Origin of the sequence: Bradyrhizobium sp. LCT2, assembly GCF_009931255.1 — a bacterium.
Classification (GTDB): domain Bacteria; phylum Pseudomonadota; class Alphaproteobacteria; order Rhizobiales; family Xanthobacteraceae; genus Bradyrhizobium; species Bradyrhizobium diazoefficiens.
In genome coordinates, this window is record NZ_CP034432.1 from 2,284,644 (window position 1) to 2,399,986 (window position 115,343).

81 protein-coding genes, 22 pseudogenes and 1 other annotated feature (2 of these 104 cut by a window edge) are annotated in these 115,343 nt (G+C 59.7%); of the genes and pseudogenes, 54 read left to right on the forward strand and 49 right to left on the reverse strand.

Translation table 11 applies throughout. The features are described 5' to 3' along the window. Nucleotides 1-218 (forward strand): annotated as a pseudogene (locus EI171_RS11385) (ISNCY family transposase) (its annotated part extends 619 nt beyond the left edge of the window); the annotation flags it as partial. 169 nt (nucleotides 219-387) lie between these two features. Here EI171_RS11385 and EI171_RS11390 read toward each other — a convergent pair. The 5 genes and pseudogenes from EI171_RS11390 to EI171_RS11410 all read right to left on the reverse strand — a co-directional run. Further along, nucleotides 388-1,956, reverse strand: a complete 1,569-nt coding sequence (locus EI171_RS11390; RefSeq protein WP_371740537.1) for an ISL3 family transposase — start codon at nucleotides 1,954-1,956, stop codon at nucleotides 388-390. 493 nt (nucleotides 1,957-2,449) lie between these two features. Further along, nucleotides 2,450-3,592 (reverse strand): diaminobutyrate--2-oxoglutarate transaminase, encoded by a 1,143-nt coding sequence (locus EI171_RS11395; protein ID WP_246740503.1) that lies wholly within the window; start codon nucleotides 3,590-3,592, stop codon nucleotides 2,450-2,452. Between the two features lie 1,091 nt (nucleotides 3,593-4,683). Then, nucleotides 4,684-5,581 (reverse strand): annotated as a pseudogene (locus EI171_RS11400) (IS3 family transposase); the annotation flags it as partial. Then, nucleotides 5,582-6,948, reverse strand: a pseudogene (locus EI171_RS11405) (IS110 family transposase). It lies immediately after the preceding pseudogene. A 217-nt stretch (nucleotides 6,949-7,165) separates the two neighbouring features. Further along, nucleotides 7,166-7,438: pseudogene (locus EI171_RS11410) on the reverse strand (transposase); the annotation flags it as partial. 186 nt (nucleotides 7,439-7,624) lie between these two features. On the opposite strand from EI171_RS11410, the gene EI171_RS11415 reads away from it, so the two are divergent. The 3 genes and pseudogenes from EI171_RS11415 to bioD all read left to right on the forward strand — a co-directional run. Beyond that, entirely contained in the window at nucleotides 7,625-8,278 is a 654-nt protein-coding gene (locus EI171_RS11415) for a hypothetical protein (protein ID WP_246740504.1), read from the forward strand. A 463-nt stretch (nucleotides 8,279-8,741) separates the two neighbouring features. After that, a complete protein-coding gene (locus tag EI171_RS11420) occupies nucleotides 8,742-8,951 on the forward strand; it encodes a hypothetical protein (RefSeq protein WP_161533368.1) in 210 nt (69 codons plus the stop codon). Nucleotides 8,952-9,361: 410 nt separating this feature from the next. Beyond that, nucleotides 9,362-9,608: pseudogene (gene bioD / locus EI171_RS45535) on the forward strand (ATP-dependent dethiobiotin synthetase BioD); the annotation flags it as partial. Between the two features lie 206 nt (nucleotides 9,609-9,814). On the opposite strand, the gene EI171_RS11430 reads toward bioD, so the two are convergent. The 3 genes from EI171_RS11430 to EI171_RS11440 are packed head-to-tail and all read right to left on the reverse strand — an operon-like array spanning nucleotide 9,815 to nucleotide 12,307. Then, the gene (locus EI171_RS11430) at nucleotides 9,815-10,303 is read right to left on the reverse strand and encodes a Rid family hydrolase (protein WP_161533369.1); all 489 of its coding nucleotides are present in this window, start codon (nucleotides 10,301-10,303) and stop codon (nucleotides 9,815-9,817) included. Between the two features lie 19 nt (nucleotides 10,304-10,322). After that, nucleotides 10,323-10,706, reverse strand: a complete 384-nt coding sequence (locus EI171_RS11435; RefSeq protein WP_246740505.1) for a cytochrome c — start codon at nucleotides 10,704-10,706, stop codon at nucleotides 10,323-10,325. Between the two features lie 23 nt (nucleotides 10,707-10,729). Further along, nucleotides 10,730-12,307, reverse strand: a complete 1,578-nt coding sequence (locus EI171_RS11440; protein WP_161533370.1) for a flavin monoamine oxidase family protein — start codon at nucleotides 12,305-12,307, stop codon at nucleotides 10,730-10,732. 848 nt (nucleotides 12,308-13,155) lie between these two features. Between EI171_RS11440 and EI171_RS45540 the strand changes: the two genes are divergently transcribed. Together EI171_RS45540 and EI171_RS11450 are read left to right on the forward strand one after the other, a co-directional pair. Further along, the gene (locus EI171_RS45540) at nucleotides 13,156-13,326 is read left to right on the forward strand and encodes a hypothetical protein (protein WP_246740506.1); all 171 of its coding nucleotides are present in this window, start codon (nucleotides 13,156-13,158) and stop codon (nucleotides 13,324-13,326) included. A gap of 1,599 nt (nucleotides 13,327-14,925) precedes the next feature. Beyond that, entirely contained in the window at nucleotides 14,926-18,072 is a 3,147-nt protein-coding gene (locus EI171_RS11450) for an amidohydrolase family protein (RefSeq protein ID WP_161533371.1), read from the forward strand. A 226-nt stretch (nucleotides 18,073-18,298) separates the two neighbouring features. Here EI171_RS11450 and EI171_RS11455 read toward each other — a convergent pair. The 4 genes and pseudogenes from EI171_RS11455 to EI171_RS11465 all read right to left on the reverse strand — a co-directional run. Then, nucleotides 18,299-18,951 (reverse strand): annotated as a pseudogene (locus EI171_RS11455) (helix-turn-helix domain-containing protein); the annotation flags it as partial. A 494-nt stretch (nucleotides 18,952-19,445) separates the two neighbouring features. Continuing rightward, nucleotides 19,446-20,033: an FAD-dependent oxidoreductase gene (locus tag EI171_RS45545; RefSeq protein WP_246740507.1), complete on the reverse strand. Its 588-nt coding sequence runs from the start codon at nucleotides 20,031-20,033 to the stop codon at nucleotides 19,446-19,448. Continuing rightward, a complete protein-coding gene (locus tag EI171_RS45550; protein ID WP_246740508.1) occupies nucleotides 20,003-20,344 on the reverse strand; it encodes a hypothetical protein in 342 nt (113 codons plus the stop codon). The genes EI171_RS45545 and EI171_RS45550 overlap by 31 nt, the downstream gene beginning before the upstream one ends. Before the next feature lie 805 nt (nucleotides 20,345-21,149). Beyond that, nucleotides 21,150-21,431, reverse strand: a complete 282-nt coding sequence (locus tag EI171_RS11465; protein ID WP_161533372.1) for a helix-turn-helix domain-containing protein — start codon at nucleotides 21,429-21,431, stop codon at nucleotides 21,150-21,152. Between the two features lie 648 nt (nucleotides 21,432-22,079). Here EI171_RS11465 and EI171_RS11470 point away from each other — a divergent pair. From EI171_RS11470 to EI171_RS11480, 3 genes are all read left to right on the forward strand, one after another. Further along, on the forward strand, nucleotides 22,080-22,352 hold the full coding sequence (locus EI171_RS11470) for a DNA -binding domain-containing protein (protein WP_161533373.1): 273 nt from the start codon (nucleotides 22,080-22,082) through the stop codon (nucleotides 22,350-22,352). A gap of 165 nt (nucleotides 22,353-22,517) precedes the next feature. Then, the gene (locus tag EI171_RS11475) at nucleotides 22,518-22,712 is read left to right on the forward strand and encodes a transcriptional regulator domain-containing protein (RefSeq protein WP_161533374.1); all 195 of its coding nucleotides are present in this window, start codon (nucleotides 22,518-22,520) and stop codon (nucleotides 22,710-22,712) included. A 46-nt stretch (nucleotides 22,713-22,758) separates the two neighbouring features. Next, complete coding sequence (locus tag EI171_RS11480) at nucleotides 22,759-23,367, forward strand: DUF2285 domain-containing protein (RefSeq protein ID WP_161533375.1); 609 nt, start codon at nucleotides 22,759-22,761, stop codon at nucleotides 23,365-23,367. 257 nt (nucleotides 23,368-23,624) lie between these two features. Here EI171_RS11480 and EI171_RS11485 read toward each other — a convergent pair whose 3' ends face one another. From EI171_RS11485 to EI171_RS11495, 3 genes are all read right to left on the reverse strand, one after another. After that, on the reverse strand, nucleotides 23,625-24,560 hold the full coding sequence (locus EI171_RS11485) for a LysR family transcriptional regulator (RefSeq protein WP_161533376.1): 936 nt from the start codon (nucleotides 24,558-24,560) through the stop codon (nucleotides 23,625-23,627). Nucleotides 24,561-24,701: 141 nt separating this feature from the next. Next, nucleotides 24,702-24,983, reverse strand: a complete 282-nt coding sequence (locus EI171_RS11490) for a helix-turn-helix domain-containing protein (protein WP_161533377.1) — start codon at nucleotides 24,981-24,983, stop codon at nucleotides 24,702-24,704. 424 nt (nucleotides 24,984-25,407) lie between these two features. Continuing rightward, on the reverse strand, nucleotides 25,408-26,280 hold the full coding sequence (locus EI171_RS11495) for an isocitrate lyase/phosphoenolpyruvate mutase family protein (RefSeq protein WP_161533378.1): 873 nt from the start codon (nucleotides 26,278-26,280) through the stop codon (nucleotides 25,408-25,410). 1,281 nt (nucleotides 26,281-27,561) lie between these two features. Between EI171_RS11495 and EI171_RS11500 the strand changes: the two genes are divergently transcribed. The 5 genes from EI171_RS11500 (at nucleotide 27,562) to EI171_RS11520 (ending at nucleotide 32,861) form a co-directional block, all read left to right on the forward strand. Next, a complete protein-coding gene (locus tag EI171_RS11500; protein WP_161533379.1) occupies nucleotides 27,562-28,740 on the forward strand; it encodes an ABC transporter ATP-binding protein in 1,179 nt (392 codons plus the stop codon). Further along, nucleotides 28,737-29,702, forward strand: coding sequence for a carbohydrate ABC transporter permease (locus EI171_RS11505; protein WP_161533380.1), 966 nt, complete (start codon nucleotides 28,737-28,739; stop codon nucleotides 29,700-29,702). Before EI171_RS11500 ends, EI171_RS11505 begins: the two co-directional genes overlap by 4 nt. Next, entirely contained in the window at nucleotides 29,699-30,547 is an 849-nt protein-coding gene (locus tag EI171_RS11510; RefSeq protein ID WP_161533381.1) for a carbohydrate ABC transporter permease, read from the forward strand. Before EI171_RS11505 ends, EI171_RS11510 begins: the two co-directional genes overlap by 4 nt. A gap of 69 nt (nucleotides 30,548-30,616) precedes the next feature. Continuing rightward, nucleotides 30,617-31,534, forward strand: a complete 918-nt coding sequence (locus EI171_RS11515; protein ID WP_161533382.1) for a TauD/TfdA family dioxygenase — start codon at nucleotides 30,617-30,619, stop codon at nucleotides 31,532-31,534. A gap of 256 nt (nucleotides 31,535-31,790) precedes the next feature. Next, complete coding sequence (locus EI171_RS11520; RefSeq protein WP_161533383.1) at nucleotides 31,791-32,861, forward strand: hypothetical protein; 1,071 nt, start codon at nucleotides 31,791-31,793, stop codon at nucleotides 32,859-32,861. 353 nt (nucleotides 32,862-33,214) lie between these two features. Here the strand turns inward: EI171_RS11520 and EI171_RS11525 are convergent, their stop codons facing one another. Together EI171_RS11525 and EI171_RS11530 are read right to left on the reverse strand one after the other, a co-directional pair. After that, complete coding sequence (locus tag EI171_RS11525) at nucleotides 33,215-34,468, reverse strand: extracellular solute-binding protein (RefSeq protein WP_161533384.1); 1,254 nt, start codon at nucleotides 34,466-34,468, stop codon at nucleotides 33,215-33,217. Nucleotides 34,469-35,180: 712 nt separating this feature from the next. After that, nucleotides 35,181-35,681, reverse strand: a complete 501-nt coding sequence (locus EI171_RS11530; protein WP_371740505.1) for a carbohydrate porin — start codon at nucleotides 35,679-35,681, stop codon at nucleotides 35,181-35,183. Between the two features lie 81 nt (nucleotides 35,682-35,762). Between EI171_RS11530 and EI171_RS11535 the strand changes: the two genes are divergently transcribed. After that, nucleotides 35,763-36,994, forward strand: a protein-coding gene (locus EI171_RS11535) for an IS3 family transposase (protein WP_246740221.1) whose coding sequence is annotated in 2 segments (ribosomal slippage) — nucleotides 35,763-36,054 and nucleotides 36,054-36,994 — 1,233 coding nt in all. Because the reading frame shifts where the segments join, the coding sequence is not laid out codon by codon here. Further along, nucleotides 36,047-36,163 (forward strand) — a sequence feature (AL1L pseudoknot). Its footprint overlaps the gene before it by 117 nt. Here EI171_RS11535 and EI171_RS11540 read toward each other — a convergent pair. The 3 genes from EI171_RS11540 to EI171_RS11550 all read right to left on the reverse strand — a co-directional run bounded on the left by EI171_RS11540 (nucleotide 36,958) and on the right by EI171_RS11550 (nucleotide 41,171). After that, entirely contained in the window at nucleotides 36,958-38,061 is a 1,104-nt protein-coding gene (locus tag EI171_RS11540; protein ID WP_161533385.1) for a hypothetical protein, read from the reverse strand. The two genes, EI171_RS11535 and EI171_RS11540, sit on opposite strands and share 37 nt — an antisense overlap. 877 nt (nucleotides 38,062-38,938) lie before the next feature. Then, on the reverse strand, nucleotides 38,939-39,772 hold the full coding sequence (locus tag EI171_RS11545; protein WP_161533386.1) for a class I SAM-dependent methyltransferase: 834 nt from the start codon (nucleotides 39,770-39,772) through the stop codon (nucleotides 38,939-38,941). Between the two features lie 484 nt (nucleotides 39,773-40,256). Next, nucleotides 40,257-41,171, reverse strand: coding sequence for a branched-chain amino acid transaminase (locus EI171_RS11550; RefSeq protein WP_161533387.1), 915 nt, complete (start codon nucleotides 41,169-41,171; stop codon nucleotides 40,257-40,259). Between the two features lie 144 nt (nucleotides 41,172-41,315). Here EI171_RS11550 and istA (EI171_RS11555) point away from each other — a divergent pair. The 5 genes and pseudogenes from istA (EI171_RS11555) to EI171_RS46415 form a co-directional block, all read left to right on the forward strand. Continuing rightward, nucleotides 41,316-42,806 (forward strand): annotated as a pseudogene (istA, locus tag EI171_RS11555) (IS21 family transposase); the annotation flags it as partial. A gap of 8 nt (nucleotides 42,807-42,814) precedes the next feature. Further along, nucleotides 42,815-43,678 carry an IS21-like element helper ATPase IstB gene (gene istB, locus EI171_RS11560; protein WP_039183785.1) on the forward strand — a complete coding sequence of 288 codons (864 nt, stop codon included), beginning with the start codon at nucleotides 42,815-42,817 and terminating at the stop codon, nucleotides 43,676-43,678. A gap of 592 nt (nucleotides 43,679-44,270) precedes the next feature. Then, a protein-coding gene (locus EI171_RS11565; RefSeq protein ID WP_161533388.1) for an IS3 family transposase occupies nucleotides 44,271-45,457 on the forward strand; the annotation gives its coding sequence in 2 pieces (ribosomal slippage) (nucleotides 44,271-44,523 and nucleotides 44,523-45,457; 1,188 coding nt in all). Nucleotides 45,458-45,734: 277 nt separating this feature from the next. Further along, nucleotides 45,735-46,130, forward strand: coding sequence for a trehalose-6-phosphate synthase (locus tag EI171_RS46410; RefSeq protein WP_256380419.1), 396 nt, complete (start codon nucleotides 45,735-45,737; stop codon nucleotides 46,128-46,130). Next, a complete protein-coding gene (locus EI171_RS46415; RefSeq protein WP_256380420.1) occupies nucleotides 46,127-46,759 on the forward strand; it encodes a trehalose-6-phosphate synthase in 633 nt (210 codons plus the stop codon). The genes EI171_RS46410 and EI171_RS46415 overlap by 4 nt, the downstream gene beginning before the upstream one ends. Nucleotides 46,760-46,888: 129 nt before the next feature. Here the strand turns inward: EI171_RS46415 and EI171_RS11575 are convergent, their stop codons facing one another. Continuing rightward, the gene (locus tag EI171_RS11575; RefSeq protein ID WP_161533389.1) at nucleotides 46,889-47,365 is read right to left on the reverse strand and encodes an Lrp/AsnC family transcriptional regulator; all 477 of its coding nucleotides are present in this window, start codon (nucleotides 47,363-47,365) and stop codon (nucleotides 46,889-46,891) included. Nucleotides 47,366-47,530: 165 nt separating this feature from the next. Between EI171_RS11575 and EI171_RS11580 the strand changes: the two are divergent. Continuing rightward, nucleotides 47,531-47,677 (forward strand): annotated as a pseudogene (locus EI171_RS11580) (transposase); the annotation flags it as partial. 111 nt (nucleotides 47,678-47,788) lie between these two features. On the opposite strand, the gene EI171_RS11585 reads toward EI171_RS11580, so the two are convergent. The 6 genes and pseudogenes from EI171_RS11585 to EI171_RS11610 form a co-directional block, all read right to left on the reverse strand. After that, nucleotides 47,789-49,393 carry an IS66-like element ISBj7 family transposase gene (locus EI171_RS11585; protein WP_161533277.1) on the reverse strand — a complete coding sequence of 535 codons (1,605 nt, stop codon included), beginning with the start codon at nucleotides 49,391-49,393 and terminating at the stop codon, nucleotides 47,789-47,791. 72 nt (nucleotides 49,394-49,465) lie between these two features. Then, nucleotides 49,466-49,819 (reverse strand): IS66 family insertion sequence element accessory protein TnpB, encoded by a 354-nt coding sequence (tnpB, locus tag EI171_RS11590; protein ID WP_011084591.1) that lies wholly within the window; start codon nucleotides 49,817-49,819, stop codon nucleotides 49,466-49,468. Further along, a complete protein-coding gene (locus tag EI171_RS11595; RefSeq protein WP_161533390.1) occupies nucleotides 49,816-50,187 on the reverse strand; it encodes a transposase in 372 nt (123 codons plus the stop codon). The genes tnpB and EI171_RS11595 overlap by 4 nt, the downstream gene beginning before the upstream one ends. 377 nt (nucleotides 50,188-50,564) lie before the next feature. Beyond that, nucleotides 50,565-51,190: pseudogene (locus tag EI171_RS11600) on the reverse strand (CoA pyrophosphatase). Nucleotides 51,191-53,303: 2,113 nt separating this feature from the next. Next, nucleotides 53,304-53,795 carry a hypothetical protein gene (locus tag EI171_RS11605; protein ID WP_161533391.1) on the reverse strand — a complete coding sequence of 164 codons (492 nt, stop codon included), beginning with the start codon at nucleotides 53,793-53,795 and terminating at the stop codon, nucleotides 53,304-53,306. A gap of 644 nt (nucleotides 53,796-54,439) precedes the next feature. Then, entirely contained in the window at nucleotides 54,440-54,865 is a 426-nt protein-coding gene (locus tag EI171_RS11610; protein ID WP_371740506.1) for an avidin/streptavidin family protein, read from the reverse strand. 610 nt (nucleotides 54,866-55,475) lie between these two features. Between EI171_RS11610 and EI171_RS11615 the strand changes: the two genes are divergently transcribed. From EI171_RS11615 to istB (EI171_RS11635), 6 genes and pseudogenes are all read left to right on the forward strand, one after another. Further along, complete coding sequence (locus tag EI171_RS11615; RefSeq protein WP_161533393.1) at nucleotides 55,476-57,602, forward strand: prolyl oligopeptidase family protein; 2,127 nt, start codon at nucleotides 55,476-55,478, stop codon at nucleotides 57,600-57,602. Between the two features lie 432 nt (nucleotides 57,603-58,034). Then, a pseudogene (locus tag EI171_RS45555) lies at nucleotides 58,035-58,187 on the forward strand (transposase); the annotation flags it as partial. Continuing rightward, entirely contained in the window at nucleotides 58,154-59,224 is a 1,071-nt protein-coding gene (locus EI171_RS11620) for an IS3 family transposase (RefSeq protein ID WP_246740377.1), read from the forward strand. The pseudogene EI171_RS45555 and the gene EI171_RS11620, both read left to right, overlap by 34 nt. A gap of 402 nt (nucleotides 59,225-59,626) precedes the next feature. Continuing rightward, nucleotides 59,627-59,833: a cold-shock protein gene (locus EI171_RS11625; protein ID WP_161533394.1), complete on the forward strand. Its 207-nt coding sequence runs from the start codon at nucleotides 59,627-59,629 to the stop codon at nucleotides 59,831-59,833. A gap of 775 nt (nucleotides 59,834-60,608) precedes the next feature. After that, nucleotides 60,609-62,366 (forward strand): IS21 family transposase, encoded by a 1,758-nt coding sequence (istA, locus tag EI171_RS11630; RefSeq protein WP_161532270.1) that lies wholly within the window; start codon nucleotides 60,609-60,611, stop codon nucleotides 62,364-62,366. A 4-nt stretch (nucleotides 62,367-62,370) separates the two neighbouring features. Beyond that, the gene (istB, locus tag EI171_RS11635; RefSeq protein WP_038952109.1) at nucleotides 62,371-63,138 is read left to right on the forward strand and encodes an IS21-like element IS1631 family helper ATPase IstB; all 768 of its coding nucleotides are present in this window, start codon (nucleotides 62,371-62,373) and stop codon (nucleotides 63,136-63,138) included. A 1,437-nt stretch (nucleotides 63,139-64,575) separates the two neighbouring features. Here the strand turns inward: istB (EI171_RS11635) and EI171_RS11640 are convergent. Next, nucleotides 64,576-65,775 carry an MFS transporter gene (locus EI171_RS11640; RefSeq protein WP_161533395.1) on the reverse strand — a complete coding sequence of 400 codons (1,200 nt, stop codon included), beginning with the start codon at nucleotides 65,773-65,775 and terminating at the stop codon, nucleotides 64,576-64,578. 1,203 nt (nucleotides 65,776-66,978) lie between these two features. On the opposite strand from EI171_RS11640, the pseudogene EI171_RS11645 reads away from it, so the two are divergent. Then, nucleotides 66,979-67,121, forward strand: a pseudogene (locus tag EI171_RS11645) (IS630 family transposase); the annotation flags it as partial. 254 nt (nucleotides 67,122-67,375) lie between these two features. Here EI171_RS11645 and EI171_RS11650 read toward each other — a convergent pair. After that, entirely contained in the window at nucleotides 67,376-68,401 is a 1,026-nt protein-coding gene (locus EI171_RS11650; protein WP_161533396.1) for an IS110 family transposase, read from the reverse strand. A gap of 166 nt (nucleotides 68,402-68,567) precedes the next feature. Between EI171_RS11650 and EI171_RS11655 the strand changes: the two are divergent. The 4 genes and pseudogenes from EI171_RS11655 to EI171_RS45560 form a co-directional block, all read left to right on the forward strand. Next, nucleotides 68,568-68,801: pseudogene (locus EI171_RS11655) on the forward strand (TlpA family protein disulfide reductase); the annotation flags it as partial. Between the two features lie 874 nt (nucleotides 68,802-69,675). Beyond that, nucleotides 69,676-70,341, forward strand: a complete 666-nt coding sequence (locus tag EI171_RS11660) for a reverse transcriptase domain-containing protein (protein ID WP_246740509.1) — start codon at nucleotides 69,676-69,678, stop codon at nucleotides 70,339-70,341. A gap of 250 nt (nucleotides 70,342-70,591) precedes the next feature. Beyond that, nucleotides 70,592-71,938 carry an IS5 family transposase gene (locus tag EI171_RS11665; RefSeq protein ID WP_161533398.1) on the forward strand — a complete coding sequence of 449 codons (1,347 nt, stop codon included), beginning with the start codon at nucleotides 70,592-70,594 and terminating at the stop codon, nucleotides 71,936-71,938. 70 nt (nucleotides 71,939-72,008) lie between these two features. Then, nucleotides 72,009-72,218 (forward strand): hypothetical protein, encoded by a 210-nt coding sequence (locus tag EI171_RS45560; RefSeq protein WP_246740510.1) that lies wholly within the window; start codon nucleotides 72,009-72,011, stop codon nucleotides 72,216-72,218. A gap of 400 nt (nucleotides 72,219-72,618) precedes the next feature. On the opposite strand, the pseudogene EI171_RS11675 reads toward EI171_RS45560, so the two are convergent. After that, a pseudogene (locus tag EI171_RS11675) lies at nucleotides 72,619-72,889 on the reverse strand (IS701 family transposase); the annotation flags it as partial. Continuing rightward, complete coding sequence (locus EI171_RS11680) at nucleotides 72,844-73,434, reverse strand: helix-turn-helix domain-containing protein (protein ID WP_371740507.1); 591 nt, start codon at nucleotides 73,432-73,434, stop codon at nucleotides 72,844-72,846. The gene EI171_RS11680 and the pseudogene EI171_RS11675, both read right to left, overlap by 46 nt. Nucleotides 73,435-73,905: 471 nt before the next feature. On the opposite strand from EI171_RS11680, the gene EI171_RS11685 reads away from it, so the two are divergent. Together EI171_RS11685 and EI171_RS11690 are read left to right on the forward strand one after the other, a co-directional pair. Continuing rightward, entirely contained in the window at nucleotides 73,906-75,582 is a 1,677-nt protein-coding gene (locus tag EI171_RS11685) for an outer membrane beta-barrel protein (protein ID WP_161533399.1), read from the forward strand. Nucleotides 75,583-75,793: 211 nt separating this feature from the next. Then, nucleotides 75,794-76,295: pseudogene (locus EI171_RS11690) on the forward strand (IS66 family transposase zinc-finger binding domain-containing protein); the annotation flags it as partial. Between the two features lie 41 nt (nucleotides 76,296-76,336). On the opposite strand, the gene EI171_RS11695 reads toward EI171_RS11690, so the two are convergent. After that, the gene (locus EI171_RS11695; protein ID WP_246740511.1) at nucleotides 76,337-76,543 is read right to left on the reverse strand and encodes a hypothetical protein; all 207 of its coding nucleotides are present in this window, start codon (nucleotides 76,541-76,543) and stop codon (nucleotides 76,337-76,339) included. Nucleotides 76,544-76,995: 452 nt separating this feature from the next. On the opposite strand from EI171_RS11695, the gene EI171_RS46700 reads away from it, so the two are divergent. Continuing rightward, on the forward strand, nucleotides 76,996-77,289 hold the full coding sequence (locus tag EI171_RS46700) for a transposase (RefSeq protein WP_371740508.1): 294 nt from the start codon (nucleotides 76,996-76,998) through the stop codon (nucleotides 77,287-77,289). A gap of 259 nt (nucleotides 77,290-77,548) precedes the next feature. Here EI171_RS46700 and EI171_RS11705 read toward each other — a convergent pair whose 3' ends face one another. Beyond that, nucleotides 77,549-78,868, reverse strand: coding sequence for a type II toxin-antitoxin system HipA family toxin (locus tag EI171_RS11705; protein ID WP_161533400.1), 1,320 nt, complete (start codon nucleotides 78,866-78,868; stop codon nucleotides 77,549-77,551). Continuing rightward, nucleotides 78,868-79,119 (reverse strand): helix-turn-helix domain-containing protein, encoded by a 252-nt coding sequence (locus EI171_RS11710; RefSeq protein ID WP_161533401.1) that lies wholly within the window; start codon nucleotides 79,117-79,119, stop codon nucleotides 78,868-78,870. Before EI171_RS11710 ends, EI171_RS11705 begins: the two co-directional genes overlap by 1 nt. A gap of 520 nt (nucleotides 79,120-79,639) precedes the next feature. Here EI171_RS11710 and EI171_RS11715 point away from each other — a divergent pair. The 4 genes from EI171_RS11715 to EI171_RS11730 are packed head-to-tail and all read left to right on the forward strand — an operon-like array spanning nucleotide 79,640 to nucleotide 86,400. After that, nucleotides 79,640-81,169, forward strand: a complete 1,530-nt coding sequence (locus tag EI171_RS11715; protein ID WP_246740512.1) for a Wadjet anti-phage system protein JetA family protein — start codon at nucleotides 79,640-79,642, stop codon at nucleotides 81,167-81,169. Next, entirely contained in the window at nucleotides 81,159-81,797 is a 639-nt protein-coding gene (locus tag EI171_RS11720; RefSeq protein ID WP_161533403.1) for a DUF4194 domain-containing protein, read from the forward strand. The genes EI171_RS11715 and EI171_RS11720 overlap by 11 nt, the downstream gene beginning before the upstream one ends. Further along, nucleotides 81,794-85,228 (forward strand): SbcC/MukB-like Walker B domain-containing protein, encoded by a 3,435-nt coding sequence (locus tag EI171_RS11725; RefSeq protein ID WP_161533404.1) that lies wholly within the window; start codon nucleotides 81,794-81,796, stop codon nucleotides 85,226-85,228. Before EI171_RS11720 ends, EI171_RS11725 begins: the two co-directional genes overlap by 4 nt. Before the next feature lie 2 nt (nucleotides 85,229-85,230). After that, a complete protein-coding gene (locus EI171_RS11730; RefSeq protein WP_161533405.1) occupies nucleotides 85,231-86,400 on the forward strand; it encodes a Wadjet anti-phage system protein JetD domain-containing protein in 1,170 nt (389 codons plus the stop codon). 237 nt (nucleotides 86,401-86,637) lie between these two features. On the opposite strand, the gene EI171_RS11735 is transcribed toward EI171_RS11730, so the two are convergent. The 4 genes from EI171_RS11735 to EI171_RS45575 all read right to left on the reverse strand — a co-directional run bounded on the left by EI171_RS11735 (nucleotide 86,638) and on the right by EI171_RS45575 (nucleotide 88,221). Next, complete coding sequence (locus EI171_RS11735; protein WP_161533406.1) at nucleotides 86,638-86,904, reverse strand: hypothetical protein; 267 nt, start codon at nucleotides 86,902-86,904, stop codon at nucleotides 86,638-86,640. A 93-nt stretch (nucleotides 86,905-86,997) separates the two neighbouring features. After that, nucleotides 86,998-87,204, reverse strand: coding sequence for a hypothetical protein (locus EI171_RS45565; RefSeq protein WP_246740513.1), 207 nt, complete (start codon nucleotides 87,202-87,204; stop codon nucleotides 86,998-87,000). Nucleotides 87,205-87,255: 51 nt separating this feature from the next. Further along, a complete protein-coding gene (locus tag EI171_RS45570) occupies nucleotides 87,256-87,945 on the reverse strand; it encodes an MATE family efflux transporter (protein WP_246740514.1) in 690 nt (229 codons plus the stop codon). Nucleotides 87,946-87,993: 48 nt separating this feature from the next. Next, nucleotides 87,994-88,221 (reverse strand): MATE family efflux transporter, encoded by a 228-nt coding sequence (locus tag EI171_RS45575; protein ID WP_246740515.1) that lies wholly within the window; start codon nucleotides 88,219-88,221, stop codon nucleotides 87,994-87,996. An 898-nt stretch (nucleotides 88,222-89,119) separates the two neighbouring features. Between EI171_RS45575 and EI171_RS11745 the strand changes: the two genes are divergently transcribed. After that, nucleotides 89,120-89,419 carry a hypothetical protein gene (locus EI171_RS11745; protein ID WP_246740516.1) on the forward strand — a complete coding sequence of 100 codons (300 nt, stop codon included), beginning with the start codon at nucleotides 89,120-89,122 and terminating at the stop codon, nucleotides 89,417-89,419. A 51-nt stretch (nucleotides 89,420-89,470) separates the two neighbouring features. Here the strand turns inward: EI171_RS11745 and EI171_RS11750 are convergent, their stop codons facing one another. Beyond that, nucleotides 89,471-89,746 (reverse strand): hypothetical protein, encoded by a 276-nt coding sequence (locus tag EI171_RS11750; RefSeq protein ID WP_161533408.1) that lies wholly within the window; start codon nucleotides 89,744-89,746, stop codon nucleotides 89,471-89,473. 206 nt (nucleotides 89,747-89,952) lie between these two features. Between EI171_RS11750 and EI171_RS11755 the strand changes: the two genes are divergently transcribed. Continuing rightward, nucleotides 89,953-91,299, forward strand: a complete 1,347-nt coding sequence (locus EI171_RS11755; RefSeq protein ID WP_161533409.1) for an IS5 family transposase — start codon at nucleotides 89,953-89,955, stop codon at nucleotides 91,297-91,299. 247 nt (nucleotides 91,300-91,546) lie between these two features. Beyond that, nucleotides 91,547-91,804, forward strand: a pseudogene (locus tag EI171_RS11760) (transposase); the annotation flags it as partial. 2 nt (nucleotides 91,805-91,806) lie between these two features. Here EI171_RS11760 and EI171_RS11765 read toward each other — a convergent pair. Beyond that, entirely contained in the window at nucleotides 91,807-93,189 is a 1,383-nt protein-coding gene (locus EI171_RS11765) for an IS110 family transposase (protein WP_161533276.1), read from the reverse strand. A gap of 227 nt (nucleotides 93,190-93,416) precedes the next feature. Here EI171_RS11765 and EI171_RS11770 point away from each other — a divergent pair. The 3 genes and pseudogenes from EI171_RS11770 to EI171_RS11780 form a co-directional block, all read left to right on the forward strand. Next, nucleotides 93,417-94,292 (forward strand): annotated as a pseudogene (locus tag EI171_RS11770) (IS3 family transposase); the annotation flags it as partial. Between the two features lie 714 nt (nucleotides 94,293-95,006). Continuing rightward, the gene (locus EI171_RS11775) at nucleotides 95,007-96,305 is read left to right on the forward strand and encodes a glycoside hydrolase family 28 protein (RefSeq protein ID WP_161533410.1); all 1,299 of its coding nucleotides are present in this window, start codon (nucleotides 95,007-95,009) and stop codon (nucleotides 96,303-96,305) included. A 218-nt stretch (nucleotides 96,306-96,523) separates the two neighbouring features. Further along, nucleotides 96,524-97,564, forward strand: a complete 1,041-nt coding sequence (locus EI171_RS11780) for a pectinesterase family protein (protein WP_161533411.1) — start codon at nucleotides 96,524-96,526, stop codon at nucleotides 97,562-97,564. Nucleotides 97,565-98,324: 760 nt separating this feature from the next. Here the strand turns inward: EI171_RS11780 and EI171_RS11785 are convergent. Beyond that, nucleotides 98,325-100,151 carry an NEL-type E3 ubiquitin ligase domain-containing protein gene (locus EI171_RS11785; protein WP_161533412.1) on the reverse strand — a complete coding sequence of 609 codons (1,827 nt, stop codon included), beginning with the start codon at nucleotides 100,149-100,151 and terminating at the stop codon, nucleotides 98,325-98,327. Between the two features lie 907 nt (nucleotides 100,152-101,058). Here EI171_RS11785 and nopM point away from each other — a divergent pair. Further along, nucleotides 101,059-102,804 carry a T3SS effector NEL-type E3 ubiquitin ligase NopM gene (gene nopM / locus EI171_RS11790; protein WP_202633132.1) on the forward strand — a complete coding sequence of 582 codons (1,746 nt, stop codon included), beginning with the start codon at nucleotides 101,059-101,061 and terminating at the stop codon, nucleotides 102,802-102,804. A 306-nt stretch (nucleotides 102,805-103,110) separates the two neighbouring features. Here the strand turns inward: nopM and EI171_RS11795 are convergent, their stop codons facing one another. Both EI171_RS11795 and EI171_RS46705 read right to left on the reverse strand, forming a co-directional pair. After that, the gene (locus EI171_RS11795; protein WP_202633133.1) at nucleotides 103,111-103,698 is read right to left on the reverse strand and encodes an N-acetyltransferase; all 588 of its coding nucleotides are present in this window, start codon (nucleotides 103,696-103,698) and stop codon (nucleotides 103,111-103,113) included. Between the two features lie 253 nt (nucleotides 103,699-103,951). Further along, a pseudogene (locus EI171_RS46705) lies at nucleotides 103,952-104,069 on the reverse strand (IS6 family transposase); the annotation flags it as partial. On the opposite strand from EI171_RS46705, the pseudogene EI171_RS11800 reads away from it, so the two are divergent. Together EI171_RS11800 and EI171_RS11805 are read left to right on the forward strand one after the other, a co-directional pair. Then, nucleotides 104,065-104,410, forward strand: a pseudogene (locus EI171_RS11800) (DDE-type integrase/transposase/recombinase); the annotation flags it as partial. The pseudogenes EI171_RS46705 and EI171_RS11800 overlap by 5 nt on opposite strands. 223 nt (nucleotides 104,411-104,633) lie before the next feature. After that, nucleotides 104,634-104,891: pseudogene (locus EI171_RS11805) on the forward strand (transposase); the annotation flags it as partial. Between the two features lie 2 nt (nucleotides 104,892-104,893). On the opposite strand, the gene EI171_RS11810 reads toward EI171_RS11805, so the two are convergent. Next, on the reverse strand, nucleotides 104,894-106,276 hold the full coding sequence (locus EI171_RS11810; RefSeq protein WP_161533276.1) for an IS110 family transposase: 1,383 nt from the start codon (nucleotides 106,274-106,276) through the stop codon (nucleotides 104,894-104,896). Nucleotides 106,277-106,503: 227 nt separating this feature from the next. Between EI171_RS11810 and EI171_RS11815 the strand changes: the two are divergent. Next, nucleotides 106,504-107,378: pseudogene (locus tag EI171_RS11815) on the forward strand (IS3 family transposase); the annotation flags it as partial. A 39-nt stretch (nucleotides 107,379-107,417) separates the two neighbouring features. Here EI171_RS11815 and EI171_RS11820 read toward each other — a convergent pair. The 3 genes and pseudogenes from EI171_RS11820 to EI171_RS45585 all read right to left on the reverse strand — a co-directional run. Further along, nucleotides 107,418-108,902: an ISL3 family transposase gene (locus EI171_RS11820; RefSeq protein ID WP_371740538.1), complete on the reverse strand. Its 1,485-nt coding sequence runs from the start codon at nucleotides 108,900-108,902 to the stop codon at nucleotides 107,418-107,420. Nucleotides 108,903-109,157: 255 nt separating this feature from the next. Beyond that, complete coding sequence (locus tag EI171_RS45580) at nucleotides 109,158-109,760, reverse strand: nucleotidyl transferase AbiEii/AbiGii toxin family protein (RefSeq protein ID WP_246740628.1); 603 nt, start codon at nucleotides 109,758-109,760, stop codon at nucleotides 109,158-109,160. Further along, nucleotides 109,758-110,218, reverse strand: a pseudogene (locus EI171_RS45585) (recombinase family protein); the annotation flags it as partial. The gene EI171_RS45580 and the pseudogene EI171_RS45585, both read right to left, overlap by 3 nt. Nucleotides 110,219-110,743: 525 nt before the next feature. Here EI171_RS45585 and EI171_RS11830 point away from each other — a divergent pair. The 3 genes from EI171_RS11830 to EI171_RS45590 all read left to right on the forward strand — a co-directional run bounded on the left by EI171_RS11830 (nucleotide 110,744) and on the right by EI171_RS45590 (nucleotide 111,801). Further along, nucleotides 110,744-111,046, forward strand: a complete 303-nt coding sequence (locus EI171_RS11830) for a hypothetical protein (RefSeq protein WP_028343822.1) — start codon at nucleotides 110,744-110,746, stop codon at nucleotides 111,044-111,046. Next, a complete protein-coding gene (locus tag EI171_RS11835) occupies nucleotides 111,043-111,492 on the forward strand; it encodes a type II toxin-antitoxin system VapC family toxin (RefSeq protein WP_161533414.1) in 450 nt (149 codons plus the stop codon). Before EI171_RS11830 ends, EI171_RS11835 begins: the two co-directional genes overlap by 4 nt. Nucleotides 111,493-111,579: 87 nt before the next feature. Next, the gene (locus tag EI171_RS45590) at nucleotides 111,580-111,801 is read left to right on the forward strand and encodes a hypothetical protein (RefSeq protein ID WP_246740518.1); all 222 of its coding nucleotides are present in this window, start codon (nucleotides 111,580-111,582) and stop codon (nucleotides 111,799-111,801) included. Nucleotides 111,802-111,927: 126 nt separating this feature from the next. On the opposite strand, the gene EI171_RS11845 is transcribed toward EI171_RS45590, so the two are convergent. After that, nucleotides 111,928-113,049: an IS630 family transposase gene (locus EI171_RS11845; protein ID WP_161536976.1), complete on the reverse strand. Its 1,122-nt coding sequence runs from the start codon at nucleotides 113,047-113,049 to the stop codon at nucleotides 111,928-111,930. Between the two features lie 43 nt (nucleotides 113,050-113,092). Between EI171_RS11845 and EI171_RS11850 the strand changes: the two genes are divergently transcribed. Then, a complete protein-coding gene (locus tag EI171_RS11850) occupies nucleotides 113,093-113,350 on the forward strand; it encodes a LexA family transcriptional regulator (protein ID WP_161533226.1) in 258 nt (85 codons plus the stop codon). A 570-nt stretch (nucleotides 113,351-113,920) separates the two neighbouring features. Here EI171_RS11850 and EI171_RS11855 read toward each other — a convergent pair. Further along, nucleotides 113,921-114,707, reverse strand: a pseudogene (locus EI171_RS11855) (phosphocholine cytidylyltransferase family protein). A 232-nt stretch (nucleotides 114,708-114,939) separates the two neighbouring features. Between EI171_RS11855 and EI171_RS11860 the strand changes: the two are divergent. Continuing rightward, on the forward strand, nucleotides 114,940-115,343 hold the 5' end (the start) of the coding sequence (locus tag EI171_RS11860; protein WP_161533415.1) for an IS481 family transposase. It continues 562 nt past the right edge of the window; the window shows 404 of its 966 coding nt (coding positions 1-404); the start codon lies at nucleotides 114,940-114,942; its stop codon lies beyond the right edge, outside the window.

Sequence of the window (115,343 nt, forward strand, 5' to 3'; positions counted from 1 at the left end):
CCCCCACAACTGCAGGAGTAGTTCAAGGCCAAGCCGTGGCGAACCGCAGCCGAGCTCCTGACGAGGTTGCAGCGGAATATCCGGGCGCGTACCCGAACAACCTGTTGCGAACGCTTCAGCGCAGTCTCAAATCCTGGCGGAGCGAGCAGGCAAGCGCGCTGCTGGTTGGATCGGCGTATCACGAGGCGCGGATCGACGCGACACTGGTCGTACGGTGATCGCGGTCGCCTCCGGTATGGGGGAGGCTGGTCGTTGCGCAACCGCGGCCAGCTCCACGAAGGACCTCCCCCGTACCGACCATCCGTCCTCTCGGGAGCAAAATAAATGAGGCAGCGATCGCGTCTTCGGGAGCATTCCTCCATGAGCCAATACGCGTTCTCATCCTGATTAGGTTCTTCCGCATATTTGGTGCAGCAGCTGGGGTTGGATAGGTTGGGCGGTCGTTCTCAGGCAGCCAGAAGGACGCGTCGACGCAATAGCGGATAGCTTGCCCGGCCATACATTTGTCGTTTGATGGCTTTGATCCTGCTGATCTGGCCTTCGACCGGACTGAGGGGTAGTTTTTGCCGCTCGGACCGCGTCGATGTCGCGCGCGATGCCGTTGGCGAAGCTCTTGAGCTCGCTGTTGGCTGCTTGTGCGATCCATTCATCGAGCTCGGCGATGTCGCTGTCCCTGAGAAGAGACACAAACCGCTTCGCTAGCTCTGCTGTCGTGGCGAGTTCCGGAGCTCGCGCAAACAAGTGACCGAGGAACAGCCTGGCGTCAGCATCGATCTGATCCAGATCCCGGCTCAAATACCAAGCACAGCGACGACGCGAGGGAGCTTTCCAGGTTGGGTGCGGTTGTGCTGCTCCTCCGGAGCCTGCATGGGCACGCCTGTCAGCGGCCCATCGCGCGACGGTCACCCGACTTCCAGTATAACCCTGTTGCTGAAGCTCGCGCCAAAGCTGCTGGCCCCCCTGGCTGCCGGAGGCCCACCGCGCTTCGAGCCATGCCGAGAAGGGCGCGAGAAGATGTGAAGGTCTGTGAGGACGCGAATGCTCTGGTTCGCCGCCAGCGGCCAGCCAGCGCTGAACCGTGCGCCTGTCGACGCCGAGCAGTTGGGCGATCCCAGATGTCGGGCAACCTTGCTCGCGTAGGCGACAGATTTCATCCCAGCGTTCGCGTCGTGCAGCCTTTCGATCCGCCCGCAATTGTGCAAGGCCGGGCGGGAGCGTGGAACTGCCAGTCTTCGGTCGTTGCACGGACGCCATGATTTGCACGGCGGCGGCTACGTTGTGACGATGGCGGCCGACAGCGTGGCGCAGGGCCTCACCCAGACTGTTGAGCAGGTGCCAGCGGTCCGCCACCTGCACCGCGTCGGGCGCGCCGCAGCGTGCGCCATCAGCATAAAGGCCCGCACGGTCGCGGGCTACGACCTTGATGCCCGGCCAGCGCTTCAGCCAGCGCGCAACACTGTCGGCATTACGATCGGGAAGCAGGTCAAGCACGCAATTGCGCTCCAGATCGCAGATGATCGTTCCATATCGCTGGCCACGACGCCAAGCCCAATCGTCGATGCCGACGACGGTCGGGGCCACGAAATCCGGCAAGGGAGCCGAGTGAACCATCCGGAGCAAGGTGTCGCCACTGACCGGCATGGCCAGTTTGCGCGACAGGCGCGAGCCGGGTTCTCCGCCGACCGCAAAGCCCATTGCCAGTAGGCTCTCGCCGAGGCGGGTTGTGCGTCTTGCTTTCGGCCGCACCGTTGCCGGTAGTCGCTCGGTGAATATCTGACGCGGGCATTGCGGATTCGCGCATCGAAAGCGTCGCGCCTGAAGCCGGATTTCGACCACTCGACCTTGCCACGGCAGATCGGCTAAGCGTCGCAGGTAATGGCTGTGGACGCGACCCGTCTGGCCGCCGCAACAGGGACAGAGCGAGACCGCTGACTTCGGCCGAGCCACGAGCACCACCCTATCCGTCTGGGGAAGGATCTGGACAATCGAAAGTTCGGGAGAAACCAGCGAGCGGAAGGCGTGGAGCAAGGCGAATCACGGACGTCGACTGCGATTCCGACCTTATGCCCTTATTCGCACTGTTCGTGAATCCTGCACCCTGCACCAAATGTGCGGAAGAACCCCTGATTATCGCGCCGCAACTCGGCCTACCAGAGTGTGCGAGTGTTAGGCCTTCGCTGAGGCTGTTTAGCTTCAAACCGCTCATGTCAGCTCTTAATTAGCTAGCAAGTTGTTCCTTAGGAATGCGATACTATGTCAAACGCAGGTACGATGGCCTAAGCTCGCCGGAACGAGGCGATTGTAGCTGGCGTCTCCGCAAGCTTGTTAGCACCCTTGATACGCGTCTGTTAGGCTGCGGGATTGGTGGTTGAGGGAGTCCCCACTTCAGTCGGCGCATGCTTGTCTCGGACGACGCGGCATGGGAAATTTAGGGTGCGGAGGGTTTCGCTCAGAGAGTGTTTAAAAATATCAAGCCCTTGATTAAGAGCTCAAGGTCGATCGTGAGTGCCGGCAGGAACTTTACAACCTCATCAGTGGGCCCGCATCGTTCGATAATCAATCCTTTCTCGAATGCCTTGCGTGCTGTCCCCTCTGCGATTTCTGCAATTTTGCAGTCAAACCCCATCGCCATGCCCCGTCCTCGAACGGAAAAATTGTCACCATGCTCCGAGGCAATTGCCTCGAGCCGGCTCCGCATAAGTTTGCCTCTGTGCTTGACCCCTTCCGAGAAGATCCGGTCGCGCCAATAGATGTTTATAGCCGCGGTCGCTGATACGAGTGCGAGGTTGTTTCCTCGAAACGTGCCTGTGTGTTCTCCCGGGCGCCATGCGTCGAGACCTTCGCGGATCAACAACATTGACAACGGCAGACCGTAACCACTTAGCGATTTCGACAGCACGACAATATCTGGTGACAAAGCCGCGGATTCGAAACTGAAGAAGTCGCCGGTGCGACCACAGCCCATTTGGACGTCGTCAACAATGAAAAGAGCGCCAAACTCTTTAGCGATGGCTTGGATGGACTGCAGCCACTGCTTGCCAGCTACGTTTATACCGCCTTCTCCCTGCACAGTCTCGACGAGAATGGCAGCTGGACGATCGATGCCACTTCCTTCGTCCGCCAACACCTTTTGAAGATAGTCAGCAGTGTCGACAGTTGGCCCCAAATAGCCGTCGAAGGGCATCAAAGTTGCACCAAGCAAAGAAATGCCGGAGGCTGCCCGATAAAAGCGATTTCCGCTCGCGGCAATCGCTCCTAAGCTCATCCCATGATACCCACGCGTGAATGAAACGACATTTTGACGACCTGTGACTTTGCGCGATAGCTTCAAAGCTGCCTCGATGGCATTTGCACCTGTTGGCCCTGTGAATTGGAAGCGGTATTGCATGGCCCGTTCGCGAAGTATGACAGAGCTGAAAGTCTCCATAAACTCCAGCTTTGCAGGAGTGGCCATGTCAAGCCCGTGAATGACGGCGTCCGACGCTAGATACTCAGTAATGGCAGCTTTGATCTCATGATTGTTGTGGCCGTAGTTCAACGCTCCAGCGCCGGATAAGAAGTCAATGAGCTTTCGACCGCTGTAGGTGAACATGGTCGAGTCACGTGCTGACTGAAAATGGCGGGGAAACAACGTGAGTATGAGCGGACGTTCGATTCGCGAGCTTCGAGGGCCTGCAGCTTGCGTGCCTCGCTCCTGATTGGTTCAAGCATGGGGCCTCCTGGGCATCTGGCAATAAACGTGCGGCTCTGAGAACAAGCGGCCGGGGACATGCCGGCCGGAATGTCCGTGGCGGGACGTTGCAGCATGCGTCGGTCTGCCCCAGAGTGGCTTGTTTCATATACTTCAGAACTGAAAACAGCGAGCCTACCAGTTTTTGTGGTCATGGTTGCTTCGCTGAGCTTCCAGGCTGCGTTCAGTTGCATAGAGCGAGGCCGAAGACGGACTACGCATGCTCGAAGAGACGGCTCCAACTTGGGGATGACGCGTTGTTGGACGAGGTTAGAGACAATATGGAAGCCGAATTCCGCGTCCGCTTTCAAGGCGGATCAGTGGCGAACCGCGAACCTCTGTATCGGCGTGCAGGATCTCCCCTCACTAGAGACTTAGGACAACCTGGAGGAGCTTATGGACGAGGCCTGGTAACCCGGGCGCTCTCATCCGGAATGGCGAGCGAAATCATCTCGGAGTGGCGGGCGACCTACGCCCCAAATGGAAGACATCGATTACCGGAGGAAAAGGAACGTGCTGGACGTGCTCGACAAAGACAAACCTGGTCGGGTTCGGCCCGGCGACATCATGTTGCCGCAAGCGCGGCACCCCAAGCTGTCACCGCTTTCCATGTGGCCAAAAGCAAATTTAGCTCAGTAGTACCACCCTCCGCAGGTCGCTTGCGAACAGCTTGCGGCGATCACTAGCGGTTCAAGGGCAGGTTCGGGCAGGTCGCCTCACCAGCGTGATGCGAACTGAAGTGGCCAAGCAGTGCAGGGAAGCTGACCTGAATGAGCCGCAAAAGTGGACCGGAGCGACACACGTTGTCGCGTGTGGACAAGGGTTCACTTGAAGGAGGTTCGCCACCAATTGACTTCGTGCGACGCTCATACCTAGGTCTCGACAATCATCGGGCAGTCGTCGATGGGGCGATCGAAGCGATATGAGCTGCTGCCGGTTTGATGGACACCCGGTTAAGTTAATCCCACCTTGCGCTCGAACTCAACCGGGCTGAGATAGCCGATGGTCGAGTGCCTGCGGGTCGTGTTGTAAAATCGTTCGATGTAGTCGAACACATCGGCGCGTGCCTCATCTCTGGTTCGATAAATCTTGTTGGCCGTACGCTCGGTCTTGAGCGAGGAGAAGAAGCTCTCCATCGCCGTTGTCCCAGACGTTGCCGGAGCGGCTCATGCTGCAAACGATGCCGTGGTCGGCCATCAGGCGCTGGAACTGCTCGCTGGTGTACTGACTGCCCTGGTCGGAGTGATGCAACAGCGCATCCGGCTTGCCGCGCCGCCAGACGGCCATCAACAATGCGTCCGTCACGAGCTGTGCCGTCATGGCGGCACTCATCGACCAGCCCACCACGCGGCGTGAGAACAGGTCGATCACCGCTGCGGCATAGAGCCAGCCTTCGGCCGTCCAGAGATAGGTGAAGTCGGCGATCCACTTCTGGTTCGGCCGCTCGGCGGCGAACTGCCGGTCAAGGAGGTTCGCCGGTACGGTCTCGAGCTGTCGATCGCCGCTGTCCTTCGGCAAGCGCCGACGTCGCGGCCGCGCCCGCAAGCCTTGCAGGCGCATCAGCCGCTCAATCCGGTGCAGGCCGCAATCCGCCCCGTCGGCGAGCAGGTCACGCCACACCCGGCGTGCGCCATAGGTGCGGTCGCTGGCGGCGAAGCTGGCCTTGACCTTGCCGCCAAGCTCCTCGTCGCTGCGGGATCTGGCGCTGGGAGAGCGGTTCAGCCAGGCATGGAAGCCCGACCGCGACACTCCCAGCGCATCGCATAGCCATGCCACCGGCCAGATCGTCCGGTGCTTCGCGACGAAGGCGAACTTCATGTCGCTTCCTTCGCGAAGTAGGCTGCGGCCTTCCTAAGAAATAGCCACCTCAGCGTCACACCGAACAGCTTGCAAAACGAAGCCCAGCGACTTGGCGCGCCGCTTCAGATTGGCAAGGACGCGGCTGCGATATTGCTCCTCATAGTGGTCTGCACCCGGATCCCTGTAGGTCATGCCATGCCTGAGGGAGTTGTAGAACAGGACCGCAATTTTGCGGGCAGTCGCCGTCACGGCCTTTGCCTTGCCCGCACGGGAGGACAGCCGTCGATAGAATGCTCCGAGCGCCGTATCGCTCCGCCCGATGGTCGTGGCCGCCAGCCGCAACAGCGCCGCTGCTCGACTGGACGATCTCCGCGTACGCGAAGAGAGCACCTTGCCGCCGGAGATTTTGTTCCCCGGCGCCAGGCACAGCCAGGAGGTGAAGTGCTTGGCGGTCGGCCATGCTCTGAGATCCGTGCCGCATTCGCCAATGAGCTTTAACGCAAGTGAGGGGCCCAACCCATGGATCTCGGTCAGATCGACGCCTAGGACGCCGTATAGTGCGGCCCTGACGTCGAACGAAGGTGTGTTGACCTGCTTGGTCTTCACCCGCGGCCTGGATAGCTTGCCGACCGGCTTGGCCCCTCTGTCAGTCAGCGCCGCTATCAAGGATTCCAGCTTGCGGTCGCAGTCGAGCATCTTGGCCTGGTAGGTGTCGTAGAGCTCCAGCGACTGGGTCAGCGCGAAGACATGTTCGTCCCGATCATTGCCCACCAGTGCGGCGCGGATCGTCTCGACGGAGGAATGGCAGCGAACATCGCGATAGGCCGCCAACACGTCGGGATTGCGCTCGCCCGCGACAATAGCTCGGATAATTCGCATCCCGGTCACGCCGGTAATGTCGGAGACAACGTGATGAAGTTGCAAGTTCATCTCCATCAGGGCTTTTTGCATGTGCTGGATGTGGGCGGCTGCGTATTCGACAAGTCGCTCCCGCTGACGCAGATAGGCGCGCAAGGTTGCGATCTCGCCATCTGGGCGGAAGCTCCCGCGTAACAGACCGTAAGAATGGAGCTGGCGTAGCCATGCGGCATCGCTGACATCTGTCTTGCGCCCAGGTACGTTCTTGGCATAACGCGCATTGACCAGAATAACCTCGAACCCGCGCTGCTCAAGAATCTCGTAGGCCGGGATCCAATAGACCCGGTGGATTCCATCGCCACACTGGTCACGCCACATGCCTTGAACCAGTCCGCTAGATCGTGCAGGTCCTGCGTAAATGTGCCGAACGCGCGCACCGGTTTGTCGGTGCAGATCGGATCGACCGCGGCCATGTGCATTTTTGATCCAATGTCGATGGACGCCGCACCAACGTTGACCGAATTTAATTCTGGGCGGTCACCGGTTGTCCTTTTGGGCATAGCAAATCCTCCATCTGATTGTCGGTAGGAGGGTCTGGGCTATGCCAATCGTCATCTTCCTAATCGGGATCGCTGCCGGGGGCGGCGTCACCACTCTCAAGTTCGCATGCACCCATGGACCACGTTTTTTAACGGGGACTGTGCCTCCAATAAGCTGACGGCCGCTACCCTCCAAGCTGCAGGATAGCACCGGTTGTTTCTACCGCGCGCAGGCGGGCAACGGCCCGCGACAGTTTTTTAGGATATCCCGCTCGGCCTTCAGCTTGGCGACCTCACGGCGCAGCCGCTCGATCTCCTGCTGCTCCGGCTTCATCTGCCCGTGGCCGGGAAAGGCTTGCGTCGGGTCGGAGCCCAACTCCTTCACCCATTTGCGGAGAACATTCTCATGAACATCCAGGTCACGGCCGGCTTGCGCCACCGACACCCCACGTTCCCGCACCAGCTTGACCGCCTCGACCTTGAACTCGCGGCTGAACTTCCGTCTTTTCATCGCCACCTCCGGCTTCATGGAACACCTAATCTCGGTGTCCATCAAACCGGCAGCAGCTCAATAGAGGCACAGCGGTCATTGCATCGGTCGTGCGCTCGAACGCAACTCAGTCTCGATCTTCGGCGAGAACTTGAGGAAAGTCTGTCCGCAACGTTCTGTGCGCGGGTGCTAACCTTTTCCAGTGGCATGATCGCCAATCTGGGCGCGATGCTCCTCCTTGCTTCGGGCCAATTAACAGGCGGAAGAAAGCCGGTGATCGTGTTCGATATGTCCGCACATATCTCCCTGGCCTATCACAAACCGGCAGTGGCTGTTGAAGCTCGGTTGGAAACGATCTCGCACAACGACATCGACGCTCTGGAACGCCTATGCCGCGAAAATCCGGTTGTCGCTTACGTATGCGATGGTGTTTACCCCATGGGAGACTATTCGCCAATCCGAGAGTTGCGGCGGCTCCGGGAGCGCTATGGGTTGTTTCTATACATCGACGATACTCGCGCCATGTCGATCTTCGGATGCCGCGGCGAAGGTTTTGCTCGCTCGCGGTATCCGCAAGTTCTTGACGAACGAACGATCATAGCAGCTTCGCTGGCTAGAGGATTTGGTGCGTCGGGCGGAATGTTGATGCTTGGATCGGCCGTCCACGAGGCGCTATTTCGATGCGGTTCCATTCCCCAAGCGTTTTCGACGCTCCCCGATCTGGCGGCAATTGGTGCCGCGCTATTCACCAGTCTGCAGAACTTGGTCAGCTCCAAAACCGATTTGTGCAACGCATCGAGCTCTTTGACCGCCTCCTCGCAACAGCCCAGCAAGGCAATTCACTTCCGATCAGAACAATAGTGATTGGACCGCAAGCCAATGCGGTTGCAATCGCAAGAGCCCTCTTAGAGCGCGGCTTCTATACTTCAGTCGTATCCTTCCCGACGCTCGGGCAAGATATGGCCGGCATTCGTGTGTGTATTTCAGCAGAGCATAAGATTCGTGACTTAGAAAAGCTATGCGACTGCATCTTGGAAACTGTGGCCGAAAGAACCAAGAAGCCTTACCCTCTGCGATGACGTGATGACGATAGACGAATTTGTTGCCTACTCGGGTTGTCAAGCGATGTCCGCAATTAACCCCGCATATTGCCTCAGATGAGAATGTTATCGAAGCGGACCCCCCGTTGTTCCTGGATTCGGCTTGCCGCGAGTCCGAGCAAGCCGCTCGCGAAGCGCGCCCTCCATAGCGCCGTAGCGAGCGAGCGGCTTGCGGCGATTAGGCGAAGGCGCCTGTCGGGACCCGGACCTCGGAGGGTGGGTCGATGCTTAACGTGATCTCTGCGCTGCTGATAAGCTGTCGAGCGGCCTTGGATCGCCAATCCTTCATCAGCCGCTGCAACGTACGCCCGCCGACGCCGCCCGAACTGACCGGGCGCATGCGCTTCTATCCGGGAGAGAAGATCGACCGCGGACAAGTGCGGAACCGCCGCGAGCCTTTCCTCGATGATGGGAATGTAAGGGTCGCGCATTGATGGCCGACGAGGCACAGGCGTGCGCCGCACATAGCGGCGTCGATGAATGCTCCGCTGCTCGCCCGCGCTCCAACCATCGCCGAGCTCTCGGGCAAAATCCACCACATCACTCGGCACCGGCGCGGGGGCGCGGGCGTCAGTCCTGACATTCCAGCCCGCCGATCGACGCGCTTGCCCAGTTCATTTTGGGCATCCCGCATCTGCGCCAGCAATGCGAGCGGATCAAGCGAGCTGTAGATCTCTTGCAGCCTGTATTTGAATGCCTCATCGAGACTCGGATGGACCAACGCTCTTCGTACGGCGTTGCCGGAGGAAGATAGCGCTTGACCACTTTGGCGCCTTCACGGTGCTTCTCCTTCAGCTTAAACGAAGGCTGGAAGAAATTGATGTGCAGCCGTGCCGCCGCAACTGATGTGTTCGAGCGCTGGCGGCTTCCAGTCGTGCTTTGCTCGAGCACAGCGCTTGGCACCATCAATCACTCACTGCTGTCGATAGAGGCTCTCCGAAAGCGAGAGATCCCATACTCGGATGGCCTTCATCGGAGAAAGAAATGCCGAGACTCAGACAGTCATCCGCGAGAAGGGGCGGGTGCGCTGTCTGAGACGATTGCCATGGCTCTCTGACCTCACCGCGGACATGCTGCAGGCAGCCTGGCGCCGGTTGCGAACAGCAGCGGTCCGAGCGCCGCGGCGAGCCGCAGCGATCGAACCATGTTTCGGGCCTCGTGCGACATCGTGCTCTCCCGGAATTCCGCCACCGGATTGGAGATGAATTCAGACAGGCGACACGCGCTTTGGCAAGACGGCGAGCCCTTCAGTTTGCGCGCGCATGCTCCGCAGTTTCGTGCAGTCTATTTGGAGTCCTTATTTGGAATCCTTGGCCGCGATCACCTCGATCTCGACCAGGAAGCCGGGATTGGCGAGCGCTGTGACGCCGAGCACCGAGCGCGCCGGCAGGTTCGGCTGGCTGCCGCCGAAGAACTGGGTGTAGCCCTCCATGAAGGCCTTGAAGTCCATCGGCGCGGACGTGTTGTGCACTAAAAATACCTGCATCTTGACGACGTCGCCCATGCCGAGACCCTGGCCTTCCAGAATGGCCTTGATGCGGTTGAGCACACCGACGGTCTGGGTCTTGATGTCGCCATAGGCCTGCGGGCTCGATGGATCGGCATCCTTGTGGACGACCGGCGGCACTTGGCCGCTGACATAGACCGTCGTGGTGTTGTCGGTGACCGTCACGGCCTGCGCGATCGGGAATGTCGAGTTGGGAATCGGATGCCTGACCACATCCGCGGAGGCAGCGGTCGCCATCGCCGACAGCGCGGCGCCCAGTGCGATACCGATGAATTTCATCGAACTCTCTCCAAAGTGTTTAGCGGCGGGCGTCCTGGACGTCCTTGGGCGTCACCGCGTCCTGATAGGTGTTGCCGAAGTGCGTCCGCAGATAGTTCACAACCGCGGCGACCTGACCATCGGTCATCATGTCGCCGAACGCCGGCATGCCGCGGCGGCCGTTGACGACGAGGTAAATCGGATAGCTGCCGGTTTCGAGATTCTTGTTGCCGGCGAGCGAAGGATAGGTGCCGGCGCCGCTTGCGCCCGTCGCATCCGGCATGTGGCAGCCCTGGCAAACATTGCCGAACAGCTCTTTGCCGGTCATCTCCACGAAACCGTAGCCTGAAGAGAAGGTGCGCTTGGTCACCCCGCTGTCCAGCCCGAGGGCCGCAGTCGCCGACAGCAATGCCATCGCCGCCATAACCGATGTTCCTGTCCGCACCATCATGTCTTCACCACGCGTTCGTGCAATCGGGTAATCGCATCGAGCGCGGACAGGATTGCGCCCTCCTGCCAGGCCGGCAGTTGCGAAGCGTGCTCGCCCGCCAGCGCGATGCGGCCGTCGATCTGGCAGAGATTGCGGTAATGCTGCGCCCGCCCGGCTTCGGTCCATTCACCGGCGCAGCCGAGCGTGAACGGCACCCGATGCCACGCCACCGCGACGCCATTCTCGAACTCGCTTTTGTACTGCGGATGGATCTTGGCGCCGAACTCGACCGCGCTGGCGACCCGTTCGGCCGGCGTCATCGCCGTGAACTCGAAGGAATTGGCGCCCTCGTACAAATGGGCGCCGAGCAGGACGCCGCGGCCGCCGCGGTTGAAACCATAGTTCGGATAACCGATATTCCGGATCGGCAGGTCGGTGTAGCTGATGCCGCCATAGATCGCCTCATCCTCCTCCCAGAACCGCCGCTTGAACTGCAGCCCAACCTTCACCGAGGCGGCGTACGGCAAGGAATCGATCGCATTCTTCATCGGCCCGCTGACGTCGACGGGCAGCTGACTCAGGATCGGCAGCGGGATGGTGCAGATGCACCAGTCGGCGGTCGCCTGCTGCACCGCGGACGGACTGGCGGTGTCGACATAGCTCACGGTGACGCCGGAGCTGTTCTGCTGGAGCTGCGTCACCTTGGCGTTATAGCGGATGAGGTCGCCGACCTCGCGCGCGAACGCCTTGCCGATCATGTCCACGCCGCCGACCGGCTGGAACATGGTGGTCTGGAAATCGTAGTGCGCAAAGCTCTGGACGTAGCGCCACATCCGCGACCGCAGCAGTTCCTGCAGCGAGATCGGGTCGCTCGGCAGCGGATCACCCATCAAGCCGCCGCCGGGATCGCGCGCATAACCGCGAACGTCGGCGGAGCCGAGATTGGCATTGTACCTGTAGTCGCGATCCAGTGCGCCCCACTCGCGCAGCGCTTGCAGCAGAATCTCCTGGTCTTCCTTGCTGACGAGCTCGTCGAGCCGACCCTGCTGGCTGACTTTCGCGAGCAGCTCCGACACTCCGCCCTGGAAGTCCGCCTTGATGCTGCGAAAGCGTTGCGGCTTACCGTTGAATGCACGTGTCGCGTGCAGATAGGCGTTGTGGTTGAGCTGGATGAAGGATTCCAGCGTCACCTTGAGCCGACGGCAGTAATCGAGCAGCGCGCGATGATGATAGGGAATTCGCCACGGCCCGGGATTAAAATAGAGCCCCTGCTCGAACTGGCAGGTCTGCTTGAAGCCGCCGAGCTCGGTAAAGCTGTCACCACCGCGAATCGACCAGTTGCGGCCGCCGGCGCGGTTGTTGAATTCGAGGATCTGGACCTTGTAGCCGGCCTTGTGCAGTTCCAGCGCCGCCGTCATGCCGGCAAGCCCGGCGCCGAGAATCAGGACAGAGGCGCCCTTCACGTCGCCCGTGAGCTTGAGCGGCCCCTTGTAGGCGGACTCCGATGCGAAACCGAGGCTCGTCATCGCACGATACATCGCCGTACTGCCGGCGATGGTCCCGATCAGCGCCAGCAAATCTCGCCGCCTTACCATCGTTCTGCACCCGCGTTCACCCAGCCGCTGACCTCGTTGATGAAGGGAAACGGTTGACGTGAACCAATGTCAAGAAAGGCACACGCTTCCCATCCACCCACACGCGCTTTTGATGCGTCACGCGACCGACGCATCACACCACGCGCTCGCGATGCACGCGCTGACAATCCATCTCGAAGTTGATCCCGACCACCGGTGGCCGGTCGAAATGCCAGTCAAGACATTGCGAAGCGCGCCACGGGCGGCCGAGCTCGCTTTTCGAGCACCGGATAGGCATCGTGCACTGTATAGAGCTGCACCGCAGCGGTATCCCGCCAGGAGGGCGACGAACGCGCTCATCATGTCGTGTTCCTATTGATAGGGTGATCGGGCTTCTCGTCGTCTCGCATCCTATGCTCCAGCAAAAAGCCGCATCGTGTAGCGCGGCGGCGTGTCGAGCCACAATATAACGTCTCTCATGTGAGAAGCCGGGCGACAGCCTACCAAGATTGGTGGGGTTGGATGACGGTGCTGGACAGAAATGGTTTGAAGCCCAGCAATGGTGTACACGAGCAAATTTCGCTGAATCCGCATCGAGCATCTTTACTTGAGATCTTATGGAGTCTAGTTCGTGCGAAGGCTCTGTCAGCTCTCTCAGCGCCAGCAAAGCCCCATTCCCTCGATCCGCCGCAGATCATGTCAAACGACAGCGCGTTGTCACCGATTTCCGATATTTTGGATGCGTACTGGCGGTCCCATCGGTTCTTGCTTCTTGTCGTTGCCACAGCGGTGCTGATCTCCAGCGCGAGCAGCGTCGCAGCCCCCATGTATTTTCGAGTCTCATTGATCGTCTCCCGCCGGGGGAGGGGATGTCGGCGCTTGCCTGGGGAGTCGCCAGCTATGCGGTCCTGCTTGGCATAGCCTTGCAGCGCATGCTGCAGTATCTTTCCTTCATGACAGCCGAGAACCTGGGCTTCATCGCCGCAACTCGCGTTTTCGATCGCATCCTGAGAAAGAGGTCGCGCAGCGCCTCACGATGATGTCCGGGTTGGGCGCCTCAAGGTTGCAGCGGAGTAAGAACCGCGACCAGCCGAATGAACGAGGTCACCTCAACCCCGTCCCAGCGGACATCGCCAGTCCGGCAGACCGGACCAGGAACTTTCGAGCAAATATCAGTCTGGCTGCGGCTGCCCCCACGTATTGCCTCATGGAGGAATGTTCCCGAAGGCGCGATCGTTGCCTCATTTTTCGCTCCCGAGAGGGCGGACGGTCGGTACGGGGGAGTGCGGGTGCGGTCACCGTACGACCTGTGTCGCATCGATCTGCGCCGCATGATCCGCCGATCGCGGGGTGAGAGATCAAAAAAATATCGCGCTCGATCCCTTCCGCCAGTTCGACAATGCGTTCTGAATCATGGCCAATGTTGAGTGCCAATTTCCATGGCTGGCTGCGGTTCGCATGGCCGCCAAATAGGCCATTCTGTTCGCGAGCGATCCAGTTTCCCTGGCGATCCCTACCAATAAAGACCCTGGAAGTCGCAGGGATGCGCGAAGGGGGCATCTAACTTCATTGTTTATCCCAGGAATGTGAAAGTGTAAGCGAATGTGAAAGTGTAAGCGCCGCTCTTCAGTGTAGATCGGGGCTAGTTGTCGTTTTGCGTGTGATCCTGCGGCATGCTAGCCGCGCTCGGTGTGACCTGCCTACAAGTGATTTTCTTGATCGACGATCGGCATGCGGCGTTGGCCCCATTCCAAAGTTTCACTACCCCTTTCGTGAGTGCGACCACTTTCGCGCAGATCAGCCGAAGTCGCCGCGTCTACGCTGACGAATAAAGGGTCTCCTTTACCGGAAGGTATTACCTGCCAACCGGTAGTCGTAACAAGCGCATCGCATATTCTTGCGTCTGGCATCAACTGTTGCGGTCAGTAGTTGACTAACGGACAGTTGTGGGCGCCGCATATGGATATTCTACAGCCAGTCAATCATGACAGTCACAAAGGTGAGCGAGGACAGCGAGTTGCTGTGCCGTTTTACTGCGTGAATCAGGGTTCTGGAGGAGTGCGAACTGCGAGCGCTCACGAGGGTTATCGGCCTAGCGAGACCGGCTGCTGAGGGGCTTTGAAAAAGTCTACCATTCATCCGTCGCTTCTTAGAAAATTACGGTGGCCATGTTCTACTCGACGATGGGTTCCAATATCTGGGCTCACCGCCAACAAATGAAATGCTTATCGGGCGACGCCCGCCAGGATTGTTATTGTCTACTATCTCTTGACGGGATTGAGCCGCTCCTAAGCACTGCAGCGTCGTTGGGAAGCGGACTGGCCCGATATCTGCTTGGCCTTCGCCGCGACAAACGGTGGAGGAGGCCATGCCACTGGAGTACCCGAGTCTCGCCATGTTCATAAGGGAGAGGCGCGCTTTAGTTTTCCGCTCACCTAATCATAAGCATCGCGATGTTCCCCAAGAGCACGAACGATATAGCCGCTTCTTGGATCCGTCGTAGTTGTTTTTTGAGTCACAGAATGTCCTCGGCGTCGAAGCCGCGAGAGAGGTCGCTCCCGCTCGTAATCACTCCGGATGTCGAACGAAATTCATGGCCGGAATAGAACGGCACGCAATCGAAAAGGAATTGTTGGAAAATGACGACAACCTCACGACGCGGTATCAGTCGCCGTAAAGTGCTGTCGATGGGTGGCGGCGCGATACTGGCGCCTTATGACGTTTCCTTGTCTCTTATGTCCCTTTCCAGGGACGAACATTACGCGGCTGTTGCTGAGGGAACCAACATCTCTGCCGCCGTGTCGCCTACTGGGCAGACGGTGGCATTTGATCTGGCCGGGAGCCTTTGGCTTGTGGACATCGGCGGCGGACTTGCGCGACGGATGACTGACGAACTCGGCGATGTCGCGCAACCCCACTGGTCCCCAGACGGGAAAGAGATCGTTTTCCAATGCTATCGGGATGGAAATTTCCATCTCTGGACAATCTGCGCCGATGGCACCCGGTTGAAGCAACTTACGCGCGGTCCCAACGATGATCGCGAGCCAGTCTACTCCCCAGATGGGCAGCGAATCGCGTTCTCGTCGGATCGCGGTTTGGGCTACGGCATCTACGCTTTTGACAGGAATACTGGCGCCGTGGAATCGCTGGTAGATACCGAGGCCGAGGAAACCGAACCGGCCTGGTCGCCGGACGGACGAAAGATCGCATTCGTTACGAACAGATCATCGCTCGATGTTTTGGACGAACTTGGTAACCGGACCACCGTTGCATCTGTTCACAACCCGACAGACCTTTTCGATCCCAAGGAGATTCACGGCCCATCCTGGTCTCCCGACGGCGATCTCACTTACATGATAGTGGACAACGGTACGGTTCAGTTGCATCGGTCTCGAGGCATTGTAGTTCAAGGCGAAGACGTTTTTCCATTTCGCGCATCATGGTTGCCAATCGGCGAGTTCGTATACACGTCCGGCGGGAAGATACGGCGGCGACGCCTGGAAAAGGCGGAGTCTTCCGTTATTGAATTCTCGGCACAGCTTCCAATCGCCAAGCCACGGTACAAGAAAGTGCGCCGGGATTTCGATTCGATCGGACGACGTCCTGTGCTCGGTATCGGCAGCCCGGTCTTGTCGCCGGATGGCCGCAAAATCGCTTTCCGCGCTCTGAACGACATTTGGACGATGACGATTGGGGAGCGGCCGTGCCGCATTTGCCGTGACGGATTCTATAAATCCGACCCGGCGTGGTCGCCTGACGGCCGGTGGCTGTCTTACTCGAGTGACCGTGGTGGCAAGCTGGATATATGGTTGAATGACCTGCGCACCGGCGAGAATCGGCAACTCACGTACTTGCCCGATGCTGCGCTATCCGGATCATGGTCGCGGGACGGCAGATTGATCGCTTTTTTGGATCAGACCGGCACTCTTTATACGATTGAAATCGAGAGCGGGTCTATTCAGAAGGTCTATGGTCCTTTATGGGAGCCGGGCAGACCGAGTTGGGGACCTGATGGGCGGACGATTGCCCTAGCAGCGTTCAAACCTTGCTCCGCTAGCTATCGCGAGGGCCTGAGTGAAATCCTCACCGTCGATCGAATTTCCGGCGAGGTCGAATATCAATCTCCCCTTCCAAATCGATCGCTCAGCACGCGCGGCGATGATGGACCCGTGTGGTCACCTGATGGAACGAAAGTCGCTTTCGTGCTAGCTAGTTTGCTATACGTCGCTCCGGTCGATGGCCGATGCAGGCTGACCAGCGCCCCACGTGCGATCAACGCGGAGGTTACGGACGCTCCGAGTTGGAGCGGCGACTCCAAAACGCTGCTTTATCTATGCAATGGACGTCTGCGGCTGCTTACGGCCGAGGGGGGAGAGCCGCAAACCGTGCCGCTTTCGTTGGATTGGGCGATGGCGAAGCCTTCGGGGCGAACCGTGCTCCGGGTCGGGCGCTTATGGGATGCCCGCAGTCCGGATCTTCGCGAGAACGTCGATATTGTCATCGATTCGAACAGGATCGCGGCCATCGTGCCCCAGAACGGCGGTGCTTATGGCGATGCAAAGATCGTCGAGGCTCCGCAGTCGACAGCCATGCCCGGATTGATGGACATGCATACCCATCGACAAATGCAGGGGTATTCATATGGCGATCGACAAGGCCGAATGTGGCTTTCGCTGGGGATCACGACAACGCGATCGGTCGGTTCGCCCGCATACCACATGGTGGAGGACAGGGAATCCATCGACTCCGGGTCGCGGTTGGGGCCGCGTCATTTTGCGACCGGTGAAGCCATCGACGGCTCTAGGATATTCTATAACTTCATGCGTCCGGTCACGGAGCAGGGACAGTTGGCGCGCGAGTTGCAACGTGCGGAAGCCCTGTCGTATGATCTCGTCAAAACTTATGTCCGATTGGCGCCCGAGGCACAGCGCGACGTGATTGCCTGGGCGCATGCCCGAGGTCTGCACGTCACGTCGCACTACCAGTACCCGGCCGCGGCCTTCGGCGCGGATGGGATGGAGCATCTCGGTGCCACCAGCCGGCTCGGTTACTCACGAACCATGAGCCGATCAGGCGCGGCATATCAAGATTTCCTGGAGGTATTCGTCCAAAGCGGCATGACGTGTACGCCCACCATCTTCACTGCTAACGCGTTGCTGGGCGAGGATCGTTCGTGGCTGGACGACATCCGGATCAAAACCCTCTATCCCACATGGGAGTATGCACGGCTAAAAGAACGCACTAGACTGATGTCTGGTTCGAAACGGCTGGTCACGCTCGCCGAACTCGAACGCAATGTCGTGCAAGTCAGAGAGTTGATGCGCAAGGGTGGCCGCGTAATCACTGGCACAGACGCACCGATCGATTTCCCGGCCATCAGCTTACATCTTAATCTGCGGGCGATGGTTCGCTATGGTGTGACTCCATATCAAGCTATGTTGACGGCTACCCGGTTTCCCGGCGAATTTCTTGGCGAACCGTTGGGAACGATTGCAGAAGGAGCACTTGCCGATGTCGTCCTAGTCGAGGGAAACCCGTTGCTGCGTATCGAGGATGCCGCAAATGTCGACTATGTGGTCAAGAATGGCGAGGTTTTAAGCGTCAAAGATCTACTGGCTCCTTTCGTCGCAACGCAAGTTCATCAGCATGGAAGGAATAAGACATTATCGCCGGTTCGGACCGCTGTGAACGAAAGGCGTTTCTGGTGGCACGGAAAGGAATTTGTTGAGAATAACAGAGTTTACTGCTGCTGTACCGCGACACCGCGGCTGAGTTGCACCGGTTAGAGTCAAATTTTGCGACGGAATCGACAATTCGATGCAGCAGTCGGTTTGGGATCGCCTGAACTCATTGTGCCAGTAAGCACAAGGCCTACCCTTGGAAGTAAGCTTGCCGCGTCTAAAATGATTCCTGGAGTTGCGTTGGCAGCATTGGTCACGATCACCGATCCGGCGCAGCGATCGCATGGGGGCGCGACTCACGGGGCGGTCGCCGTCCACCAGCTTGGGCCAAGAGGATCCGGTTCAGCGGGATGCCCCGCGCATCGAAGAACGGCACCACGCGATCATTCAACAGTTCGGCCGCCGTGATCGGCGTCTTGCGATCATACAGCTTGGCGAACGCCACCTTGCTGTAGGTGTCAATGAAGGTGTGCTGATAGATCCGCCCGACCCCCTTCATGTTGCCGACATAGAAGGTGTCCTGCGCACCGCAATAGCCGGGGCATTCGCTCTCGAACTCGCCGTGCGCCTCCTTCTCGGACTTGGCCTTTTCCAACGCACCGAGCTGGGCCTCGGTCAGCATCAGGCCGTCCTGGGCCATCTTGGCCTCCAGCGCCGTCAGCCGCTTCTTGCCCGCACGCCGAACGGGGAGATCGACAGGCCGCGGCTCCTGAGCTCATTGCTGACCCGCACCTGACCCCAGGCCGGCTGGTCGATCGCCAGCTCAACGACGGCTGCCTCGACCTCCGGCGCGACACGGTTCTTCAGGAGCGGTTTCTTGCGGCTGATCTCAATCAGCGCCAGCTCGCCGCCCTTGTCGTACAGTTCCTTGAACCGGTAGAAGCTGTCGCGGCTATAGCCCATCATCCGGCAAGCCTGGCTGACGTGGCCGAGCTGCTTGGCCAATTCGAGCATTCCGACCTTCGCGCGAAGTTCCTGGGTCATGGTAACGTCTCCTGGGAGACGCTGCGGGCTGCGCGGGAGCGCCCTTTGGGTTAGCGCTCCTGCTCGCTCGCAGCTCCATTCCCTGCCAGTTCAAACCTTGCCGTCAGATTAAGTCGAAACGTCTACACATCGACCATGTGGCAACCGCGGCGCACATTGATATAGAGCTGCTCGCCACTCGTCTCGACAAAGCGATAGCTGGAGGAAAAGTGGCGGCTCTTCAGCGCCGGCCGACTGCCCGAGCACAGCATACGACTGCAGGAGCAGCGTCGCGATGGCTGCGACAGTGATATGCTTGGTGCCCCGAATGTTACCCTCGCCTCATGTCTTGATCACCCGCTCATGGAGCCGCGGGATGGCATCAAGTGAGGAGAGGATTGCGCCCTCCGCCAGGCCGCAGTGCGGACGCATGCTCGCCGGCAAGCAAAATGCGCCCGTCGATCCCACACAGATTGCGATAGTGCTGCTTGCGGGACGCCTCGGACCAGTAGCCGCTACAGCCAAGCGTGAATGGCACCCGGTGCCAGGCGAGATGCCGTTTTCGAACTCCGTCCTGTATTGAGGATGGATAGCCGCGCCAAACTCGACCGCGCGCGCCACGCGCTCATCCGGCGGCATGGCGGTGACTCGAAGGAATTGGCGCCCTCGAACAGATAAGCGCCGAGCGGGATGCCGCGTCCGATCTTGTTGTAGTCGGTGTTGGGATAGCCGATCTCTCGGATCGGCAAATCCGTATAGCTGATGCCGCCATAGATCGCGTCGTCCTCCTCCCAAAATGGGCGCTTGAACTGCAGCCCGACTTTCACCGATGCTGTATAAGGCACGGCATCTATAGCCGCCTTCATCGCGGCGCCTACATTGATGGGCAACTGGCTCAGAATCGACAACGGGATCGTGCACGGGCACCAATCGGCAGTGACCTTTTGCGACTGCGCGGGGTTTTTGGCGTCCACATAGGTCACGGTGACGCCGCTAACGTTCTGCCAAATTTCCGTGACCTTTGCACTATAGCGGATGAGCTCGCCGAGTTCGCGCGCGAAGGCCTTGCCGATCATATCCATGCCGCCGACCGGCTGGAACATTGTCGTTTGCAATTCGCACTTGGCGACATTCCAAAATGGCGCCACAGTTGCGACTTCAGAATGTCCGAGAGCGCTAACGGCCCGCTCGGAAGGGGAGCCGCGGATAGCCCACCCGCCGGGGGGGCATAGCCGCGATATCCGGAGGCAATCAGGCCCTCGTTGTATTTGTAGTTATGATCAAACGCGCCCCAGGATTTCAGTGCAAGCAGCAGGATTTGCTTGTCCTCCACGGAGACGCCCTGATCCAATTCGCCTTGTTTTGCGACTTTCGCAAGCAGTTCAGAAATTTGGCCCTGGAAATCGGCCTTCACTGCGCGGATTCGCTGCGGCGCCCCCCGGAAGGGCGCGAGGCGTGGGGATACGCATTGTGATTGACCTGGATGAAGGGCTCGAGCGCAACGGCCAAGCCGCTTGCAATAATCCAACAGTGCTCGATGATGATAGGGAATCCGCCACTCCCGGATCAAGATGAAGTCCGTCCTCGAAGGCGCAGGTCTGCCTGAAGCCGCCGAGTTCAACATAAGCATCGCCTCCACGAGCGTCCAGTTCCGCCCGCCGGGGCGGTCGTTGAACTCCAGCACGCACCAGAACCTTATAGCCAGCGTTGCGTAGCTCCAGCGCGGCCGTCATGCCAGCGAGACGCGCACCGAGAATGAGTACGGAAGCGCCTTTGGCATAGTACGGCGTCGAACTCGCCGCGGATCAGCTTTTCGATGAACCGACGCACGAGCCCGCAGCCCGGTCTCGAGCGGATCAAAACAGTTGTCGAAAAGATCAACAGCCATCTCGGCTGCAGGCTGCGCAGAATTGGGCTTCGTGGTAGTGCTCGGCATGGCGTGGTCTCCAGTCCGACCCGCTAACGCCGGATGATTCGAGGTTGATCACCCCGGAGACTACGTCACCCTCATTTCCAGCCAACCCGCGACGGAACCTAAGCGCTCATCTCGAAGATGCTCTGGCTGCTTGGAAACAGATCGCGCTGGGCGCTGTTTAAGGGGAGCCGTGCTGATGCGGCATCGGCTGGAGCCGGAGGTCGGAGTCGCCGCCGCAGATTCAAAGCGGGCACGTGAGGCCGCTCCGCCTCTCGTTAGCTACAAACATGGCTCTCTGGAATAGTTACTTCCTATTCCGGCACGGGCGTGCCGGCTTGCGTCCTCTAGACATCGGTTTGGGAGGCGCCGCACCCTTGGCCGGCTCAGCGAACAATTCGGACAAGTGAATACCCAAGGTCGCGGCGATACGGTCCAGGAGATCAATGGTCGGGTTCTCTTTCTTCTGCTCAATGCGGCCCATGTACGAGCGGTCGATTCCGGCATCATAGGCCAATTGCTCTTGCGGAATGCCGCGCTCTACGCGGATCCGGCGCACATTCCAGGCCACAAGCGCACGAGCGTTCATGCGCAAAGGCAGCCATTCCGATGATTATGAAACCACTGGTTATAGCCAGACTATTACGATAAGCTGGCAGCCGGGCAGTTGGCTGTCCGCGCACTATTGCTTCAACGAAGCAGATCACCGCGAGACGCAGATGTCGTGGAGTTTGTCGTCTTTGAATGCCATTGACCCATCACAAGCGAGCTCAAGGCGCGACAGTTCGTTACTGGCGGCAGAGCAAAATGGCCCCAGAAGAACTGCGGCTTTTTCCAGGCGGCGCGACCAAATAGGACAACCGTTCAGCTGGAGCTCCAAAAGTGAACGAATTCTCCTCCACGTGGCTGCCTCCAGGCCGCGGCCTTTCACCACGGCGCGCGGGCAAACGACGGACCTCCTTTCCGTTCCGGGAGGGTGAAGCGACAGAACAGCCTAGCTGCATGGCAAATCTGCGACCAGTCACCGGTATGGACTGCGAGTGGATCCAGCGCCGTGAAAGAGCAAATGGGCAGAATGGAGCCAGCAGGTCATTGTGAGTCATATGCGCTCGCAGCCACGCGTCCGGCCAAAAAGAGGTTGGGACTGCGACGATTCGAGCGGTACCAAAATGGCCCCACGTTAGTTATCGTTGCTCGGATTTCGATAGATTTTTCAGTTTGGTAGGAGTTTCAGGCATTGCCGGCCGATCCGAAGATCGCAGATTTGGCGCCCAGCGCGCACGAGCTCACGTCATATGACAAGGAGCACGCTGTCACCTACATGCGACTTCTCGATGCCGACGCTGACAAGGCCGATTGGCGCGAAATCGCGCGCATTGTGCTCGGGCTTGACACGACCCTTGAACCAGACCGTGCGCGACGCACCTTCGAAAGTCATCTGGCTCGAGCCAAGTGGCTAGCGGGCCACGGCTATCGTGATCTGCTGCGCGGCGGTTGGCCAAAGGAATGAACACGGCCGATCTCAGGATCGGCGGAATTCCTAGCAATCGTAAAACATGATCATTGCATCGATTCAGTGCATGCAAGGTGAGTACACGGCGCGCACGCAACGGTAAAGCGCCACAATCATCGGCTGCAGTTCACCGCGCGTGAAGATCATGCGGGGAAATGGGCGATGGCGGATACTGACTGGAGATCTGAGGAAGCATACAGCGGCCTCAAGAACGCAGAAGCTGACGACCTGGCCTGGGAGTGGCTGCGCCGGGATCGCGACTACCAAGAGGATTATAGGCTTTTATCTCGCCGCGAACGTTCAAGCGCAGCGGCGGGCCAGTTCCGACGAAAGTGGGGGCTCTCGTTTTCCAGCTGATCCGCAAAAGACGTTCGACAAGCAAGCAGTCTTCTGGGCGCCCGAGGTGCTGTCGACCGTACTGGCTGTGCGGGCGGCCAACTGCATCGCGCCCAAAAGCTTCCAGCTCGATTTCGCCAATCTGCCGGGCGACCTTCGTCGCGCAACGGGCGCCAACCGATGGTCACAGACCGATCTTCTGGCAGTTGGAGCTTTGCGGCTGGCGCGCAATCGCGCGACACGTTCAGATGGATGGCATGCGATCGTGCCGCTCGGAGGCGCGAAGCATCGCCTTTGGCTGAGCAAGCTTCCGGCGAGCGGGTCTGCTGTCGCCCTCGATCTGCCGCTCGACACGAACTTCGAGCTTCGCTTGCAGGCCGCACGTCGACTTTGGCTCGCGCTTGAGCATCGGCCGCTCGGAACGCCCCCTCTTGCTTTGCCGGCTTTCAAGCGGCGTCGACTGATCCTCGCGCTGCGCGCACTCGATGGATGGCAGGAAGGAAATAGCTATCGCCAAATCGCGCTCGGCCTGTTTGGAGGCCACCGTATCGCCGAGCGGGGCTGGAAAACAGACGATTTGCGCAGCCGAACCATTCGACTTGTTAAGCTGGGGCGGCGCCTCATGCGCCTTCGCTGCCGCGCATTGCTCCACAGGGCCAGGAATGACAGTTCATGAACTCTTGGGAGATCAATGGCATACTCCCGTTCCGCCAGCCAATTCGTCGGCTGGCGAGATACACGATAGCCGATAGGATGAGATCTTTGCGTCCTGATCTCTCACTGTTTACCGTCTGGATGGCTGCAACAGAGAAAGGCTATCCTCGTAAGGCTTTGACGGCTTTGCTCGGATGGTTTTCTCAAGTTGAGCGCGCTGGACTATCCGTGCAATGCACTGTCTCCCGCTGTTCCGGATTGAAGGGCGCCTGGTAGGCGTCAGGTAACCTGCGCAAGTGCTGCCTTCTTGCAAAGACGAGCCACCCATCGGCAAAAAGAACGTGCGACCTCGGGATGCTCGCTGCGATCCACCGCATAGGCGCGATATTGCATGCCACTTGGAGCGCGTGAGCCGGGTATGATTTGCAAAGCGCCCCCTCGCACCAGATCACTGACGATGATTTCTGGTGCGACAAGAAGGCATTTTCCTGTCATGACTGCCGGCAGAGCAAGATAGTTGTGATCGTACCGCGCGCCCGCTCGTATGTCGTTTGAGGACAGGTTCATTGCCCTCAGCCATGTCGGCAGGATGTCGGGGCGTGATGTAATGTTCAGTATCGGCGTTGAGCGAACGATCGAGAGCTCTCTGCCCGCGACCAGATTTGGCGGCCCCACGCATACCAGTTCCTCATTGTAGATCTCCCAACTGTCGGCGGGTTCGATGACAGAAAGGTCGCGCGTAATCAATATGTCGAAGTCATCCGACGATGTCGGCGGCGAGAGCGAGCTGATGACATCCACGATAACGCCGCCCGCTTCAGCAGAGAACGCTTGCAGATTTGGAATCAGAAGCGAGGATGCAAAAGTCGATAGTGATGTGCGGACGACGATCCGATTGGTGCCCGCGGCCGCCCGCCGCCGCATTCTCTTGGCGGTGAAGCCGACTGTCTCAAGCGGTTCAGAGACTGCGTTTGCGAATAGCCTCCCGAACTCGGTCAAATCACTGCGCCGGCCGCGCCTCTCGATGAGGTCCGCACCCAGATAGTCCCGCAGTACGGACAAATAGCGGCTGACCGAACTCTGCGTTGTTCCCAAGCTGCTGGCGGCACGCGTGACGCTGCCTTCGCGTGCGACAGTCACAAAAGCACGGATGGCATTCAGCGGAACTTCATCGTCTTGAGCCGCCATTGTCTGCTCCGGCGCCAGATTGAACATTCATCACATTATTCGATGTCCATAGCTGAATTGCCGCGAATTAAGCGGTGGCTGCGCACAAAATCCGCGCGTGGGAGCGCATTGGTACTTGGTCAAGTACCGCACAAGACCGGCCGTCAACGGCTCGGTGCTGTAAGGGGGCTAGGTCCTTTTGCGGCGTGCCGGCTTCGGCTTGCGACCTTTAGGTAAAGTAGCGGGTGGCGGGGCACCCTTTGATGGCCGAACAAACAGCTCGGAGACAGCAACTCCGAGCGTCCCGGCAAGGCGATCGAGAAGATCGATTGTCGGGTTCGCCTGTTGGCGCTCAAGCCCGCTCATATAGGAGCGATCAACACCTGCATCGTAGGCCAATTGCTCTTGCGGAATACCGCGCTCGACGCGGATCCGGCGCACATTGTAAGCCACAAGCGCACGAGCTCTCATGCGCGAAGGCAGCCATTTCGATGGTCATCAAACCACTGGCTATAACCTACATAAAAACATCACAAAAATTCGAGGTCTTCGATCGAACTATTCGATGCGTCTCACCGAATCGTTGTTCCCCGACGCTATTGGGGCGGGCCGCATCAGTGCTGGTATGTCGACCGTCTATCAATTTGCGGCCGGCGCAGGTTTTGCGGGCGCTGACCGGATCTCGGTCGTTCCGGTGGCTCGGCAGCCGTTCGATTCCGTTGTCCCAATTTGCGCGAACAGCCTCGAACCAAAAGCAAAGACGCTGACTGAGAGGGGCCGATGGTCCTCCATTCAACGAAATGGAGTTGCAGCCCCGATGAATGAGCTGTCCCAAACCATCGAGATTGCAGCGACAGCCGTTCAGGCGAGGTTAGAGTTGACCTTCAGTCCTGCATCAGCGCAGAAAGCGCGTTTCAGCTGCCTTAATCTCGTCCATTCTCTGGAGTCTGAAGATTTCCTCTACCGCTACAATATCCTTGTGGACGTTCTGGACGCCGCGATCCGCGATGATGCGCCGGAAGGTGTCCCTCAAGGCCGCGCTTGAGGCCCGGATACCGTAATTGCCATAGATCATCATCTGGACGTTGCCCAACTCCTTGACCCGACGGGCATCCAGGTCCGGATAAGCATTTGGCACAATGGCCAGCGGCACTAAACCGGTCCAGGCGCGGGAAAAGCTTTCGATCTCGCCAGGATCCTTCTTCTTTGAATGGATTAGGATCATATCGGCACCAGCCTTCACATAGGCTTGCGCGCGGTCTAGGGCTTCAGCTTCGCCAAGGCCAGCGATGAGCGCTTCGGTTCTCGCGATCACAAGAAATTCCGGATCACGCCTTGTGGCAAGAGCAGCCTCGATCTTGCCCTGGAATTCCTCGACGCGCAGCAGTTGCTGGCGGCCGCCTGCAGCAAGGCTCGTAACCTTGGGAAATGTCTTGTCCTCGATGACAACGGCGCTGGCGCCGGCCCTTTCATACTCGCCAATCGCATGGATGACATTGATCGCATTGCCATAGCCCGTGTCGATGTCGGCCACGATCGGTATCGTTGTGCGCCCGGCGATTGCTCGCAGCATATCCAGATGCTGTGCCATCGAGATCAGGCTCATGTCAGCCAAGCCATAAAGTGCGGAAAGTTCGAAACCGGAGGCCCACAGCCCATCGAAGCCGGCTTCCTCCGCGATGATCGCTGAAAGCGGGCTATGAGCTGCCATAATGTGGACAAGGCCACTTTCAGCCATCCGGGCACGCAGGCATTTGGCAGGGGACATCTAAAGTCTTTCAGGCTAGGGCGCCGCAAGCGGTGATGATCGGATCTCAGGCGCGGGTGAGATCCTTAAGCGAGGAAGCATGGGAAATGCGAATATCGGGCGAAGCCTGGAGCCCGCCGGGCGGAGGGGACCCAAACGCATCGAGAAGATGCATGGCGAACATGGCTGTCAGTCTCTGTCACCCAGCAACACAGGTGCGTTTGCCAATCAATCCGGCGCAGGGGGAAAACGCCTAGAATGCGCCGGGTAAGGGGCACGATGGTCCTTGCGCCTGGCTCAACTTAGCGACCACGAGTTCGCGGCCTTGCGGAAAGGCGCGCGAATTGCCTCAGATGATCCCGGACGCCAGACAGCGCCTCGACAGTGCATATTGCGCGGTCGAGCTCCTGTGGCAAAAAGTTCGACTTCTGGACGAGATTGGTGGCCTTGACCGGAGTCAAAGGTCCTGCGCCATACGGAACGCACCAGCCAGTCGTTGCGTCCGCCTCCGAACCGCCGTTGCCCCGGTGTCGGACTTGGAAAGGTCGCGTTGAACACGACCTGCTTCGCGCCGCAAAAGACCGTGGCCTGATCGATGCTGGAATTGAGCCCGTAATCGCGACCGAAGTCCCGCGGACTGCCAGCTGCCTGCTCCCGACGAGCGCGGCGCATTTCTCAGCTCGTCGCGCATTGCGTAGACGCCGGCCTCGCAGGCAGCAACTGAGGTTTCGAAATCGGATTCGCCCTGACCGAGTGTGATCACGTCCGCGCCTTGTTCGCGTAGCTCGGCGGCTCGCGCCGCCATGGCCTCGGCTTCTAAGGGACGGACAAGCCTTGAGCCGTTCTGCAACGAGAGACAATGGGGGCACCTGAAGTTTGAGCAGGATTGTTGACGCCTTTTACTTGTTGGCAAAGTTGCGAACAAAACCGACATTCGTGTTTGTTGAATGAAATGATCGCAAGTTGCGATGCCTTGCGTCGCATCGCTGAAGACGACGGCGCGTTTCGCGACCGCGCTTCACCAGCAGAGCAAATATGCTTGGCGCTTTGTGTGTTGGGTGCCGCGCAGACGTGTGAATTTTCTTGTCCAATTCGAAACGTTCAACAGGACTCGAAGCGCTTTCCAGCTCACGACGAGGAAATTGCGCGGCGCCGCACTGTTTAGCTCGCAGTACCGCAGTTATCGCATATTGCAGGGTATTCCATCTACTTATTCGATGCCTGTCATCCAGCTGTAGCACGACGGGTCTTGAAGGTCCGCAGCTTGCGCAAAGAGCGTCATGGCAGCGAGGAAGTGATGCGATGGCATCGGTTTTGATCGAAAACATCAGTAAGAACTACGGTAAGACGGCCATCCTGCGCAGCGTCTCACTGTCGATAGCCGATGGTGAATTCCTGACGCTGTTGGGACCGTCGGGCTGTGGTAAGTCGACGCTGCTCCGTATCCTGGCCGGACTTGAGGTGCAGGACGAAGGCTCCGTCTCGATCGGCGAGCGCCTTGTGGACGGAGTTCCGCCAAAGCGGCGGGATATTGCAATGGTGTTCCAGTCCTATGCCCTCTATCCCCATTTGAGCGTCGCGTCGAATATCGCCCTGCCGTTGCGGATGCGTCGGCTCTCTGCCTTACGGAGGCTCCCCCTTCTCGGTCGTCTTCTGCCAAGAACGGCGCAGATCGCCGCGGACATTGGGGTGGAAGTCTCCCGCACGGCTAAGTCCCTCGGGATCGGCCACCTGTTGTCGCGCAAACCGGGGCAACTCTCGGGCGGCCAGCGCCAGCGTGTCGCGGTTGGTCGGGCGATGGTGCGCCATCCAGCTGTTTTCTTAATGGACGAGCCTCTATCCAATCTGGATGCCAAGCTGCGCGTGCACATGCGCGCCGAGATCAAGGAACTGCACCAACGGCTCGGCGTCACCTTCGTCTATGTTACGCATGATCAGGCCGAGGCGATGACCCTTTCGGACCGCGTGGCCGTGATGCTCGATGGTGAGTTGTTGCAGGTTGCTCCACCGCAAAGCATCTACTCCGATCCAGACAATCGCCGCGTCGCAGAATTCATCGGCTCACCCAAGATCAATTTACTTGATGGCGTGATGCGTGAACGCGGCCTAATCGACGTGGCTGGTTCGGCGATCCCGGTCGAAGCCCATGCCCTGGCAGGCACGCCGCTCTCGCTCGGCATTCGTCCGGAGGCTCTTTATGTCGCAGACCACGCCGGCCAGGGGGTGCTGACAGGTTCGGTGCGAATGGTCGAGCACATGGGATCAGATCTCTTTGTACATCTCGATCTTGCCGGCATCGATCAGCCGTTTATCGCAAGGCTGCTGGCCGAGCGGGCGCCGCATATCGCGCCCGGCCAGACCTTGCATGTCGGCGCGAGACCGGATCGCATTCTTCTGTTTACACGGGATGGACGGCGCTTACGGCGTGAACCGGATCCTGTTTGCAGATACGTCGCTCCGCTCCGGGAGGCCGTGAGATGAGCGAGCCTCGTACTTTTTCCGACGCTTATAATTTGTCCTTAACGCGGCGTGGAGCGTCATTTCTTGCGGTCTCACCAGCTCGTCGGCAAGCCTTTGCGGTGGCATTCGCAGGATTCGGGCTGGCTGGCCCGGCGGTTTTCTTTCTGCTGGTGCTGTTCATGCTGCCGGCGGTTGGGGTGTTTTTCATCGCGCTCACCGACTGGCAGCTCGGGGCTGGCTCTTTTTCCTTCGTCGGCCTCGCCAACTACCGCGAGGCGTTCGCGGACGCCACCTTTAGGGCCTCCCTCGCCAACACCACTATCTATGTTCTGATCGTCGTGCCGGGTACGCTGCTTGCCGGCCTTACTGTTGCACTTCTGATCGAAAGCGGAAAATCCTGCCGCTCGTTCTATCGTGCCATCCATTTCCTGCCCTTTATGGCGACGGTCACCACTATGGCCATTGTCTGGGAGGCGCTGCTGCATCCCACGATAGGGCTCGTGAACCAGATGTTCGCCGCCGTGGGCCTTCCGACCGCCAACTGGCTGCGTGATGAAAATACCGTCCTTCCGGTGTTGGCCACTATCGGGATGTGGCAAAATCTCGGCTATGCGATGGTGTTGTTTCTCGCAGGCCTCAAAAGCATCCCGCGAGATCTCTACGATGCAGCCGATGTCGACGGTGCCGACTTATGGATCGACCGCCTCCGCATCGTCACTCTGCCCTTGCTCGGGCCGGTCTCGATGTTCGTTGTCATTGTCGTGGCACTGCGGGCCTTGGAATGCTTCGACGCGGTGAAGGTACTGACGCAGGGCGGCCCTGGAGCTGCCTCCGAAGTACTGCTCTACACGCTCTATCGGGAGAGTTTTGAGTATCTGCGCACCGGATATGGCGCCGCCGTCGCCGTCGTCTTTCTCGCCATGGTCGGAACTCTCACTCTGATCAACGCCCTCGTCATGGATAGGAAGGTGCATTACCAATGAGCGTGGCCACTTCGGTCAAAGGCTTGTCGTCGCTTGCCGGCATGTTTCGCCATGTCGTGTTACTCGTCACAGGAGCGTTGATACTCGTTCCCTTCCTGTGGATGATCTCGCTCTCGGTCAAGGCGCCGGGCGAGATATTCCACGCGTCTTTCTCCTTTTGGCCCGTGCAATTCTACGGCATCGAAAACTATGAAAAAGCGCTGAATGAAGCGCCGCTGCTCCGCTACATGGGCAACGGCCTGATGGTATGCGGTCTGATCCTGGCGCTACAAACTCTCCTCTGCGCTCCTTGCGCCTACGCGCTTGCAAAACTGCGATTTTTCGGTCGCGAACTCGTTTTCGGCATGGTGCTTGCCGGTCTGATCCTCCCGCACCAAGTGCTTTCGCTGCCGCTATTCATCCTCGGGTACAAGCTCGCCATCCTCAACACTTACACCGCGCTGATCCTTCCTTATGTCGTCTCACCCTTCGGCGTCTTCCTGTTCCGGCAGTTTTTCAAGACGATTCCGGATGATGTCGTGCACGCTGCCCGTCTCGACGGTCTCTCTGAACTCGCTATCGTCTGGAAGGTCATGGTGCCAATGGCACTACCGGCTGTCATCGCCTTCGCAATCTTCTCGGTGGTCGGGCACTGGAATGACCTATTCTGGCCACTGATCGCCGTACGTGATCAGTCCCTGATGCCGCCGACGCTGGGTATTCTGGTCTTCAAGAACGAGGAGGCCGGCAGCGACTACGGTCCTCTGATGGCGGCATCCACTCTTGTGGTACTCCCGCTCACCATCGCCTTCCTTGCAGCCCAACGTTGGTTCGTCGAGGGACTGACCGGAGGGGCCGTCAAATAATAGGCGAACCGAGGGGATCAGAATTCTCCTCTTGTCGAATGCACAGGCATTGCCCCGGCAAGCGCTGAAATGGATATGGTTTCAAAAGGAACTCCGATGTTCACAATAACAAAGCTTTCTTCCGCAATCGGCGCGGATGTCGCCAATGTTGATCTCCGCAGATTGGCGGAATCGAAAGACGCCGCCGTTGTCGCTGCGCTTCGCGAAACGCTCGAAACGCACCTTGTGCTTCGCTTTCGTAGCCAGCATCTGTCACCAAGCGAATTCGTCGCGCTTGCGTCTGCCTTCGGCCATACAAAGACGCTAAAGCGCGCCGCAGCCTCAAGTAGCGCGCATTTGCCTGGCCATCCTGAAATCAAGGTCGTCTCGAACGTAGCGAATGATGATGGCCGCCCGATCGGTGACGGTGGTTCCTCTGAGAATTACTGGCACACCGATGGCACCTATCTGCCACGGCCGGTCAAGTTGACGTTCTTGTACGGACGCGAGTCGCCAAAAACAAATCCACCGAAGACCTTTTTCATGAACCTCTCCGATGTCCATGATCGCCTGCCTCACTGCTTGACATCCTATCTGAGCCGACTGAGTTGCATCCATTATTCACAGTATAATTTCGCTGCTGAATATGCCGAGCAAATTGCAGCACTCCCCGAAGGGGCCGATCGTCGGCATATTGGGCCCAGCTTTCCGCTCGTGCGCCTGAATCCCCATAGCGGAAGACCATCCTTGTATCTCCCTCGACAGCGACAATGCCTTATCGAAGGCTTGACGGGCGCAGAGAGTGAGAAGCTCTCTGACCTGCTATGGACATACGTCGAAGCCTATAACGATACATGGGGCGACGTGATAGGTGTCGATGATCTCTTCGTTTTCGATAACAGTTACACGCTTCATAGACGTGAGGCGTTCGACTCTCGAGAACGGCGCGTCCTATGGCACATCACGACGGAGGGCGAACCACCCATTCCGTATGCATTGGCGTCCTAATCTAAGTCGCTAGGGCCAAGTGGCAGCAGAAAGAGTTGCGACAGATTGAAGGTGGGCTGTGCCATCTGACCTGTAGCGATTCATCCATGCCCGCAAGACGAGCCTACCCTCGGTCCGAGAGTGCCGAAAACTGGCGGGCCGTTTCCCGGACCACAAGTCGCACCATCATTGGAGAAGTGGGGTGGTTCCCTGTTCGTCGACAATTTCAGAGCCCGCCCCGAGATCGGCGGCCGCGCTGTTTTCGAACGAGCTGTTTATGAATGGCGGCACGTTTCCTGCTATTGTGTTTTGGCGTCCGCCGACCGGCACCAACCCAACCGTCGTTTTCTTGCCTGGCGGTGGCCATCTGGCCCGGGTCGCATATGGCGACCCGGGCGCGGATCCACGGGACTTCCTCGACTTCTGGCTGCGTGAGGTCGGATGGGGGCTTCTGGCCGTCTCCTATCCCAGTGATCATCCCATCTTTCCCCGGCTTTATCCCGAGATGACCGTGAGCGACTGGGGGGCATCGGTGACCGCGATCACCCTCGGCCTTTTGGCCCCCTGTCCTGCGCCACGGCGAGTCGTCGTGGCCGGCTGGAGCATGGCGGGCCGGGTTGCGCGCTCAGTCTGTCGAGGCCTCGCCCGAGGCGGTTTGCCGCCGATCGGCTTTATTTCGCTCGCTGCGAGCGCTCCGTTTCCCGGCCTGGTGCCCGTCTTCGAGAGGGGCGAGCCCGTGACGGAGGCGGGCTTGTGGGCTCTCTCGGCCAATGAGCCCGGTCTACCAACGCGTCACTCAAATTGGTGTGCTGAACTTGCTGCCCAAGCGGCCGACAATGAGCGCGTGATCATCCCCGAAGAGGTCTATCAACGGGACTATCGTGTAAATACGCCGCTTCTGTTGCGCGGAGAGCCGCAATTTCTGCGATCGCGCAGCGCGGTCGTTTCGGTTACCGAAGTGACGGACGAACTCGGCACTTTCGATTTTGGCTCCCATCCGCTGACGGGTGTAATAGCGCCGACGCGGTCTTCTGATGCGCGTCACGCGCTGACCGATTCACTCACCTGGGGTTTCCTGAACGCACAGCACGTCTTCGAGCGCTACGTTAGCGGATGCCCCGACCTTTCCACTATCGGTCCTCAGCGTTGGGAGCAGTTGCGGTCGCTGATGTTAGATTTGCCACGCCGGCTCACGCGTACTGTATCAGGCGGTCATTTCTTCTTCATAGGTGAGCGCGGCGCCAAAGCAACAGCACATCATCTGACAAATCTCGCCACCGAAATCGTATCCCTGCAGGCTGAAGTCTCGGCCATCTTCTGCAGTCAACCGGCACCAGAAACGAAATAATGACAGCCTTCAGCCGTTTCAAAGCACGCGCTCACTGCATTCATACGCACTTCTGATGATGCCCGCGCCCTCACAAGGTGTCGCTAAAGCTTGTCCGAAAGCACGAGTTGGCCTCCGAAGCTGGTCGGTCGACCAGTCCGATCACACTCCGGCCTGCTAGTTATACAGACGCAATCCAAACATGGTTGGCGATCCTTCGATCGTATTGGGGGGCGGCAGGCGCTCGCCCCTCACACGAAGCCGGTCGCCAAGGTTGCTGGGCGTCAAACAACGACCGCTGCGATGCTGCTGGTACACGCCGTTCACGAGGAAAGATCAGAGAGGCGCTGCGGGAGCGGCGCCTTAGCACGTCATCACTTCTTTAGAATGAGCTTGCGCGCCTCCTTGGCGGCGTCATCGAGCGCCGCCTGCGCCGAGAGTTTGCCGCCTACCACCAGTTGCATCTTGTCCACGATCATCGCCGCGGCCTTCGCGCTGTTCTCGCCCGGAAATGCATACCAAGCCACCAGATTGCTGAGTTGCCGCAGCGGAACGTTGTAGTTCGGCCTTTCCCGATAAAGCGTCTGTAGCTGTGGATCCGACAGGGCGGCCGTGTTGATTGGTGTATAGCCGGTCATCGCCGCCATGATTGCCTGTGCCCGCGGGCTTGCTGCGAACTTGATGTATTTCCACGCTGCTTCCTGCCGAGCGGGCTCCTTGGTTAGCATCATCATTCCGTTGCCGGCGGCCAAGGTCTTGCCGTCGTGAGCCAAAGGGATCGGCGTCATCGTAAGCATGAAATGCCGACCGATTTTCTGTTCGAAATCGGTGAGAAGGCTGCTGGATGTCAAGTAGATACCAATCTTGCCGCCGACAAACGACTGACGGGCGTTGTCACGCGACAAGTCGATCATCCCGGAATCTGCGGCGCGTGCTACGGTTGCCATAGCGGCAAGCCCTTGCCGCTGGTCGAAGGCGATATCGCCCTCGCCCTTGGTCATCATCCTGCCGCCATGCGCAAAAAGCAGTGTTTCAAAGCCCCACGCGCCATTGGCATTATACTCCATGTAGAACCCGCTGACGTTCGGCTCCAGCTTTGAGATCTTCTTTGCCAAATCGAAAACGTCGTCCCAGGTCGTGGGGAGGTTGGCAGGGTCAGCGCCGGCGCGGGCGAGAAGGGCATTATTGTAGAACAGCACTGGCGTCGTCAGCGAATAAGGGACGGCATAAGCCTTGTCACCGGTCGATCCGATGTTTCGAATGGCGTCAGCAACACCCTGCTGAGTCCACTCCGGTTCGGCCGAGATAAAGCGGTCGAGCGGTACGGCAAGGCCACGATCGGCCAGCAGCCGTATATAATTGAGGCCCTGGTGCGAGACGTCAGGCGCGTCGTTAATCAATTGGGCGCGCAAGGTACTTTGCAATAGTTCGTCGTAGCTCTTCGCCGTTTCGAACTTGATTGTGATCTCGGGGTACGCTTTTGTGAATTCAGCCGCGACTGCATTGTACATCGCAGAAAAATTGGCGGGCGAATAGCTCACACGCAGTTCCAGCGCGTAAACCATGCTCGGTCTGGCGATAACAATCGGAACCACCAAGAACAAAGCCACCGCAAGCAGACGTCTCATTGTTAGTCTCCAATCAAAAGAATTCAGCGAGCAAGCGTCTCAACCGGCCGCTCGCCCCGCGGGTATGGTTTTTACAGCATTTGCGCCGATCACCAGTCAAACCAAGGAGCAGGCGTCAGGCTGGAGCTTTTCCGATCGGTCGGTCGTCAACGACGCGTTGTGCCATTGTCTCCACATCTCGTCACAGCGATAAATTCCTCGACCTCTCGGTCGCGCTAGCCTGCTAAGGACTTCAAGAGGTGGATGGCGACATGCAGATGACAAGCATCGAAAAATTATATGAGAAACGCGCAACATGTAATCATCGCGTGCTCTGGGTGGCTTGATGATCACCGAATTGCGATTGTCGGCCGAAACAACGGCAAATGATCTCCGCGGCCGAACGCGGCGGGCAAATCGAACACTGGATACGTCTGCGCTAAGTAAGATCAGGTGTGCATTGCGAGAGGGGGCCAAGCCGCGGCTAGGCAGGTTGAGCGTCCGGCTAGAAGTGCAGGAGTTCAGCTCCTCCGAAGTAATAAGTCGCAAATACCCACTGGCCGGCGAGCCGCTCGTTGGGGCTCTGTAAGCATGGATCGGGGTGTGGACCAAACTAATCAAACTGCGAGGGGACGCCATTGGCGTCGCCCACGCGTGCACTGAGCATAAGTTAAGACGCATCATTTGCGTGTCGGCTCGCCCGGTTTCTCCCGGGGCTCTACGATTTCAGCTACTAGAAGAATATCGATGTAGACGCTGAGAAATTTAGGGCATGGCCGATTTGGGGCGTGTATGTGATGCTTGTCGGGTGATCGATATATGTCAGCCCCAAGCTCGCGTATATTCCCGGGCCAAGATGCGCAGTATATGTTCCGGAGATTGCTTTCGCGTCCCGATGAACGAGATTTCCTTTGGCCGCCGCAGCATCGACTGCAAATCTGCTCCACACCGTGTCGGTAGCAACAAGCGAGATTTGATCACTGGGCCGACTATCAAAGAGTCCCTTCGCGTAAAGCCGGACCTCATAATACTGGCTAACCTTGTTGAGGTCAGGCGGAGCTCCCATAACCGAGAATCCACCATAGATGCCACGAGATGCGGCGTCATGGACATGGCTCTGCCAGAGTTGCCTGTCGGCAGCGACGTAATAAAGGCTATTCTCGTCAGCTCTCGATTGGGTTGGAGATGCCAAGTTCGTGTAGTGGCTGTTGTTGAAGCCAACACCCGCCCGCAACCACGTCTCGGGTAAACCGGGAGCCGCGCTGTGAACCGCCCCGGGTTTGCCGGAGGCTCCAACTCCTGAGAGGATGGAGCCATGACGAGCAAGACGACGAACAAGTTTTCACCCGAGGTCCGGACCCGAGCGGTTCGGATGGTTCTGGATCACGCCGGCGAGCACCCGTCGCGCTGGGCGGCAGTTACGTCAATCGCGGCCAAGATCGGCTGCACGCCGCAGACGCTGCATGACTGGGTCAAGAAGGCCGAGGTCGGTAGCGGGCAGCGGGCCGGCGTTCCGACCGACACGGCCGAGAAGCTGAAGGCGCTCGAACGGGAGAACCGCGAGCTTCGGCAGGCCAACGAGATCCTGCGCAAGGCAAGCGCCTATTTTGCGATGGCGGAGCTCGACCGCCGGTTCAAGCCATGATCGCCTTCATCGACGATCATCGTGGGGCGCATGGGGTCGAGCCGATCTGCAAGGTCTTGCCGATCGCCCCCTCGACCTACCACGCCCATGTGACCAAGCGGCGCGATCCCGCCAAGCTGTCGGTGCGCGCCAGGCAGGACGCCGCGCTGAAGATCGAGGTGCGGCGCGTCTTCGATCAAAACTTCTCCGTCTACGGCGTGCGCAAGGTCTGGCGCCAGCTCAAGCGCGAAGGCTTCGATGTTGCCCGTTGCACGGTGTCGCGACTGATGCGTGACATGGGTTTGCAAGGGGTCATCCGCGGCAAATCCGTCAAGACTACGATCAGCGACAAGGCCGCGCCATGCCCGCTGGATCACGTCAACCGCCAGTTCAAGGCGCCAAGGCCGAACGTTCTCTGGCTCTCCGACTTCACCTATGTCGCGACCTGGACCGGCTTTGTCTACGTCGCCTTTGTGATCGACGCCTATGCCCGCAGGATCGTGGGCTGGCGAGCCTCGCGCACGGCGCATGCAGGCTTCGTGCTCGATGCGCTGGAGCAGGCACTGCATGATCGACGGCCGGTCCATCGTGGCGGGCTCGTGCACCACAGCGACAGGGGCAGCCAATATGTATCCATTAAGTACACCGAGCGCCTGGCTGAAGCTGGTGTCGAGCCTTCTGTCGGCAGCGTCGGAGATTCCTATGACAACGCTCTCGCCGAAACCATCAACGGTCTCTACAAGGCTGAGGTGATCCATCGGCGCGGGCCATGGCGCAGCTTCGAGGCCGTCGAGTTCGCGACCCTAGAATGGGTGGATTGGTTCAACAACCGACGGCTCCTGGAGCCCATCGGCAACATCCCGCCGGCCGAAGCCGAACAACGCTACTACGCCATGCTGGAACAACCCGCCATGGTGGCATAACTTAAACCAAATGGCCTCCGGCAAACCCGGGGCGGTTCACTGTTGCGATAACCGCTCTCGTCAAGCAACAGCAGGCCCGCGTTCGCTGTACTCCAGTTTAAGCCCGTTGAATTTGCAGTTATATGCGCAAACACCCCGTCTGGACTGGTAGAGCGTTGGAACGACACTTTGTTGTACAGTCGGTCATCGAAATGGTAGGTCAGGTTGAGAGTCGGTGTCGGCGCGGGCGCGAAGTTCATCCCTCCTTGATACAGCACATTCGATGAGGGTCCGAAGACGTTTGCTCCTGGATTTCCTCCGACCACCGTGCCGGCTAACTCATACGAGTTCATGAGGTAGCCGACTTTGAGCTCGAGCTTCCGATCAAAAAAGGTTTGGTAGTAGGCGATGGTATTGATCCCCCATCTATCTGGGCCCCCGGGCTGCCAGGTCCAAGCTTGCTGCTCGGTTCCAACAATGATCTGACCGTCGGGGATTCCATACCGGCTGAGATCATAGGTCACCATCATGTAATTGAGGGTATAGAAAGTCGGATTCTGTCCGCTATATAGTTGGTTGGCGATGGTGCTCTTGGCTGCATTCGGCAGAAGGTTGCTAACGTAGGTATTTTGCGTCCAAGCAATGTATCCGATCCCAATCTCTGCGAGCGCGGATCTTATGCCTCCTTTGTCCTGAACCAAGGTATCGGCTGGGCCAGGTAAGTTGACCTCCAATCCCTTTATGCGGAGGTTTTCGAACTTTGCGAATGGGCCGGGCTGGGGGGTGATAGCTTTGGCTGGGCGAGCGTCAGCACGCGCTGTTCGTTTTTCACCAGTATCACTCCCAAGTTGGACCATCTTCTTTTGAACGTTTCTCTTAGCGACCGCGCTCAGAGTGTCGCTTTTCTGATTGGACATATTAGTCGTTTGTGCCAGCGCCCTTCCGGGAATCAGACTTGCTGCCAGGATACATGCAACTGCTAGCTCCGCTTTTCTAATGGATCGAAAGCGGAACGCATGTCCTGATGCCGAGTATGACGGTCTTGTCTGATCATTTTGTACATCGTTACTGTTCATCTTAATGCGCATAGAATCCCCCAGACGCGGTTAGAGCCGTTGCGCGCTGTGTTTGGCATCGTGACCGCAACTGGAGGATGACAGGCATAGGATAATTCGATGTGATCACCTGTAAGATGCGATGACGCTAACTGTTTGGGATACGATTGCGAGGCGACTGCGCAGCAAGATCACTCTACGGGCAGGCGGACCGTCCAAGTTATCGGGATCTGAGTGTGGTCAAGTGGAAGACGCCCGGATTGGAAGGCTGTCCGGGGCGGTCATCGCCTTTTGGATTATCCGACGGTGCAGTTGAAGCGTGGTGCGTTATGACCTCGGCCGGAATGATCCAGATTTGATCAGGCGCATATTCGGACTTCTGCTCAGTGCCAGCCGGTTGTGGCGACAATCGAGACGGCTCCCAAGCAATCGGACAAGTTCCGACTTGCTCCGGTGTCGGATCCACGTCTGCCTCGAGCCGAGAGCGTACCCTTCCATTTTCTGCGCGAAGAAGACTCGGTTGCGTTGAATCGGCCAGTCATCATCGGGGCCACGCTCTAGGAGCAACCGTTGTCCGCATGTTGGCATCCCGCGAAGAAGAGATTGATGCCAGGCAAGCTCATAGCCGGCTTGGTCGACTGCCAGCTGGTCCTGACCGGGCGCCGAACACAATCGTGAGACGCCTCCGTCTCTGCGCGCGATCTAGACGGGGTCGCAGACAGCCTAGGCCCATTCCAGCGCCAGTAGCGCGAGCCAGACCCAGCCTTTGCAAGGATCGGTCGACGAGCATCTGCACCGATCGCGCGCAGCTGCTGCGGCTCACTCAACAGTCCGGCACGGCCGGCATCGAGCCTGGATGGGAGCCAAACGTCGATCACCCGGCGGCTTTTGGCAGTTCGGATAAAGCAAGTTAGCGATTCCCCAGCGGTTGCTCCTCAGGTGGGGCTCTGCTCAAAACGAGATCGGTCAGCCAGTCAACATTGACATAACCTGACGCATCCTGGTGCCGGTCTAGAAGGCCATCGAGCTCCTTGGCGATTGTTACGGCGCCAGACCTAGCGATCGCCGTCTTTATATGTCCTGATTGACAGTAGCCGCGAAACTGCTGTGCGGTCATCGTCTGGCGCCATTCGAGCTTGTAGCGCTCCACAGCGCCCCAATCGTGCCTCGAACGGAGTTCCGCCTCGAAATCAGCCTTCCCATAACCGCCCCAAAAATCAGAGTAGTGGTCTCGGCGAAATCCAGGGATGTGGCGCTCTTGCAGGCTGGCGAAATCATCGAGAAATGCGCTTTCCTCGTGCCGATGCTTATTCTGTAGGAGCAGCAATGTTCCGGAAGGCTTCAGCACCCGTGCAGCCTCTTGGTAGAATACGGGCCGATCGAACCAGTTAGCCGCGGTTGCTGCCGTCACAAGTTCACATGAATGATCTGAGAGCGGTAGCATCTCAGCAAATCCGGCGAGGACGTCGAGGCCACGAAACGTCGCGGACCGCTCCTTCGCAACGGCGGCCATATCGCTGTTTGGCTCAATGCAGGTTAGGCGCTCAATGCTCGGAACTGACGCCATTAGCTGTCTGCTGAAAATCCCCGTTCCCGCGCCGATGTCTGCGGCTGACCGCAGTGGCGCAAGTGGCGAATGATAGTCCGTGAGGATTTCAAAGACCGCGTGAGGATATCTCGGCCTATACTCGTCGTAGTCCAGAGCGGCGCCGTTATAGAGCTGCCAAGTCACCCGTTCATTCATAACGGTCCTCGAGCGGAGAAGTTAAACAAACGAGAGCGGCATCCGTCACGCCGATAGAAGCCGAGCGAGTAGCTTCGAATCCAACTGATGGCGGGATCGTTCCCGCACGTTCAGGGCGACGAAGACAGTAAAGGTACCCCGAATGCGGACGAATTCATCAAATCTGCGATCAATCACGCCGTCTATCCTATCAAGTAGCGCTCAAGACGCAGACTACAAATACCAGTAGGTGACCAGCATAATAGCGAGAGGGGAGGGGCGCACACATCCCGGTTGTCGCTGTGGTGCAAATAGCGCCGCCCGCGGTTGGTGGCGCGGTCCTTTACCGAGGTTAGCGACCGCCAGCAGCGTCCGCGGCGCGTTAAGCAATTAGATTCGGCACTTCGGCAGTTCCGGGTTGGACAACCGCAATAATCCGCCGATGATGACATCAATGACTACGGCTAGGGACTAAGTTGAGGTCCTCCCGTTCGCATCAATGTCTTCAAAAGACAGGAGTTCGCCATGCCCCGTGTGCGGTATTCGTTCCGGTGGCGATTGCAAGGTAGATTTCGATGAGTTGCCGTGTGATCGCTCCTGGTTGACCACTCCCTACGGCCATGCGGTCGATCGACGTCACCGGAGTGATTTCGGCGCCGGTACCGCAGTAAAACACCTCTTGGGCAAGGATAAGTTCCGTCCGGTCGACATCGCGCTCGACGGTATCTACCCCGAGATACTCTCGTGCTAACTGAATAACAGTCTGGCGTGTGATCGATTCCAGTATATCGCTGGTTCCGCTTGGCGTTATCAACTGACCATCGCGAACCATGAAAATACACATTGCTGGCGCCTCCGCCAGTTTTCCTCTCGAATTAAGGAGAAAAGCGATATCGTATCCATCGAGTTGGGCCTGCATCATGGCCAATCGTGCATTGTGATAGTTTGCATTGCATTTGATGCGTGCGGGCATGACGTTGTCCGGCATGCGCATCCAGGAACTGATCTGAGCAGAAGCGCCTTCGACGGATTGTCTAGTGGCCCCGCGGGGCAAGGCCGTAATCGCAGTTCCTACAGGTCCTTTTGCTACCAACTCGCCAAGCCCATCAATGAAAGCCATCATCCGAATATGCACCGTCGTGCGAAATGCATTTGCACGGCAGAGATGAATGAGTGCCTCGATCAGCTTATCGCTGGAGATCGGCTGATCGAACCTCATTGCCTTTTGCGAGAAGGCATATCGCTCGAGGTGCTCCGCAAGACGAAAGAGATACAATTGCTGGACGTTTTCGTTCCAATAGCCGCGTATTCCTTCGAAAACACCAATGCCGTACTTCGCCAGGGGCGAGAATACATGCACCCTGGCGTCATCCCATCTGACAATTCGGCCGTTGAGATAGGCAAATTCTGGCGCCAACATCTATGCTTACACCCTATTCTGAGTTGTCATTGTCATTCGGCCTGCAATATTGACCCCCTAAGCCGGGGGATCGGCGTCCAAAATTGACCCCCTATAGGTTGGTCTGTTGCGCTGCCTGCTTTGGAATGAAGCAGGTGGTCGAGGATGCTGATCGTGGAGACGATTGCGCGGATTCGGCGCGAGCACTTCATCAAGGGCAAGACGATCAAGGAGATTGCCCGTGACCTGAAGGTGTCGCGGAACACGGTCCGGAAGGTGCTGAGGTCAGGAGAGACCTCCTTCGAGTACGAGCGGCAAGTGCAGCCGCGGCCAAAGCTGGGACGATGGGCAGTAGAGCTCGACGGACTGCTGGCGGCGAACGCGGCCAAACCGGCTCGTGAACAGCTGACGTTAATCCGGATCTTCGAAGAGCTGCGCAGCCGTGGCTATGACGGCGGCTACGATGCGGTGCGGCGTTACGCCAGGCGGTGGAGCAAGGAACGCGGGCAATCGACCGCGGCTGCTTATGTCCCGCTAAGCTTTGCCCCAGGCGAAGCCTACCAGTTCGACTGGAGCCACGAGGTGGTCTTGCTGAGCGGCACCACGGTGATGGTGAAGGCCGCCCATGTCCGGCTCTGTCACAGCCGCATGCTGTTCGTGCGGGCCTATCCGCGGGAGACGCAGGAGATGGTGTTCGACGCCCACGACCGGGCGTTCGCCCTGTTCAAAGGCACCTGCACCCGCGGCATCTACGACAACATGAAGACCGCCGTAGAGACGATCTTCGTCGGTAAAGGGCGTCTCTACAATCGCCGCTTCCTGCAGATGTGCAGCCACTATCTGGTCGATCCGGTCGCCTGCACGCCAGCGTCGGGCTGGGAGAAGGGGCAGGTCGAGAACCAGGTCGGGCTGGTCAGGGAACGCTTCTTCACGCCGCGGCTGCGGTTCAAAAACCTCGACGAGTTAAACGCCTGGCTGCTCGACAAATGCATCGCCTACGCCAAGGTTCATCGCCATCCGGAGCTGGTCGATCAGACGATCTGGGAAGTGTTCGAAGCCGAACGCCCCAAACTCGTTCCCTATGCCGGCCGCTTCGACGGCTTCCATGCGGTGACGGCATCGGTCTCGAAGACCTGCCTGGTGCGCTTCGACAACAACAAGTACTCGGTCGCAGCCAGCGCAGTCGGGCGACCGGTCGAGGTTCAAGCCTATGCCGATCGCATCGTGATCCGTCAGGATGGACGCATCGTTGCCGAGCACCCGCGATCCTTTGGCCGCGGCGATACCGTCTACGACCCCTGGCATTATGTGCCGGTGCTCGCCCGCAAACCCGGCGCCTTGCGCAACGGTGCTCCCTTCAAAGACTGGGTGCTGCCAGCCGCGATCGAGCGGATCCGGCGCAAGCTTGCCAGCACCGACGACGGCAATCGACAGATGGTCGACATCCTCAACGCGGTGCTGACTGACGGTCTGCCCGCGGTGGAAGCGGCCTGTGCCGAAGCGCTCAGTCACAGCGTCCATTCGGCCGATGTCGTTCTCAATATCCTGGCCCGTCAACGTGAACCCGCCCCACCGGCCAACATCATGACGCCGGCCGCACTGACGCTCCGTCATGCACCGATCGCCGATTGTGCCCGCTACGACAACCTCCGGAGGACCATCTGATGGAACGAACCCAAATCTTCGACCTCATGGGCGAACTCAAGCTCTACGGCATGAAGGCTGCCTTCGACGAGATCATGGCAACTGCCGTCAAGCGCCAGCACGAACCTCAGCGCATTGTCGGCGACCTGCTCAACGCCGAGATCAACGAGAAGCAAGCCAGGTCGATCAAATACCAGCTCACCATTGCCAAGCTTCCGCTTGCCAAGGACATCGCCGACTTCCAGTTCGACGGCACGCCGATCAATCAGACACTCGTCAATGATCTTGCTGGCGGCGGCTTCATCGCCCAACAACGCAACGTCGTGCTGGTTGGCGGCACCGGCACAGGCAAAACCCACCTGGCCATTGCCATCGCCAGAAGCTGCATCCGATCCGGTGCCCGCGGCCGCTTCTTCAACGTAGTCGACCTCGTCAATCGCCTCGAGACCGAGACCCGCAACGGACGGCAAGGACGGCTCGCCGAGCATCTGACCCGGATGGACTTCATTGTGCTGGATGAACTCGGCTATTTGCCCTTCGCCCAGTCCGGTGGCCAGCTTCTCTTCCACCTCGTCAGCCGGCTCTATGAGCGCGCCTCCGTCATCGTGACCACCAATCTCGCCTTCGGCGAATGGCCGAGCGTGTTCGGCGACGCCAAAATGACCACCGCGCTGCTCGATCGGTTGACCCATCACTGTGACATCGTCGAGACCGGCAATGACAGCTGGCGCTTCAAAAGCCGCGACGACGATCACGCCACCCGCGCTCGTCTCGTCTCCGCTATCCCGGCCAGCTCCAACGAGCCGAGCGCTACCGTCAAACCGCGGCGCACGAAGGGGTCAAAATTGGACGCCGATGAGGGGTCAAATTTACAGGCCGATTGACACAGGAAACCATCGAGGGTGAAAAATACGAGGAAATCTTCCGTGACAAAGGCCCAACTTGGATGGGTTTTGATCAAAGTAGGGATGAGGGGCCTTGCCGTCGGCATTCTGCGGCGCGGCAGGGAGCGAAGCCGCAAAGCCGGCCTATCGGATGAGATCCGGGCCTTCGTTTTCGACAAAGATGTGAACCAAAGCGGAGCCGAAACGCGATCGAGCCTTTTGTGCGTCGCCGCCTAAGACGACAACGCTCTGCGTGCACTCATCAAGTCGATGAAGCCAAACGTGGTCTTGCCTTAATCCGACATCTCGTCGCCTCATCCGCCACGACCGCCTCGAAGTCCTGGATGGATGCAGCAATCCGACCATTTTGCTCGACCGGTCAGCTTCTCGAAAGCTAGACCTGCCATCCTGACGTGGTGGAGACATCTCGGGGCTGATCTGCGACTGCATCGAACGGAAACATCGTCAAACGGAGTTACGTGATGGTTCGAATCCATGACACGCTCGACACCGCAACGTTGGATTCCAGTGACCTGCCACTGAGTATTTCCTCCAGAAGGAGTTAGAGTCCGGCCTGAAGAAGGACGGACAGATGAAGCGAGCAAGGTTCACGGAAGAGCAGATTATCGCGCTGCTGAAGGAGCATGAGGCCGGGGCGAAGACGGCCGATCTGGCTCGCAGGCACGGGATCTCTGAAGCGACGATCTACAATTGGAAGGCCAAATTCGGCGGCATGGATGTCTCCGAGGCCAAGCGGCTGAGGGCCCTGGAGGAGGAGAACGGGAAGCTGAAGAAGCTTCTTGCCGAGCAGATGCTCGATGCAGCCGCCCTTCGCGAGCTCCTTTCAAAAAAATGGTAGGGCCCGCCGCCAAGCGCGCTGCTGTCGCGCATCTGCAGGCCGTCATGAGCCTGTCGGAACGGCGGGCCTGCTCGATCGTGGGCGCGGATCGGAAGATGGTCCGTTACCGCTCTAGCCGTCCGCCGGACGTTGCTCTACGCGGCCGGCTGCGTGACCTCGCCAACGAGCGGCGACGTTTTGGCTACCGCCGGCTGTTCGTCCTGCTGCGGCGGGAGGGAGAGGCCTCGGGGATCAACCGGATCTACCGGCTTTATCGGGAAGAAGGGCTCACCGTCCGCAAGCGGCGGGCTCGCCGCAAGGCCGTGGGGACCCGTGCCCCGATCCTGGTCGAGGCGAGGCCCAATGCGCGCTGGTCGCTGGATTTCGTCCACGACCAGTTCGCCAACGGTCGGCGCTTCCGCATCCTCAACATCGTCGACGACGTCACCAAGGAATGCCTGGGCGCCATTCCGGACACATCGATCTCGGGGCGGCGCGTGGCCCGCGAACTGACGGCGATCGTCGAGCGGCGCGGCAAGCCAGGAATGATCGTGTCCGACCATGGCACCGAGTTCACCTGCAACGCCATGCTCGCCTGGTGCAAGGACGCAGCCATCGACTGGCACTTCATCGCACCAGGAAAGCCGATGCAGAACGGCTTTGTCGAGAGCTTCAACGGCCGGATGCGCGACGAACTGCTCAACGAGACCTTGTTCTTCGAACTCGACGATGCTCGCGCCAAGATCGCCAACTGGGTTGCCGACTACAATCTCCAGCGGCCTCACTCGTCGCTGAAATACCTGACCCCCGCGGCCTATGCCGCCCACCTCACCGCAACGGACGACCGGCTGCGCAACCCCGACCAGCTCCGCCGATCGTCCGTTGCTCCACCCGCGCCACTTGGCGTACAAAACCCCGAGACTCTAACAGCCACCGGATGAAAACTCAGTGGCAGGTCACCAGCAGCACATCAGGCGCGACCCAGCAAGATGAAACCATAGGCCATGCGGCCTTTGACCAGCACCTGGACGAGAGACCGCAAGAGCAACAAGCTAGTGCAGGTCCTTCCGATCCTAGTGTATCGGACGAGGTGGAGGATCGCCTTGATGCCGTCAACCAGCAATCCGATTTGAAGCTTGTCGTCATTTCGAACCGCGTTGCACCCTTCGACCCCAATAAACCCAGACCGGCGGGCTCGCCGCGGCCCTCGAGCCGGTGGTGGAACGTTCCGGCGCGGTTTGGATAGGCTCTTCGGAGACCCGCGGCGACGGGATCGATCGGCCCCTGCCACTGGTGCCGACTGGTGCAGGCCACGTCGCCAGGCTCGATCTGCCGGTCGCGGACAATCCTGGCTACTTTCGGGGTTATTCGAATTCAACGCTGTGGCCAGCATTGCACTCCCTGCCGGACCGGATGTCGGTCTCGGACGAGGATTATGGCAGCTATCGAAGGATCAACGACTTCATCGCGCGCGCGGCTTTCGACGTACGAGATCGGGACGCATTCTGGGTGCATGATTATCATCTACTCCCGCTTGGGGCCGATCTGCATGACCTGGGCATTGAGCGGCCAACCGGCTTTTCCTCCATACGCCGTGGCCCACACCCGACATGATAGAGTGCGTACCCAACCATCGCGAACTGATGAAATCGATGCTGAAGTACGATCTCCTCGGCTTTCAGACGAACCGGGATCTGAACAATTTCCTGGCCTGCCTTCGAACCCATTTCGCGCTGGAGGGCAAGGATGGCATTGTGACCACAGAACGTGGCCAGACGCGACTTCAAAAGTTCCCAATCGGTATCGATCCCGAGCAGTTCGCAGAGTATCTTGCGCAAGACCTCTCTCCCGCAGAGCAAGAAAAAGTCTCGTCACTATTGCAAAACTTCCAAGGCGCCAAGTTTGCCATCGGCGTAGACCGGCTCGACTACACGAAAGGCATCGATAAACGGGTCGAAGCGTTCAATCAGCTTTTAACGAAGGAGCCGCAGAGCATCTCGCTGTTGCAAATCGACCCGTCCTCACGCGCCGACGTCGAAGAGTACCAAAAATATAGAGACGACGTGCAGACCGCTATCAACCAGGTCAATACCGAGCATGGCACAGACGAGTGGAGCCCGATCCACTACAAGAACGATTCGTTCAGCCAGGCTGCGCTCGCACGTCTCTACCGCGCTGCGCATGTCGGCGTCGTGACACCGGAACGGGAACAATGCAGCCAACGCGTCGTTCCGTACCCGTAAACGGCGCTTCGGTAGTGTCTTCTTGGTAGTGTCTCAGACGTGTTCAGAGTGATGAGCCTGCGCGTCATTAAGCGCTTGCGCAGAAGGGTAAACGCATCGATCCGCGGTGTGAAAAACCTTAATCCGTAGTCAGTCCTCCGAAGGAGTCTCGACTGGTACGGCAAAGCCCGCTTTTATACGATCCAACACGACCATCGTCTTGAAGCCTTTTATGTCAGGGTTCACATAGAAAAATTTCCGGGTGAACTCCTCATAATCCTCCATGGTGCGGGCGGTAACGTAAAGGACAAAGTCCGCATCGCCGGTGACGTAGAAGCCGTTGACGACTTCAACTGACGATCTAACGGCCTTCTTGAATTTGTCGATTATATCGGCACGTTCCCGCTCCAGACTTACAAGCACAAGCATTTGAATAGGTCTGCCTACCGCCTTCGGCGAAACTATCGAGATATCGGCCTCGATGATGCGTTCAGAACGGAGCCTCTTTAGTCGCCGCTGACACGCTGTGGCAGAAAGCCCGACCAGCTCGCCGACTGCTTCGGACGTGAGACGGTTGTCTTTTTGCACGATCTCGAGGATGCGGGCATCTATCCGATCGTACTGCATAACCGGAACCCACCTGAGGTGAATTTAACCGCGAAATGGCCTCGCGGCGCAGGAATTCGTCCAAGACTATCCCAGATTCAGGGTAAGCGGCGTGTCTCCCGCACCTTGTTGCTGTTGAGCAGACCGGCAATATGCGTTCCGTCTTGAAGAGGACGGTTTGCATATATGATCGGGCGTGTTGTCGACGCATCGGAACTACGGGTTCGGCGGCGCTGGAGCGGCGAGGTCAAGGGACGGATCGTCGCGGAATCCTTTGTTCCCGGCGCGATCGTCTCGGACGTCGCGCGGCGCCACGGTCTATCGCCGCAGCATTTGTCGACCTGGCGCAAGGCCGTGCGCGACGGGTTGTTGACGTTGTCGGAACACACGGAGCCGGCGGCGACGAGGCCGGCTGGAGCGGTCGCGATCCAGGAAGCGAGTTCATCAAGCGGCGAGGCTTTTAGCTTGCTCGGCGCTCCACGCCCAGGGCATGAGTTCGTCCAGACGCGAGGCCGGCCAGAGGTTGACGAGTCTGGTGAGGACGTCGGTCAGATAGGCCTGCGGCTCCACGCCGCAGAGCTTGCAGGTCTCAATCAGCGAAGCGATGCAGGCCCAGTTCTCCGCGCCCTCATCATGCCCCGCGAACAGTGCGTTCTTGCGGTTGAGGATAAGAGGACGGATGCTTCGCTCGACAATATTTGTGTCGAGCTCGATGCGGCCGTCGTCAAGGAAGCGCATCAGGCCAACCCAGTGGTTCAAGGCGTAACGGATGTGCTCGGCGATTGTCGCTTTGCCCGAGACGCGGGTGAGTTGCTGCTCGAACCAGGCCTTGAGCGCCAGCACCAGCGGCTTGCTGCGCTCCTGGCGGATGGCACGACGCTCATCGGCGCTGCGGCCCCTGATCGTCTTCTCGATCGCATAGAGAGCGGCAATACGCTCGAGCGCTTCGCTCGCGATCGGAGCAGGACCGTCCTGGACAACGTCGAAGAAGCGCCGCCGCAGATGAGCCCAGCAGAAGGCGAGCGTGATCGCCGCGTCAGGCGCGGTGTCGGCAATGGTCTTGTAGACGGTGTAGCCGTCGCATTGCACGATGCCGCGATAACCGTCGAGCAGCTTGAGCGCGTGGACGGCGCCGCGACCAGGCGCATAAGTGTAGGCCACTGCCGGCGGATCGGCCCCGCCCCACGGCCGATCGTCGCGCGCGATCGCCCAGAAGAAGCCTTTCTTGGTGCGGCCGCGGCCGGGATCGAGCACAGGCGCTGTGGTCTCGTCCACCGCGATCTTGTTCGCGGTCAAAATGATCTCGCGCAGCCTGAGCCAGAGCGGACGAAGCTCTGCGCCTGCATAGCCCACCCAGAACGCCAAAACCGAGCGCTTGATGTCGATACCCTGCGCCAGCAGCATCTGAGCCTGCCGATACAGCGGCAGGTGCCAGGCATATTTGGCGACCAGAACATGGGCGACCATCGCCTCGGTCGGCAAGCCGCCCTTGATCAGCCGCTCTGGTGCCGGCGCCTGAACCACGCCATCCGTGCAGGCCCGACAGGCATATTTGGGACGATGGGTGACGATCACGCGGAACTGTGCCGGGACGACGTCGAGCCGCCGTGAGGTCTCCTCACCGATCACATGCAGAGGCGTGTGGCAGCACGGACAGTTGGTATCCTCCGGGGCAATCGTGACGTCGATATGCGGCAGATGGGCCGGAAGCGCACCACGGCTGGCGCGGCGCCGTTCAGCACGCTGGCGTGCGCCTGCCGTGTCCTTCCTGTCCTGGACCGCTTCATCGCCGGCAATGGCCTGCTCGATGTCCTCGATCGCCAGCTGCAACTGCTCAGGGTCGAGCTTCTCCGAGCGGCGACCGAACTGCGCGCGTTGCAGCTGGCGCAAGAGATGCTGAAGGCGATCCATTTGCGACAGCGCCTGATCGCGTTCGACGATCGCCGCGTCGCACTTTGCGATCGCCGCGTCGCGCTCCGCACGTGCCGCCGCAACCAGCGCCTGCAGCGCCTCGATATCGGTCGGAAGTTGATCCGTGGTCTCGCTCACGCCCGGTACTCAAGCTGATTCGCGGGCCCTTGTGGAAGACTGCAGCCGACATGATTCAATTGGTCACAGGGTTCACGACGTTGCGCTCGGCTGACCAATGTCGCGGGCATGCAGGCGCGACCAATCCAGGCCGTCCATCAGCGCGGCGAGCTGTGAGGCAGACAAACGCATCACGCCATCGCTGATCGGCGGCCAGCGGAACGCGCTATGCTCCAGCCGCTTCCACAGCAGCACGAGCCCGGACCCGTCCCAGGCAAAAATCTTCAAACGGTCCGCTCGCTTTGAACGGAAGACGAAAATCGTTCCCGCGAACGGATCATGGTGGAGTTGCTCGCGCACCAGCGCGGCGAGACCATCGGCACCTTTACGAAAGTCGACCGGCCGCGTCGCGACCATGATCTTCACGCCCGCCGAAGCCGCGATCATGTCGTCGCCCTCACGGCCCGCAGCACATCGCGCAGCCAGGCCGGATCGACCCCCGCCGCTGCGCGAACTACCGCATCACCAATCTCGATGCTGATCGTCATCCCGTTCCGCGTTGCCGCTTCCACGCACATCCCAGCGGGGCGAAGCTCCGACACCACCGGAACGAAGAGCGGTGCATCCTCCGCCGGCAAGCTCAGCAGACCGGCACGCGCGGCCTTGCGCCAAGCAAACAGGTGTTGCGGTGAGAGGTCGTGCCGGCGCGCCACCTCGGACACAACTGTGCCCGGCGCATATGACTCCGCCACGATCCGCCCCTTGACCGCGGCGCTCCACCGCCGCCGACGCCCCGCTCCGACCTGGATATCCACCCGGCCCCGTGGCTCTGAAGCGTCAACTATAGGGTCAACCATATATGCGAACCTTACTGTATATGACGGCTCGCATGTTGCCGATCAGCTCACGCCGAACAAGGTGCGGGAGACACACCGCTTACGATTCAGGGATGTTTTCAACAAATGAACGGGAGGCTCTCCGGGAAAGACGAGGGCCATGAGTAGCCACGATGAACGCCGGCGCAACGGAGTAGGTGAGATCAGTCAACTCTTGCGCGACGCTGCGAGCGGCGCCCTCATCGCCCCGGGCGTTCGCCACATTCTCGACGGCTCGGTTGCGGCAAGCTCAAGGGCGCACACTGTGCGCGGCACGATCGGAGAGCCGCCATGCCAAGTGTCAGCGCAAAGTGCCTTTACTCCCAGGCGACGATCGGTTGTTCCAAATCGCTAACGCGGGTTGCGCTCCCAGCCAGAATCTCGCGGAACTGACAGATTAGGGCCGCTGTCGGGCGTAGATCAGGCTCCCCCGATGATGAAAGGGGATCACGCGCCGCTCGCTTTCGGGAATGGTGACGAAGTCGAAGGCGTCCTCACGTTCGATTGTATGAAGCGCAATGTGGAGGACGGAGGCGACCTCATGCGGGTTCGGCGCCATAGCGGCGCTATCAGCAACCCATACGACAACGGGCGTGATCAGATAGCCGGAGCGTGTCGGATAATCGTCGAGCATGCCGAGCACTGCATCACCCGCAAGCCCCAACCCGAGCTCCTCCTCAAGTTCTCGCCGTGCCGCCTCGACCGGCGTCTTGCCTTCGTCGCAGCGTCCGCCGGGCAGAGCTCACTGGCCGCGATGCGAGCGCAATCTTGACGCGCGCAATGTGAGGAGAAAGGCGATGTCGTGGCCCTCGCCAGAGGCGGTCAGCACGATTGCCACCGCTGTACGCGTGAGTCGGTTCGGTCCTGCACTCTGCGGCAGGCGCCTGAAGCTCGCGCACGCCGCCGCGATATTCCGTCTGGTAACATCGTCGAACGATTTCATATTGCACTGCGCTTTCCAATCAAGAGCGCAAATTCGATATCTTTTGTTCTTGCCGAGAGACGGCGAACCGCGTCGTGAGCGCGCTGAAAACAAACGATTTCTCGCATGACCGTCAGGAATAGTGCAGCGAATTTGAATGGTAAGCCTGAGCAGCGGCTGCGACTCTCGCTTCATCGGTGCATCGACGGACCTTTCACACGCAATCACGGTCTTGTCTTGCGTTGCGCTAAGTGACGCGGACCTAGTCCGCAATCGCTGCTCAGCGTAGGACTCCGCGGCGTGCTCATCGCCTTCGACTTTGCGTACCGCTCTCGCAATATACTGAGCCGTCGGGCGACGGCATTTTCGCTTCTCTCGAGTAGAATGGAAATCCGCTTTGCGGTTTCACGATTCGAAGCGAGCTTGAGAAGGCGTTTGTCGTCTTCTTTGCTCCATGGTCGGGATCGGTTCCTGAGCATACTTCAGTCAAATAGCTATCTGTTGAACCAGCTTTGCCAACCGGGGGCAGCGCTCTTAAGGCGAAACTTTCTGGATTACCACGACATCAAACATCCTCACGCCGAACCGTGTGTTTCGTGTGGGATTGCCTTGTACTCGTCGTTGGCGTAGGCGATCGCATCGTGAGCAACGCGTTGGAATCGGCGGATTGCATCGACCCCTTCTGCTATCGGCATGATGCTGAAGCACTCGGTACCGTTGTCCCGAATCTTATGAAGAGGCGATCCCTTTTTAGCTTATAGAAGAAGTCCATAGGCGGATTTCGTGCGTTTCGAGGTGAGATTCTGGCGCCTGTTCCAAGCCAGGAATGTCTCGCAGCCAGGCTTTGTTGGTCTTCCGTGGTATCGTTCGCCCTAAATTGCGCCGTTCGAGATGTTCGTCACCTCCTGCTGTGAGCTGCAGGCCTGGTGGCGATCACCATCCCGAAGCTTTCGCACTCCTCGCAAAGAAGGGCGCCACGTCCCTGTGATGGCCAAGATCACAAGCGGACGGCCCGCAGCAGACCGGGCAAATCGAACAATTCTGGATGGACCCCTCGAGCCTGGCTAGGCTCGCGCTGATGTGATCGACTATCATTCGTTTGCCTTAGCGGTTGGCGGATCCTTTTGTAAACGCGAGCCAGCTAGATTAGCGGTCTCCGACGCGCCAATCCGCGCCGTGAAGGCGCGTCATCTCGCGATGAGCGCGTTTGATAAAGGCGCGCTCGAACCAAAGGCCAGCACCGAATGACGCGGCGAGCGCGAGGATGCAGGCGAAATAAGTATTCAGGAAATCCCAGCTAGCGCTGCCGGCTGTGACTGCGAGGAAAGTTCCTACCATGACAGTATTGCGAATGCTTCTGACCATGTTGGTCCTGTGTAATTAGCAGGCCCAACTTTAGCATTACAGTCAGGGCGATTATCGGCGCAAAGCAGCTGTCTCCTGCCGTCTTTCTGCTCAATCGGCTTTATGGTGAGCGAAGGTCCACTTGCGAACAGGTGGTCAGGTGGCAGGTAGTTGCGCCGACGAGCAGTATGCGCCTCGACCCGTGATAGTTACGCGCGCATGCCGCTTGTCTCGGGACCGACGTAAATTCAGCAGGAGGTGTGACTAGGAACTGTTCTCGGTTGGGACAGGCGCACTCAAAGTAGGGCATTTGCCCCGCTTCGAACGTTTACAGCGGCGCAAGAGCAGAGCGCATGGCGTGATCGTATCCATTTCCATAATTACCGCCATAATGGCTTTAACCGTCTTCAGGGCCATGCCAGCGAAACTCCGAGGCATAGCACGAGTCCGCATGATCATAGCCACGGTCTGCGATGGCGGACGTTAGTTGTTGGTTTCATGCATGGGACGGCTGGCTCTGCGGCACTGCCTGTTCTGGTCTCTCGAGCCCCCGAGCCATCGGACGGATTGCTCTACGTGCTTCCGTTCAGGCGAGCTTCAATGATTGGCCGTCTTGTCTTCAGTGATTGCGGCTCCGTTGGTCGTCAACAAGCCCCCTCAATTGCGTCAACCGCACCTTGCAGTTATCGACCTGCAAGCAGCGTCATGCCGGCGCCTCGCGCAAAGCGCGGACAGAGCTGGCACGCGCAGCGTCGCGAGGATGGCGGGAGGTGATGGGGCAGGAGCTTTTTCAGTCTTGCGTCAGCCCGAAGTCGCTCGCCAGGAACTGATCTTGTGTCCACTGCCTCAGCGCATCATCGTTGAGTGTCGAGTTGATTAGGGCATTCCACTTGTTACCTGCCTCTTTCCATTTCGTTTTCCGGTCCGGAAGGTCCCGCAGTAGCCGGAATGCGCTCGTTGCAATCTTGCTTGCCTCTTTACCTTCAGCAGCCTCGCGGATCACGTCCTTGAACATCTGCTCCGGAAAAATCCAGCCAGCGCTCGTGAAGCGGTCGGCAAACAGGTATTCGAATGAGGCCCGAAACGTGACGGCAGCTAAAGCATCCTCGTGTTCCGTGCCTGCACTACGCACGTCAAACCATTGCAGCAGCCTTCGAACAGCGGCAGCGGGAACAACCTGGCGATCACCGAGGGTCAGAGATACGAACATGTACGCGATGTCCGATTGAAGTTCTTTGTCCAGGGACACATACCAATCTTTGATCGCCTGAATAGGTGACATGAAAATGATCTCGAGAAAAGCCTGGGAGATAGCGGGTGCGCGATGTCGTATTCTTGTTCACGTACTACCACGGCTCTCAATGCAGCTTGATGGTCTCGTGAGATCCGTGCCTGACGCACCGCTCCGTCTTTGCCGTGCTGCATCGATGGTGGTGTCTCCGCAACCCGATCGCGCCTCGTTTGTCGCTGCAAAGCAACGGGCTCTGAACAGAGAAGATGAAGGCGGGAAAGAGGTGGTAAGTCCGACGGATGAAAACATTTCGAGCGGTTGTCCTCGCATCCGAGGGCGAAATCTTCTGACGATAGGTCTAATTTGCGCCACGGAGGACGGCGCCAAGGCACGCGCTGAGGATCTCTCCGAAGACGACCCTGTAGAACTCTGGGATAGCCAGCGCAGAGTAGCGCGCTTCGAATCGAAGTATTAGCCAAGTGTCTGCAACCGTCGCCACGGAATTGCCGAAAGCTATTGCTCGGGAACTGGATCGGTAAGGCGCTGGTCGGCCTGCCGCTCCAGCTGTTCTATGAGGCCGGAGAATAGGCCGAAATCCGGGCGCCGGCGCGGCTCAGCAAGTCGCGCCATTTGGGATGCAAACCTCGCGAGAGCGATTTCAAATCTAAGTAGCTGCATTGCGAGAAGATCGATAACTACCATATACGCGTGAATATATCCGCGCCCTTCAGCCTGCTAAGCTTACCTTTCTTATCAACGTAGAGCAGCGTCCAAGACGTTGGGATCTGAGACCCCTTAATTTTTCCAACCCAGCGGGTAAAGGAATTGCACTGGGAAAAAGTAACAACAAAATACAAGCCGGTCGGGCTAAGGGATCCCGATGCAGGATACGGGATGCCCTGGCACGCAAATCCTTGAGCATGGTTTGTGAAAATCCCTTGTATTGTCCCGCTATTGGCGGACCAAATATACAGTTCCGAACCTCGTTCATTTTTCCAGTATGAGGGAGCAGAAAGCCCTTGGGCCATGGCCTCAGCGGACAACAACAGGGATTGGACGAGCAGCAAAAGTCCCAGAAGTCTCTTCATATCGAAGCCCCAAAAGAGTCGCTTAAAGATCATGTAATTTTGTACAACTTGAGGTGACGTGCGCGGCTCTTATCTCGCATTCGTCAATGGAATCCGGCGCATATCCGCCAAGTCGCGTTGGATTGCGGCGCCTCGCACTCTCTCTTGCCCCCGATGCCGTTACCCGCGCATCAAATCCTACCCGTCAGCCGACGGCATGATGCACATGAGTGCATGGTTGATATGGGCGGCGCGGCGTTCAAGTGGGCAAAAGGCGGTTCAGGAGGTGCGAGATACGGCACAACTTCACCGCACCGTCTAGTGGCGATGAAGTCGGTGCGTAATTGTTCGAGCTTCGTACCACAGGCCTTTCGCGTTGCAGAACCGCATCTCAAAAGCTTCTGCAAGTGGCGTCGACACCAGCGAGCTTTTGGTCGTTCCCCACGCTGTCGGTGTCTGCTTGGCAACCAGTGTCGGGAAGCGGACATGGTGCTGCAGCCGGAGCAGCTGAAACTTGCGGCTCTTTAGCCGGCACGCTGTTTGCAGTGAGTGGTCCACAACATGGCGCAAGCTGCGCTATGTCATACGTTGCGTGCTTTCCGCCGCTGCTGCTTGACGCGCCAGGCGTGCGAGCGTGCCCGGCGATCTCATCGGGAGAAAGTCCATGAATACACCACCACTCTTCTCCGCGGTGTTGCCTTCGACTGCCAGCGCCACGTCCACGGCGCTTTCACAGGAGCGAACGACCTTGGCAACGACGAATGATCCATTCCTCTGGCTCGAGGACATCGAAGGACAAGGCGCATTGGCTTGGGCTCGCGCCGAGAACGAGAAGACGCTCAGGGTGCTACAGTCAGATCCTCGCTATCGGCACTTCTACGAACAGGCGCTCTCCATCCTGCAGGCCAAGGATCGGATCCCATATGTTTCATTGGAGCGGCGCGGTTTGGAGAATTTCTGGCAAGACGAGAACCAGGTGCGCGGCGTCTGGCGGCGCACCACGCTCGAGAGCTATCGTAGCCAAGACCCACAGTGGGAGACCATCCTCGACGTGGACGCCTTGGCCGTCACCGAGAACAGGAATTGGATTTTTCAAGGTGGCAGCTGCCTTCCGCCTGAAGGGCGTCTCTGCCTGATTAGTCTTTCCGATGGCGGCAAGGATGCCGCGTCCATACGAGAGTTCGACTGCGACGCCAAGACCTTCGTTGCGGACGGCTTTTATCTCCCAGAGGACAAGCAGCACGTGAGCTGGGTCGATGGTGACACACTCCTTGTTGCACGGGACTGGGGCGAGGGGACTTTGACACAGGCCGGCTACCCCTTTGTCGTGAAGGAGCTCAAACGCGCTCAGCCGCTCAGTGAGGCTCGCGAGATCTTTCGTGGCGAGCCCACCGACGTTGGGACGCAGCCCTTCGTGCTTCGTGACAGCGAGGGTCATATTCATGCGACCGGCGCGGCCCGCGGGATCAGCTCTTTCGAGTCCGAGTATGTGGTCTTCCGCCCCGATGGGCCCGTCAAGCTCAATCTGCCGAAGAAGGCCGCGATGATCGGAATAGTGGGTGATCGCCTGCTTGTGAAGCTTGATGAAGAATGGACGCCGCCCGGCGATATCAGCTTCGCCGCCGGATCGCTGATTTCTTATGACCTGGCTGAATGGAAACAGGACCCGCGGCGCGCCAAAGCCTCGCTTGTTTTCCAACCAGGGCCCCGCCAGGCCCTGAGCAGGGTAGGCGCCACAAAGAATTTGTTGATCATGACGATCCTCGAGAACGTTCAGAGCAGAGCGTTCGTTTGTAAGTACGATCAGGGAGCTTGGTCGGCGACGCCGATCCCGCTGCCGGAAAATACAAATGTCAGCCTGTCAACCGTCTCCGATGAAGCGGACCAGGCCATGTTCGCTGTCTCGAGCTATCTCAGACCAACGTCAGTCTGGTATTTTGATGCCGAAGGCAAAAACCTCGAGGAATTGAAGAAGACACCTTCTGCCTTCGATGCGTCCAACCATGTCGTGGAGCAGCTCGAAGCCACTTCGCGTGATGGCACGTCAATTCCCTATTTTCTGGTGCGGCCGAAGAACGCAAGGTTTGACGGCACAATCCCGACACTTCTCTATGGCTATGGCGGGTTCCAGATTCCGCTTTTGCCCTCTTATCTGGGACCGGTGGGGCGGCTATGGCTCGAACAGGGCAATGCCTGGGTCGTTGCGAACCTGCGCGGGGGCGGCGAGTTTGGCCCACAATGGCATCAAGCGGCCCAGGCGGCAACGAAGCAGACGACCTGGGATGATTTCATTGCCGTTGCCGAGGACCTGATCCGCCGGAAAATCACAAGTCCGCGCCGGCTAGGCGCGATTGGCGGCAGCCAGGGCGGCCTGCTCGTTGGCGCCGCAATCACCCAACGTCCCGAGCTCTTCAACGCGGCGATCATCCAGGTGCCGCTGTTTGACATGCTTCGATACACCAAACTGGGCGCGGGCGCCTCCTGGATCGGCGAGTACGGTGACCCCGCGATTGCCGAGCAGCGTGCCTGGATCGAAGGCTACTCGCCCTACCAGAAGCTGATGGCGGGCAAGACCTATCCCGCTCCCTTAATTCTTACCTCCACCAAGGACGACCGCGTGCATCCAGCGCACGGCCGCAAGGCTGCCGCGAAGCTCGACGCGCTGGGCCAGCCTTACTTCTATTACGAAAACATCGATGGGGGACACAGCGCCGCGGCCAATCTCATGGAATATGCGCGTCAACTGGCCCTTGAATACACCTATGCATCGAAGCGGCTGTGTTCTGAGTAAATTCTGTGGACGGCTGATCGAAGCAGATAAAATAGAGACCATTGTTATCTCAACGTCTTCACGTTGCTCAGCTGAATTCATCGAACCCAAGGCGAGAGAGCTGACGAGCCGCCGGCGGGCGCGATGAAGCTCGTAAGATGCGCAAGTTAACCGGTTTGAACAGCCTCCACCGGTGGCGAGCGAGTTTCCTGGCTTCCCAAACGCAACATGAGGAGGGGGCGGTATGTTGCAAGATGCGCTTGCCTGAGGATTGTCTCGGCAGACCCCTGTTCGTCCGACATGGCCCGGCGTGCGGCTGACGTCCAAAAGCGTACGGCTAAAGTGCAGCCCTGCGACTGTCTTCGTGCTTGAGTCTCGTAGCTTCAATGTGACCTTGCCCCTCGGGCTTAATCCAGTTTGAAGTTCGTTCTGGCCCAAGACGAGGACCAGAGCATGAAGCGCAAGCGGTTTACGGAAGAACAGATCATCGGGATTTTGAAGGAGCACGAAGCCGGGGTTCCGGTCGCCGATCTCTGCCGCAAGCATGGTGTCAGCGACGCCAGCATCTACAAATGGAAGGCCAGGTTCGGCGGGATGGACGTCTCGGAGGCCAAGCGACTGCGGTCGCTGGAGGACGAGAACACGAAGCTGAAGCGGCTTCTGGCAGACGCCATGTTGGACAATGCGGCGCTGAAGGATCTCCTGGGAAAGAAGTGGTGACGCCCGCGGGGAAGCGGAAAGCTGTCGCTCATCTGGTGGATGCCCATGGGATGAGTGAACGGCGGGCGTGTAAAGCCATCGGCTGCTGCCGCATGACCATGAGATACCGGACGACCCAGGCTGACGATGCCAGCCTTCGCCAGCGCATGAGGGCGATCGCCCAGGAGCGCCGCCGCTTCGGCTATCGGCGGCTGCATGTTCTGCTCAGGCGGGAGGGCTATCTGATCAACCACAAAAAGCTCTTCCGGCTCTATCGGGAAGAGAAGCTGACGGTGCGTCGCCGTGGTGGCCGCAAGCGGGCGATCGGGACCAGGGCGCCAATGCTGGTTCCGATGACGCCGAACGACCGGTGGTCGCTCGACTTTGTGTCGGATCAGCTGACCGACGGCCGCCGCTTCCGCATCCTGACTGTCGTCGATGATTGTACCCGTGAGTGCCTGGCGCTGGTGGCCGACACCTCGCTCTCCGGCGTCCGCGTGGCGCGGGAACTGGACCGGCTGATGATCGAGCGCGGCAAGCCCAGGACGGTGGTCAGCGACAACGGCAGCGAACTCACCAGCAACGCCATCCTGGTGTGGGCCGACCAAAGCCGTGTCGAATGGCACTACATCGCGCCGGGCAAACCCATGCAGAACGCCTTCATCGAGAGCTTCAACGGCCGGCTGCGGGATGAGCTGTTGAACGAGACGTTGTTCACGTCACTGGCACAAGCCCGCGTCACACTTGGATGTTGGCGGGCCGATTACAACGACACACGACCACACTCGCAGCTCGGATGGAGAACCCCGTCCGAGTTCGCGATGACATGCCACCCGCGCCGGGATCTGGCGCTGCGCTATGCCGAAGGCTCCGCGCCAGCCCCCGTCGCTGCCACCGCCCAACCGGGCAAATCCAACGGCACGGGCGAACTCAGGACTGGATAAAACTTGGGGGCAAGGTCAAATGCATGGCAGGGATTGATGATCCTGCTCCAGGCCGCGCGAAGGAGTTCACGGCCGCCCTGTTGTTCAACGTCGATCAATCCCATCCGCTCTAGCTTGGCTCCGGATGAGCGCGGCGTGTTCGAGGCTCTGCAATACTTCTGTAAGATAGCGCGCGACGAGTGAAGCGAAGGTCAAAACGTCATCCAGATCCTGAAGCCTCGAAGCGAAGTGTCGTCGACGTGAGGGCGCTTTCTGTCGTTTGCACAATGCGGCGGTAGCCAGAGCCACCGACAAAAAAAGAGCAGGTGACCAGCGCAGCGACGCCGGGCGACTCTTGCCGCCCATCTTGATTGCCGGGAAACTCTTCGCTAGATCACAAGGGTTCACTAAGGAGATGCCGCCGTGGCAATGGGTATTGTGAAGTGGTTCAATTCGACCAAGGGTTTTGGATTCATCAGGCCTGAGGACGGAGGTCCCGATGTCTTTGTGCACATCAGTGCCGTCGAAAAGGCCGGTTGCATCACCCTCGAAGAGGGGGCCCGGGTAAGTTATCAGCTCAAGGCCGGGCGTTCGGGCAAGATGTCAGCTGAGGATCTCCGGGTTGGCTGATCCGGTTCGCCTCCGGAAACTGATCTCTGCAAGGCGTGTTCTCGCACCTGTCCGGCGATGCCTTGTCAGGCGCGCCGGGCGTTTGACCGTCTCTTCCTGCCATGAGGCTGTCTCGCAAACCGCACAGCCCTCGGAGGCACGGCACGTGTCTTCCAGCTGACGTTTCCTGAAAGTGCTGGCCGGCGACCCCGCCAGGCGGGCTTCCGTTGCGGAAGTCCGACGGGCCGTGGAGATCCTGATGAACAGCGCCATGACTGGGCCGACGCATGAAGCGGCTGCCGCCGCGCGCCGGATCTTAAAATCTTTTCGGCGAAGTGTGTCTTCCCGATGCTCTCGGCTGGGAAATTACAGAAGAGGGGCGGCAATTCCTCTTGCGCTCGAAAAGGCCGTCGCGGATCAAAGAGAGCTGCCTCGATCAATCATAGATCCCTCGTCCGGCGACGTCGCTGCGCAAGCGGTCACGGATGCGGCAAAATCAATTATTCCTCCCGCAGTCGCCCTCAGAGGCCGCGAAGACGGCGCAGGAAAGGCGGACCCAGTCGACGTACAGCATGAAGGGTGTCTTCGATTGTTATCGCACGCCGAGGTGCGCGTCGCTTGACCTTGGTAAGAAAGATATCGTTCTTGCGCAGCATCGATCAAATTTGCGGTTGTTGATGGGTTCGGAACCCCGTGGGTCGGTCAAAATCCCCCGGGTATGGTCACTTGAAACTCCCCCACCTGATGATCGCCGTCAGCGCCGCTGAACAGCAGTAGCCGGTCAGGCAGGACGTTTATGTTCGACCCCTTTAGCCAGCAAGGGGCCGGGGAGTTGAACGTCTTGAAGCGACATCTGCAAAGCACGGTATTTACATTACTTGATCGCAACGCCAGCCAGCGCGAGATCCACAGGCTGACGGGGGTCGATCGCAAGACGATCCGGCGTTACCGGGCGCTGCGGGCTGGTGCGGAGGCAAATTCCCCCGGGGAAGTGACCACCGGCACGGTGAGCGCGGACGACCAAATTCCCCCACCCCGACCACCGGCTTTTGGGGTGTCGGAAGCGACAGCCGCCTGCAGCCTGGCCCGCTCGGCCTGCGAACCGCATCGGGCATGGATCGAAGAACAGGTCCGCCTGAAGCGGAATGCGCAGGCGATTTACCAGGACCTGGTCGATCGATTTGGCTTTCCGTCCAGCTATCAGAGCGTCAAGCGGTTTGTGCGCACGTTGCGACACAGCGATCCCGAGCAGTTTGATCGACTTGAGTTCCTGCCTGGCGAGGAGGCCCAGGTCGACTATGGCGAGGGCGCTCTGACGATTGATCCCAGGAGCGGCCGGTACCGCCGTCCCCGCCTGTTTGTGATGACGCTGCGCTACTCGCGGCGCAGCTTCCGGCGGGTGGTCTGGAAGTCCAGCCAACACGTCTGGGCGCAGCTCCACGAAGAGGCGTTCCGGTATTTTGGCGGGGTCCCCAGCTATGTCGTGCTCGACAATCTGAAGGAAGGCGTCCTCAAGCCGGATTTGTACGAGCCCGAGCTCAACCCGATTTACAGCGCGATGCTGGCTCATTACGCCGTGGTCGCCGATCCCGCGCGGGTGGCCGATCCCAATCGGAAAGGCTGCGTCGAGAGTGCGATTCAACATACCCAGGGCACCGCGCTGGCCGGACGGCGCTTCGAGACACTGGAAGCCCAGAACGAGTTCCTGAGGCACTGGGAGGAGAATTGGGCCTCCAAGCGCATCCACGGCAGCACGCGCCGTCAGGTCGAGGCGATGTTCCAGGAAGAGAAGCCGCACCTGCGGCCGCTGCCTGTCGCTCCCTTCCGCATCTTCACCGAAGTCGTCCGGACTGTCTGCGACGACACCACCGTACGCGTCGACAACAGCTATTACGCCGCGCGGCCCGCGCCGATCGGCAGTCAGGTCGTGGTGCGGATCTACGCCTCCACGATCGAGATCCGTGATCGCCACACCCGTGCGCTGCTGCGTGTTCATTCCCGGATGACGCACCCCGGTTCTGTTGTCCTGCCGACCAGCGAACGGCCGTTCAATCCGTCGCGGCAAACCGCCGTGCTGCTGGCGAGCGCCGAGCGCATCGGGCCGCAGACCAGGGCGCTATGCCAGCAAGTGTTCGACACCGAGGGGCGCCCCGGACAGCGCGCGATGTGGGGCATTGTCGGGCTGGGCCGGAAGTATCCGGCGCGGCTGGTCGAGCAGGCCTGCGCGCACGCCATCGACAACCGCATCTACCGCTACAAGCACGTGCGTGCGACCGTCGAGCGGTTGTTCGAACAGGCGATTGAGCAGGTTGGAGTGACGCCACAGCCGGCATCGCCGCTCACCCAGGATCATCCGCTGATCCGTACCCCCGCGGAATACGGCGACCTCTTCAGCCGCGCTGTGCGGCGCGACGCCGACGATAATGGTCGGCAGGCCGAGGCTCACGACGATCACGCCACGGCAATCCGCGCTCGTGTCGCCTGCGCAACCCCGGCCAGCTCCGGCGCCACGAGCGCTCCCGCTGCACCTTCTCACCTTAAACTGGAGACCTAGCCACATGATGACCATGCCGGAAATTGAGCGTTGCCTACGACAGCTGCGCCTGTCGGGTGTCCGCGACACGCTGCAGACGCGCGTGCTCCAGGCGCAGGGCGCCAACCAGCCCTTCCTCGAGACCTTCTCCCTTATCCTGCAGGATGAACTGGACCGTCGTCAGTCCCGTCTTATCGAGCGGCGATACCAGCAATCCGGGCTCGACGAAAAGCTGACGCTCGCCGAGTTCGACTGGTCCTTCAATCCCAAACTGCCACGTCAGACCTGCTTCCAGCTCCACACCCTGGCGTTCATTGCCGCTGGCGAGAACGCTCTGCTTGTCGGCAAACCTGGCACCGGGAAGTCGCACATCGCCAAGGCGATTGCCTATCAGGCGATCCTGCAAAGCCACAAGGTCCAGTATCTTGAGACCGACGACTTCTTCCACCGCTACGCCCTGAACTCTCCGGCACAACGCGAGGTCCGGCTGCGAACCATCATCGACTGCGATCTCCTCGTGCTGGACGATCTATTCCTCGCACGCGCCATCCCCGACGACGCCGGCACTTTGCTGCAGACCCTGATCCATCAGCGCTACAAACTGCGCCGCAGCGTCATCGTCACCTCCAATCGCGTCGTGCAGGATTGGGGGGCATACCTTGGGGACAACACTATGAGCACGACGATCCTCGATCGCCTTATGCATCATTGCCATCTGCTTGAGTTCGACGGACGCAGCTATCGGCTCAAAGAAGCCGCTGAAGCTCTTGCCCGGGAAACAAACTCAAACTAACAGTCCCTTGTCCTGCCTCGCGGGTGGAGGAATTTGACTGACCACACCCGGAGGAATTTGAAGTGACCCGCGGGGTTCGGAATGATTATCAATTTTTCGGCCGGCGAAAGTGCCTGCGTAATCCATCGCTAGATAACGCTGTGATCCGATGTAGCCCATGTCACTGTGCTGTGCGTGCGAGGCATCATAGGGAAGGGACGTAGCTTGACGGGCCGGCTCTTCATCGCCCCTTGCTGAATGGTTCACGGCAGATCGTTCCGCCGAACGTGTCAAACGCTATCCGGAACTGCCTCCCGCATCGCCTCACTAAAAATGTTACCGGACAACTTCCCTGTCGTGCCTGGGGCGGAGCTGCCGAATCGGCAGGAAAGATCAGCATGCGCGCAAAGCGCGAGATCACATCAGCGCTGGCGGAACGTTACCGGGCGTGCCGCGGCGCCGGACCTACGGTGCTTCCATTCGGGTTGGAGGACGCCGACGGCGGGCAGGCGTTTCATGGTCATCCGGGTCATCAAGCAGTTTTTCCGCAATCACATAGATCGTCGGGAGTGTGATCGACAATCCATTGGAGCCCGGCCCTCCCTGTTGCCCCGCCTGGGATTCTGAATCTCGCCGTGCTCGTGCGCGGAATCGATGGAGGCGCAGGCGGGCAAGGCGTCCGAGGTGGTGATGGCGGCCATGCCAGAAACGGAAAAGAAGGCGCAACTGGTCCGTTTGATCGCCACGACGGACCCGGGCTTGCAGGAGATGGTGGCACTGCGGGCCGAGGAGGGCGTGGCGGCAACGGCGGTGCCGGTGCGACACTCGTATTCGTATCGCTTAAGCGGGGAACTGATACGTTCAGCTACGCTCGCGTCAACAACCAGGGTGGTTCGGGTGGGACTGCCGGTCGAGGTGGAGCGCCGGGCATTCCCGAAGGCGGCGGCTCCGGCGCGCGTCGAAATTTTTAAACGCACAGAGCAGGGCCGCCTAAGCGGCCGGCCGCCGTCCGCTGCGCGGCCAGTTGCGCCACCAGCTTGTCGGGCAGGGCCCTGCCGGGCTCGCCCTCGGACGCCTCCGGCTCGGCCTCTCGTCGCTGGGAAATGGGGCGCCTCATCCTCCTTGCGCATGAACCCGTGCTCCAGCCCTACGCCACCCTCGTAGCCGAGCGACGCGAACGCCCCGCCCGCCGCCATATCTGCCGGGTCGTAGACCGGTTCATCCTCAAGGCGTCCATCTCCGCCTCCAATTGATTGAAGCGAACCTGCATCGCCCTGCAGGCGCCGGGGCCGCCCCTTAGTTGTTTCGTACGCGCGCGGAACGCGTGCGGCTTCGATCCAAATGCTTAGCATGCTGCGGAAATGCCGTTTGAGGCTTCCAATTTCCTTCACAATCTTGTCGCGGGTGTGCGCAACCGTTGTTAACTTTGGGACGATAATAACTCGATCGTTGACGATATCATTTCGGATATGCGGAAGTTGCGGCTTCTTCAGGTTCTGCATCACGCATGAAGGCAACAGCCAGCCCGATGCCGATAAGACCAATTAGGATCGATGCCGCAGCCAGGGACGTGACGCCGCTAGTCTCGACAAGGATGCCGCCGAGAAAAGCCCCAATGGCGATCCCCGCGAAGGTGGTCGAGCTGTTCATTGCCAGCACCAGCTTCGACCTATCTCCGGCCAGACCGAGAAGCCGGTGGTGGATCGGGACCAGATACATGTAGCTCACGTTACCCCAAAAGAAGGCGATGAGCACGGTGAGGGCGCCATGCTGTCCGAACGCAACCAAACCTACGAGCAGGATGAGTTGTGCGCCTACAACCGCGATGAGAACTTTATACGGGCCAAAACGGTCGGTCAGAACGCCGCACGCAGCGTTTCCCGTCACGGCTCCGAAACCGTAGGCAAAGAGTGCGGCTGAGAGCAGCGGCACCCCGGCAAGCAGAGAACCGATGATGAAGACGCTCACATAGGAGTAAACGATGAACTCGGAAACGACGATGAATAGCGTCACGGAAAGGATACCGTAGATGGTCTTGGAGAGGCCTTTCGAGATTGGGCCGTCTCCGCGCTCCGGCGCCTTGGTAGCTATTCCGGACATCATCGGGGCGAAGATTATCAATGCGAGAAGCCCGGCAATGACGACGAAACCGAATGAGAAGCGCCAGCCGATAGCATCTGCGATCCAGCTTGTGGCAGGAACGCCCGCAACCTGTGAAACAGTCATGCCGCCAAAGATGAGAGACAACGCGAACCCTTTGCGGGCTGGCGGCAGGAGCTCCACGGCCAGTGCGGTAGCCGACGGGGTGAACATCGCCGCGCCGTAGGCCGAAATGACGCGGCCTGCAGCTAGGGTTAGGAAGTTCGGAGCGATCGCGCAGATCAGGTTACCGATGATGAAGATCGAAACGGACAGAATCTGAACATTATGGCCGCTCATGGCCTTGAACATCCAGGCATTCAGCGGCGCGAAGACGGCGTAGCAGAGCGCGTAAATCGAGATCAGCCGACCCGCCGCGCCGGTTGAAATCGCAAAATCACGCGAGATTACATCGAGCGCTCCAATGATGACAAACGTGTCCAGGCCGATAGCGAACGCAGCGATCGTCAGAGCAGCAATGACAAGTTTCGTTCGCGCGTCAGGAGGGGATGAGGTCATGACGGTGCTCGTTCATGTTGTAGTGATATGTTCAAGGCAGCACGCCATGCAACTCAGGATAGAGGCTGGCGATGATCGTACCTGAGTAGCGGGGACGTGGGCCGTATAGCAGCCACGTCGTCACCACCTCACCGATTTTCTGCAGATCTCGAGCTTGTGCGATGTTCGAGCGCCGCTCTGCTGTAAGCAACCCCCGCATCATACACGCCTTCAAGGAGTTTTTTCCCGCCAACCGGCTTTGTTGTTTCGAAATTCAGCTTATTCCATGCCTTTGGTCGATATACCCCACCGTCGGCTCGGGGAGTCCCGGCGTCCGGGGCTCCTTCCGTGCGCGGCATATCTTGTGGCAAGCTCTGTGATTTCTGGCTCTTGTGGATGCGGCGTGAGCTGAAGTGCATCAAGGTAGTCCGGATCATGAAGGGTTCTCAAGACTGACACCACCTCGTCTGCGACGTTTTCAGAGGGCGAGACAAATTGGACGCCGGATGAGCCCTCCAATCCGGTCCGGATCTCGTGGAGTCGATCCTCCACTTCCCTTGACGGCTTAATCGTTCCCGCCGCATTGGCGATAAGGCCCCAGGGCTCGATGGCGCCGGAGTCATGTGTACGGTTAGCCAGGCCACGGAGCTTTCCGTCTTCTCCGCTCTCCAGCCGATGTGAAACCCATGCTTTCATAGAAGTGTTGCAGTTACGGCGAGTTCGTCGGTGAGTTGATGGCCAGCTACACATTTCGCTACACGACGAGGCCACGATGCTGCCGCTTATCTGCTGTCTTCCTCATTGAACACGCTACCTCGGATTGCGCGCTTCAGCTATCTTTGCCCTCGCTGACGCGATCTTATCGCTACGGTCGCGTTCGCATCATCGGGGCCATGACTAGCGTTAGCACGTTCTCACACACCAACGCACCGCTCAAAAATGGTGAGAGCATTCTGGCGGACGCCGGCAAGATCTTCTCTTTATTGAGCGCTGCCATACTGAGCACTGCTATGGACGTGGTTGCGGCTCTGGCTGTCTTGTTCAAGACGTCGGTGGTTTCAGGCGCGACAACAGGGACGCCTGCAACCAGGTGCTGCGGGAAAGTCTACATCGTTTCTTCATAAAACCCTTCAAGCGGCATTGGCTGCTTGGAGATGTGATGATACCACTTGTGACCATGATGCTCGTTCGGCACCCGATCCAGGTGTTCAGATGAACTTGCCCGCGCTGTTTGCCGCGCTCGATGTCGCTTCCGCTTTGTCATTGGCAAATGCTACAAGCGCCATCGGGCGGTCGAGTTCTTGAAGTTACTCAAAGAGATCGACGCTCAAATCCCTGAGGGGTTCGCTGTCCATATCGTCATGGACATGTGTGGACGCCCCCGTTGGTGCAAGAAGAATCTTTCGAAGAGTGCGGAGCGTGGTCGGGTGCTGACATGTGTCCGGCCTTTTGTTGCGGCTGTCACATGCCGCTGGCCCGTATGGGAGTTCGCGGAACGGGTCCAATTCAACTTCGCGTGCTCGAGGCGCGTATCCATGATCTGGTTTTCCCATTCCTGTCTCGTGACCGTGCGCCATACTCTCCGGTTGACCTTCTCACACTCACGGTCCCTGCCGCGGAACTACTTCGCCGCAGCCGGAGCCCGATAGGTTCCGCCTCTCGCCATCAATGCCCAGACGATGCGCGCCATCTTGTTAGCGAGGGCGACGATCACCAGCATGGGCGGCTTGAGGGCAAGCATGCGCGCAAGCCAAGAATCCGCTGTCGAGCCTTTGCGCATTGCCCAGCGCACGGCCGCGCTCGCGCCGATGATCAGCAGTCGTCGCAGGGTTCGTTCGCCCATTCGTGACGTCTTGCCGAGCTTCTGCTTGCCTCCGGTGGAGCGCTGCAGCGGGGTAAGCCCCAGCCATGCCGCAAAGTCGCGTCCCCTCTTGAAGGCCTGGGCTGTCGGCGCCAGGGCAACGAGCGCCGTAGCCGTGATCGGCCCAATTCCTGGGATCGTCATTAGCCGCTTCGCTTCGGCATCCTCCTTGGCGCGGCGGGCGAGCTCTCGGTCGAGCAGCGCCACCTTCTCGTTCAGGGATCGCAACAGCTCGACGAGCAGCCGTAGGATCGGTCTAGCCAACTCAGGAATGTCGGTATCATGGCTGATGATCACGGAAACGAGTTTGGCAACATGGGAGGGACCTTGCGCCGCTACCACCCCAAATTCGGTCAGATGGCCGCGGAGCGCATTGATGGTTTGGGTGCGCTGACGCACCAGGAGGTCGCGGGCGCGAAACACAATGGCCGCGGCCTGTTGCTCCTCGCTCTTCACCGCCACGAAACGCATCGTCGGCCGCTGGGCGGCTTCGCAGATTGCTTCCGCATCGGCGGCATCATTCTTCTGCCGCTTTACGAAAGGCTTTACATAGTCTGGCGCAATGAGTCGCACCGCATGCCCTAATCTCCCGATCTCGCGCCCCCAGTAGTGGCTGCTGGCGCAGGCCTCCATGGCGACCGTGCACGTCGGCTGCGCGGCAAGACATTTAAGCACCTGCTCCCGGCGCAGCTTCTTGCGGAAGAGCACCGTTCCTGATCCATCCGCGCCGTGCATCTGGAACACATTCTTCGCCAGATCCAACCCGATTATGCTAACTTCCGACATAGACGCCTCCGTTCAAGTGATAGTCAACGATACCACTTTGGCACAGCGATGCCGTGAGGGGGCGTCCACCCCATCAACTAGCCACCCACAAGACACCCAAGATCAAGCGTGGCTCGCTCGCCGGCCGCACTAATGTCCACTTCACGCCGACTTCCGCGTCATGGATCAATCAGATCGCCGGATCGGGGTCGACTTCACACGCGAAATGGAAAAGCTTTGGTTACATCCCAGCCGTTGTGTCGGGATTCCCACCCCGTTCGTCGTCGACCGTGACGGCCGCATCGCCTTTGTCGGTTTGACGATGCAACTCGATGACGTTCTACCCAAAGTTCTGACCGGCAGCTGGCGCACCAGCGATGAAGCTAAAGCCGCCGAGACACAGCGGATCGCCCGAGACAAGCGCATAAGGGGCGAAACGGCGCGCAAGAGCTGATACCACGCATCGTGATCCCGGTTTGGATCCGCCACTGGTCCGTCCGCGCCACGTTTGTGCTCAACAGGTTTTATCGGGCCAACGGCGGCCGAGCCGTCCCTACCCGCAGCCTTACCGCCAAGTACGGCGGCTTGCGCGACGAGAACGGCTCGGTAACCATGGCTTGATCGACCAGGCGGGCAAGGTCGCAATTGCGTCGCGCCTCACATCCGATCCTTCACGGCCTCGCTCCTGCATTCGCCAGGAGCACTCTTCTCTGAAGAGATTCGAGCTATCAATAATGTGACGAACTTGCGTTCCAGATGACTAGCTAGCACTACTTTGGGTGCGCCGGGAGACCGGCAAGGAATAGATGGTGGAAGTCCATTGCGATGAAGGTGTAGCGAACCACATCGGCCCCGAGCCGTGCGCAGGCGTCCGCGAGGGTGTCGGCGAAGCGTCGGTAGGGGAGCATGCAGGCCAGCCATTGAGCCGCGAAACAGTGTTATCTCGGGAGCCGACGCTGTCCAAAGAGCGGAAGGCAATATGGGCGAGTGCGCAAGCGCGAGCACCCGTCCAACCCGGCGTGGTCGTAGACCCTGGCATGTATGGAAGCTCCTTGTACGGGAACCGGGATATCTCCGGGTCGGCCATCTTCCTTCTCGGAGGAGATGGTCCGCAGCGGGAAGGCGAGGAGCTGTAGCCGCTGATGCACGACACGGAGAAGTCTGACTCTGGCATAGTAGCTGAGAAGCCAACGAACAAAGCCGGATTACTGGCGGCGGAGTGGGCGGAGCCAAGGCCGGGGACCAAGGGAAACGCGGAACAGCAGCGCATGCACCGGACACAGGGCCGTGCTCGCATGACCCAGTCGCTGGACCGCGTACGGACAGCCGCAAGGCTGAGGAAGAAGGACCGGTTCACCGCGCTCTTTCACCACATCAATGTCGATACACTGCGGGCGGCGTTCTTTGCGCTCAGGCGTAAGGCTGCTCCCGGAGTGGATGGCATGACGTGGGAGGACTACGAGAAAGATCTCGAGCCCCGGCTCGCCGATCTGCACAAACGGGTCCAACGAGGAGCGTATCGCCCGCAACCGTCTCGCCGGACGTACATACCAAAGGCAGACGGCAAGCAGCGCCCGTTAGCGATCGCGGCTCTCGAAGACAAAATCGTCCAGGGCGCCACCGTCATCGTGCTCAACGCCATCTACGAAGGAGACTTCTGTGGCTTTTCCTACGGGTTTCGGCCCGGCAGAGGACCACATGATGCGTTGGACGCGCTCTGCACAGCGATCGAGACGCGGCACGTGAACTGGATCATTGACGCCGACATCCAAAACTTCTTTGGCGCAGTCAGTCAACCTTGGCTGGTTCGCTTCTTGGAACATAGGATCGGCGACAAGCGCATCATCCGCCTCATTCAGAAATGGCTGAAGGCGGGTGTTCTCGAAGACGGCGTCGTAGCCGCTGATGACAGGGGAACGGGTCAAGGTTCGGTGATTTCACCGCTTCTCGGCAACATCTAGCTGCACTACGCTCTCGACCTGTGGGTCAAACGCTGGCGACAGCGCGAGGTCTCCGGCGGCATGATCATCGTGCGTTACGCGGGTTGTCCGTGAACAAGCCTCCAAGCACTTGATTGGGAGTCTGTTTTCCGGTTGCGGCGGCATTTGAGATTGCAGGGGATTGAGGCTTCACAGCCCAAAACCCTGCAATTTCGATTTTGGATTTCCCTGCCGCTGCGAACCGTGATTCTGTGCTGCATCGGAGGCACCGATGCGACCAAAGAAGCACAGGACGACAGGCTCGAACGATCTGTTCCGGTCCCGGCTGGACCAGATCATCAACATGCGACACGAGCTGGTTCTGCTCGCCGGCAGGGTCGATTGGGACTGGATCGACGGCGAGATCGCGCCGCTCTACAGCGACAACGGCAGGCCGGGTATCGCGACCCGATTCATGATCGGATTGCTGCTGCTCAAGCACATCTACGGCCTGTCCGATGAAGGGGTGTGCGAGCGCTGGGTCCACGATCCGTACTTCCAGTTCTTCACCGGCGAAGAGTTTTTCCAGCACGTTTTCCCGCATGAGCGCTCAGACCTGAGCCACTGGCGCAAGCGGCTCGGCGACAAGCTGGAGCGGTTGTTGGCCGAGAGCCTTCGGGTGGCGCACGCGAGCGGTGCGTTGCGCAGCCAGGACCTCAAGCGGGTCACGGTCGACACGACCGTCCAACCGAAGGCCATCAGCTTTCCGACCGACGCCAAGCTGCTGCATGCAGCGATCCGCGGGTTGAACCGCCTGGCGAGGAAGCACGGGGTCAGGCTCCGGCAATCCTATATTCGCGTGGCCAAAAGCGCGGCAATGATGGCGGGCCGCTACGCTCATGCCAAACAATTCAACCGGCATCAGCGACAGCTGCGCCTTCTGCGCAGCCGGCTGGGCCGGATCATCCGCGACATTCGCCGCAAGACCGAGGGCCAGCCCGCACTGGAGGAGGCATTCGCCCTGCCGCTGAGCCGAGCCACCCAGATCCGCTCGCAGCAGCAGCGCCAGCGCGGCTTCAAGCTGTATTCCTTCCATGCTCCGGAGGTCGAGTGCATCGGCAAGGGCAAGGCCGCCGCGCCCTATGAGTTCGGCGTGAAGGCATCCATCGTCACCAACAACCAAAGAGCTCCCGGCGGCTTGTTCGTGCTCCACGCCTGCTCGCTGCCGGACAACCCCTACGACGGTCACACCCTTCGCGACGTCATCGAGCGCACCGAGAGCCTCACCGGCTGCCCGATCGAACGGGCCTATGTCGACAAGGGATATCGCGGCCACGACACACAAAATCCCCGCCGCGTCTTCATCTCGGGCCAGAAGCGCGGCGTCTTCGGCGTCATCAAGCGCGAGCTACGCCGCCGTTCCGCCATCGAGCCCATCATCGGACACATGAAGAACGAAGGTCACCTTGGCCGCTGCTATCTCAAAGGCCGCGCCGGAGATGCCGCTAACGTTCTCCTCTCGGCCGTTGGCCACAACCTCCGCCGTGTCCTGGCTTGGCTCAGAGACCTTTTGTCCCTCTTCCTGCTCTCACTCTGGCCAACGCTCAACTGTCCAGTTCAGCCCAATTCGGCTTATTAACGATCGACTACGCGGACGATGTAGTAGTCGGCTTTGAGCGCGAGGATGACGCACGTCGTTTCCTGACGCGATGCGCGCGAGACTGGAGGAGTTCGAGCTGACGCTCCACCCGGCCAAGACCCGCCTGATTGAGTTTGGTCGCCATGCGGCGGCTCAACGCAAGCAGCGCGGACTCGGAAAGCCGGAAACCTTTGCGTTCATGGGGTTCACGTTTATCTGCGGCAAATCACGCCAAGGGCGCTTCCAGCTTCAACGGAAGACCCGTAGCGACCGCTTGTGAACCAAACTCCGCGAAATCAAGGAGGAGCTAAGGCGCCGAATGCACTGGCCGATCCCTGCACAAGGGAAATGGCTGAGGCAGGTCTTGACCGGCCACTTTGCGTACTTTGCTGTCCCGACGAATGGCCGAGCGCTCAATGCGTTTCGGTTCTATCTGACCGATCTCTGGAGGCGGACGCTTCGGCGGCGCAGTCAGCGGACCTGTCTGACCTGGGATCGCATAACGCAGATCACCCATGACTGGCTCCCCAAGGCTCGCATCCTTCATCCATGGCCGAAGCTGCGCTTCGCCGTCAAACACCCGAGGTAGGAGCCCGGTGCCTTAATTGGGCTCGCCGGGATCTGCGCGGGGGGCGCCCAGTGATGGGTGTCCCTACCGCGAACAGAATGCGTTTGCGCTTTCAAGGATTTGCTTTCGGCAATATGGGCACTGCTGAGACGGCGCCCGAAGGATGAGATCGACGATGGCGAAACGTTGAGGCGGAGGCCCGTTGATTCTTTTTTTCGCCCCGCGTATGCGAGGCGATGATGTTGCAGGAAGGCGTAGGCAATCATTGTCATCAGGGCGTGGCGATGAAGACCTTGCCATGATCGCCCTTCGAAGTGATCAAGTCCAAGCTCCTCCTTCAACTGCTGATGCGCCTGCTCACAAATCCACCGTGCCTTAATGGTCTCATCGACGCTGAGGACAATGGCTCGGTTCGGGTAAAGCCAGACAATATCGCGCACCTTATCGACGAATAGCGGATCGCTCGACAGTTTAAATGTCTGGCTGCGGTGCGGCTGCAGGCCGAACGCCGTCCACTTTCGGCGGATCGTGGTGTGAGAAAAGCCAGTTTCCGCAGCCATCGAGCGGATCGACCAGTGCGTCCGTCGCGCGGCGTCGTACGCAATGTCCGCTCGATTACCTCAGCAACCTGATCGTCGTCGATGGTTCGAGGGCGGCCAGGGCGGGCTTCGTCAAGCAGGCCATCACAGCGATCCTTCAAGAATCGGCGGCGCCACTTGCCAACGGTGTGTTCATGGATGCCAAGTTTGGCAGCCACCGACTTGCTTGGCAGACCATCTGCACACCGCAGGATCGCGCGGCAGCGCTCAGATAGCGATCGGGCAACGCGATGACGACGAACCTGCCTCTCCAAGTACGCCCGCTCCTGCGGACTAAGCACCAGCGGCGCGATCGGCCGGCCTCGCACACCCGCATTCGCCACGAGCACTCTCCTCTGTAGAGATTCGAGCTATCAACCAATGTGACGAACTTGCGTTCCTGAGGACTAGTCCCATCAGTAGGACTCGGTGAAATTAAATCAACGGCGACACAGCGCCGTAGTCGGGGAAGCGCAGAGGGCTTCCTGTTGAAATCACACGGGCCGGGTCTGCACGCGCCACCGCGCGTACACATTCAGCGCGCGAGCGGGCCACTCTCGGGCAACGTGGCCCTTGTCGGTATCGAGACCAATGTGAGCAACTTGACGCTAAACGCCGCGACGAAGTGCCTGTATAGCCTGTGAATTCACTTCGGCACGCGACTTGCTCTCTTTGCGGCATCATCACCAATCGCAGTGCGATGGTCTTCGGGACGGACTCGGCGCGCGTCGCTGTCAGTGTCTAGTCCGCTCCGACGGTTTGCTGCGGCGATAACTTAAGGGCGCTCGGTCGTGGGCCGAGACAATACAGGAAAGTGTTGGATGCGATCTGGAGTATTTCTGGTAGGAACCACGACAATTGCGCTCGTCGCAAACGGTGCTGCGAATGCGGCAGACCTTGAGCCAGAAGTGAAACTGCCGCCCGCGGTGTGGAACTGGTCGGGAGGCTATATTGGCGGGCACCTCGGCGGCGGGTACGGCCGAACCTCCTTCAGCAATCCCTACGGTCAGTCAATCTATGGCGATGTCGTCGATACCCCAGTGTTTCTCGCGGGTGGCCAGGTCGGCTACAATTGGCAGAAGAACGGCTGGGTCTTTGGTGTCGAACTCGATGCCAGCGGTGCTGTCTCAGACGGCACGAATACTTGCCTCGCCGCCTCCGGCTTTGTCGTGAGTGCAAACTGCAAGGCAGGTCCCAACGTCTTTGCCACCGGGACCGGCCGCATCGGTTACGCGTTTGGCGCGCTGGGCCACACACTGGCCTATCTCAAGGCTGGCGTAGCCTGGCAAAACAATCGGGGCGACGTCGTCAACAACGATGAAGGCGGCGCGCCACAGGAGAAAACCCATTTCGACTATGGTCGCCTCGGTGGCGTCATCGGGCTGGGCGTCGAGCAAGCGCTTACGCCTGCATGGTCGATCAACGTCGAGTATGACTATCTCCATTTCGGCGGGCCGAGTGTCGCAACGCCTCCGACGGTGCAGAATCCGCCGTTCGCAATTCTTCCGGCGAACATAACCGGCCTCTCCAGCAGCTATCACATCGGAAAGATCGGGTTGAACTACCATTTTGGCGCCGACCCGTGGGCGGTGCAATGGCCCGATGCACCGCTGTACGCAAAAGCCCCCGCCAGCGCGCCGCCGATTGCTTACACGGCCGGTTGGTCGTTCGAAGGCGGATCGCGGCTCTGGCTCAGCCGGGGACGCTTCCAATGGGACCACAGCGCAGTCGGCCTTGATGACCCCAGCATTCTTGGATCGAGGCTCACCTATCACGGACTTGACGGACTTTCCGGGGAGCTATTTGGCCGTCTCGACAGCCCGTGGGGAGTGTTCCTGAAGAGCAACGTTGGGGTTGGTCGCTTCAACAAAGGAAACATGAACGATGAAGACTGGGGCGGCGCCTATAGCAACACGATCCATGGCCAGGCAAACGGGAGGTTCACCTATTACACGGCCGATGCCGGTTACGATTTCCTGCGCGCCGCCAACTACAAGGTCGGGGGATTTATCGGCTGGACCTACTACGAACAGAACTCCGACTCGAGGGGGTGTGTACAGATAGCTCGCCCGCGTCCATGCTTGGCGCCGGACGACGACAGGGTCATTGGCAGCCAGAATACTCAGTGGAATGCAGCTCGGATCGGCCTGAGCGCCGAAACCATGCTCACCGAGCGTTGGCGTTTGAACGCTGACGTCGCTTACCTGCCCTGGACCGATTTCAAGGGGCGTGACAACCATCTCTTGCGCCCTATGACCACCTTCGCTGAGCAACGGGGCAATGGTGGCGGGGGCGTCCAGCTCGAAGGCGTGTTGTCCTACTTCATTACCAAGAACTTCAGCGTCGGCGTCGGTGGCCGCTATTGGGCGATGTGGACCAACAGGCGGAGCGACACGTTGTGCAGCGGCAGCGGCTGCGTTGGTGCACCACCCATGTTTGCGAAGCACAGCATGGAGCGCTGGGGTACGTTCTTTCAGGCGTCCTATAGGTTCGATTGAAAAGATCACACCTATAGCCAAGCTCCAGGCTTTCGACGCCCCCCAAGCTTTGGTAGTGGCCATCCACCTCCGCGCCATCTAGACGCCGGCAATATTGGCATTAGCGAACCTCGTCACGTGAGGACGGCAGCGCAAAGAACTAGCTGCAGTTGCCTTTTTGATTGGCTGCGATCCGACATCGCGCTAACCCAGTAGGCCGTAAGCGTGGCGCAAGCTTGCGAAAGATGCGCAGTTCGGTCGATCGTCGGAAAAGCTGGACGCTGATCAACTACAGCCTGTTTTGGAGGACATCGAAGAGGCCGTCGCGGCTCTCGAAGCAGCCGAGGATCACGCCAATCCAAGAACCTGCGAGAAGCGAACTGCCGAGCGCACAGCCAACCGCGGTCAGCTGCCGGAGTATTTGCCGCACATCGTCGAGGCCCTGATGCCCACTGCAACCTGCCGCCCGTGCTGCGCAGGCGTCCTTTTTGAAAATTGGGAGCGATGAGAGCCAGAGGCTCGACGTCGTACCGGCGCAGTATCGCGTAATCGTCACTCGCCGGCCCAAACTGGCTTGCCGCGCTTGTCATGGCGTCGTCCTCCAGCATGCCGAGCCCGAACACTGCCCACGGAGCGGCTGGTCAGCGCATGTGATCGATGCCAAGTATCATTGGCATTTGCCGCTTTATCGCCAGGCGCAGATGTTGGCGACGCACGGCATCGCCATCGACCGTCAGCCAACCCGGTAGCCTGGCTACGTAGCGGCTCAGGGCGATCACGTCCGCAAGCGTGGCCGGCTTGGAGTGAGCACGTCTGCATACTCCTCGAGAGCCAACCTTCTTTCCTCGCTGATCGCGTCGGCGGCATCAAACTCGGGACCTGCGCCAAGTTTCGCGGATACCGATATCGCGGCGGCGTGCTGCACGGAAAGCTCGCGGTGACGCTCAATTACATCAAAAATCGTATCAAATTCAGTCGCCATGGCGCATTTGCCCCAGGCCAGATTAGATCGGCACCAACCAATCCTGGTAGGTGCTTCCAGTCCTTCTCAGCGATACTGCTTGGTAGCACCCTTGGGAATTGAGCCTCTCGGGGCGCCGCGGTGGTCGGTCTCGCTTTTCCAGGGGCGAAGGCTGGCCACCGAAGTTTGCAGCGCGTGGTAGGGACAAGCGCTTCCGGAGGCGTGAGCGCCGAGTCACCGCCGCCAACTTCACTGGCAGCGCGGGCGCGGTAGGGACAGCGTCGGGTTCTCACTCCCCACGGCGCCGAGTCATGTCCGCGTGCCTCCAAGTCCGCGTGTGCGCCGCAGAGTGGAGCAACCATGATGCCCAAATTTATTGCCTCGTACGATCTAAAAGAGGCCAGGCTAGACCCGCCACGAGCGCTTTCTTACAAATGCGATCGAGTGCGGCTGGTCTCCCGGGAGTCTGGACCATGACGACACTCTATTTGGAGGGTTCGTTTGTCGATCAAACGCAAACGGTCGCAGCACTCAACGCAGCAAGGGGGAGACGAAAAATGAGCTTGGGAAAGATCTGCTGGACCGATCCCAATGCAACGATGGCCACGAATGCCCGCAACCGGCGGCTGGAGCCCTCTTACAAGCAGCATACGGCCGTCGATGACAAGGTCGGCGTCATTCTGGACGTCGCGGTCACAACTGGACAAACGAACGAAGGCGAGATGATCGAGCCGCAATTAATCCCCTCCAGCAAATGCCGGGACTAAACCCCTGGTTTGGAAACGCAGTCGCTGTTGGAGCTTGCATACGGACGGCGCGGGCCGCTCGCCGTCGAAGGAGAGCGGCAATCGCCGTTCTTGAACCGGGCCCGTTTCTTGAGCCGCTGGTTGGCTGCTTTCGGGCGACGCTCCCTGTTGCTGATCGCGCTGCTGCTCCTCTGGTAGGCAGCTTCCAGGTTTGGATTGGTAGATCCGGTCTTCCTGCCACCGTTCACGGGGGGCATCGTACGCTTGCGCAAACCGGTGATCATTCACTACTCTTGAGCACAGCCAGCGAATTCACACGGCGCTTTGCGCCATCAGCAATCGATATGGCCATCTTCTCCGGAAATCCTTTTGGAAGCGCATTCAGCACCTGATCTATGGCTTTTGCGGCTGTATCGCCGAGCTGCTGGATGACAACCTTGACTGTTTTGTCGGGTAGACCGCAGCTTTTCGCAGTCTGCACGAAATGTCGGCCGAGAACCGTGTGGACGACGTAATGCCGGTTGCTGCCGATCGCCATGGCCAGCTTCATTTGGTTTTGGCTGATCTGTCCAGCGTCCAAGCTTGGTTGGGTCGAAATGATGTCGTAAAGCGGGGCAAGATGAAAACGTCCGCCCGGCGCCAAATGAATGCTAAAATTCTTCGCGTGGCCATCGGTGGCGGCAAGCAGCCAGAACACGATCTGCGCCTTGAAGAAAATGGTCTGGTCGTCCTCAGGCGTATCGCTGCCCTTGAGCAAATCCGAGATTTTGCGGATGCCGGGTCCGCCATCGGATTCATACTTTCGCGCGGGTGGAACGGACAGCGCCTGGCAGCAGTCTTCCTGCGGCAGCCGCAACAGGCGGTCGTCGCGCGTCCAGATGCGATCGAACCGCTCAACTGCGAGCACGCGGCGCCCGGCGAAATCGATGATGCTTGATTTGGCGACAGGCAAGCCGAGTGCCGCAACCAGCTCAAGGCACAGATGCTCGTTTTCAACGCTGCCGGTCAGGTCGATTCCGTTCGGCAACTTCCCGATCTGCGGCTTGATAATGTGCGTAGTTGCGGTCGTGCCATGAGGCACGTGCCACTTGTCTTTCCAGTAAAGCAGCGCTGTCTTTTCCTGCGCGCCCGCGAGAGAAATGCGGAAGTCCTGGTCGGGGCCGATGCCGAGCGGATTGCTGGCAAGGTTGTCGAGAATGGCGGCGATCTCCTGATCGCTAGCGGCGCGGCCATCAATGGCGCCGGCGCCCCCGGGTGCGGCACTGTCGGGAAGGAATTGCAGCGCCCCGATGCAATCGCGGCCGATTGCGGAGAGCAGGCTGTAAGCGTCGGCGCCATCAGCATGCGCGCGTTCGGCGACGCGTCGGCGGATGTCGTCATTATCGGGCAGAAGATTGTCAAAAACAGCGACGACGGGATCGCCGATATAACGATCCTCCCGCAATGGCAGCGACACGGAAACGGGGATGGCATTTTCCCACGCGAGCCACTGCTTGTCGTACTGGAAATCGACTGCGCCGCTGCTCTCGCGCCGCAGCCGCCCGACCAGCCGTGCGTTGAGGTATACGTTGAGCGGCGCACGGGCAGGGCGACGCGCCATCAGAACAGATCCTCAATCGCTTCAGCCGTCAATTTGGTGCGCGGCCGGATGACCAGCTCGAGGTCGAGCGCGGCCAGCGCATCCATCAAGATGCGCAGCTGCGTTGCAGGTTCACCGGCCTCCAGCTTCGAGACCGTCGCTTGACGCGCATGCATCTTCTCACCAAGGTCCCCCTGGGTGAGCTTCTTCTGCCGCCGGTAGCGCCTGATCCCGGCGCCAACTTGTTGCGGAGTGCGGGCGATCGTATCCATAAAGGCATTGATACGCAAACGCGTATAATTTGTCAATATACGCGACCGCGAATATCTATATATTATACGTTGTCGCGTATATTTAGGCATAATACGCAATTGCGTATGAAACCCCGCGATCCCACTGCCGCTCTTATTGAAGTTACTTAAAAACTAAAGCTGATGATCGATGTAGAGCTGGTGGCTCGAATCTGCCGCTGGGCGAGAGAGCCTCCTCGACATGTCGAACGTTCGTATCACTATCGTGCCAAGCAACTCCTTGTATCCATTTTGCTGCAATAGTAACAACAACAAATTCAATGACTTGAGGCCGGATTGTCCCCGATCTGAGACCGGACATTAGCTCCGATCGGACCTTTGGAGTCTCGACAGCGATTGAGCTGGAAAGCTATATTAGAACATACTAAGAACTGATCTTCCGGTTGTATTTTCAAGACCCACTCTCACTAACATTTTGCCCGGCAGGCCGTGCATTTAGCGCCGCCAACTCAGGATGAAGTCGGGCCCAGGAGCCGCGTCATTGACCTTGTTCCGCCATTTGCATGACGACGCCTTTTTAGCTTTTTCGCGCGATCACAAGCACCTGTACGCAGCGTGTCTGCTCGATCTGCACGAACGCTTCTTTTCAGGCGCACCGTCGTTTCCGACCCCGCAGCAGGTGGTCCACGCCATCTACGACGTCATGCGAGCCAACCCCGTCCTCTGGAACGAGGGCGATGATTTGGGCAGCCTGCCGGAAATGATCTCCGCGGGACGCCGCCGGATCCGGAAGGCCGACGTCGCGCTCGCTTCCGAGAAGGGCGACAAGGCGCTCGGTCTTGCCCGACAACTGTACGCCCGGCTGCTTGCCTGGGGATGGCTTGAAGAGGAGGAATACGGGCTTCGCGTTACCGTGGACATGGCTATGGGACCGCTGCTCGTGATCCAGCGGCTCGCGAGCCTCAATAAGGATCTCTCGCAGCGATTCGGCGGCTTGATCGTGCAAATCCGCCTCAACCTGGAGGCCGTCGAAAAACTGAGGCCCGAGATCACCGACCGCAAGCAGCGCGAAGCCGCGCTCGCCGTCCGCGAGGCGCGTAATCAGGCCGACCAGTTCACTAAGAGCCTGCGGGCCATTCTGGCCGACCTGAAGCGCGTCCGACGGACCGTCATGGAGTCGAAAACAGTCGCTACCCGGCTGGAAGCCTTTTTCGAGGAGTTCGTCGAACAGCTCCTGCTGAAGGATTTCGAGTCCATCCTCACCGTCAACCATCCGTACCGCTTCCGCGACGCCATCGTCGATCTCGCGCGGAGGATCTCCTACACCCCGCAAACCATGCAGGTCCTCGCCGAGGAGTACACAACTTCCAGCATGGCAGCCGACATCGAGGACGGTCGAATGGCCGCGACCGACGACCTGCTGGCCATCGAAAGCATCTTCGATCAGATCGGGGAGATGTTCGATAGGATCGAGGCCTTCCGCAGGCAGCTCGAAGCCCGGGTCCGCAACACCATTAAGTACGCCGAGCGGGGCGGGCAGGGACTCGTCGGCCGGGCCGGCGACCTGGTGCGGCGTCTGGATGCCTTACTGCGGGACGGCAGACACCACAAGGCGACAATCGAATGGAGCATCGAGCCGCTGCGGTCCCCCTGGTCGGAACACCATCAGGCGACGGCCAGGCAACCACGCCGTCCCGTCGAAGCAAGGGAGCTCGCCGAGCCGCCCTCGGATCCGTTGTATGAACTGCGCAAGAAGCTCCGCCTCGAGTACATCGCTCGCATCGCGCCCCGCCCCGAGGATGTCAGACGATTCCTCGAGGGCCAGGTGCCGCCCTTCGCGACCAGGGAAGCCCGGTTCATGGAAATCGATACCGTGGACGACTTTCTCGCCTTCGATTGCGCCCGCCGATATGCGCTGACGGGCGAGATTCCGGCGCAGGTCGCGGCCGGGTTCGATCTGGAGCCGCGCCCAGACACGCCGCCCCACGACAGCGAATGGCTTCGGTGTGCGAACTTCGTGGTCAGGCGATCCGGCCCCCTCCGGAAAGCAGAGGCAGCCCATGCTCAGTGAGTTCGAAAACGTCGAGCGCTCCTTCGGAGCGGAAAAGGCAGCCGACCTCCGCAAAGCGCTGCACTTCCTGCTACGGCGGCAGTTCGTGTTCGCGGGAGACCCCCGGACCGGGACAGTCTACAACACGATCATGGATGGCCGCTTCCGCGACGTGGTCGACGGCTTCTTCGATAGTTGCGGATACCGCGTCCATCGCGATCCGGAGGCGCAGTGGGCCGGCATCGTCGCCATGGACGAGGACGTGCCGCTGCCCCGGATGAAGCTCGATGAAACAATCGTCATGCTGGTGCTGGCGGCATACTGGCAGCAGGAGGTGAACGTCGGAGCAGTCGAGGACCGGGCCGTCGTAGTGGCCGCTTTGAACGACCTGTTCGATCGCTACCGCGAGATGGCGCAACACGGCGGCGGAGGCGCGATCTCGCCCGCCCGCTTCCGGGACATCCTGCGCGAGGCTGCCCAACGCAGTTTGGTCGAGATCAGTGATTTTGACGACGAGCAGCAGGACTGCGAGATCAGGATCCGCCCGATGATTAAGCTGATCAGTGGCAGCGATGCCCTCCAACGGCTTGAGCGCTACGTCCGTAGCGAGGAGGCGCGGTTTCCGCAGCCCGCAGGAGACGAGGCATGATGGAACTACGCCACCTGACGATGGTGAACTGGCACCTGTTCGACGTCGCCGACATCGACGTGACAGGACACGTCGGGGTCCTGGGCGAGAACCGGTCCGGCAAATCGACAATCCTCGACATGGCACAGGTCGTTCTCACCGGCGGGAGCCGGCGGTTCTTGCGCCTGAACGCGGTCGCCGGCGATAGCGGAAAATCGCGCAGCGGCTCGAAGCGCAGCGTCGTCGATTACTGCCTTGGGACGCTCGGCGAAGATCAGCGCCGGCGCGACGAGGCGCGCACCTACATCGCGCTCGGTTTCGAAGACACGGAAGGCGCCCGGCCACCGGTCACGATCGGCATGGCGCTCGAGGCGCGCAAGTCCGACAGCAGGGAGACCGTGCTGGCACTCTTCGTCGCCGTCGGGACCGTTCTGAGCTCCAAGGACTTCATCGAGCAGCGAGGAAAGTCGCAATTCCCGGCGCAGTGGGAGGACGTGCGCGCCCGGATCGCCGCGGCGGTCGGTGAAGGCAACTTTGTCAATCATCGCGACCGGGCGAGCGACTACGTCCGCGAGTACATGCGCCATCTTCTGCCGCATTCGCCCTATGGCGAGCAGAACGCCAGCGCCCTGCAGAAATCAATCGTCAACGCGATGACGCTCGACCACAACCAGACGGCCACGCAATTCGTGCGGAACTACATCCTCGAGGACAGTCCGATCGGCATCAAAGAGCTGCGCGAGTCGATCCAGACATACCGCAACATCAGCGAGACCATCCGGAAAATGCACCTCAGGCTCGAAGCCCTAAGGGCGCTTCGGGTCGTCCTCGGCACGCTTGAAGAGGCGCTCGAGACCAAGTTCAGGGAGGAGTGGATCGCAAAACGTGCGACTTGGCTCGCGGCGCGCGCGACAAACCTGGATTTCAAGACCAAGCGGCGTACCGAGATGGCGCGCCGGGACGCCGCAGCAAAAGAACTCGAATTCATCGACGACGACGTCAAGGCCATCGATAAGGAGATCGAACGCCTCATGGCCGCGATCGCCGAGCACGATGCCAAGACCGGCAGAAAGTCCCTGCAGCAGACCGCCGATGTGGCCGGGCAGGCGGCGCACCGCGCCTCGGCGGACTTCAAGGCTCGCATGGAGGACATCCGTCGCCTGGAGCCGCTACGCGCGATGTGCGCAGACGGTTTCGAGGACTTCGTTCCTACGCTTGAGCGTCTTGTGACCGCCACCACCGAGGCCGACATCAGGGGCGTCTCCGACGAGGTCACCGTGGCCGAGAAGTCCTTCGCGGCAAGCGGCGCGAAATGGCTGCCGAAGATCGACGAAGCACGTCAAACGATCATCGCGGAGCTTTCCGGGCTCCGCGGCCGGCGCGACGAGGTGCTCGAACGGATCCGACAGCACGCCGCCGGTGGGGCGCGCGCCTATCTCGGCGACGACACTGAACTCCTCTGCCGCAGGCTGCGGCAGAGGGGAATGGTCCCGCGCGTGCTCTGCGACATCATCGAAGTCGCCGAACCCGAGTGGGTAGGAGCCGCCGAGGCGCTCCTCGGCCGCGACCGGGAAGCCGTGTTCGTGGACAGAGCGGATATCAGCGCCGCCACGTCAATCTTCAAGGAAGGTCGCCGCGAGTTTCGCCATGCATCGCTAGTGAGCCTAAACAAGCTCGAGCAGTTCAGGGCCAAGCCGGAGCGCGGCACTTTTCCCTCCATCTTCCGGAGCCAGGATCCGGACGCGATGGCCTTCATCATGCGCCGCTACGGCAATGTCCGTCTCGCCGACACGCTCGACCAGTTCAACAGGCCCGGCCGGGCGATTATGAAGGACGGCCTCTACGACGACGGACTCGTCCGGAGCCATCGCTGGATTGAATCGTCGCAGCATAAGATCGGAAAGGCAGCCCAGGCGAACGCCCTGCGATCCCTGCAGGATCAGGCCGAGGAGCTGGGTCGGATCCTGACCGGCAAGGGGAAGGAGGCCCATGCCGCGGAGCAGGCTTTTGCCGCTCTGAAGAACATCTGCGAGGGACGTAATGACCTGGGGGCTTGCGCGGCCGCCTTCGCGGCCGCGCAGACTGAGGTCGCTGAAGCTCAGGCCAGGCTCGATGCCCTCGACGGCGCGGGGGACGGCGGGCTTCGCGACAAAAAGAGGGCGCAGCAAAAGCTGAAGGAGAAGAGGCTGGAGGAGAGAAAGACACAGCAGAAGGCGTTCGGCGAGCATGACGGCGAGGTCAGGTCGGCGGAGAGGAGGCTCGGAGAGGGCGAGAACGTGCCCGGCTCCGAACTCAACCTCAGGGTCGCCCGGTCGATATACCGCAAGTTCTTCCCACTCTACTCCACCGCGAAAGGCAGGGCCGTCTACCGCGACCGCCTCGATGCCGCAGCCCAAAAGGGCTTCCCGGAGAAACACCGGGCCATCGCCGAGAAGGCCTTGAAGGATGCGAACGCGTCCGACAACGAGCGCGCCCGGATCGAGCGACGGGTCCGCGAGCTTCTTTACGATTACTTCGACCAGTTCGGGATGAGTTCGCAGGTCGGCGCGGAAAGCGAGCCGCTGCGGGAGGTGAAGCCATGGATGGAGCAGCTGATCTCGGATATCGAATCCAACGAGCTGCGCCAGTACGAAAGGCAGGCGCGGGAAGCGGCGGAGAAGGCGTCCACCCTGCTGCGCGGCGAGTTCATCAATGCGCTCACGGCCCGGATCGGAAAGATGGAGCGGGAGCTGCAATCGTTGAACCGTAGCCTCTACGCACATCCCTTCCATAACGAGCGATATTCATTCCACCGCACCCAGATGGTGGAATTCCAGCCCATCCTGAAGATCATCGAAATCGCCAAAACCTCTCCGGAGGCGCTCGATATGCTGTTCCGGGGCGAAGTGCCCGATGACTTCCCGCACAAGGATACGATCGTCGCACTCGAGGCGCTGCTCGAGGACCCCGACAAGGACTTCACCCAGTTCGAGGACTACCGCAACTTCTACACCTTCGAGATCCACATGGAGGATGTCGCCACCGGCCGCTCGACCCGCTGGGAGCAGCGGCGCGGCACCGGGTCTGGCGCCGAACAGCAGGTGCCTATCTACGTTGCCATCGGCGCTTCGCTGGCGGCCGTCTACGGCAGCGCGGAGCGTCGTGCCGGCAAGCCCGCCGGTTTCGCGCTCGCCATGTTCGATGAGGCCTTCTCCAAGATGGACGGCAAGAACCAGCGGCAGATGATGAGCTTTTACAAAAACCTCGGCCTGCAGTTCGTGATCGCGGCGCCGTTCGAGAAGCGCGTCGCCGTGCTCGAGCACATGGACTCCATCGTGGAGGTGGACCGCATCGGCGAGCAGTCCAGGGCCACTGTGGTGGAACTGAAAGAGAAGGCCAAGCGCGAGCTGATGGCCATCGATCCGGACCTGATGTCCGAAGATGAGCTCGCCACCCGTCTGGCCGCCGAGTAGCCATGGCTCGGCGTTTCACGGATGCGATCGGCCTGCTGAACGACCTGCTCAACCGCTTCGAGGCGGGGGCCGCAAGCCCGATCGCCCACCCGGACTACCCCGCTTTCCCATCAGTAGTCGCGGCGGACGCCTTCCTGAAACAGATCAGGGAAGCCGAAAGCGCCGGCGCGGTCTCCCTTGGTTGGGGGCGCGGCCCCATGCGCGACCAAGTGGCACATGTGCGGCTGGCCTCGGCGGAGATCCTATACCGATATCTCCGCCGTACCCCCGCGTCGCGCATCGCGGAGGATGCCGCCGTGCGGCTTGTCGCCGGGGCGGCGATGCACGACTCTCTGAAGAACAGCGCTTCCCAAGTCGCCGAGGTATGGGGGCGGGGGAAAACGTGGCACGGGTTCGCTTCGTCCGATGTCGAGACACTGCGCGACGCGTTCGTTCTCGCCCAGGCCATCCTGGCCAACAAACATCTTGGCGTCGACTACAAGACCTTCTCGAGACGAACGGTGGGGCACAGCAAAACGCTCGAACGGATCGAAGGCGCGGTCGTGCGGCTCCTGAGCGGCATCCTGGAGTTTCCCCCCGGCGCGCGGCCACGCGAGGCGCTCCGGGCAATCGGTCTTGAGCGCTTCGCGCCACCGCTGCTGATCGCGGGCAAGATCGACCTCGATGGAGCCGACCTCTCCGGAATCTCTCCGCTGTATCTCGGAATCACTCCCAAGGAAGCAGATCGCGTCCGCTTCCGGGAGCCGCCGGCCTACGTGCTAACGATCGAAAATTTCGCAAGCTTCAACCGGCACATCGCCGAGGCGGACCCCGGCCGATTAGGAACGACCATGTATGTCGGAGGGTACCCCTCGCTTGCCACCCAGCAGGCGCTGCGGACGATCGCAGGATTGGTATCCGAACAGACGCCGATCTTTCATTGGTCGGACATCGATCCGGACGGCACCTGGATCTTCCACACCATCGAGCGCGCCGTCGACCGACCGATCCGTGCCCACCTCATGAGTGTCGAACTTGCCGAGCGTTTGGGACAAGTGCCGTTCAAAAAATCGGCACCCGCTCGATGTCCACCGGACTCCGGTATCGCGGCTCTGACAGCGTACCTGGCGGAAGATGGAGCCAAGACGCTCGAGCAGGAAGAACTCGATCCGGTCCTGCCAGAGCTCCATTAGAAAATGCGCGCGGACCAACGCGGTATCGATCCGGATGAGCTTCCTCGGTCGACGATCTCCGTTGGCCTTTGTTCAACAACACCTGTGTTCCACAGCGAACGCCATGAGTAGGGCGGCTCCTTGCCGTGCTTCGACAATCCCATTGGCACCATAGCGACCAACGCCCCGAAGCACCGCTTCCCCCCCTCCAGAAGTGAAGAATGGGAATCTCTTGTAACCATGTGTTAGTCCGTCGATTCAAAAGCCCCAGTCGGTCAATGGTTTGTCGACAATCACCGAAACAAGACCACTAATGTTGGTGCCGTCTCCATAAACGCGCGGCGATGATCGCCTGGCAGATCGACACTTGATGTCTTCCTCGGTGGTGATGCCGACCTCGGCCTTCGCCGGGGTCACAACGCCGCTGTACCGGGCCATGTCGGGCAGCGCGGTAGCGCAGGAAAGGCAATTGTCAACTTGTCGCAAGATCAAGCGATTGGTCGATCGCGCTCGGCCTTCAAGCATCAGTCTCCGAGGAGTAAACTTAAGTTCGTTGGAGCGAGACTCGGCCGTCGCCTCGACGTGCTTAGCGCGAAGGCGCGATCGATGGCCCACAGCTCAGGCTGAAGCATCGCTCGTGCTTGCAACCGGAGGTCTGTCCGCCAAAAGCTGCAAGCGCAGTACAAGGAGGGCCGCGTGGACGCCCTTGCCGATCGATAGACCAATCCAGATGCCAACTGCGCCGAGGCCAGTCTTCAGGCCGAGCACGTAACTGAGCGAAAGCCCAACCAGCCAGTAAGCGATGCCAGCAAAGAGGAGCGACAAGCGTGTGTCCTTAAGCCACGAGGGCCGCCAGCCGCGATGCTTTGGACGGCTTCAGTCATGAAGAAGCTCGGGCCAACAAGGATGAGAGTTGCAATCACCTTGATCGTGGCGTGTGCTGGCCGATTGGCCGACGAACAGCTCGGCGATTTCAAACCGAGTGCCGACCACCGCAATCGTAGCAATCGCCGCGATCAGGATTCCGAGCAGCCTGGCGGCAGCACCTGCTCGCCTGATGCCGGATAGATCGTTGCGGCCGAGTGCGTGTCCGACGCGTACACTCACCGCCATGTCGATGCAGAACGGAATCATGAAAAGGGCAGTTGCGACCTGGAAGGCAATCTGATGGGCGGCAACGGCTGTGGTGCTGATCACACCCATCAGAAGCGCCGTCGCAGAAAAAAGGCCCGATTCCATGAAAATGGCAACGGAAACCGGCGTCCCGATCACGATGAGCTGCCGCATCAATGGCCAATCGAACTGCCACAGATATCGGAGCACCTGGTAGTCGCGGAACGGGCGACACCGTGTGACGAACCAAATCCCGGCAAGGAAAGTCGCACTGTTCACAAGGCTGGTCGCAAGGCCGGCTCCGAACAAGTCAAGTTGCGGCAAGCCGAATTGGCCGGTGATCGACAGGTAGGCCAGCGGTGCGTTGGTCGGGATGGCGGCGAGCGTGATCCACAAGGCTGGCGTTGGGCAGTTGACCGCCGACATGAAACTGCGGATGGCCAGGAACCACAATGCCGGCAAGATGCCCCAGGCCAGCCCGAACAGATATTGTTGAGCTAGTCACGCGATGGCTGGCTCGTGGCCGAGCGCAAGCACAATTTGCTGGCCCTGCAGCGGCAAAACCATGATCGGCGCCCACAGAAGGATTGCAGCCCATAGCCCCATGCGCACCGAGCGCTCCGCCGCACCACATGCTTGGGCCGCGAGCGGACCCACCGCCGAGATCACACCGGCTGCGAAGGTCACTCCGACCGACAAGATCATGTCGGCAAGCGCGGCTGCCGCCACTGCCTCGATATGGCCGATCCGCCAGATCCGTCGCGATCGTCGCGATCTGTCCGACCTGCGTGAGCGCGATCGGGGTGGCGAGTGTTGCAGTTGCGGCGAGTTCGTTGGTGAGTTGACGGCCAGCTACCCATTTCGCCAACCGACGAGGCCGCGATGCGGGCGTTTTTTCTGCTGTCTTCCTCATGAACACGCCGCCCCGGATTGCGCGCTTCAGCTATCCTTTGCCCTCGCTGACACGATCTTATCGCTGCGGTCGCGCTCGCATCATCGGCGCTATGGCCTACGATAGCATGTTCTCACACAACAGCGCACCGCTCAAAAATGGTGAGAGCATTCTGGCGGACGTCCGCAAAATCTTCTCTCTATATTGACCGCTGCCATAATGGGCGCTGCTATGGCCATCGTGGTTGCGGCTTTGGCTGTCTCGAAGACGTCGTTTGTTTCAAGCGCGACAACAGCACCGCGTGCAACTACGTGCTGCAGGAAAACCGACATCCTTTCTTCATAAAAACGCTCAACCGGCATTGGCATGCCGGTTGCTTGGAGATGTGATGAAACCACTTGTGACTATGATGCTCATTCAGCATCCGGTCGATGTATTCAGCTGAAACTTGCCCGCTTGATCGATGGCAGAGGTCTCCTGATGCGCTTTCCAAACCGTGCGCCTGCGTCGCGAACTCTGCCATCTTCGGATCGCACTCCGGTTTGCCGGGCAGAACCCGATTGTCTTGTAAGGGCTCGCAACGAATGGTAGTCCTCAATAAGAGCGCCAGCGTAAAGGCGTCCTCAGGACGATCGTTTGCGTCGCTTTTAGCCCATGGCTCAGGGCGGGACATCTGCGACATGCGGAGCTTGAGTTCTTTGAAGCTAAGTGCCGGCCTTGCATCGGTGCTTGCAGATGGTCAATGAGCTGATGCAGAACGATTGGGATCTTGAGAAAATACTCAGGCAACAGGACGAGCTCAAGGTCAAGCTGCTTCGTGCCCAATCGGTTGTCGCCGAATGTAAGGCAGGATTGGCGGATCTGGAGCGGAGGCTTGAGCGTCGAGCGGTCTCATCGTCGATCGATGAGCGCCAGCGCAACTCTGCGGCAAACAATTCAATACGTAACGCACGACCGCCCAAATCGCGAAGCGTCGATAATCTTGTTGACCAGGATGCTGCCGTGGCGTTTTCGAGTCGATCATGGGACCGTTGAAAGCTGCCGCCGCGCACGTGCTCGGGCGTGCTCGATGCTGCTCGCCAGGTGTTAATGAATGGAGCCGTTGGTTGGCTTGCCGGTGCCTAACTCCCAATAGCCGGTCTCACCCGCGTGGCCCTCGTCGTTGTCCTCCTCACGGTCGTAGGTGTTGATCCGTAGCTTAAACTGTTCAAGGGTTTCAGTCGGTCTGATGACCTTGAAACGGAGCCCGTGTGATGGATAGCCGTATTTCCGGTCCCAACCGCGCTCGCCTGGGCTGGGCTCAGCGAAATAGGACAGCGTAACACGCATCTCTATGGGGGTGTCGAGCGGGAGTGCTTCCAACGCCTCTCGGGGCCAAGGCAAGTGGTGATAATTAATATGTTGTCCGTGAACAAGCCTCCAAGCACTTGATTGGGAGTCTGTTTTCCGGTTGCGACGGCATTTGAGATTGCAGGGGATTGAGGCTTCACAGCCCAAAACCCTGCAATTTCGATTTTGGATTTCCCTGCCGCTGCGAACCGTGATTCTGTGCTGCATCGGAGGCACCGATGCGACCAAAGAAGCACAGGACGACAGGCTCGAACGATCTGTTCCGGTCCCGGCTGGACCAGATCATCAACATGCGACACGAGCTGGTTCTGCTCGCCGGCAGGGTCGATTGGAACTGGATCGACGGCGAGATCGCGCCGCTCTACAGCGACAACGGCAGGCCGGGTATCGCGACCCGATTCATGATCGGATTGCTGCTGCTCAAGCACATCTACGGCCTGTCCGATGAGGGGGTGTGCGAGCGCTGGGTCCACGATCCGTACTTCCAGTTCTTCACAGGCGAAGAGTTTTTCCAGCACGTTTTCCCGCATGAGCGCTCAGACCTGAGCCACTGGCGCAAGCGGCTCGGCGACAAGCTGGAGCGGTTGTTGGCCGAGAGCCTTCGGGTGGCGCACGCGAGCGGTGCGTTGCGCAGCCAGGACCTCAAGCGGGTCACGGTCGACACGACCGTCCAACCGAAGGCCATCAGCTTTCCGACCGACGCCAAGCTGCTGCATGCAGCGATCCGCGGGTTGAACCGCCTGGCGAGGAAGCACGGGGTCAGGCTCCGGCAATCCTATGCTCGCGTGGCCAAAAGCGCGGCAATGATGGCGGGCCGCTACGCTCATGCCAAACAATTCAACCGGCATCAGCGACAGCTGCGCCTTCTGCGCAGCCGGCTGGGCCGGATCATCCGCGACATTCGCCGCAAGACCGAGGGCCAGCCCGCACTGGAGGAGGCATTCGCCCTGCCGCTGAGCCGAGCCACCCAGATCCGCTCGCAGCAGCAGCGCCAGCGCGGCTTCAAGCTGTATTCCTTCCATGCTCCGGAGGTCGAGTGCATCGGCAAGGGCAAGGCCGCCGCGCCCTATGAGTTCGGCGTGAAGGCATCCATCGTCACCAACAACCAAAGAGCTCCCGGCGGCTTGTTCGTGCTCCACGCCTGCGCGCTGCCGGACAACCCCTACGACGGTCACACCCTTCGCGACGTCATCGAGCGCACCGAGAGCCTCACCGGCTGCCCGATCGAACGGGCCTATGTCGACAAGGGATATCGCGGCCACGACACACAAAATCCCCGCCGCGTCTTCATCTCGGGCCAGAAGCGCGGCGTCTTCGGCGTCATCAAGCGCGAGCTACGCCGCCGTTCCGCCATCGAGCCCATCATCGGACACATGAAGAACGAAGGTCACCTTGGCCGCTGCTATCTCAAAGGCCGCGCCGGAGATGCCGCTAACGTTCTCCTCTCGGCCGTTGGCCACAACCTCCGCCGTGTCCTGGCTTGGCTCAGAGACCTTTTGTCCCTCTTCCTGCTCTCACTCTGGCCAACGCTCAACTGTCCAGTTCAGCCCAATTCGGCTTATTAACGATCGACTAATATCACTGCTCTTGATCGAGTTGTCTTCCTCGTCGAGGAAGAAAGGCTGGATTGTGTCCTCAGCCCCCAAGGTCAGATTGTTCTGTGCACTATAAAACAGCGTCTCTGGATCTGGAGCACCGTAGCCAAAAGTGCGCAGTAGTCGGGTGGTGAGAGCCGGCTCCACAAATTTGGACAGGACGATAAGTGGAATTTCTGCCTGACAGCGGCGATAATCGCCGTGAACAGGAGAAACCATGAGCAGACGACCGCGCCGGAACCACTCACCGGCCTTCAAGGCGAAGGTGGCGCTGGCCGCCGTCAAGGGCGATCGCACGATAGCCCAGTTGGCGGAGCATTTCGACGTTCATCCCAATCAGATTACGGCCTGGAAATCCCAGCTTGAGGGCGGCGCCTCCGATATTTTCGGACCGGGAGGCGGGACACCGGCCACGCCCGCGGTCGATGTGAAGTCGCTGCACGCCAAGATCGGAGAGCTGACGCTGGAGAACGATTCCTAAGAAACAGCATCGCCGACGTTCGGCTCCAAGGGCTGGAGAACGAAGCCGAATGCCTTGGCACGCCGATGCAAATTGTTGACCACTCGCGTCCGGTAGCGCGTCTCGTAGGACGAGGCCCCGGGATCGACATAGTCCATTCCGTATCGCACAGCATTGTAGAACAGAACTGCGATCTTGCGGGCCGTGGCGGTCACTGCCTTGGCCTTACCGATGCGCGATGAAAGTCGCCTGTAAAAGGCGCCGAGCGCAGTATTGGTGCGTCCGACGGTGACGGCAGCAAGGCGCAGAAGCGCCGCCGCCCGGCCGCCGGATCGGCGCGTTCGGGACGAGAGCCTTTTGCCGCCGGAGACCTTGTTGCTCGGCGCCAGTCCTAGCCAGGAGGTAAAATGCTTTGCACTTGGCCACGAGGAGAGGTCGTCACCGCATTCAGCGATCAGCTTCAGCGAGAGGTAAGGACCGAGGCCGTCGATCGTGGTGATGTCTTTTCCCAGCAACGCGAATAGCGCCTCGCGGACGTCGAAAGCTAGAGCGTTCGCCTGATCGGTTCGATTCCGACGCAGCGAGGCCGGCGGTGCTGGTCCATGACCACGACCGCGATGGTTGCTCAGTTCCTTCAACACGGCTTCGATCCGGGCGTCGCAGGCAGATGCCTTCTCGTGGTAGGTGTCGTAAAGCGCAAGTGCCTGCTCGAGCGCAAACAGATGCTCGGCGCGGTAGCTCCCGGTGAGCGCCTTCGCAATCGTCTCGGCACTGGAGTGGCAACTGTAATGGCGCAAGCACGCCAGCGCCTCGGGATCGCGCTCGCCGGCAAGGATCGCGCGTATGATACGCAGGCCGGTCGCGCCGGTGATGTCGGCGACGACGTGGTGGAGCTGAAGATTCATCTCCGTCAAGGCCTTCTGCATATGCTGGATGTGTGAGGCCGCGTACTCCAGCAGACGCTCGCGCTGACGCACGTAGGCTCGCAGCTCGGCAATCTGCCCTTTGGGCTGAAAGCTGGCCCGCAGCAACCCGAATGAATGGAGCCGCTGCAGCCATTGCGCATCGCTGACATCGGTCTTACGCCCCGGCACGTGCTTGGCATCCCGCGCGTTGACAAGAAACACCGTAAATCCCCGGGCATCGAGAAGCTCGAAAATTGGAATCCAGTAGACGCTGGTCGATTCCATGACGACGGTCTCGACGCCGCATTCCGTAAACCAGTCGACCAGCCGATGCAGATCGGCCGTGAAGGTACCGAAACTGTGGACTGGCTCCGGTGCGCGATCTGCCCTAACGGCCGCCATATGCATGGTGGCGCCAACGTCGATGGCAGCCGCGTTCGGGTGCACCATCGGCATCTTACCGCCGTCCTTCGACTTCGATCTTTTGGGATTCATCTGTAGTTCCTCCTGACTCCGGCGGAAGGGCTGGGCTGCGCAATTCATTCAAATTCCTAAACGGGATCGCCGAGATGGCGTCACCACTCTCAAGTGCGCAACAGCCCATGGACCAGGTTTTTTGACGGGGTCACGTGCCACCAAAATCGTATCGGCCGCTCCCTTCCGGCCGCAGTCTAGCGGTTGCCCGTTTCTATCCCACAGGGGGCGCGCAGCGTCGCGCATAGTTTTTTAGAAGGCGCGCTCACCAAGGCGGGATGGCTGAGCGCAAAGCGATGATCGATTGTGAACACGATCTACCGATCACCAAGCAAGCAGAGATTTTGAAGGTCAGCCGCAGCAGCGTGTACTATCTGCCGCGTCCAGTCTCTTCAGCCGACCTCGAGATCATGCAGCGTCTCGATCGGCTGCATCTGGAGTATCCCTTCGCCGGTTCGCGTATGTTGCGAGGCCTGCTGGCTTTGCAGGGGTGCAAGATCGGCCGCCGGCATGTGAAGACGCTCATGCGGCGGATGGGGATAGAGGCGCTCTATCGCCGCCCGCGCACCACCAAGCCCGAGCCCAGTCACAAGATCTATCCGTATCTGCTGCGCGGCATCGAGATCACGCGGCCGAACCAGGTCTGGGCCATGGACATCACCTACATTCCAATGGCGCACGGCTTCGTTTATCTCGCCGTGGTGCTGGACTGGGCGACACGCCGTGTTCTGTCGTGGCGGCTGTCGATCACGATGGAGGCGGCCTTCTGCGTCGGGACGTTGGAGGATGCTCTCGCTCGTCATGGCAGGCCGGAAATCTTCAACACCGACCAGGGTTCGCAGTTCACGGGCGCGGCGTTCACCAGTCTGCTTGCCAGCTACGGCATCGCCATCAGCATGGATGGCAAGGGGGCATGGCGGGACAACGTGTTCGTCGAACGGCTGTGGCGCAGCGTCAAATACGAGGAGGTCTATCTGCGAGCCTATGAAAACGTCAGCGAGGCCCGTAACTCGATCGGCCGGTATCTCGACTTCTACAATCGCCGTCGCCCACATTCGAGCCTTGACGACCGCACCCCGGATCAAGCCTACTTCGATCTTCCTCCGCTCCGCGCGGCGGCCTAACCCCGGCAGACGCTCCACTTATCGACGCGGAAGTTTTGTTCAGACAACCGGGACCAGTTCAGTGTCCACTGAACCATCCTCGTACTTGGCGCGCTCACGCATGGCGTCCGTCCAACGGGCGCTGCGCGAGCGGGCGCGTTCAATGACCACGATGGTCTGCTACGGCCGTAGGGCAAAGCACGAGACGTGCCGGGCGGTGCTGACCGCGGAAGCCGACCATGCCACATCCGGCATCGCATAGATGATGACGAGGTCCGGAACAGGGCGGGTAACGGCAGTCATCTAAATTCGTGAGACGCCAGGAAGAGGGTATCCGGTGCGAATGCGATCCGGTGCCGGCCGGAGCCTCGTCAGCTTCTCGAAAGCTTTCTCAAATACTCACTGACCCACTGATCCTGGACGAGAGGCTGGCGTGGATTCACGCGCAATTGTAGATGCAAAAAAGCCGAAATCGGGGACCGGTTGGGAGCTCAATCAGTGTGAGCAGGCAGACGTTACGAAGCTGTTGGATTTTCGGACTATCGCAGAACACTTCGTCTTTTTCGCGCACCAGGCAAGGTGCTACTGCGCGATCGCAAGGTCCAGGCGTCTGCTGCTTCGTGTAAATGTCATCTTGCGCGCGCCAGTGACGCGCGCGGCGGCTCGATAAAGCCAGCGCTCAATACCGGAAAAGGGACGCGGCAAGGATCCGCGTGACAAAGCACGAGGAGATCAATGCCAAAGCGTTTTTGTAACTGGGCCCTTTTGTCCCTACTCACCTCCATGGTTGTCTTCCCCGCCGCGAAAGCGCAAGACCGCCGGATTATCACCGAACCTGTTGCACCTTATACGGTGTGCGACCGCCCCGTGCCGTCTGGCAAGCAAGATACGACCATGTTGCAAGATGCTATCGACCAATGCCCCTCCGGGGCCGCCGTGTATTTAGGGCGTGGCGAGTTCCGGTCGGGCCCACTCGAGATGAAATCGGGCGTGACCTTATGGGTCGGACGCGGTGCGACACTGATCGCCATCCCCGAGCCTGCTGCTTACGACAAGGGCCTCGGACAATGTGGTCGCATTGCGGAAATGGGCGACGGTTGCCGGCCATTCATCAGCTTTTCTAAAACGCGCGGCGGCGGCATCTACGGAGAGGGCATCATCGATGGTCAGGGCGGCACAATGATCGGCGGCGGCGCCGAAACCTGGTGGCAACTAGCCCGCCGCGCCCAAGCCCAGGGCGGCAATCAGAACGCCCCACGCTTGATCCAGGTCGATCATGCGCAGGACATCACGTTCTCTGGTGTCACCTTGCGCAACGCTGCCAATTTTCATGTCGCGATGAACCGGGTTGAAGGTGCCACGTTTTGGGGCCTCACGATCGATTCGCCGGCGGATGCCCGCAACACCGATGGCATCGATCTTGGCGCCAGTCAGGATGTGACCATCACCCACAGCTTGATCCGTACGGGTGACGACAACGTCGCAATCAAGGCCGGCGACAATGGCTCAAGCAGCCATATCTCGATCATTGATAATTATTTCGGTTGGGGGCATGGCATGTCGATCGGCAGCGAGGTGAATTCCGGGGCCAGAGACATATTGGTGCGTAATCTGACGCTGGATGGTACGACGTCGGGCCTGCGCATCAAGAGCGATGTTAGTCGAGGCGGTCTGGTCGAGAGCGTGACTTATGAGTACGTGTGCCTGAGGGGCAACCGGTGGCCGCTGGCTTTCGATACAAAATATGATCCGCGCGCTCAAGGCACGAGGATTCCGGTCTATCGGCAAATCGTTCTACGTCATGTGCATGGCGACACTGGTGTGCTGCTGATGCGCGGCGTAGACGGGCGGCATGCCCTGGACGTGACACTCGAAGATGTCCGATTTGCCAATTCCGCGACTTGGCAACTTGAACATGCGAACGTCACCGCAAATCGCTCTGACGTGTGGCCCCCGCTGCCCGGACGAGCTACACAACCGCTGCTGCGCGGATCGGAGGTATGTTCCAGGGCATTCCGCGACGGCAATCGGTAAGCACTACACCCGGCGCCGAACTCAGGTGGTGAGTTCCGCATCTGGGGCCAAGATTACTGGTGTTGACGAAGGTCGGCCTCACGTCCCGAGTTGGTTGCAATTGGACGACGGTTTTGCAGGGCCGGAAATGCCAAGGTGACGCAGGTTCTGGTTTGGCGATGAAAATCTCGTGTCGATGCGCGGCGGCTATCCCGCTGAGAAACGAAGTGTAAAATCACATGCGAATTTTCGTGCCGTCTGCTGCGCTTCTGGCAGGCTGTTACTGCATCCCGGCAGCGTACGCTCAGCCCCTATTGGTGTCGCATGCCGGAAATGCAGACTATCACTCCGTGCAGCAAGCCATCGACGCATTGCCGGCGGAAGGCGGAAATGTCCGGATTGCGCCGGGCATCTATCGCGAGAAGGTCAAAATCTCCAAATCCGGTATTCATATCGAAGGGACTGGCAGGAAGCCCGAGGATACGGTCATTGTGTATGGCGACGGCGCGATTAATGCAGGAGGAACCGCCCGTTCGGCCACGCTGGATGCCGCTGGCGACGACTTCCGGCTCGAGAATCTGACCATCCAGAACGACTACGCCCTCAATCCGGCCAATCCACCCGCGCAGGCGGTAGCGCTGTCCATTACCGGAGACAGGGACGTCGTTGCGCGCGTCCGCCTGCTCGGCGCCCAGGATACGCTGTTTGCCGGCAAGGGGCCGAACGGCCGAATGTCACGACAATACTTCTCGAACTGCTACATCGAAGGGCATGTCGATTTCATATTTGGCAACGCCAAGGCCTGGTTCCGTAAATGTGAGTTGCACGGTATCGCCAATCAAGCGGTCATCTATACCGCTCAGGGCAAGGCAGCGCCGGATGAGGACAGTGGCTATGTTTTTGATCATTGCAGGCTAAGTGCCGACCCTGCCGCGCGCTATATCGCGCTTGGCCGCCCCTGGCGTCCCTACGCCACAGTGGTCTTCCTGTCGACAAAGGTAGATGCGCAGGTGATTGCGGAAGGCTGGCGCGAATGGGTTCCGGGCGAGACCAACAAGTTGAGCACGAGCTATTATGCCGAATATAGATCCTTCGGCGCCGGGGCTAACCCCTCAGGCCGCGAGCCTCACTCCCATCAACTGACACATGGCGAAGCTGCGAGATGGTCGCTGAGAGTGTTCTTCGGGGGCGCCACAGATTGGCTGCCAACAAACCATCTGGATGGAAGACAGAGCAACGTTCACGGTGAAGGGCTTCGACGGCGATCCTCGGAGGAATGACCGAAGGAGAGCCTGATTGTGATGGAAGTCTTGTGCAGCAACCCAACAGCCGCGGGGGTGCGGCGTGGCAGCGCCGGCTCTTGCTGCATGTTCAGATGAGCTCGTTACGGTCTCGATTGCTCGCTGCGAATTCCTGCAGTTCGTTAGCTTTCTAAACTGACAGCCACGGGCCGTCCGGTGCGACGATCTCATTGGTGGGCTGTCCCCACATGCTCCAGCTCGCAGTTCATCTTGTCCGCTTTGGCGCATCGGCATCGGAAAGCTCCACGGACTGTCACGTCAGCGCCGTCGTCATCGGTCGAGAACGGCTGATTTGCTTGTTTCGGCGCCCTGCGCAGATCTCCGAAGAACGAAGTGGGCTGATGCTTCAGGGCTATCGTTGTCCGGCCGGTGATAGTCAGGCTCCTCGTAGCTCAGCAAGCAGCCGTATCCTCAATTAGCCAATACGCGCGTGCAAGTACGGTGGAATCTGACGTTCTTCCATGCCGACTCTGAAGCCGTACAAACGCATGTATCGGCTCTTCCGTCAATTCGCCCGCATCCATGCGGCCCTCGATAGCAGCCGACGAGATCTCCCCATGATCGCCAGATTGGCCATCGTCGCTTGGGGAAAACACCCGCTGCATGAGTCGAGCCATGCCGGTTTCTAGATCGGCGCTCCGCGCACTCGCTGCGCATCACGCGAAGGTTCTCGGCCACCAACCGGCGCACGAGAGGGAAACGCAGCGGGAATTAACAGCCTCCTGCAGCAAAGGCGGCTTCACAGGTTGAGGCCGTGATCATTGAACACCTTGTCTCTTAGAGCGCCCTTGATCTCGCGGGCGATTTCCTTGCGGATCCCGGGTCCTAACTCACGCTTGGCATCGTCAACGAGGTCGGATTCAGCGCCGCTTAGGCCCTTGTTGGCGAGCTCTTGCGTCAGCCGCCTGTCGAACTCCTCACCCATTGCATCGATGAGTTGGTCCTGCATCGTAGCATGGTCTTCAGGTGCAATGCGGCGCACCACATCGTCCCAAGGTTGCCAGTCCGTCGCCAAATAGTCGGCGAATTCCGCCGCCTCCTTGTTCCGCACGGATACTTCCGCAATGTCGACGTCAGCGTCGGTGACGTGGGAGACCTCAAAGAAGCGCATGTCCGGCGCGATGTGCTGCAGGCCCAGCCGCTCGCGCAGCTTGGCCTGATAAGCAAGAAAGACCTCAATGGCGTCGATGTCTTCGGTGTTGTAGAGCGAGCCCAGCGAGAGAGCCTTCTCCCGCGCAATCCCCTCCAGCGCGTCCAGGCGGAACATGACGCGCCCCAGATCGACGAGATCGGGAAGCCGTGCCTTGTTGTCATAGACGCCGTTCTCGACGTCTGCGATAAGGCGTGCGGTTTGCATGCCGTTCCAAGTCAAAGTTCTGCGATCCTCACAGCCGTGGTTGGCGTCCAGGGCCAGTTGAAAGTACTGCGCACGCAATTGCGGGTTTTTTGCCGCCTGTCGCAGATCATTGGCCACCGACTGCCGGAATTCTTCATTGCTAGAGTTGACGGAGTCGAACAGCTTGCCGAGAAAAAGCGCGTACTCCCGGGCGCCCGGCTCTTCTGCACTGCTTTGCCAAGCGGCCAGCACCTCTCGATCGCCCTCCTTTGGATTGCCCCTGAGCCAGTCTGCGACCGTTTCAGTGAGAGCATCGGCCTGTCCATCGTCTGTCCCGGACAGTTCACTTTCGTCCTCGCGCGAAAGGTGGACGGCCGGACCGACATAGCCCTCGGCGCTTAAGACTGTATCCAGGTTCGTCAGCACCTGCTCGGGCAGCGGATTTTCAGTCAGAACTATGCTGGTACCAGCGCCCAGCTGCGTCAGCAGGTCCTCGGGCAGACTGGTCAACTGGTTTTCGCTGACATCGAGAAACTGGAGCGAAGCAGGGAGGGTCGCCGGCAGTCCCGTCAATCGGTTTTCGCTGAGGTCGAGAAACTGGAGCGTGGCAGGAAGGACCTCCGGCAGACTCGTCAACTGATTGTGGCCGGCGTGGAGAAACCGCAGCGAAGCAGGGAGGACCTCGGGCAGATTCGGCAACTGATTGTGGCTGAGGTCGAGAAACTGGAGCGCAGCTGGTAGGGCCCCAGGCAAGCTTCTCAGCCGGTTGGAACTCGCGTCGAGGCCTCTGAGCTCGGTCGGAAGCGCGGGCAGGCCGGTCAGCTGATTGCCCCTAACGTCGAGACGCTGGAGCGAAGCAGGAAGGCTATCGGGCAGAGTGGTAAGCCGATTGAAGGGCACATCGAGCACGACGATACCTGTCGAAAGTCTAGGCAGGCTAGTAAGAGACAGCGACTCGAGATCCACTCTTGTGGCCTCACCCCGAGCATTCAGTCGCCTTACCGCCTCTTCACGATCCTCGAGCGGACCCACCTCCGGTTCTGCAGCCCAATGCTCAAGCACCTCGTTCTCGTCTCCCTCCGCATGGGCTGAATCCGCCGAGTTTGCTGCATAGCTTGTTACGACTCCGTCCCACTGCGCCGTAGCCCCGCTTCCCGGGTCCTCTTGTTCGGAGGACCCGGAAGGGATCACATCGCCGCGCTGAATCTGTTCTGCCTGAAAACGATCCATTGAACCTCCTTACGAGACTGAGCAGGCTCAGTCCACGACGATACGTTGTAGGCCTAAGACACTTAGCTTTCGATAAGCTGACAAGAGCTATCGCCGGAAAAGGGCAACGATGGCATCGAAGCCGGCATATCTGTCGGAGCACTGACTCGATGATGGCTGAGGGCGATTTTTCTTCCGCCTCCACGTTACCGCGGATAACCAAGGCAGGAGCGCCTTAGGCATAGAGCCCAGCGCGGCTGGCGCCTCATCTCAACCGCGGCCAGTGGAGCCTTCGGCCGAGTACGTGGCAACGAAAAGTGGCAGGCGCTCCGAACGCCAAAGCGCTGGCGGTGTCCTATGCCAAGGCAATCCGTGCCAAGCTGGTCTTTGCGAAGCTTGACCGGTTCAACCTCAAACCGGCTTGCTTCGATCACCTCTGGCAACCGAGCGACCTGGGGCTGCAGCGACACTCGTCAACTGATCAAACGTTGGTCAGAGCCTAGATTCCGGCAGGTACCCAATTGACTATCATCGGAACGCGCCACCTCCCCATGCGCCTCGGATTATCTCATCACGACGACCTGCATCGGCGAGAAGTTCATCCTGCCCGCGTTCACCTTCAACTATCGTGTTGTCTGGATGACGAGTCTCCCCACGCGCTGCAGCGACACTCGTCAGCTGATCGACAGGTAGGCCTGCTAAGGGCAGAACGCTGCCACGTTGACAGTCCTCCGGGACTTATCTGGTCAACGAAATGGCAGGAAGCCTCGCAGCAGTATCGATCAGTTTGCCGCGTGTGACCCTGTGCCGGCTCGAGTCGGGCGGGAGCCGCAGCGCACGTGCGCTGGCTCTCGAATGATCATGACAACCCGCCTGCTTCGCGACCTGGAGAAGCGGGGGTATTCTTGTTCTGACGATGGAGAAATTGATGAACACAGGACAGGCACAGTGGAGTGCAGGTTCTTCCTCGGCCGCTTCTGAGGCGGGGGAGCAGGAAAGTTACCTCAGCGGCTTCAGCCGAGCCGTGGCGGATTTGGTCGAAGCCATGACAGGATATCGGACCCCGGCCTCCGCGCGCGCGCAGATCCTGGACAACTGGGTTACCGAAGAGGGGCAGGGCGAAGCCGAGAATCGGCGACAGGGGCGCACACGAATTAGGGGGGCGGACAACACGGGCTCGCACTCGCTGGATTTGTCCTCCCTCTCCCTGACCGCTTTGCCCGCCGCCCTGCCGCCAAGATTGCTGGAACTGCGCGCCAGGCACAACGAGCTAAGCAGCCTGCCCGCTAGCTTCCCACCCGGTCTTCAGCATCTTCTCATTAGCCATAACCGGTTGACCAGTTTGCCGGAAGCTCTTCCGGCGACCCTCTCTCGGCTGGAGGTGGCCGATAACGGCTTGATCAGTCTGCCGGCCAACCTTCCGGCTGGGCTCGAGATCCTGAACGCAAGCGACAACCGACTAACTAGCCTGCCGGACGCGCTCCCGAGCAGGCTCACCTCGCTCGCGGTGAGTGGCAATCAGCTGACCGAGCTCCCCAACTCCCTCCCATCGGGGCTCATTGAACTCGATGTCAGCAGCAATCAATTGGCCAACCTCCCTGCCCCCCTTCCGAGCACGCTCCAATCGCTCAATCTCAGCGGTAACCGGCTGACCAGCCTGCCTGAGGATCTTCTTGAGGGTCTGGTACCGAATCTTAGTTTCAGCTACCCGCATTTGGAGAACCTCGAGTTCGGGGATAACCCGCTGCCGGACGACGTCCTCGCTAATCTGGCGGCGGCTGAAGCGCCACCGCAGCTTGCGCAGCAATCTCTATATGAGGCTGCCGAGCACTGGCTCGCAGACGACCCGGCGACGCTGGCCGAATGGCAGCACTTTGCGGATGAGCCAGGCGCCCAGGACTACGCGCAGTTCCTGGAGAGGCTACGAGGAACCGTGAATTACGGCAATGACGAGTTTCGGCAGAGAGTGGCTGATGATCTGCGGCAGGCGGCGGCCAATCCGAGATTGCGCAAGCAGTTTTTTGCACAGGCTTCCGAGGCCAACCTGAGCTGCGAGGATCGAGTTACCTTGCACTGGAACGGTATGCAGACCGCGCGCCTCAACGCTGACGTCGAGGACGGCGTCTATGACGATCGTCTTGGCGAACTGATCCAGCGCGGCCGTGTTGCGTTCCGCTTGGAGGCGCTTGACGAGATCGCGCGCGACAGGGTCAACTCGCTCCTCAGCGTCTACCCGGACCTAGACGAGATCGAAGTCTACCTGGCCTATCAACATCGGCTGCGCGAGCCGCTCGAGCTGAGTCACCTCGCCCCTAACATGCAATACCTGGCGGTCTCTCGTGTAAGCGAGGATGATGCGACGGAGGCGCTGGACCTGGTCCGGGCGCGGGAAGCGACCCAATTCACCGACTATATGGCAACCCGCTGGCAACCTTGGGAGACGGTGCTGAGGCGCATCGCACCGGACGAACATGCAGCGATGCAGGACCGGCTCGTCGAAGCCATGGGCGAAGAGTTTCAAAGCCGTCTGGATCGGCGACTGGCCGAACATGGTCTGGTAGGCGACGTCGATGCCGAGCGGGTGCTCGGAGCCCAAGTTCGAAACCAAATCGCAGGCGAGATCAAAGGCGAGGTCATGCACCGGCTGCTCGCAGAGCGCGGCCTAGAACAATGAGACTTCTCAAGAGTCCCGCAGGGATATTTTTCATTGCTCTGTGGGGCTGCCTCAAGATCATCCTGAGCGCTCCCAAGCCGTTGACCAGATGTGTCTCGATCAGCCTGCTGTCTTTCTCATTTAGGCGATCAGGCTTGTCGAACAGCGTCAGCGGAATGGTAGCTTTCCCGACATCATGGAGCATCGCCGCGAGCCCAAGTCGCCCCACTGCTTGCTAGCGAAATCAGCGCCGCCGCAGACAACACGTAAGCAGTGCTGAAAAGCGGCCCTCGTGAGCCAATGCGAACACAGGCTTTGAATTTCGCTTTATTTGGCTGCTCGCAACATTGGCGTGAGCGGCGGCGAAGAACCATGTTGTATTTTGCCAATGACCTCGAAGCCGTGGTTTTGGTAAAAGGGAATGTGCTCGGGATTCGAGCTTTCCAGATAGGCGGCAATGCCCTGCTGATCGCATCGTTGAAGAGCGTATTTCATCAGCAATGTACCAAGTCCTTGCCGGACCCAGTTCGGATCGGCCGCGATGAGAGGCAGGTACCAATGCGGCTCGGGCGGATGATGTTCAGCCATTTCCTGCCGCAGGAGCGCCATATCTCCGGTGATCTCTGGGTTCAGGGACTGCGCCATTAGTTCGTCTAACGCGGACTCGTCTTGCTGCACGCCAGGCGGCAGCCACAGGGCTGCGGCGCGGATTCCTCCCGTGACGTATGCTGTGCCGTGCTCGAATGCTGGTCCACCAGAGGCGTCAACGAACCGAGGCATGCTCCGAAGATATTGGCTTGCGTCAGGCCAACTCCACCGCATCAATGGATCGGCGGCAAAGCCGAGCACAATTGTCCAGACGGTGCTTGTTCGAACGTTTGCATTCGCACATTTAATATCCGACTCCGCGGGCATAATGTGGGTTCCAAAATCTCTGTCTACCTGTCAGAGTTACGTGGCACGACAAAAAGAAGACGTGGCCGATCAACAGACTCCTGATATCAACCGGCTGGACTTGGGTTCCGCCCGCTGATGGCTATGTTGCGTAACGGCTCAGAAAAGATCCATAGTCCGACACCGGCTCGCCGTGCTCAGCTTCCGGAGCGCTTTTGTTTTCATTGGAGCAATCGCTGTGCCATACCGAATGTCGAGCCACGGCATCGTCAATTTAACTGACCGCTGAACTGAAGGAGGCGATTCTCAAAGGTTCGAGAGTCGGCGATAGCGCTTGTCATGGAGATGTCGCGCCAAGTCGAAAAGGCTCGCTCGTGCCAAGCACGCGTGAACTATGAAACTGGGCGCCCGTGGGGACCCAAATTCGGCGTGGCGTTCTCCGATCGGATTCGCCAGCGCGCTGCCGCTCGCCGTGACAAATGGCATCTGGACGAGATCGTTATCTCGATCCCGGGCGAACAACATTGGCTCTGGCGCGCTGTTGACCAGAATGGCTTCGTTCCCGACGTCTTGATCCAGCGCCGAAGAGACTCGCGCGGTGCTCAGCGGCTCATGAAGAAGCTCTTGAAATCCGCCGGCACGGTGCCGCATGACGATCACGGACAAGCGTTCGTACGGCGCTGCGGGGGCGAAGATGGCCTTTTACGTTGAACATCGCCAGCACAAAGCTCTCATATAGCGCGACAATCAGGGGTTCTTCCGCATATTTGGTGCAGCTTGAGTAGCTGGGGTTGGATAGGTTGGGCGGTCGTTCTCAGGCAGCCAGAAGGACGCGTCGACGCAATAGCGGGTAGCTCGCCCGACCATACATTAGAGCCGGCTCCACAAATTTGGACAGGACGATAAGTGGAATTTCTGCCTGACAGCGGCGATAATCGCCGTGAACAGGAGAAACCATGAGCAGACGACCGCGCCGGAACCACTCACCGGCCTTCAAGGCGAAGGTGGCGCTGGCCGCCGTCAAGGGCGATCGCACGATAGCCCAGTTGGCGGAGCATTTCGACGTTCATCCCAATCAGATTACGGCCTGGAAATCCCAGCTTGAGGGCGGCGCCTCCGATATTTTCGGACCGGGAGGCGGGACACCGGCCACGCCCGCGGTCGATGTGAAGTCGCTGCACGCCAAGATCGGAGAGCTGACGCTGGAGAACGATTCCTAAGAAACAGCATCGCCGACGTTCGGCTCCAAGGGCTGGAGAACGAAGCCGAATGCCTTGGCACGCCGATGCAAATTGTTGACCACTCGCGTCCGGTAGCGCGTCTCGTAGGACGAGGCCCCGGGATCGACATAGTCCATTCCGTATCGCACAGCATTGTAGAACAGAACTGCGATCTTGCGGGCCGTGGCGGTCACTGCCTTGGCCTTACCGATGCGCGATGAAAGTCGCCTGTAAAAGGCGCCGAGCGCAGTATTGGTGCGTCCGACGGTGACGGCAGCAAGGCGCAGAAGCGCCGCCGCCCGGCCGCCGGATCGGCGCGTTCGGGACGAGAGCCTTTTGCCGCCGGAGACCTTGTTGCTCGGCGCCAGTCCTAGCCAGGAGGTAAAATGCTTTGCACTTGGCCACGAGGAGAGGTCGTCACCGCATTCAGCGATCAGCTTCAGCGAGAGGTAAGGACCGAGGCCGTCGATCGTGGTGATGTCTTTTCCCAGCAACGCGAATAGCGCCTCGCGGACGTCGAAAGCTAGAGCGTTCGCCTGATCGGTTCGATTCCGACGCAGCGAGGCCGGCGGTGCTGGTCCATGACCACGACCGCGATGGTTGCTCAGTTCCTTCAACACGGCTTCGATCCGGGCGTCGCAGGCAGATGCCTTCTCGTGGTAGGTGTCGTAAAGCGCAAGTGCCTGCTCGAGCGCAAACAGATGCTCGGCGCGGTAGCTCCCGGTGAGCGCCTTCGCAATCGTCTCGGCACTGGAGTGGCAACTGTAATGGCGCAAGCACGCCAGCGCCTCGGGATCGCGCTCGCCGGCAAGGATCGCGCGTATGATACGCAGGCCGGTCGCGCCGGTGATGTCGGCGACGACGTGGTGGAGCTGAAGATTCATCTCCGTCAAGGCCTTCTGCATATGCTGGATGTGTGAGGCCGCGTACTCCAGCAGACGCTCGCGCTGACGCACGTAGGCTCGCAGCTCGGCAATCTGCCCTTTGGGCTGAAAGCTGGCCCGCAGCAACCCGAATGAATGGAGCCGCTGCAGCCATTGCGCATCGCTGACATCGGTCTTACGCCCCGGCACGTGCTTGGCATCCCGCGCGTTGACAAGAAACACCGTAAATCCCCGGGCATCGAGAAGCTCGAAAATTGGAATCCAGTAGACGCTGGTCGATTCCATGACGACGGTCTCGACGCCGCATTCCGTAAACCAGTCGACCAGCCGATGCAGATCGGCCGTGAAGGTACCGAAACTGTGGACTGGCTCCGGTGCGCGATCTGCCCTAACGGCCGCCATATGCATGGTGGCGCCAACGTCGATGGCAGCCGCGTTCGGGTGCACCATCGGCATCTTACCGCCGTCCTTCGACTTCGATCTTTTGGGATTCATCTGTAGTTCCTCCTGACTCCGGCGGAAGGGCTGGGCTGCGCAATTCATTCAAATTCCTAAACGGGATCGCCGAGATGGCGTCACCACTCTCAAGTGCGCAACAGCCCATGGACCAGGTTTTTTGACGGGGTCACGTGCCACCAAAATCGTATCGGCCGCTCCCTTCCGGCCGCAGTCTAGCGGTTGCCCGTTTCTATCCCACAGGGGGCGCGCAGCGTCGCGCATAGTTTTTTAGAAGGCGCGCTCACCAAGGCGGGATGGCTGAGCGCAAAGCGATGATCGATTGTGAACACGATCTACCGATCACCAAGCAAGCAGAGATTTTGAAGGTCAGCCGCAGCAGCGTGTACTATCTGCCGCGTCCAGTCTCTTCAGCCGACCTCGAGATCATGCAGCGTCTCGATCGGCTGCATCTGGAGTATCCCTTCGCCGGTTCGCGTATGTTGCGAGGCCTGCTGGCTTTGCAGGGGTGCAAGATCGGCCGCCGGCATGTGAAGACGCTCATGCGGCGGATGGGGATAGAGGCGCTCTATCGCCGCCCGCGCACCACCAAGCCCGAGCCCAGTCACAAGATCTATCCGTATCTGCTGCGCGGCATCGAGATCACGCGGCCGAACCAGGTCTGGGCCATGGACATCACCTACATTCCAATGGCGCACGGCTTCGTTTATCTCGCCGTGGTGCTGGACTGGGCGACACGCCGTGTTCTGTCGTGGCGGCTGTCGATCACGATGGAGGCGGCCTTCTGCGTCGGGACGTTGGAGGATGCTCTCGCTCGTCATGGCAGGCCGGAAATCTTCAACACCGACCAGGGTTCGCAGTTCACGGGCGCGGCGTTCACCAGTCTGCTTGCCAGCTACGGCATCGCCATCAGCATGGATGGCAAGGGGCATGGCGGGACAACGTGTTCGTCGAACGGCTGTGGCGCAGCGTCAAATACGAGGAGGTCTATCTGCGAGCCTATGAAAACGTCAGCGAGGCCCGTAACTCGATCGGCCGGTATCTCGACTTCTACAATCGCCGTCGCCCACATTCGAGCCTTGACGACCGCACCCCGGATCAAGCCTACTTCGATCTTCCTCCGCTCCGCGCGGCGGCCTAACCCCGGCAGACGCTCCACTTATCGACGCGGAAGTTTTGTTCAGACAACCGGGACCAGTTCAATTTGTCGTTTGATGGCTTTGATCCTGCTGATCTGGCCTTCGACCGGACTGGTTGTCCAGGAGGTAGTTATTGCCGCTCGGACCGCATCGATGTCGCGCGCGATGCCGTTGGCAAAGCTCTTGAGCTCGCTGTTGGCTGCTTGTGTGATCCATTCATCGAGCTCGGCGATGTCGCTACCACTGAGAAGGGACACAAACCGCTTCGCTAGCTCCGCCGTCGTGGCGAGTTCCGGAGCTCGCGCAAACAAGTGACCGAGGAACAGCCTGGCGTCAGCATCGATCTGATCCAGATCCCGACTCAAATACCAAGCACAGCGACGACGCGTGGGAGCTTTCCAGGTCGGGTGCGGTTGTGCTGCTCCTCCCGAGTCTGCATGTGCACGCCTGTCAGCGGCCCATCGCGCGACGGTCACTCGACTTCCAGTATAACCCTGTTGCTGAAGCTCGCGCCAAAGCTGCTGGCCCACCTGGCAGCCGGAGGCCCACCGCGCTTCCAGCCATGCCTCAAAGGGCGCGAGAAGATGTGAAGGTATGTGAGGACGCGAATGCTCCGGTTCGCCGCCAGCGGCCAGCCAGCGCTGAACAGTGCGCCTGTCGATACCGAGCAGTTGGGCGATCCCGGATGTCGGGCAACCTTGCTCGCGTAGGCGACAGATTTCATCCCAGCGTTCGCGTCGTGCAGCCTTTCGATCCGCCCGCAACTGTGCAAGGCCGGGCGGCAGCGTGGAACTGCCAGTCTTCGGTCGTTGCACGGACGCCATGATTTGCACGGCGGCGGCTACGTTGTGACGATGGCGGCCGACAGCGTGGCGCAGGGCCTCACCTAAACTGTTGAGCAGGTGCCAACGGTCCGCCACCTGCACCGCGTCGGGCGCGCCGCAGCGTGCGCCATCAGCATAAAGTCCCGCACGGTCGCGGGCTACGACCTTGATGCCCGGCCAGCGCTTCAGCCAGCGCGCAACACTGTCGGCATTACGATCGGGAAGCAGGTCAAGCACGCAATTGCGCTCCAGATCGCAGATGATCGTTCCATATCGCTGGCCACGACGCCAAGCCCAATCGTCGATGCCGACGACGGTCGGGGCAACGAAATCCGGCAAGGGAGCCGAGTGAACCATTCGGAGCAAGGTGTCGCCGCTGACCGGCATGGCCAGTTTGCGCGACAGGCGCGAGCCGGGCTCTCCGCCGACCGCAAAGCCGATCGCCAGTTGGCTCTCGCCGAGACGGGTTGTGCGTCTTGCTTTCGGCCGCACCGTTGCCGGTAGCCGCTCGGTGAATATCTGACGCGGGCATTGCGGATTCGCGCATCGAAACCGTCGCGCGTGAAGCCGGATTTCGACCACCCGACCTTGCCACGGCAGATCGGCCAAGCGTCGCACGTAATGGCTGTGGACGCGACCCGTCTGGCAGCCGCAACAGGGACAGAGCGAGACCGCTGACTTCGGCCGAGCCACGAGCACCACCCTGTCCGTCTGGGGAAGGATCTGGACAATCGAAAGCTCGGGAGAAATCAGCGAGCGGAAGGCATGAAGCAAGGCGAATCACGAGCGTCGACTGCGATTCCAACCTTATGCCCTTATTCGCACCGTCCGTGAATCCCGCACCTTGCACCAAATATGCGGAAGAACCCCTGATTGTCGCCGGAGTCTCACCTTGATCGCCGCCGTGCAGTGGCCGGAGCAGCAAAGGCGATTGATGCACTGGGGCGAGTCATTGGGTCAGGTGCTGGCCAGCTCAGGTGTTTCGAACTTCTTCGCCATGGCGGGCGTCTCCGCCCAGGCGTGACCGGGGATGCGTTTTACGAACTCGCTAAAGACAGTAACGAACGCGGCCCGCTCGGCTTCGGCATCAAAATCCTCGGCGTCATCCGCGGCAAGTAGCGGGCGCACATCTGCCAAAAACGATGGATCTTCCAGCTTCGCCCACATGCGTTCCTCGGCCTCGGCGCGAGAAATGGCTTGGCTGGAAGCACCTAGATATTTGCCAAACAGCTCCACGATGCGTGCTGCGTCCAATCCGTCGAACGACGCAACAGCTTTCGCAAGGTCGACGAGGTCCCGGCCCTTGTCGCGTTGGAGAAGCGCGCGGAGCTTCGTTGCAAGGATTTCCTCCCGGCTGAATGATGCAATGTCCGCCTTGTCATTGAACCAGGGATTCTTAATCTCGAACGGAAACGACTTTGCTCCGTCATAAGCAATGCGCTCTCGTGTGGCTATCTCGACTTTGACGCGGATCGGCTGCGAGGCGTTTTCATCTTCGGGCTCGATGGTGAAAGTGAGTCGAGGCCCTATCTCTCCGAGGTCGCAATGCGCTCGGCCCAATTCATACCCAAAGCAGAGCCCACCACCGGACTTGCCATCCGAGACGCGGCCGCGCAGCCCGCGGCGCGTCTTGTCGGCGAGATCCTTCAGGAAGAGGGCGTTCATCGTGCCCCGGAGACCGACGTGCAGATGCGTCACGTCACCCTCCGACAGCGTAACGATACGCACACTGCCGAAAGCCATACGCCTGAACAGTCCAGCGATATCCTCCCGATCGCGGCTCAGACGATCCATCGCCTCTGCGAGCACGACGACGAATTTGCCGCGCATCGCACGCTGATCAGTTCCTGAATGCCGGGACGCAACAGCGACGCGCCAGAGATTGCGCGATCGGTATAGCTATCGACGACCGTCCAGCCTTGCTTCTCGGCGTGCAGGCGGCACAGCCGCAACTGATCCTCGATTGAAGCGTCTCGCTGATTGTCTGATGAGTGGCGGGCGTAGAGCGCGACCTTCACGAGGCGACCTCCTTACTCCGGAAGGTGGTCCCGCGTCCGGCTATCAGTTTTGGCTCGAACGAAGTTCCGCGCGGCCTGTCGCGCCCGCAGTCGGACCAGATTGACGAGGCGTGGATCGGGTTTTGATGACGCAAGCGTAACCGGTTCGCGGGTCGCGTCGGCGACCACAAGAAGCCGTTCGGCTGTTGTACGTCTCGGTCGCGCCACGATCGCGTCCTTGTCCTAGCGCGGAATCCCCCGCTTCGCGACCATGATGCCCAGCAACAGCGCGTCGGCAAGGCAAACGAATTGGAGCGGATTCTGGCGGGTGGCAGCGCAGCGGCGGGACGCGGGGCGACCGTCGTCGTAGCCATAATATTTTTGTGATCGCCCCCTTGGAAGGGGCGTCTTGTCATGGTGGCACCCCCCGCGGCACCCATGCCTTTGAGGGGCCATCTTCATTTGGCGAGACCGATAACAATTCCACCAGCCTTGCACTCCAAAGAAAGTACGGTTATATATCTGGATATAGCACGGAGGGACGCGATGAGCAACAGTGCGCAGAAGAGAGCCCTCGAGAATTATCGTTCCCGCCTGACTAAGCGTGGCATCGCGCGGTTCGAGATCCAGGCGCTCGATGCCGACCGCGATCTGCTTCGATCCCTTGCCCGGAAATTGACGGAGGACGGTCCGGAAGCCGGGCAGCTTCGCCGGACCATACGGCAGGCAGTGGCGGGTGAGCCTCCAAAAGCGGGGGGGATTCTCGCCGCGCTGCGTCGCTCACCTATGGTCGGCGCAGATCTCGGCCTCAGCCGCCCGCGAGAAGAGGGGCGTAAAGTCGATCTGTGACGCGCTACCTCCTTGATACCAATATCATCAGCAACATCGTAAAGCCGGAGCCGTCGGACTCGCTTCTGGCTTGGATGGGTGCTCAGAAGGACGACGACCTCTTCATTGCTTCGCTTACCGTCGCCGAAATCCGCCGAGGCATCTTAGAGAAACCAAAGGGCAAGAAGCGCAATAGCCTTGAAACTTGGTTCGCGGGCCCCGAAGGTCCTCAAGCGCTGTTCGCTGGCCGCGTCCTGTCGTTCGACGAGAAAGCTGGCCTCGTGTGGGCGCGGCTGATGGCCAACGGCAAAGCCAAAGGCCGTTCGCGAAGCGCGCTAGACACAATCATTGCCGCTGTAGCCGAAGCCAACCAGTGCGTCGTCGTGACCGATAATGAAGAGGACTTCGAGGACATTCAGATCATCAACCCGCTCCGTAGCTCTGGAAGTCAGGAGGTAGGCAGGTGACGATAGCTCGGACGGTCGGGCCGATTCACTTCGAGGATTTCAGCGGCACCGAGTTCGAACGCCTCGTGTTCGCCTACCACCTTTGCGATGGCTGGACTGACGGGCAGTGACCAAGGGCGTGACATCATCGGCACACGTCCGTTCGACGACCAACCGGACGAGCGCACTGTCATTCAATGCGTCAATCGCGGCAGCCTGACCCACGCGAAGGCGGAGAAGGATATGGCCGCGGCGGTGAACGCAGTAACCGGCAAACCTGACGCCTTCAAGTTCGTTTGCCGCGGCAGTGTCTGCCCGGCGTCGCGATGAGGTTCGCGCGGCGGCCGCGAAACTGGGTGTCCCTAAAGTAGCGATCTGGTCCGGCGCGGAATTCGAGGAGCATCTCCGGCTTCGAGCCGAATTTCTCCCGCGCCGCCTAGTACCTCGTCACAGTGATTATGACTCTTTGGAAGTGGCGGGATAGGCGCCAGCCATTTTGGCGCGAGCCTTGTCTGTTGTGAACATCCATTTGATGCGGGAGCGGGCGGCATTTCGTTGTCGTTCCCAGGCGGTGATTTCGCGGAGCAGTCGCTTGGGGTCGTCGATCCTGCGATCCAGGCACTGGCCCCGCAGGACGCCGATTTCGATCTCGACCATGTTGAGCCAGCTTGCGTGTTTTGGGGTGTAGTGGAACTCGAGCCGTCGCAAAATCCGCCTGGCTTCGGCGGGCGGGAACGCCTGATAGAGGGCGCCGGCGGAGTGGGTCGATAAATTGTCCTGGACGACCCGGATGATCTCGGCGTCGGGATAATGGATGTCGACGAGATCACGCATGCATTGGGCGCAATCCCTTGCCGCTCGCCGCTCGGTGACCTTGACCTTGCGCCAGGGACGATGCACGTCGAGGAGAACGAAGAGATTGACCGTGCCATTGCGACGATACTCATAATCGTAACGTTCGAGCCTGCCGGGCTTGGCCGGGATGGGCTGACGCGTTTCGCCGATGAGTTGCACCGGGCTTTCGTCGAAGCAGACCACTGGCCGCCTGGAGTCGGGCGCCTCGGCATAGAGGTCGAGCACATCCTCCATGCGGGCGACGTATTCGCCGTCGACCTGCGGAATGCACCACATGTCTTTGCGCCAGGGCTTGAGGGCATTCTCGGCCAGGCGCCGCCGAACCGTCTCGTGCGACAGGCTCTTGTGTTCGGTGAGCTTGACCATCGCACCCGCCAGCAGCTTTAGCGTCCAGCGGGCACGGCCCTTTGGCGGACTGGCGCAGGCTGTCGCCACCAGCAAGGCTTCTTCCTTGCCCGTGAGTTTGCGCTCCGCCCCGGGACGCGGCTCTTCGCTCAGCGCCCGCTCCAGATTGCCTTCCACGAAGCGTCGCTTGGTCCGGTACACGGTCGAGCCGCTCACGCCGACGCTCCTTGCGATCTCCTCGTCGCTGGTCTCGGCATCGGCGGCCAGCAAAATCTGCGCTCGCTTGAGCTTGCGGGACGCATGCTTGCCGCCGCTGAGCAGCGCCCTCAGATCGGTGCGCTCGATTTGGCTGAGTTCGACCCGATAGCGTACATTCATGGTGTGCCTCCTCGTTCGAGGCACGCACGAACAACTGAATCGGATGGCCGGCGTGAGTCCTTCGACAAAACCCTTCACGCCCACGCAGGGGCAGTATCTGGCTTTTATCCACCTCTATACCCGGCTGCATCGCAGGCCCCCGGCCGAAACCGACATCCAGGAATATTTCCGCGTCAGCCCGCCTACGGTTCACCAGATGGTGCTGACACTAGAACGCGCCGGCCTCATCAGACGGCAGCCAAGGACGCCTCGCAGCATCGAGGTCCTCGTTGATCCGAAACTCCTGCCGGAGCTAATCTGACCGCCGGATCCAACCTGTCAAAATCACTGTGCAGAGCCACTAGTCGAGGGCATTCCGTTTCCCGCCAGCGAAGGCGAGCTGCGCAATTTCGTCGATAAGTTTCAGGACATCGATGACGAGCAAGCCCTCGCTTGTTCGCCCGCGACTTCGACCGGGCAGCGTTTCGGACGCCATTCCAGCAAGAGACCAATCTACTTTCCAGCAAGCCATCGTCGAAATACACCGACTTCCCTCGCTTCACCACATCCGCGATGTGGGCATCCGCAACGCTCTGGAGCTGACGGCCCGTGAACTGGATCAGCTTCGCCGCCGATTCAAAGCGCTGCTCTCCTCCGGACAAATTAGGCCTTGCGGTTGCGGCAATCCCACTTGCCCAACCTTCACGCTTACGGACGCAGCAACTCGCGAGATGGACCGGGCGCGCGACCGAGTGCTTGCCGCTTTCCGACGGTCGTATCCCTCCTTCAAGGTCGTCCTAGAATGACGTGGCCCCGGCTTCAGGAGCCCATTAAGCTCGCCAACACGCGGCCAGATCGGGGATCTCCACGTAACCGATCTTAGCAATTTTTGTTACGTCGATGGTGGCGGCAATACTGGTCGGGCCGCAAAGATGCTCTCGGCGATCCGCCAATCGGCGGGAGTGTCGATCTCATACCATCTCAGACCATCGCACCGCACTGCCGCAAGCTTCAGGCCGCGTCGATCAATCAGATAAGCGAGCAGTTCTTCAGTATAGGCCCCCATGGCGCCGGAGCCGATGATTTCGTCCAGCGCGGGAACGATCGTGCTCCTGAGGGTCGAAGCCGCAAACCGCAGCAAATTTATCGTCTTGTAGAGGGGAGGGCCGTCAGCGGCGAGGTTTCCTGCAGTTTGTTTCATCCGGAATTCCGAAATCAAGCCACTATCCGACAGTACAACGGCTGATCCTTCCATCAATTCGTTGAACGGAGCTACGGCAGCTGCATCAGGAGCGTCGCTCTTCATCAAATAGCGCAGAACATCCTGCTCGAAAAAGACGTCTCCTTCGAGAATATAGCAGTCGCCAGATAGCAGTATGTCGCGCGCAAGCCAGCGAATAGGCACTTCCGGTACTGTCAAAGGCGGGGGAGTGGAGATACTTGATCTGAAGTGCGCCGAAGCGGTGACCGCATGCGTATTCAATAGCGTCCTTGCGGTAGCCAACGACGATCGCCACCTGTTCCACGCCGGCCGTGTCTAGATTTCGCAAAGCATTATGGAGGATAGTCGTACCGTTGACTTCGACCAAAGGCTTCGGTCGCAGATCCGTTAGCGGATGCAAGCGAGAACCGAGGCCGGCGGCGAGGATGACGGCATTCTTTGGTGCATTGATAGCCATTTCAGTCGCTTTGTCGTCGAGGGATATCTCGTCTTCGTCCCAAACGTCGAGAATTCGACGCGCTATGTCAGGCCGATCGAGCCAAAGACATCAATGGCGTTGGCCCACGCCCCCATGAGCGCTCTTCGTCGGTCCAAGATGTTGCAGGCAGTTGCGGCTGCGGCCCGAGGTCTAGGTGTTTAGTCCCAGACTTTGATGGTGCATCCTTATCGCACGATTCGAAGGAAGCGCTATGGGACAGATTTTACACGGCTGCGCCACCACGACGGAGGCAGTCCGTCGAGCAATACAAAATAGTCAAGAGAGCCTGAGAGGCCTCGCTAAGCGCTATGGGATCAACCAGAAGACTGTCGCAAAGTGGAAGCAGCGTGGGACGGTCGCCGATCTCCCGACAGGCCCCAAGGAAGCCAAGTCCACCGTGCTCTCCATCGAGGAGGAGGCGATCATCGTCGCTTTTCGGCAGCACACGCTGCTGCCGCTCGACGATTGCTTCTATGCTCTGCAGCCCACCATCCCCCATCTGACGCGGTCATCCCTGCATCGCTGCCTCCAGCGCCATGGCATCAGCCGATTGCCGGAGGTCGAAGGCAGCAGGCCCGCGAAGAAAAAGTTCAAGGCTTATCCGATCGGCTATTT

Excerpts from the sequence above, each read along its gene's own strand:
- EI171_RS11720 (WP_161533403.1), top strand. The coding sequence starts at position 81,159 with ATGCTCAGTGAGTTCGAAAACGTCGAGCGCTCCTTCGGAGCGGAAAAG.
- EI171_RS11710 (WP_161533401.1), bottom strand. The coding sequence starts at position 79,119 with ATGGATACGATCGCCCGCACTCCGCAACAAGTTGGCGCCGGGATCAGG.
- EI171_RS11520 (WP_161533383.1), top strand. The coding sequence starts at position 31,791 with ATGAATGGCGGCACGTTTCCTGCTATTGTGTTTTGGCGTCCGCCGACC.
- EI171_RS11775 (WP_161533410.1), top strand. The coding sequence starts at position 95,007 with ATGCCAAAGCGTTTTTGTAACTGGGCCCTTTTGTCCCTACTCACCTCC.
- EI171_RS11415 (WP_246740504.1), top strand. The coding sequence starts at position 7,625 with ATGATCGCCAATCTGGGCGCGATGCTCCTCCTTGCTTCGGGCCAATTA.
- EI171_RS11465 (WP_161533372.1), bottom strand. The coding sequence starts at position 21,431 with ATGAACGCTCGTGCGCTTGTGGCCTGGAATGTGCGCCGGATCCGCGTA.
- EI171_RS45560 (WP_246740510.1), top strand. The coding sequence starts at position 72,009 with ATGCGCGCGAGACTGGAGGAGTTCGAGCTGACGCTCCACCCGGCCAAG.
- EI171_RS11685 (WP_161533399.1), top strand. The coding sequence starts at position 73,906 with ATGCGATCTGGAGTATTTCTGGTAGGAACCACGACAATTGCGCTCGTC.
- EI171_RS11515 (WP_161533382.1), top strand. The coding sequence starts at position 30,617 with ATGGATATGGTTTCAAAAGGAACTCCGATGTTCACAATAACAAAGCTT.
- EI171_RS11450 (WP_161533371.1), top strand. The coding sequence starts at position 14,926 with ATGACGACAACCTCACGACGCGGTATCAGTCGCCGTAAAGTGCTGTCG.
- EI171_RS11725 (WP_161533404.1), top strand. The coding sequence starts at position 81,794 with ATGATGGAACTACGCCACCTGACGATGGTGAACTGGCACCTGTTCGAC.
- EI171_RS11420 (WP_161533368.1), top strand. The coding sequence starts at position 8,742 with ATGCTTAACGTGATCTCTGCGCTGCTGATAAGCTGTCGAGCGGCCTTG.
- EI171_RS11830 (WP_028343822.1), top strand. The coding sequence starts at position 110,744 with ATGAGCAACAGTGCGCAGAAGAGAGCCCTCGAGAATTATCGTTCCCGC.
- EI171_RS11695 (WP_246740511.1), bottom strand. The coding sequence starts at position 76,543 with ATGGCGACTGAATTTGATACGATTTTTGATGTAATTGAGCGTCACCGC.
- EI171_RS11435 (WP_246740505.1), bottom strand. The coding sequence starts at position 10,706 with ATGGCGGCGATGGCATTGCTGTCGGCGACTGCGGCCCTCGGGCTGGAC.
- EI171_RS11510 (WP_161533381.1), top strand. The coding sequence starts at position 29,699 with ATGAGCGTGGCCACTTCGGTCAAAGGCTTGTCGTCGCTTGCCGGCATG.
- EI171_RS46415 (WP_256380420.1), top strand. The coding sequence starts at position 46,127 with ATGATAGAGTGCGTACCCAACCATCGCGAACTGATGAAATCGATGCTG.
- EI171_RS11610 (WP_371740506.1), bottom strand. The coding sequence starts at position 54,865 with ATGATCTTTAAGCGACTCTTTTGGGGCTTCGATATGAAGAGACTTCTG.
- EI171_RS45545 (WP_246740507.1), bottom strand. The coding sequence starts at position 20,033 with ATGTTCCAGCCGGTCGGCGGCATGGATATGATCGGCAAGGCCTTCGCG.
- nopM (WP_202633132.1), top strand. The coding sequence starts at position 101,059 with ATGAACACAGGACAGGCACAGTGGAGTGCAGGTTCTTCCTCGGCCGCT.
- EI171_RS11505 (WP_161533380.1), top strand. The coding sequence starts at position 28,737 with ATGAGCGAGCCTCGTACTTTTTCCGACGCTTATAATTTGTCCTTAACG.
- EI171_RS45540 (WP_246740506.1), top strand. The coding sequence starts at position 13,156 with ATGTCGGCGCTTGCCTGGGGAGTCGCCAGCTATGCGGTCCTGCTTGGC.
- EI171_RS11810 (WP_161533276.1), bottom strand. The coding sequence starts at position 106,276 with ATGAATCCCAAAAGATCGAAGTCGAAGGACGGCGGTAAGATGCCGATG.
- EI171_RS11525 (WP_161533384.1), bottom strand. The coding sequence starts at position 34,468 with ATGAGACGTCTGCTTGCGGTGGCTTTGTTCTTGGTGGTTCCGATTGTT.
- EI171_RS11850 (WP_161533226.1), top strand. The coding sequence starts at position 113,093 with ATGGCCGGCGTGAGTCCTTCGACAAAACCCTTCACGCCCACGCAGGGG.
- EI171_RS11845 (WP_161536976.1), bottom strand. The coding sequence starts at position 113,049 with ATGAATGTACGCTATCGGGTCGAACTCAGCCAAATCGAGCGCACCGAT.
- EI171_RS11575 (WP_161533389.1), bottom strand. The coding sequence starts at position 47,365 with ATGCAGTACGATCGGATAGATGCCCGCATCCTCGAGATCGTGCAAAAA.
- EI171_RS11735 (WP_161533406.1), bottom strand. The coding sequence starts at position 86,904 with ATGCTTGAAGGCCGAGCGCGATCGACCAATCGCTTGATCTTGCGACAA.
- EI171_RS11640 (WP_161533395.1), bottom strand. The coding sequence starts at position 65,775 with ATGACCTCATCCCCTCCTGACGCGCGAACGAAACTTGTCATTGCTGCT.
- EI171_RS11605 (WP_161533391.1), bottom strand. The coding sequence starts at position 53,795 with ATGTCACCTATTCAGGCGATCAAAGATTGGTATGTGTCCCTGGACAAA.
- EI171_RS11755 (WP_161533409.1), top strand. The coding sequence starts at position 89,953 with ATGCGACCAAAGAAGCACAGGACGACAGGCTCGAACGATCTGTTCCGG.
- EI171_RS11705 (WP_161533400.1), bottom strand. The coding sequence starts at position 78,868 with ATGGCGCGTCGCCCTGCCCGTGCGCCGCTCAACGTATACCTCAACGCA.
- EI171_RS11650 (WP_161533396.1), bottom strand. The coding sequence starts at position 68,401 with ATGTCGGAAGTTAGCATAATCGGGTTGGATCTGGCGAAGAATGTGTTC.
- EI171_RS46700 (WP_371740508.1), top strand. The coding sequence starts at position 76,996 with ATGACGACACTCTATTTGGAGGGTTCGTTTGTCGATCAAACGCAAACG.
- EI171_RS11550 (WP_161533387.1), bottom strand. The coding sequence starts at position 41,171 with ATGTTGGCGCCAGAATTTGCCTATCTCAACGGCCGAATTGTCAGATGG.
- EI171_RS11485 (WP_161533376.1), bottom strand. The coding sequence starts at position 24,560 with ATGTTCAATCTGGCGCCGGAGCAGACAATGGCGGCTCAAGACGATGAA.
- EI171_RS11780 (WP_161533411.1), top strand. The coding sequence starts at position 96,524 with ATGCGAATTTTCGTGCCGTCTGCTGCGCTTCTGGCAGGCTGTTACTGC.
- EI171_RS45590 (WP_246740518.1), top strand. The coding sequence starts at position 111,580 with ATGGCTGGACTGACGGGCAGTGACCAAGGGCGTGACATCATCGGCACA.
- EI171_RS11730 (WP_161533405.1), top strand. The coding sequence starts at position 85,231 with ATGGCTCGGCGTTTCACGGATGCGATCGGCCTGCTGAACGACCTGCTC.
- EI171_RS11615 (WP_161533393.1), top strand. The coding sequence starts at position 55,476 with ATGAATACACCACCACTCTTCTCCGCGGTGTTGCCTTCGACTGCCAGC.
- EI171_RS11430 (WP_161533369.1), bottom strand. The coding sequence starts at position 10,303 with ATGAAATTCATCGGTATCGCACTGGGCGCCGCGCTGTCGGCGATGGCG.
- EI171_RS11540 (WP_161533385.1), bottom strand. The coding sequence starts at position 38,061 with ATGCGCATTAAGATGAACAGTAACGATGTACAAAATGATCAGACAAGA.
- tnpB (WP_011084591.1), bottom strand. The coding sequence starts at position 49,819 with ATGATCGCGGCTTCGGCGGGCGTGAAGATCATGGTCGCGACGCGGCCG.
- EI171_RS11660 (WP_246740509.1), top strand. The coding sequence starts at position 69,676 with ATGACCCAGTCGCTGGACCGCGTACGGACAGCCGCAAGGCTGAGGAAG.
- istB (WP_038952109.1), top strand. The coding sequence starts at position 62,371 with ATGATGACCATGCCGGAAATTGAGCGTTGCCTACGACAGCTGCGCCTG.
- EI171_RS11395 (WP_246740503.1), bottom strand. The coding sequence starts at position 3,592 with ATGTTCACCTACAGCGGTCGAAAGCTCATTGACTTCTTATCCGGCGCT.
- EI171_RS11545 (WP_161533386.1), bottom strand. The coding sequence starts at position 39,772 with ATGAATGAACGGGTGACTTGGCAGCTCTATAACGGCGCCGCTCTGGAC.
- EI171_RS11665 (WP_161533398.1), top strand. The coding sequence starts at position 70,592 with ATGCGACCAAAGAAGCACAGGACGACAGGCTCGAACGATCTGTTCCGG.
- EI171_RS11620 (WP_246740377.1), top strand. The coding sequence starts at position 58,154 with ATGGAAGGCCAGGTTCGGCGGGATGGACGTCTCGGAGGCCAAGCGACT.
- EI171_RS11490 (WP_161533377.1), bottom strand. The coding sequence starts at position 24,983 with ATGAGAGCTCGTGCGCTTGTGGCTTACAATGTGCGCCGGATCCGCGTC.
- EI171_RS11795 (WP_202633133.1), bottom strand. The coding sequence starts at position 103,698 with ATGCCCGCGGAGTCGGATATTAAATGTGCGAATGCAAACGTTCGAACA.
- EI171_RS11500 (WP_161533379.1), top strand. The coding sequence starts at position 27,562 with ATGGCATCGGTTTTGATCGAAAACATCAGTAAGAACTACGGTAAGACG.
- EI171_RS11475 (WP_161533374.1), top strand. The coding sequence starts at position 22,518 with ATGGCGGATACTGACTGGAGATCTGAGGAAGCATACAGCGGCCTCAAG.
- EI171_RS11440 (WP_161533370.1), bottom strand. The coding sequence starts at position 12,307 with ATGGTAAGGCGGCGAGATTTGCTGGCGCTGATCGGGACCATCGCCGGC.
- EI171_RS11745 (WP_246740516.1), top strand. The coding sequence starts at position 89,120 with ATGGTCAATGAGCTGATGCAGAACGATTGGGATCTTGAGAAAATACTC.
- istA (WP_161532270.1), top strand. The coding sequence starts at position 60,609 with ATGTTCGACCCCTTTAGCCAGCAAGGGGCCGGGGAGTTGAACGTCTTG.
- EI171_RS11765 (WP_161533276.1), bottom strand. The coding sequence starts at position 93,189 with ATGAATCCCAAAAGATCGAAGTCGAAGGACGGCGGTAAGATGCCGATG.
- istB (WP_039183785.1), top strand. The coding sequence starts at position 42,815 with ATGGAACGAACCCAAATCTTCGACCTCATGGGCGAACTCAAGCTCTAC.
- EI171_RS11785 (WP_161533412.1), bottom strand. The coding sequence starts at position 100,151 with ATGGATCGTTTTCAGGCAGAACAGATTCAGCGCGGCGATGTGATCCCT.
- EI171_RS11495 (WP_161533378.1), bottom strand. The coding sequence starts at position 26,280 with ATGTCCCCTGCCAAATGCCTGCGTGCCCGGATGGCTGAAAGTGGCCTT.